This window comes from Fictibacillus sp. B-59209 (genome assembly GCF_036216745.1).
Classification (GTDB): domain Bacteria; phylum Bacillota; class Bacilli; order Bacillales; family Fictibacillaceae; genus Fictibacillus_C; species Fictibacillus_C marinisediminis.
Genome location: NZ_JARMMC010000018.1, coordinates 96575 through 211917, shown reverse-complemented (window position 1 = coordinate 211917; position 115343 = coordinate 96575). Strand labels below are relative to the sequence as shown.

Genomic DNA, 115343 nt, shown 5'->3' with positions numbered 1-115343 from the left:
TTCCATGAGAGCAGTGGTCGAACTAATTAAATCCATATTGAAGATTTCCATTATCGGTACAGTTACCTTTCTGGTGATCTGGAATAAAAAAGACCAGCTGATGAAATTATCGCAGGTCAGCCTGGAATCTGCACTGGGCATCTTTGGCGGTTTGGCTTTTCAAATGGGGTTTTATGCTTCTCTCGTTCTTCTCTTTCTTTCTTTGCTTGATTTTATGTACCAGAAATTTGATTTTGAGAAGAGCATCCGGATGTCCAAGCAGGACATCAAGGATGAATACAAAAAATCAGAGGGTGACCCGAAAATCAAGTCAAAGATTAAAGAGAAACAGAGACAGATGGCCATGAGAAGGATGATGCAGGAAGTGCCAAAAGCCGATGTGATCATCACCAATCCTACCCACTATGCAATCGCATTAAAATATGACGATCAGAGAATGGAAGCTCCTGTCGTCGTAGCTAAAGGAGTAGATTTGATCGCGCAAAAAATAAAAAAAATAGGTGCGGAGAACCGGGTGGCTTTAGTCGAGAACAGGCCGCTCGCCAGAACCCTCTACAGCCGGGCTGAGATCGGTGATGTTATACCTGAAGATCTGTTTAAGGCAGTCGCTGAAATATTGGCTTATGTCTACCATTTAAAGAAATAAGTGCAGCAAATGTAAGGAGAGAAGGAAAAAATGAAAGCAAGAGATATTAGCATTTTAGTCGGGGTAATCATGATCATCGCCATGTTGATCATTCCTTTGCCTACATGGCTGCTCGATTTCTTTATCATCATCAACATCACATTGGCGCTTATCATCATATTAATTTCTATGAATATGCAGGAGCCGCTGCAGTTTTCCATTTTTCCTTCATTGCTGCTGCTCGTAACACTTTTTCGGCTCGGTCTGAATGTATCGACGACGAGGTCTATTCTGGGGTACGGAAAAGCGGGGAACGTGGTCCATACATTCGGAGAGTTTGTGGTAGGAGGCAATATTTTAGTCGGAATTGTCGTCTTCTTTATACTAGTAGTCATTCAATTTATCGTTATCACAAAAGGATCAGAACGTGTTTCTGAAGTGGCGGCCAGGTTTACTTTGGATGCGATGCCTGGGAAACAGATGAGTATCGATGCTGACTTGAACGCAGGGATGATCTCAGACCGTGAAGCGAAAGAAAGACGAGAAAAGGTAGAGCGGGAATCAGATTTCTACGGGGCGATGGACGGTGCAAGTAAGTTTGTAAAAGGAGATGCCATTGCCGGGATCATTATCGTCCTGATCAACATGCTGTTCGGTATTATTATCGGCATGACGCAGATGGGATTAAGTTTTGCCGAAAGCGCGCACACGTTTACATTGCTGACGGTGGGTGACGGGCTTGTGAGCCAGATTCCGGCATTGATTATTTCTACCGCCACCGGGATCATCGTTACAAGAGCCGCTTCTGAAGGAAATCTGGGATATGATATTTCAAGACAGATTCTAGCCTATCCTCATATGCTCATCGTGGCAGCAGCTACCATCATCGCCTTAGGGCTTTTCACACCGATTAACGATTTTGTCACCATCTCCATTGGAGGCCTTATCGCGATTGGCGGATATCTGCTGATAAAAGCAGAAAATCAACAAAAGGAAATGAATGAAGTCATCGAAGAAGACATTCAAACAGAACAGCTTAAAAGTCCGGAAAGTGTCATCAGCCTGCTGCAGGTCGACCCGATTGAATTTGAGTTTGGGTATAGCCTGATTCCTCTGGCAGATACCAATCAGGGCGGGGACCTGCTGGACCGGGTCGTCATGATCAGAAGGCAGCTGGCACTTGAACTTGGCATGATTGTTCCGGTTGTCCGGATTCGTGACAATATTCAGCTTCAGCCGAATGAATACAGAATTAAGATCAAGGGCAATGAAGTGGCCCAAGGGGAACTGCTTCTGGATCATTACCTGGCGATGAGCCCGGGAATTGAAGATGAAGCGATTCAAGGGATAGATACAGTGGAGCCCGCGTTTGGACTCCCAGCCCAATGGATCTCCGAAGACATAAAGGAACGGGCAGAAATGTCGGGATATACCGTAGTGGATCCCCCGTCCGTCGTTTCTACCCATCTGACTGAAATCATTAAGAAGTTCGCTCACGAACTGATCGGCCGCCAGGAGACAAAGCAGCTCATCGACCATATGAAAGAAAGCTATCCTACACTGATCGAGGAAGTAACACCTGATCCGCTTTCTGTCGGGGAAATTCAGAAAGTACTGTCTAAATTATTAAAAGAAAAAATATCCATCCGAAATCTCCCTGTTATTTTTGAGACGCTGGCTGATTTCGGAAAAATGTCCAGAGATATTGATCTATTGACTGAATATTCAAGGCAGGCCCTTTCAAGACAGATATCAAAACAATACGGACAGGATAATCAGCCATTAAAAGTCATTACGCTGGGCGGATCGGTCGAGAAAAGAATAGCAGATCACGTACAGCAAACAGAGCATGGCAATTATCTGTCGCTAGATCCGCAAGATTCTCAGCTTATTTTTGACCATATCTCAAAAGAGCTTGAACAAAGCAGGAGTTTTGGGCAAACGCCGGTCCTCCTCTGTTCGCCCGCAGTGCGCATGTATGTAAGGCAGCTGCTCGAACGCTACATGCCTGATCTTGTCATCTTATCGTATAACGAGCTGGAGCCGGAGCTGGAGGTTCAAAGCATAGGAGTAGTGAATATATGAAGGTGAAAAAATACAGCGCTCCTACCATTCAGGAAGCTATGAAAAAAATTCGGGGAGAGCTTGGAAGTGAAGCGGTCATTTTGCAAAGCCGGGAGGTCCAGACCGGTGGTTTTATGGGGTTCTTTACAAAGACGAGCATTGAAGTAGTTGCTCTTCTTGATGCAGAACCGGTGCCTGCCACCAAAAAACATCCAGTGAACAGGCAAGATAGTCCTCCGTTGCAGAATGAACCAGACAAAATTCCGAAGAGTTTAACCCAAGACATCAATGAATTGAAACAGATGGTAAAACGATTGTCATCTGGGGATTCCGGCCCTGTCATCCATGAATCCATCCAGTTCTGGGAAGGTTTCTTACGGAATCGCGGTCTGAGTGAATCTGTGATTGCCTCAATCGTTTCAGAGATGGCAGAGAAGTGTGACTTGCTGCATGGCAGCGAAAAGAAAGACATTGATTGGTTTCCCTGGATTTCAGATTGGATGCTCAGCCGGATCACGAATGATGGATGGAACGGTTTTAACTATGAAACAAAATATTTAAACGTCATGGGACCGACGGGAGTTGGCAAGACGACTACCTTGGCGAAGCTGGCAGCAAAAGCCAAGCTGAATGATGGGAAAAAGGTTGCTTTTATCACAACAGACACTTACCGGATCGCTGCGATTGAGCAGTTGAAAACTTATGCCGCCATTTTAGATGTGCCGATAAAAGTAGCGCACAGTGCAGAAGATTTTCAGCTGGCAAAACGGGAGTTCAGCGAGTGTGATCTGGTATTGACCGACAGTGCGGGCCGCAATTTTCTGAACAGCACGTACGTCCATGAACTTCAGGGCCTTCTGGAATCAAAAGTTGAGATGACGAACTATTTGGTCTTATCATTAACTTCCAAATTTGAAGATATGAAAAAGACGATCGAGCAATTTAAAGAAGCGGGTATTGATCGATATATTTTTACAAAAAAGGATGAAACGTCATCGCTCGGTTCCTTGATGAACCTCTTGATCGAGGAGCGTATATCAGCCGCTTATATTACAAATGGACAAAATGTTCCTGACGATATATTTGAACCAAAACCGGAAGATATCATTGAAATGTTCTTAGAGGCAAAAGTGAATGCGTGATCAAGCTGAAATTCTGCGTTTGAAGATAGAAGCGGCTTCATCTGATCAGCCGACGAAAGTATTTTCCGTTTTGAGCGGAAAGGGCGGAGTCGGCAAGTCCAACGTAGCGGTGAATTTTTCGCTGGCACTTAGCAAGCTGGGAAAGAGGGTGCTGCTGGTCGACCTTGATATCGGGATGGGAAATGTCAATCTTCTGCTAGGGTCCCCTTCTCGTAGAACGATCGTTGACCTTCTGGACCAGCGGCTTTCTATCTGGGAAATCATTGAAAAGGGCCCTGGCAATCTAAGCTTTATTGCCGGGGGGAGCGGCCTCACCCGGATGGTTGATATGGACGAAAGAAAATCAGCATTCTTTGCTGCGCAGCTCCAGGACCTTTCCAGTATCTATGAATATATCGTTTTTGACATCGGGGCGGGTGTTTCAGAGACAAGCCTGAATTTTATCATGGCCGGGCATGAAGCTATCCTTGTTACAACCCCGGAGATTACGTCTGTTACCGATGCCTACTCTATGATCAAAATGCTTCATGCCAGATGCCCTGAACTTCCAATTTTTACGGTAGTCAATCAATGCCGGAGTACCCGGGAGGCAATGGAAGTTCATCAGCGTTTGGCAAAGGTTACAAGTGAGTTTCTTAACAAAGAGATTAAGAATCTTGGATCTGTTCCCTTTGATCCTTCCGTTCAGCTCGCTGTAAAGCGGCAGAAACCGTTTCTGCTGCACCAGGCCCGGTCACCAGCAAGTGCTGGGATCATCAGAGCGGCACATCAGTTCTCAGGGAATGTGAAAGAAGAACAGTCTATTAGCTATCAGCGTTTTATTGAAAGGCTCACGGCTTTTTTTAAGAAAGGCAGAGATGAATCTTGGAAAAGATAAAAGTTTTGGTGGCTGACGACTCTGCTTTTATGCGAAAGATGATCAGAGATATGCTGAATTCTGCAGAAGGCATTGAGGTTGTCGGCTCAGCAAGAAACGGGGAAGAAGCGTTCAGCAAGGCAATGGATCTTAATCCGGACGTCATAACAATGGATGTCGAGATGCCGGTGCTTACCGGAATAGAGGCGGTAAAAAAAATTACAGCCTTGAAAGAGATACCGATCATCATGCTCAGCAGCACAACAAAAACTGGGGAAGACAATACGATTCTTGCAATGGAGGCCGGGGCGTTTGACTTTATTGAAAAGCCTTCGGGAGCGATTTCCTTGGATATCGAAAAAGTGAAGGTGGAACTGATTCTTAAAGTAAGGTCGGCGCTCAAGAATAGAAAAATTGGCGACAGCTCAGCGGATAGACATTCAAATCATTGTTTCAATACCGGAAAGATGATTTCAACATTACATAAGCCGGCCGGCCAAAAGGTGATCTTAATCGGTGTTTCTACCGGGGGCCCTAAAGCTCTTCACCACGTGTTTTCCAAGCTGCCGGGTAACTTATCCCTGCCTATCGTTATCGTCCAGCATATGCCGAAAGGATTTACGGCTTCGCTTGCCGACAGGCTTGATACCATATCAAAAGTGAAGGTAAAAGAAGCAGTGGACGGCGAGATGTTAAGGGCGGGAACAGCTTATCTGGCACCAGGAGGGTATCATGTGGAACTGAGGCAGGATAGAGAAGGACTGGCTATATCATTAAATACGAGTGATCCCGTAAGAGGACACCGGCCTTCTGTGGATGTTCTGTTTAACAGTGCATCTGCTGTAAGGTGCCATGCGATGGCTGTTGTGTTAACGGGTATGGGTTCGGATGGTTCTTCCGGCATTTTAGCAATAAAAAAAGCAGGGCCATCGCTGATCATTGCGGAGTCTGAAGAGTCTTCCGTCGTATACGGCATGCCAAAAGCAGCCGCTGCTACCGGTGTAGTAGATCAAGTTGTTCATATTAAAGATATTGCTGACAGTATTTTAAATTTTGTTTAGGCAGGGTGAAACCAGATGGAAATGAGTCAATACTTGGATATTTTTATTGAAGAAAGTAAAGAACATTTACAATCAATGAATGAACAGGTTCTGCTTTTGGAAAAACAGCCTGATGAATTATCGATCGTTCAGGAAATTTTCCGTTCAGCCCATACGCTGAAAGGAATGTCTGCTTCAATGGGTTATGAAGATCTAGCGAACCTGACTCATATTATGGAAAACGTGCTCGATGGCATAAGGAATCACAAGCTGACCGTTACGCAGGACCTCCTGGATGCTTTGTTCGTTTCCATTGATCACCTGGAAGAGATGGTGTTATCCATTGGCAACGGAGGAGATGGAAAAAAAGACGTGGAAGATATCGTACGCCTTCTTCATGCCATCGAGTCCGGAAAGAGCGAGGAGCCTCCTCAAAATAAACAAGAACAGAGCAAGGCAGGACAAGCGATATTTGATGAATATGAATTGACGATCATGGAACAGTCACTTGAGCAAAACTTCCACGTATACCAAATATCTGTCGAACTTCGCGATGATTGTCTGCTAAAAGCCGTAAGGGCGTACATGGCATTTGAAACATTGGAGCAGATGGGTGAAGTGGTGAAATCAGTCCCTTCGGTAGATCTTATCGAACAGGAAAAATTCGAACGGGAATTTCAAGTAACCCTCATTTCAAAAGAACAGCCTGAGACCATTCAAAACAACCTTTTGAAGGTGTCTGAGATTGATAAGGTTTCAATAGAAAGTATTATGGCAGAACACATTGTTCAGAACGAAGCAGAAGAGGCGGATCCGGAGGAAGAAAAGACTGGAACTGATATGAAGGGCGAGCCCGCTCAAAAAACATCTTCCGCATCGGCCGGAAGTAAAACAATCAGAGTTAGCATAGACCGGCTGGACCGCCTGATGAACCTTTTTGAGGAACTGGTCATCGACAGGGGACGCCTTGAGAAGATATCAAAAGACTTGAAAAGCAATGACTTGAATGAAACGGTCGAAAGGATGTCGAGAATTTCATCTGATCTGCAGGACATCATTTTAAACATGAGAATGGTGCCTGTAGACCAGGTGTTTAACCGCTTTCCGCGTATGATACGGGGATTGGCAAAAGACCTTGAAAAATCAGTTTCTCTTGAGATAACGGGGGCAGAAACAGAACTTGACCGGACGGTGATCGATGAGATCGGTGACCCGCTTGTTCACCTGCTGCGAAATTCCATTGACCATGGAATCGAGAAACCCGAAAAGAGGGCTGAAGCGGGGAAAAGCGAGATCGGTACGATCCATCTTAGGGCGTACCATAGCGGAAATCATGTGTTTATCGAAATTCAAGATGATGGAGCAGGAATTAACAGGCACAAAGTACTCGAACGCGCCATTGAGAGAGGAATTGTAAACCGGGAATTATCAGAAGATTTCACAGATAAACAAGTTTTTGAATTATTGTTCGCATCTGGCTTTTCAACAGCGGACGTTATCTCTGACATATCTGGAAGAGGGGTCGGCTTAGATGCAGTGAAAAATAAAATTGAATCGTTAGGCGGTTTCGTCACTGTAGATTCAAGGGAAGGCAGCGGTTCTTTATTTTCAATCCAGCTTCCCCTGACGCTTTCCATCATTTCTTCCATGCTCGTGAAGGCAGGGGAAGAAACGTATGCCATTCCTCTTTCTTCTATTATAGAAACGGCGCTGATAAAACAGAGCGATATCATGACCGTCCATCATCAGCCAATGATTGATTTCAGGGGCAAAGTAGTTCCGCTTATTTCGTTGAGCGAACTGTTTGAAGTGCCTGGACCGGGCTGGGATGAAAAGGACAGAAGTTCTGTAGTCATTGTTAAAAAAGGAGACAAGATGGCGGGGCTTGCTGTGGATTCCCTGATCGGCCAGCAGGAGATTGTTTTGAAATCGCTTGGGAATTACCTGGCATCCGTCTTTGCAGTTTCGGGCGCAACCATTCTGGGTGATGGTCAAGTTGCTCTTATTCTAGATTGTAACGCACTTATAAAATAACCATATACGGAGGTAGTCTGACATGAACGGACAAGAGATAAAAGTCATTGTATTTCAATTAGAAAACGAAGAATACGGCGTAGATGTACACCAGGTGAAATCGATCGAGCGAGTTTCTCATATTACAAGAATTCCAAGAACTCCCGGGTTTGTAAAAGGTGTGATTAATCTTAGAGGAATTGTAACCCCGATTATTGATCTTCGCAGCCGATTCGAAATGGAAGAAAAACAAACGGATGAGAACACGAGAATTATTATTGTAAATACGGATGAGATGGAAGTTGGCCTGATCGTTGACTCCGCAAATGATGTGCTTGACATTCCTACTGCGGATATTGAGCCTACACCAGAGGTGGCAGGCGGAATAAACGCAGAATATCTGGACGGTGTTGCTAAGATTGGGGATAGACTGCTGATTCTACTCCAGTTAGACAAAGTGCTGAACAAAGAAGAAGTCACACAATTACATTTAATCGGTAATCAGGGATAATGGCCGGATATGCACGCTTGACGGGTTTTCATTTGGATGTACTGAGGGAAGTCGGAAACATAGGCGCAGGGCATGCGGCTACCGCTCTCTCAGAACTTCTCGGGAAAACCGTAGATATGAGGGTACCTTCAGTGAATATTGTCTCCCTTCAGGAGATGACAGAACTCCTTGGAGGAACAGAAACGGTTGTGGCTGCAATCTACCTGCGGATGCTTGGTGACGCTCCAGGATCGATGTTCTTCATGCTTCCCCTGAATCAGTCAAAAAAGCTTGTCAGCCATCTGTTAGCCGGAGAACCATATGACCCGGCTGAAGGTGTGTATTCCGAACTGACCCTGTCTGCCCTGCAAGAGGCGGGCAATATCCTTTCCGGATCTTACTTGTCGGCCTTATCCGATCTTACAGGAATGAACATACAGCCATCTGTCCCATCACTGAGTATAGATATGGCAGGTGCTATCCTGGGCTATGGATTGATTGAAATATCGAAATCAAGTGATTACGCAATTATTATTAACACGTCACTTACCGAACCGGAAAACATGCACTCGGACAGTATACACGGATACTTTTTTCTGCTGCCTGATCCTGATTCGTTTGAAAAAATATTTGATGCGCTTGGAGTGCCTTTGCATGAGTGAAGTGATTAAAGTTGGCATAGCAGAAATCTCCTATGGAGGACCGGCCGCGTTTATCCGGACAACCGGCCTTGGATCTTGTGTAGGCATTATCCTTTATGATCCGATAACAAGGATGGCAGGTATGGCACATGTCATGCTGCCGGATTCATCAATGTCAAGAACACCTGAAGTTAATGAAGGGAAGTTTGCAGATACGGCTGTAAAAGCTCTTGTGAAAAATCTGGAGACACAAGGTGTCAAGAAGATCCGGCTGAAAGCTAAAATAGCAGGCGGGGCACAGATGTTTCAATTTTCTCCAGGCCAGGAATCCATGCGGATCGGCCCGAGGAATGTGGAAGCTGTGAAGAGCGGACTGGCGGATTTAGGGATACCGCTGGTCGCTGAGGATACGGGCGGAAATAAAGGAAGAACGATTGAGTTTAACACAGACACATTTGAGCTGATGATCAAAACCGTACACCAAAAAGAGTTCATCATTTAAAAAACTGAAATTCAGGGGGAGTAGGCATGACATCTTCATCTTCTGTTGTAGAAGAGCAGGAAACGTGGAAAAAATGGCATGAAGACAGGGACAGCGAAGCCGGAGATATACTTTTAAGAGCGTATATTCCGCTGGTTCAATACCATGTGCAGCGAATCTCAGTCGGTCTGCCAAAGAACGTTAACCGTGACGAGTTAAAGAGCCTGGGCATGCTCGGCTTGTTTGATGCTCTGGAAAAATTCGAGCCCGAGAGGGATCTTAAATTTGATACGTATGCTTCCTTTCGAATCAGAGGAGCAATACTTGACGGGTTGAGAAAAGAGGACTGGCTACCGCGGTCGCTGAGGGAAAAAACAAAAAGAATTGAAACGGCCATCGAGAAGCTCGAACAGCAGAATCTCAGGACGGTGAGTTCTTTTGAAGTGGCTGAAGAACTTGGAATTGAAGAAGACGAAGTGAATTCCGTCATCTCCGAAAGTTTTTTTGCGAATGTACTTTCCATCGATGAAGATAACAGGGATAGTGAGAACAAAGAAAAGATCGGCTATACAATAGAAGATAAAAAGGGTCTGTCTCCAGAGTCAGAGATCGTACAGTCCGAACTGCATAAGGAATTGGCAGAAGTCATTACGGAATTGAATGAAAAAGAACAGCTTGTGGTCAGTTTATTCTATTTCGAAGAACTGACTTTCACAGAGATCGGCCAAGTGCTCGGATTATCAACTTCACGGATATCACAAATTCATTCCAAGGCTCTTTTCCGGCTAAGACAGGTGTTAAAACGGTATTTATAAAATTTCTTTTTCAGAATGCGGGGATCACATGCTGTATTTTCTAACCACTGTCAGTTTAGTGCTGAATGTATTATGTTTTTATTTGATTGCCGTGTTATGGCAGAAACAGAGCAGCGGTGGAGCTGCTCTTCAGGATGAACAGGTAAAAAGAGAGCTTGAAGATCTGCTCCTTGCCTATGCCAGCGAGATGAAAGAACAGAACGATGAGATCATGAACCTGATCAAAGAAAACTGCGGCACAGGCCCTGTAAAAACCGAGCCTGCTGCTGAAAATCATATAGAGGATGCCGAGAATGGCAATCCAGCTGCCGCAACAGAAGACATTCAGGACGCCATTTTGCATCAAGATGTTTTAAATTATGCGGAAAGTGGCTATACTGCAGATGAGATTGCGAAAATGCTTGACAGGGGCAAGGGTGAGATCGAGCTGATCCTAAAGTTTCATGGAGCTAGATAAGGATTTATCGACAAGAAATTATATTTTATCTTGCTACTCTGTGCCGAAGTATGGTATATTTACTTTCGGTGTTAATCACACACGTCTGCGGATTTAACCATTGGTGCTGCATATTTGCAGTTTTGGCTAAAGGCGAAGCAGGCGGAGGAAAACAAAACCATCAGGAGGTGCCATCATGGCAGTCATTTCAATGAAACAACTATTGGAAGCCGGCGTACACTTTGGACATCAAACACGTCGCTGGAATCCGAAAATGTCTCGTTACATCTTCACTGAGCGTAACGGCATTTACATCATCGATCTTCAAAAAACAGTGAAAAAGGTTGAAGAGTGCTACAACGTAATGAAAGACATCGCTGCAAACGGCGGTAAAATTCTTTTCGTAGGTACTAAAAAACAAGCTCAAGATTCTGTTAAAGAAGAAGCAGCTCGTTCTGGCATGTACTTCATCAACCAACGCTGGTTAGGTGGAACATTAACAAACTTCGGAACTATCCGCAAACGTATCAACCGTTTAAAAGAACTTGAAAGAATGCAAGAAGACGGGACTTTTGATGTTCTTCCTAAAAAAGAAGTTATCCTTCTTAAAAAGGAAATGGATCGTCTTGAAAAGTTCTTGGGCGGAATCAAAGAAATGAACAGCCTTCCAGATGCGCTATTCATCGTAGATCCTCGCAAAGAGCGAATTGCTGTAGCAGAAGCTCGCAAGCTGAACATTCCTATTATCGCTATCGTGGATACAAACTGTGATCCTGACGAAGTTGATCACGTGATTCCTGGTAACGATGATGCGATTCGTGCAGTAAAACTTCTTACTGGAAAAATGGCTGATGCTATTATCGAAGCTAACCAAGGCGGAGAAGAGCAAGAAGCTCAAAACGACGAAGAAACATCTGCATAAGCAATATAAACAGAAGGGTGATGGAGGGGATAAGCCCTTTCACGCCCTTTTTTAATGCTAAAGTCAACCATGCTTTACATAAACCAAAGGAGGAATTACATTATGGCAGTAACAGCTCAAATGGTAAAAGAATTGCGCGAAAAAACAGGCGCGGGGATGATGGATTGCAAAAAAGCTTTGACAGAAACAAACGGTGACATGGAAAAAGCAATCGACTTCCTTCGTGAAAAAGGAATCGCGAAAGCAGCTAAAAAAGCTGACCGTATCGCTGCAGAAGGTTTAACTTCTGTTGTTGTAGACGGAAACAAAGCTGTAATCCTTGAAGTGAACTCAGAAACTGACTTTGTTGCGAAAAACGAAAACTTCACAGCATTGATCTCTGTGCTTGCTAAGCACCTTCTTGAAGCGAACGTTTCTTCTGTAGAAGAAGCACTTTCTTCAGAAATCAAAAGTGAAGGCATTTCAGTTAACGATTACCTAAACAATGCGATCGCTAAAATTGGAGAGAAAATCTCTCTTCGCCGTTTCCAAATCATTGAAAAAGGCGAAAATGCTGTATTTGGAGCTTACCTTCACATGGGCGGACGCATCGGCGTACTTTCTGTAGTAGAAGGAACTAATGACGAAGCAGTTGCAAAAGACGTAGCTATGCATGTAGCTGCAGTCAACCCTCGCTACATCACCCGTGATGCGGTAAGCGAAGAAGAAGTAGCGCGTGAGCGTGAAGTTCTTACTCAACAGGCTCTAAACGAAGGAAAGCCGGAAAATATCGTTGCTAAAATGGTAGAAGGACGCCTTGGCAAGTTCTTCGAAGAGATCTGCTTGAACGACCAGTCTTTCGTCAAAGACCCAGATCAAAAAGTAGGTAAATATGTGGCTTCTAAAGGCGGAACTGTAAAAGCATTCGTTCGTTTTGAAGTTGGAGAAGGAATGGAAAAACGCGAAGATAACTTCGCTGAAGAAGTAATGTCTCAAGTTAAAAAGTAATGCAGTAAAAAGCAGAATGAGGGAGCACAGTGTGTTCCCTTTTTTTCAGAACGGAAGAAGCAAGCTATAATAAGGTGATGGATACGGAGGGAATTATGAGTACTTCAAAATACAAACGAGTAGTCCTAAAACTAAGCGGAGAAGCACTTGCCGGCGGAAAAGGCAGCGGAATTGACCCGGCTGTCATTCAGTCCATAGCCAACCAAGTCAAAGACATCGTTGAGCTTGGTGTAGAAGTTGCTGTAGTTGTTGGCGGCGGTAATCTATGGAGAGGCAAAGCGGGAAGTGAAATGGGAATGGATCGTGCTTCCGCTGATTACATGGGAATGCTTGCGACCGTCATGAACTCCCTGGCGTTGCAGGACAGCCTGGAGAACATCGGTGTTCAGACAAGGGTACAGACTTCAATTGAAATGCGTCAGGTAGCTGAACCGTATATTCGCAGAAAAGCTATTCGTCACCTTGAAAAGAAACGTGTTGTTATTTTTGCAGCAGGAACGGGAAATCCATATTTTTCAACGGATACGACAGCTGCTCTACGCGCTGCGGAAATTGAAGCTGAAGTCATACTGATGGCTAAAAACAATGTGGATGGCGTATATTCTGCTGATCCGACGATTGATCAAACAGCTGTAAAATACAATACTTTATCCTACCTTGATCTTCTGAAAGAAGGACTTGCAGTAATGGATACAACAGCTTCTTCTTTATGTATGGACAATGATATACCGCTTATCGTATTCTCCATCATGGAAGAGGGCAACATTAAGCGTGTAGTTATAGGTGAAGAAATCGGAACGACGATTAGGGGGAATAATTAATGGCAAAGGAAATTTTGACAAACGCAGAAGACCGAATGAAAAAAGGCATTTCATCTTTTCAGCGTGAACTTTCAACTATACGTGCCGGCCGAGCTAACCCTGCGCTTTTGGATCGTATTCATGTCGATTATTACGGAGCACAGACTCCGATTAACCAATTAGCGGGAATATCTGTGCCGGAGGCCCGTTTATTGGTCATTCAGCCTTATGACAAATCCGCCTTGAATGATGTTGAAAAAGCGATTCAAAAATCTGATCTTGGGCTGACGACTTCTAATGATGGCCAAGTGATCAGGATTGCGATTCCTCCTCTGACAGAAGAAAGACGCAAAGAACTCGTTAAGCTCGTTAAAAAATACGGTGAAGAAGCAAAAGTAGCTCTTCGAAACGTTCGCCGTGATGCCAACGATGATTTGAAAAAATCAGAAAAAGACGGTGAGATCACAGAAGACGAACTGCGCCGCTACAGCGAGGACGTACAAAAGCTTACAGACAAATACATTAGCGAAGTAGATTCTGTCGCTGTAAATAAAGAGAAAGAAATCATGGAAGTATAATTGATTTCCATGTAAAATAAAATAAGAAAAGCCCTCTTTATACAGGGGGTTTTTTTGTTAAGTCTGGACTAAATGGGGGCTCTGCCATGCTTGACAGAATTACATTCTGGAAAAAAGACGAAAAATTTGTGATGGATATAAAAGATGATTTAATACCCGCTCATGTCGCTATTATTATGGACGGCAACGGACGCTGGGCAAAACGGCGCGGTCTCCCAAGGATTGCCGGACATCATGAAGGAATGAAGGTTGTTAAAAAAGTGGTCAAGCACGCAAGTGATCTTGGCGTAAAAGTTCTTACACTTTATGCTTTTTCAACAGAGAACTGGAAGCGTCCGCGGGATGAAGTGGATTTTCTTATGAAGCTGCCCGGTGAATTCTTGAATAGCTTCTTGCCTGAACTGATTGAACAGAATGTGCGCGTTACGATCATGGGGCATAAAGAAGTATTGCCGATACATACCATCCAGGCTGTTGACGAGGCGATTGAAAAAACAAAGAGCAACACGGGACTCGTTTTGAATTTTGCCTTGAATTACGGAAGCAGAAACGAAATTACAACCGCTCTTACTCAAATTATCCAAGACATCGGCAAAGGTGCAGTGGATCAGGAGGACGTCAGCGAAGAACTGATCAGCCAGTATTTGATGAGTGCAAGCCTGCCTGATCCTGATTTGCTCATCAGAACAAGCGGAGAAATCCGTCTCAGCAATTTTATGCTGTGGCAGCTGGCTTACAGTGAATTTTGGTTTACCGACATCAATTGGCCCGATTTTACTGAGGAACATTTAAAAAAAGCCATTTACGACTATCAAAATCGCGGTCGGCGTTATGGCGGTGTATAATAAGAAGGAGGATTTATGAAGGAACGTATCATCACGGGTATTATTGCCGCTCTTCTTTTTATAGGAGTTACCGTTTATGGCAAATTGCCCTTTACTCTCGTTATCATCGCATTGGCAGTGATTGGTTTGCATGAATTGCTTAGAATGAAAAAGATAACGATTCTGTCTGTTCAGGGGCTCATCGGGCTGCTGCTGACTCTGGCGACCGTTATTCCTGAAAATTGGAAAGAAACGTATCTTGGCTATTTCTCAGGTGCTGAACCGATTGTTCTTGCTTTGCTGCTGATCCTGGTGGTAACGGTTATAACGAAGAACAGATTTACATTTGATGATGCTGGATTCGTCATTCTCTCTTCTTTATATGTCGGATATGGATTTCACTATATTCTTGAAACGAGGCTGATGGATCAAGGCCTGCCGATCTTATTCTTCATCCTATTCATGATCTGGGGTGCAGATTCGGGAGCTTATTTTACAGGGAAATCGATAGGGAAAACAAAACTATGGCCTGTAATCAGCCCGAATAAGACCGTGGAAGGGGCTGTAGGCGGAATTATCACCAGCATTGCTGTAGGTTTGCTGTGCTATGCGTTTAACTTTATTCCTTTTACGCTCTCAGTAGTCATTTTAATGGCGGTTATCGCGGGTATTTTTGGACAAATCGGGGATCTTGCGCAGTCTGCATTTAAACGGCATTACGGGGTGAAGGACTCTGGCAATCTGCTGCCGGGGCATGGCGGGATTTTAGACCGTACGGACAGCTGGCTGTTCGTTCTTCCTCTCCTGCATATTCTGCACTTGCTTGCTTAAGAGAAAAGGACAAGGAGTAATCTATGAAAAAAATCAGTTTATTGGGTGCTACAGGTTCAATAGGAGTACAGACTCTTGATGTGATCGAGCAGCACCCTGAGCAGTTTCGGTTAACAGCCATTTCTTTTGGGAAGAATATGGAAAAAGGATTGGAGATCATCCAAAAGTTTGAGCCAGAAGTGATTGCTGTCCAGAAAAAGGAGGATGCTGACCGGCTTCGGTTGAAGCTGGGGAACAGCTTCCGCATCGTTTTTGGAGAAGAAGGCTTAATCGAAGCGGCTGCTGCGACCGAAGCAGACATCGTCGTCAGCGCTGTGATGGGGAGTGTAGGGCTCCTCCCTACCATCCATGCAATAAAAGCCGGCAAAGACATTGCGATCGCTAATAAAGAAACACTAGTGACGGCGGGGCATATCGTGATGGAACTCGCAGAAAAGCATGGTGTCCGAATTCTGCCCGTGGACAGTGAGCATTCAGCGATCTTCCAATGTTTGAATGGAGAAAATCCCAAGCAGATCGAACGCCTGATCTTGACGGCCTCCGGCGGAAGTTTACGTGATTATACGAGAAACCAGCTGGCTGATGTAACAGTAGATCAAGCGCTGAACCATCCAAACTGGTCGATGGGTGCCAAAATCACCATTGATTCCGCTACGATGATGAATAAAGGATTAGAAGTTATTGAAGCACATTGGCTGTTTAATATCCCGTATTCAAAAATAGACGTCATCTTACACAAAGAAAGCATCATACACTCTATGGTAGAGTACAAGGACGGCAGCACACTGGCTCACCTTGGAAACCCTGATATGAGGGTTCCTATCCAATATGCTCTTACGTATCCCGACAGACTTGAACTGCCTTCATCCAAAAGGTTAAACTTATGGGAAATAAGCAAACTTCACTTTGGAAAGATGGATCAGGAACGGTTCCGCTGTCTGAAGCTGGCATACATTGCCGGTGAGAAGGGCGGTACGATGACAACAGCCATGAATGCTGCAAACGAAGAAGCTGTTCAACTTTTTCTAGACCGGAAGATTCCTTTCTTAAGGATTGAAGATTTTATTGAAAAGGCTATGGAGCAGCATGAGTTCATCGAACGGCCAACGCTGGAAGAGATACAGGCAATCGATAGACTTACAAGGCAGTATGTTCAGTCATTACTAAATTAAAGGTGGGTAAAAGGTTATGAATACAGTCATTGCCATCGTTATTATCCTGGGTGCACTTGTGTTCTTTCATGAACTTGGCCATTTGCTTCTTGCCAAAAGAGCAGGTATTCTATGCAGAGAATTTGCCATCGGGTTCGGTCCTAAAATTTTTGCATTCAAGAAGAACGAAACGACATACACGGTTCGCCTTCTCCCCCTTGGTGGATTTGTAAGAATGGCTGGGGAAGATCCTGAAGGCATCGAGCTTAAACCGGGCTACAGGGTTGGTTTGATTTTTAACCCGGAAGGCAATGTACAGAAGATTATCGTGAACCATAAAGAAAAATATGAGATTCAAAAAGTCATTACCGTAGAAAGTGCCGATCTGGAAAGGGATCTGATTATCCGCGGATTTGAAAATGAGGAAGGCGAACGTCTTATCTATAAAGTAGATCCGCAAGCGATGTATGCAGCTGACCACCAGGAAATGCAGATCGCACCGTATGACAGACAGTTTGGTTCCAAGACGCTAATGCAGAGGACGCTCGCAATCTTTGCCGGTCCGTTCATGAATGTGCTGCTTGCGTTCATCGTATTGATGAGTTTTTCACTGTTTCAGGGCATCCCGACGAAAGAAGCGAGGCTGGGTAATCTGGCACCGGATGGAGCTGCCATAAAATCTGGCCTGCAGAAGGGTGATAAGATCGTTTCGGTCAACGGTGATAAAGTCAGTAACTGGGAAGAGCTGGTTTCATTCATACAACAGAATCCGGGAGAAGAACTGACCTTCGAAATTGACCGGAACGGACAGACTCTTAAAAAGCCAGTCACTCCAGGCGAAAGGGATATGGATAACAAAGGGAACAAGGAAGGGTTTATCGGGGCTTATCCGTCCACTGAGTTTTCTTTATTGGGTTCTGTCTCCTACGGAGCAAAACAGACATGGTTCATGACGAAGATGATCTTTATTGGCCTAGGTGACCTGATTACAGGAAAACATGGATTTGATCAGCTTTCCGGACCGGTTGGAATTTACGAGTATACGAATAAAGCAACAGAGGGCGGAATTCCTATGCTCCTGCAGTGGGCGGCTGTACTTAGCATCAACCTGGCCATCTTTAATCTATTGCCGCTGCCCGCACTAGACGGCGGAAGACTCCTATTCCTGGCACTTGAAGCATTAAGAGGAAAGCCTATCGATCCGCAGAAAGAAGGGCTCGTCCACTTTATCGGATTTGCGTTTCTGATGCTCCTGATGCTGGTCGTTACATGGAATGATATTCATAAATTCTTTTTAGATAAAATTGATCAATAAGTTTTAGTTGAGGTGGAGAGATGAAGCAAAGCAGGTTGTTCGCACCAACATTAAGAGAAGTTCCGGCAGATGCCGATGTTGTCAGCCATCAGCTGCTGCTCAGAGCGGGTTTTATCCGTCAGAATGCAGCTGGAATCTATTCGTTTTTGCCTTTAGGGAAAAAGGTACTTCATAAAGTAGAAGCAATCATTCGCGAAGAAATGGAGAATGCAGGCTCCAATGAGCTTGGCATGCCGGCGCTTCAGCTTGCTGAACTATGGCAGGAATCAGGAAGATGGTATTCCTATGGCCCGGAACTCATGCGTTTAAAAGACCGTCACGGGCGTGAATTTGCGCTTGGTCCAACCCATGAGGAAGTCATCACGAGCCTGATTCGCGATGAAGTAAAGTCTTATAAAAAGCTGCCACTTAATCTTTTTCAGATCCAAACAAAATACAGAGATGAAAAACGTCCTCGTTTCGGGCTTCTTAGAGGCCGCGAGTTCATCATGAAAGATGCCTATTCTTTCCATGCTGACAAGGAAAGCCTGGATGATACCTATGAAGGAATGAAAGAAGCTTATAAAGCTATTTTCAGCCGATGCGGCTTAAACTTTAGAGCGGTCCTTGCAGATTCAGGAGCGATTGGCGGAAAAGACAATCATGAATTTATGGTACTTTCTGAGATTGGTGAAGACTTGATTGCTTATTCTACCGAATCCGATTTTGCAGCGAACATTGAAATGGCTCCTGTCAGCGAGGTTTATGAAACATCTGATGAAGCAAAAAAAGAATCGGAAAAAATTCAAACCGATAATGCAAAAACCATTGAAGAAGTGGCTGCCTATTTAAATGTAGAATCAGGTCAAATCATCAAATCTGTTCTGTTTATGGCAGACGATGAACCTGTACTCGTTCTCGTCCGCGGAGATCATGAGGTAAATGATATCAAGGTTAAAAATACGCTTGGTGCAGAACAAGTGGAACTGGCAGCTGCTGAGCAGACAGAAGCTATGATGGGCTGCAAGCCGGGCAATATCGGCCCTGTTTCAGCACCTGAGAATGTGAAGGTCATCGCAGATGAAGCAGTTGAGTATATGGTGAACGCCGTCATTGGTGCTAATGAAGAAGGCTATCACTATAAAAATGTGAATCCGGGTAAAGATTTCAGTGTTTCTCAATATGCTGATCTCCGTTTCATCCAGGAAGGTGATGCTTCACCGGACGGAAATGGAACGATCCGGTTCGCAAAAGGAATTGAAGTGGGGCATGTCTTCAAGCTCGGACAAGTCTATAGTGAACCATTAAACGCAGCATTTCTTGATGAGAACGGAAAAAATCAGATCATGACAATGGGCTGCTATGGGATTGGGGTTTCACGTACACTTGCTGCTGTAGCGGAAGAGAACAACGATGAAAGAGGGCTCATCTGGCCAGTTTCACTTGCTCCGTTTGATGTGCATCTCATTGCGGCCAACAGCAAGGACGACATTCAGGCAAGTCTCAGCGAAAAGCTGTATGATGAGTTAAAGGATGCAGGCTATGATTGTCTTTATGATGACCGAAAAGAGCGTGCAGGTGTCAAATTCGCCGATGCTGATCTAATCGGAATTCCAATCCGCATTACTGCAGGAAAAAAAGCAGGCGAAGGAATTGTGGAATTGAAAATCAGAAAAACCGGTGAAGTTGCCGAGATACATGTTTCAGAACTAGTGGAGGCCGTTAAAAGCCGCCGCGAAATACTAGCGCGCTAGCATCCAGGGGATGACTTATGTGCCTGACACCCGAAGGAATTCTTTGGGGAATTGGGCTTTCCAACCTAAGTCATCCTCTTATTTATGGAAGGAGGGCATCATGAACAGTGACGATCAGGTAAGAAAAGAACGCTTCGCTCTGCTGTTGGACCAGATTGGCATCCCGGACGAACTGCGCCAGCACCTTGGCGAAGGCAGCGTTCAAAAGCTCGCCATCGATAAGAACGACAGAAGCTGGCATTTTTATTTTTCATTGCCTAAGCCAATGCCTGCCAATGTTTATACGTTTTTTACCGCGAAATTAACTCAGGCGTTTGAACATATTGCAAAAGTATCGTTTTCCGTCCGCTGCGAAACGAAAGACTGCGAAGAAACATTATTAAGCCAATATTGGGAGATATGCTGTGAGAAGCTTAAAACAACAGCGAGCTCTCTTATACCTGGCCTCTTAGGGCAGACACCAGAAGTGACGGGGAACAAAATAAAAGTTACGGTAAGAAACGAGGCTGAAGGCTTGCTCATCAAAAGAAAGCTTTCTTCAGCGATGACAGAAGTCTACCGCTCGTTCGGTATGGAATCGGTGTCTCTCGAGATCGAAGTAAAACACAGTGAAGAGGAATTTCAAAAGTTCGTTGATCAGAAAAAGCAGGAAGACGCAGATAAAGTGCTCGCTGCGCTTATTGAGAAGGAGAAAGCAGATAAACGAGATGCTTCTTCTGCTCCATCAGAGATCATGATAGGTTACAAGATTCCCGATGACCCTGTTTCCATTGAAACGATTCAAGATGAAGAACGGAAGGTTACTCTGCAGGGATTCGTTTTTGATGCGGAGACACGGGAACTTAGAAGCGGCCGAACGCTGCTTACGTTTAAGATTACCGATTACACCGATTCAATCATGGTGAAGATCTTCTCAAGAGATAAAGAGGATATACCGATTTTACAAGCTGTTAAAAAAGGAATCTGGGTGAAGGTCCGGGGCGGAATCCAAAATGATACGTTCGTTCGTGATCTAGTAATGATCGCTAACGACATCAACGAGATCAAACCTGAAACAAGGAAAGATCTTGCTGAAGAAGGAAAGAAAAGGGTAGAACTTCATCTTCATACCCCAATGAGCCAGATGGACGCCGTAACATCGGCATCCAGGCTGATCGGCCAAGCGAGCAAATGGGGCCATGAAGCAGTAGCGATAACCGACCATGCTGGCGTTCAATCCTTTCCGGAGGCTTACTCTGCCGGGAAGAAGAATGGAATTAAAGTCCTGTATGGTGTGGAAGCAAATCTAGTGGATGACGGAGTGCCGATCGCATACAATGAGCAGCATCGTAAACTCGCCGATGAGTCCTATATCGTTTTTGACGTAGAGACGACAGGTTTATCGGCCGTTTACAATAAGATCATTGAGCTTGCTGCCGTTAAGGTGCTAAACGGGGAGATTATTGATCGGTTTGAGTCGTTTGCGAATCCGCATGAGCCGCTTTCAGACACTACGATCAATCTGACGGGAATCACCGACGATATGGTGAGAGACGCTCCAGAGATCGAGGAAGTTTTAAGGCGTTTTGAAACGTTCATGGGCAATGATATTCTTGTAGCTCACAATGCCAGCTTCGACATGGGATTCTTGAACGAAGGATTTCGTAAAATCGGAATCCAGGAGGCTCGTAATCCGGTCATCGATACCTTGGAACTTGCGCGTTTTATTCTGCCCGAACTGAAAAATCACAGACTGAACACACTTTGTAAAAAGTTTGATATTGAACTGACCCAGCACCACAGGGCCATTTACGATGCAGAAGCTACCGGGTATCTATTATGGAAACTATTAAAGGAATCATTCCAAAAAGGGATAGAGTTTCATGACCAGCTGAATGAAAACATGGGGCAGGGTGGCTATATGAGGAGCCGGCCTTCTCATTGTATTCTGTTCGCCCAAACCCAGCAGGGATTGAAAAATTTATACCAGCTCATATCTGAGTCTCATTTGAATTATTTTTACAGAACACCAAGGATTCCTCGCTCACGTCTGGCGAAATACCGGGAAGGACTGCTTATCGGTTCAGGCTGTGACAAGGGAGAAGTCTTCGAGGGCATGATGCAGAAAGCTCCGGCAGAAGTGGAAGAAATCGCAAAGTTTTATGATTATCTTGAGATCCAGCCTCCATCCAACTACTATCATCTGATCGAACGAGAGCTGATACAGGATGAGCTGGCGTTAAGGGAGATTATCGGAAATATCGTCAAACTTGGTGAAAAGCTTGGAAAGCCTGTAGTTGCTGCAGGTAATGTCCATTATCTGGAACAAAATGATGCCATCTACCGAAAAATTCTTATTTCAAGCCAGGGTGGGGCAAACCCGCTTAATAGGCAAAGCTTGCCTGAAGTCCATTTTCGGACAACAGACGAAATGCTCGATTGTTTCTCGTTCCTGGGAGAAGAGAAGGCGTTTGAGGTTGTTGTAGCGAATACCCAAAAAGTTGCCGCCCAGATCGAAGAGATCAAGCCGATACCTGATGACTTGTACACGCCAAAAATTCCTGGTGCTGAAGATGACGTGCGGAACATGAGTTATTCGATGGCTCGCAGCATCTATGGCGAGAAACTGCCTGATATCGTGGAAAAACGGCTGGAAAAAGAACTGAACAGCATCATTGGGCATGGGTTCGCTGTTATCTATCTCATTTCTCATAAGCTCGTTAAAAAATCACTGATTGACGGATATCTTGTTGGTTCGAGGGGGTCAGTCGGGTCATCCTTTGTGGCGACGATGACAGAAATTACGGAAGTTAATCCCCTTCCGCCACATTATGTTTGTCCGGAATGTAAGGAATCGATCTTTTTTGATGATGGTTCTGTCGGATCAGGCTTCGACCTTCCCGACAAAGAATGCCCGCAATGCCTTGTGCTCTACAGAAAAGACGGGCAGGATATTCCATTTGAAACGTTCCTTGGCTTCAAAGGGGATAAGGTACCAGATATCGATCTAAACTTTTCAGGTGAATACCAGCCGCGAGCCCATAACTATACGAAGGAACTTTTTGGAGAAGAGTATGTATATCGAGCGGGGACAATTGGCACAGTTGCTGAGAAAACAGCGTATGGCTATGTAAAAGGATACGCATCTGACCATAACATCAATCTCCGTTCTGCAGAAGTGGACAGGCTGGTTTCTGGCTGTACCGGTGTAAAACGGACGACCGGCCAGCATCCTGGCGGAATAATCGTTGTTCCGGATTACATGGATATCTATGACTTCTGTCCGATCCAGTTTCCTGCTGATGATAAGAACTCCGAGTGGAAGACGACGCATTTTGACTTCCATTCCATCCATGACAACCTTTTGAAACTCGATATACTGGGACACGATGATCCGACCGTCATCCGGATGCTCCAGGATTTAAGCGGCATTGATCCGAAGACGATTCCAGCATCTGACCAGGAAGTTATGAAAATATTTTCCGGGCCTGAAGTACTCGGTGTAACAGAAGATCAGATTCTATGTAAGACCGGTACTCTAGGGATCCCGGAATTTGGGACAAAGTTCGTCCGGCAGATGCTTGAAGAGACGAAGCCGAGCACGTTCTCAGAGCTTGTGCAGATCTCTGGCCTCTCTCACGGAACGGATGTATGGCTCAATAATGCCAATGAGCTTATCGCTGATGGAACGTGCGAACTGAAAGACGTAATCGGCTGCCGTGACGATATCATGGTGTATCTGATCTATAAAGGCCTTGATCCTTCACTCGCCTTTAAGATCATGGAGAGCGTTCGTAAAGGAAAAGGACTCATCCCTGAATGGGTAGAAGAGATGAAAAAGAATGATGTGCCGGACTGGTATATAGGTTCATGCTTGAAGATCAAGTATATGTTCCCGAAAGCCCATGCTGCAGCCTATGTTATGATGGCTGTTAGAATCGCTTACTTTAAAGTGCATTATCCCATTCTTTTCTATGCTGCTTATTTTACGGTCCGTGCCGACGATTTTGACATCACCGCCATGGTAAGAGGCTCAAGCGCCATCAAAGCTAAAATTGAAGAGATCTCTTCTAAAGGGCTGGATGCCTCTACAAAGGAAAAGAACTTGCAGACAGTTCTCGAACTGGCGTTGGAAATGTGCGAACGAGGATTCTCTTTTGGAAAAGTGGATCTTTACCGCTCAAGCGCAACCGAGTTTTTGGTGGAAGGAAACCAGCTTATCCCGCCGTTCAACTCCATTGCCGGCCTTGGTACCAATGCGGCTCTCAATATCGTGAAGTCGCGCGAAGACGGTGAGTTCCTCTCGAAAGAGGATCTTCAGCAGAGGGCTCGCCTATCTAAAACGATCATCGACTATCTGGATGAACAGGGCTGTCTTGCAGGCATGCCTGAAGCCAACCAGCTCTCTCTCTTCTAAAATGAGCATAGCGCTGATGGTAAGGCAAGTTGCATAAACCCTTAGATTATGATATAGTAAATTTGGAAATACTTATGAATACCTTTCGGGAAAAGAGTGGGGAAACCCACTCTTTCGTTTCGTTTTGGAAAAGGATTTTTTTGGTAGAAGGGAGGATTCTAATGAGTAAGAAAATCACTGAAACTACCGAAGAGCTTGTGGTGCCGATACTTGATGAGTTGAACCTTGAGCTGGTAGATATCGAGTTTGTAAAAGAAGGAAAAAACTGGTTCCTTCGCGTATTTATTGATAATGAAACAGGTGTAGACATTGAGGATTGCGGGACGGTAAGTGAACGGCTCAGCGAAAAGCTGGACGCTTCTGATCCGATTGAACAGGCATACTTTTTGGAAGTTTCTTCACCCGGCGTTGAACGGCCTTTGAAAAAACCGGAAGACATTGCAAAAGCGATAGGGAAAAATGTCCACATTAAAATGTATGAGCAGGTTGATGGTGTAAAGGAGTTTGAGGGCAAACTGCTAGGATTTGACGGAGAAACTATAAAACTGCAGGTAAAAGTTAAAACCCGGAATACCGAGGTAGAACTGCCATATAACAAGATAGCAAGTGCCAGACTTGCGGTTGTGTTCAATTAATAAAGGGGAGAAGATGGATGAGTAGCGAGCTATTAGATGCACTGACGTTTTTGGAGAAAGAAAAAGGAATCAGCAAGGATATATTAATTGAAGCGATCGAAGCTGCATTGATTTCAGCTTATAAAAGAAACTTTCACCAAGCACAGAATGTAAGAGTTGATTTTAATACAACGACTGGAAGCATCAGGGTTTTTGCCCGAAAGAACGTTGTTGAAGAAGTAACGGATCCAAGGCAGGAACTTTCAGTTGAAGAAGCTCAAAAGATCAATCCGCAGTATGAGCTTGAAGATATTGTGGAGCTGGAAGTCACTCCGCGTGATTTTGGAAGAATTGCTGCACAGACGGCAAAACAGGTTGTTACCCAGAGAGTCCGCGAAGCTGAACGCGGCATTATTTTCTCTGAATTCATCGACCGCGAGGAAGATATCATTACAGGAGTGGTTCAAAGACAAGACCACCGATACATCTATGTGAACCTTGGCCGAGTTGAAGCATTGCTTCCTGCAACAGAACAGATGCCGGGTGAAAAATACACGACGAATGACCGAATTAAAGTTTTTATTACAAAAGTTGAAAAAACAACGAAAGGGCCGCAGATCCTTGTTTCAAGAACACATCCGGGATTGCTGAAGCGCCTATTTGAACTTGAGGTTCCTGAAATCTATGATGGAACAGTAGAAGTGAAATCCATTGCTAGGGAAGCAGGAGACCGTTCCAAGATTGCCGTCCATGCTGCTGACCCCGAAGTGGATCCAGTGGGTTCATGTGTTGGACAAAAAGGCGGCCGTGTCCAAACTATCGTAAATGAGCTTAATGGTGAAAAGATCGACATCGTCCGCTGGTCTGAAGATCCGGTCGTTTATGTGGCAAATGCTCTAAGCCCCGCAAAGGTGCTTGAAGTGCTTGTCAATGAAGAAGAAAAGATGACAACTGTCATCGTTCCTGATTATCAGCTGTCTCTTGCAATCGGCAAGCGTGGACAAAATGCGAGGCTTGCAGCGAAATTGACGGGCTGGAAGATTGATATTAAAAGCCAGTCTGATGCTGAAGAATCAGGGCTTTATAACGGTGAAGAAGCAGAGGGGAATTTCGAAGTTTCCGAAGAATAGTTTTAATGAAGATGGGGGTGGGGCTGGATGAAAACCCGTAAAATTCCTATGCGTAAATGCGTGGCTTGCCAGGAAATGAAACCCAAGAAAGAGTTAGTGCGTGTGGTCCGTTCTCCTGAAGGCGAAGTTTTCGTTGATCGAACCGGAAAGAAATCGGGCAGAGGCGCGTATTTATGCAACCAGGCGTCCTGTTTTGCACTTGCGAAAAAAAAAGGAAGCTTGAGCAATCAACTGAAAGCTCCTGTTACGGATGATGTGTTTTCAGAACTCGAAAAAGGAGTCCTCTAATTTGACTGCATCTAAATGGGCTTCACTGCTGGGGTTGGCAAACCGGGCAGGTAAATGCATTTCCGGAGAGGAGCTTGTTGTTAAAGCTGTACAGCGGCAGAACGCAAAGCTTGTTATCCTCTCACAGGATGCATCGGCAAACACAAGGAAGAAAGTTACCGATAAATGCGCTTACTATAAAGTAGAAGTAAGATGGGTAGATGACCGCTATAGTCTCGGCAGTGCTATCGGCAAAGACCAGCGGGTAGTGGTTGCCGTGACAGATGTTGGTTTTACGAAAAAGTTAACTGCTTTACTTGATTAAACCAATCGGGGGTGAACATATGAGTAAGATGCGTGTGTATGAATATGCAAAAAAACAAAATGTTCAAAGCAAGGATATCATTGATAAATTAAAAACGATGAACGTCGATGTATCCAATCATATGTCAATGATTGATGAAGACGCGATCCGTAAATTAAACGATGCATATCAGCCCAAAAATAAGATGACAGAGGAGAAACATAAAATAGAACAGAAAAAGAATACATCCAATGTGAACAAGGTAGAAAATAAAAATGAAAGTAAAAAAGAGAATACTATGAAAATAAAAAAAGACGAAACACCTAAAAAGCCAAACAGCAGCCAAAACAACAAACCGGCTCCAAAGAGCGGAAACAATAGCCAGAACAGCAAGCCAGCCCCGAAAAGCGGGAACAACAGCCAGAATGCCAAGCCGGGACAAAAAGGCGGCAGCAACTTCAAGCCTGGAAACAAAAATAATAACAGCAATCATAATAATAAGAACAGAAACAACAAGAATAACAACAACCGAGGCAAATCTGCACCTGCACCACAACCAAAACCATTACCCGTCACTCCAGATAAGATTACCTTCTCAGGTTCTCTGACCGTAAGTGAACTGGCTAAAAAATTGGCAAAAGAGCCATCTGAAATCATTAAAAAATTAATGTTCCTAGGTGTTATGGCAACAATTAACCAGGAACTTGACAAAGAAACTATCGAGCTGATTGCGAGCGACTACAACGTTGAAGTAGAAGAAGAGATCATCATCGACGAAACTGAATTCGAAAATTTTGACAACGCAGATAAAGAAGAAGATCTTCAAGTCCGTCCTCCAGTTGTAACGATCATGGGGCACGTTGACCATGGTAAAACAACGCTGTTAGACTCTATTCGTGATACGAAAGTAACTGCAAGTGAAGCTGGAGGCATCACGCAGCATATCGGCGCTTATCAAATCGAAGACAAAGGAAAGAAAATCACTTTCCTTGATACTCCTGGACATGCCGCGTTTACAACAATGCGTGCAAGGGGAGCACAGGTTACAGACATCACGATTCTTGTCGTTGCGGCTGATGATGGTGTTATGCCACAGACTGTGGAAGCGATCAATCATGCGAAGGCTGCCCAAGTTCCGATCATTGTTGCTGTTAACAAAATGGATAAAGAGGCGGCGAACCCTGACCGCGTCATGCAGGAATTAACCGAGCATGCACTTGTTCCAGAAGACTGGGGCGGCGATACCATTTTCGTCAATGTTTCCGCGCTAAAAGGTGAAGGAATTGATGACCTGATCGAAATGATCCAGCTTGTTGCTGAAGTAGAAGAGCTAAAAGCGAATCCGAAGCGTGCCGCACAAGGTACCGTTATCGAAGCACAGCTTGATAAAGGCCGCGGATCAGTGGCTACCCTTCTCGTTCAAAACGGAACATTGAATGTCGGTGACCCGATTGTTGTCGGAAACACATTCGGACGTGTAAGAGCGATGGTTAACGATATTGGGCGCCGTGTAAAAGTGGCAGGCCCTTCAACTCCTGTAGAAATCACGGGCCTAAACGAAGTTCCTCAAGCCGGGGACCAGTTTATGGTATTTGTTGATGAGAAAAAGGCTCGCCAGATTGGTGAAGCTCGCTCCAAGAAACAGGTTGAAGCACAGCGTAAAGAATCATCGAAGCTAAATCTTGAAGATCTGTTCAACCAGATCAAAGAAGGCGACATTAAAGAGATCAACGTGATCATTAAAGCGGACGTACAAGGATCTGCAGAAGCGCTTGCCGGCTCCCTTCAAAAGATCGATGTAGAAGGCGTAAAGGTTAAGATCCTTCATACCGGAGTGGGTGCAATTACTGAATCTGATATTATTTTAGCCTCTGCTTCTAACGCGATCATCATCGGTTTTAATGTTCGCCCTGATAATAATGCCAAACGTACAGCTGAAGCGGAGAAAGTCGATGTTCGTCTTCACCGTATCATTTACAACGTTATCGAAGAAATCGAATCTGCGATGAAAGGGATGCTTGATCCTGAGTTTGCAGAAAAAGTAATCGGCCAAGTTGAGATCCGAACAACCTTTAAAGTTTCAAAAGTAGGAACGATCGCAGGCTGTTACGTTACCGATGGAAAAATAACACGTGATTCAACTGTTAGGCTCATCCGTGACGGTGTCGTGATCTATGAAGGTAAAATCGATGCGTTAAAGCGTTTCAAAGATGATGCAAAAGAAGTTAGTGCAGGGTATGAATGTGGAATAACATTAGAAAAGTTCAATGACATCAAAGAGGGAGATGTCATCGAAGCGTACATCATGGAAGAAATTAAACGGGCATGATTGGTTTCCTGACGGTTGAATGTTTCATCTATGAATCGCATTCACTAAAGGATAAACGCTCGGTAGTTAAAAAGATCGTTACTCGGTTAAGGCAGCAATTTAATCTTGCTGTCTCCGAGACCGACTTTCATGATTTATGGCAGAGAGCAGAACTTGGAATTGTAACCATCTCTAAGGACAAACTAATTGTAGAACAGGAACTTCAGAAAGCGATCAAGCTGATCAGCAGCATTCCTGAGCTGGAAGTGACAACAACTGCAATAGAGTGGTTATAATGTACAGATAGAAACGGGGTGGAAGAATGAGCAAAATCCGATCCAATCGCATTGGAGAACAAATGAAGAAAGAACTTGGCGATATTATTGGCCGGAAGCTAAAAGATCCCCGCATTGGCTTTGTAACTGTAACAGGTGTTGAAGTAACGGGAGATTTACAGCAGGCAACTGTTTATATTTCCGTGTTTGGAGATGATGCACAAAAAGAACAGACACTTCGTGGTCTGGCAAAAGCATCAGGTTTTATCCGAACAGAGATCGGCAAACGAATCCGATTGCGCAAAACGCCGGAAATTTCTTTTAAATTCGATGAATCCATCGAATATGGAAGCCGAATTGAAACATTGCTGACTGATATAAAAGGTTCTGATGAGGAATAGTGATTACAAAAAGAGATAGACAGGCAGTGGTTTGTCTGTCTCTTCTTTTTTGATGCAGATAGGTGGTAAGGATATGCCGGCACACCAGCCAGAGGGCGTTTTGCCTTTATTAAAGCCTGCAGGAATGACATCTCATGACTGTGTGGCAAAGTTAAGAAATATTTTAAAAACAAAAAAAGTAGGGCATACAGGAACCTTAGACCCTGAGGTGACTGGGGTTCTTCCGGTCTGTGTCGGAAGAGGCACAAAGATAGCCCAATATATGACCGATTATCCGAAAGCATACGAAGCGGAAGCTACGATAGGCAAAGCAACGGCTACTGAAGATGCTTATGGAGAAACCGTTGAAACAAAAGAAGTTCCCGGAGAGATCAGTGCTGAGCAGGTTGAAACAGTCTTACAGTCTTTTAAGGGGATTATCCAGCAGGTTCCTCCCATGTTTTCTGCTGTAAAAGTTAATGGTAAAAAGCTTTATCAATATGCCCGTGAAGGGATCGAAGTGGAGCGTCCTGTCCGTGAAGCAAACATTTACGAACTCAAGCTTCTCTCACATGATCGTCAATTTCCGGGACCTTACCCTTCCTTCTCGTTTTTTGTAAGATGCAGCAAAGGAACCTATATCAGAACCCTGGCGGTAGATATGGGCAGAAAATTGGGCTATCCTGCACATATGTCCAAATTGGTGCGAGTAGCTTCAGGTCCGTTTCAGCTAAAGGACTGCTATACCTTTGAGGAAATAGAGACAGCCGCAGAAAACGGGACGATCGCCGAGCTGTTCCTGCCCATTGAAAAGGCGATAGGCCACTTTGAGTCCATCGTCGCTGATGAAGAGATGGAACGCAGGATCAAGCACGGATCTGTACTGCCTATGGCAAAAGATGTGCAAAATAACAGGTTTGCCGTTTATAATGAAAAAGGGCTGTGCCTTGCGATTTATAAACAGCATCCCGATAAACCTCATTTAATGAAACCAGAAAAAATTTTAGCCGTAGAGTAAGGCAAAGAGTTAGAAGGTGGATTTTTGAAAACAATTACACTGTCACATCCTCATCAGCTGAATAAGAACGAACTTCCCCCTACAGTCATGGCTTTAGGGTATTTCGACGGTATTCATAAAGGACATCAGAAAGTGATCGGAACTGCGGCTGAAATTGCCAAAGAGAAAAAGGCGGTATCATCAGTGATGTCGTTTCATCCGCACCCCTCTGTTGTTTTAGGGAAGAAAGAAGCACATGTATCCTATTTAACGCCTCTGGAGAAGAAAGAAGCCCTGCTTCGTAATATGGGCATTGACATCTTCTATCTGGTGGAGTTCAATGAAGAATTTGCTTCACTCGCACCGCTGACGTTCATACAGGAATACTTGATCGGCCTTAACGTCAGCCATGTAGTCGCAGGCTTCGATTATACGTACGGAAAGTTCGGAAAAGGAGATATGGCCAAGATGGCGGAGTATGCCAACGGCCAATTTTCACAGACAGTCATTGGAAAAATGCAGATCAATGGCCAGAAAATAAGTTCGACCTTGATTCGAAACCTTCTAAAGGAAGGTACGGTTGATCAGATTCCTGAATATCTTGGCAGGCCTTATTCCATCACAGGTATGGTAATCCACGGTGAGAGCAGGGGGACTTCCATCGGATTTCCCACTGCGAACATCAGCAGCAGCGCAGATTTCCTCATTCCTGCGAATGGAGTATATATTGTGCAGGTCAAGATCGGAGATACGGTTTATAACGGAGTGGCGAACATTGGCAAGAAGCCGACTTTCCATGAAGACCGTGAAGCGTCGATTGAAGTTCATCTGTTTGATTTCTCTTCTAACATTTATGGGAAAATGGTTGAAGTTTCATGGCTGTCACGGATCCGTGATGAAAGAAAGTTTGACTCAGTTGACAGTCTTGTAAAGCAAATAGCTGCTGACAAACAGGCTGCCTTGGATTTTTTTTATGAAAAATAGGGTTACTCTTGCAATATCCTTAAAAAAGAGGTAATCTAATATTTGTACTTCATTGTACACTAAAAAACCGCTGCTTGGCATCGCGATTTCACCGACGCATGCTCGGTTGCCGGGGTTTATATTTCAAAGGAGGTGAACAGGATGGCAATTTCTCAAGAACGTAAAAATGAACTTATTGGCGAGTACAAAACTCATGATCTTGATACAGGATCTCCGGAAGTTCAGATCGCTATCCTTACAGAGCAGATTAACACTCTTAATGACCATTTACGTACCCATAAGAAAGATCACCACTCACGCCGTGGTCTTTTGAAAATGGTAGGTAAGCGCCGTAACTTGCTAACATATCTTCGTAACAAAGATATTACGCGTTATCGTGAGCTTATCAATAAGCTTGGATTACGTCGTTAATCGGAAAAAGCGGGAAAATTTTCCCGCTTTTTTTCTGTAAAAAAACCCATACATAATAGATTGGCTGTATACTGAAAGAAGAAGCCTAGTTTTCCTTTTTAGGAAAGATGTGTTTAGGATATAATATAGACATAAATTATTTGTTTTATTGTCGAGAGGAGTACCAAAAGAAATGGAACAAGAGAAACGTATTTTTTCTATGGACTGGGCAGGCAGAGAACTGTCATTCGAAATTGGAAACCTTGCAAAGCAAGCTAACGGAGCGGTATTCGTACGTTACGGAGATACAGCTGTGCTTTCTACAGCAGTAGCTTCTAAAGAGCCTAAAAATTTAAGCTTTTTCCCGCTGACTGTCAACTACGAAGAACGCCTTTATGCAGTTGGTAAGATTCCTGGAGGGTTTATTAAACGTGAAGGAAGGCCTAGTGAGAAAGCGATTCTAGCCAGCCGCCTCATTGACCGTCCAATCCGTCCGCTGTTTGCCGACGGCTTCAGAAATGAAGTTCAAGTAGTGAGCACGGTAATGAGCGTGGATCAGAATTGTTCTTCTGAAATGGCAGCGATGATCGGATCATCTCTCGCGTTATCTATATCTAACATTCCTTTTGAAGGACCGATTGCAGGTGTGACCATCGGACGCATTAACGGCCAATTTGTTGTGAACCCAACAATCGAAGAAAATGAAAAAAGTGATATCAACTTAATCGTGGCAGGTACGAAAGAAGCCATCAACATGGTTGAAGCAGGAGCGAAAGAAGTTCCTGAGGAAGTGATGCTCGAAGCAATCATGTTCGCACATGAAGAAATTAAAAAGCTGATTGCTTTCCAAGAAAAGATTGTAGAGGAACTTGGGAAAGAAAAGATGGAAATACAGCTTCACCAGGTCGATCAGGAATTGGTTGATGAAGTCCGCAGCTTTATTGCTGCAGATTTAACAGCGGCTGTCAGTGTTTTTGATAAACAGGAAAGACAGACTGCTCTTGATGAATTGAAAAATAGAGTTGTCGCTCATTACGAAGAAACTGACGAGGAAAAAGTAGATGAAGCGAAAGAAGTTCTTCAGCTTCTCATTAAAGGAGAAGTCCGCCGCTTAATTCTCAAGGAAAAAGTTCGTCCAGACGGCAGAAAGAGCAACGAGATCCGCCCATTGTCTTCAGATGTCAGCCTTCTGGCACGCACGCACGGATCCGGTTTGTTCACCCGCGGACAAACTCAAGCATTAAGTGTATGTACACTTGGAGCGCTTGGTGATGTTCAGGTGCTTGACGGATTGGGAGTTGAAGAATCAAAACGCTTCATGCACCAATATAACTTCCCTCCATTCAGTGTCGGCGAGACAGGCTTTATGAGGGGCCCGGGTCGAAGAGAAATCGGACATGGAGCACTTGGGGAACGTGCACTTGAGGCTGTCATTCCTTCTGAAGAATCCTTTCCATATACAATTCGTCTTGTGTCTGAAGTCCTTGAATCCAATGGATCAACTTCACAAGCGAGCATCTGTGCCAGCACCCTGGCGATGATGGATGCAGGTGTTCCGATTAAAGCACCGGTTGCTGGAATCGCTATGGGATTGGTCAGCGACGGAGAAGATGTGACCGTTCTTACTGATATTCAGGGTATGGAAGACCATCTGGGAGATATGGACTTTAAAGTTGCCGGTACGTCAAAAGGTGTAACGGCACTGCAAATGGATATTAAGATCTCTGGTATCAACCGTGAAATTTTGGAACAGGCGTTAACGCAAGCAAAAGATGGCCGTCTGCATATTCTTTCTTCCATGATGGAAACACTGAATCAGCCTAGAAAAGAGCTATCTGCTTACGCACCTAAGATTATTACAATGAAAATCAATCCTGATAAGATCAGAGATGTTATCGGGCCGAGCGGAAAAGTCATTAATAAGATTATTGAAGAAACCGGCGTAAAAATAGATATCGAACAAGATGGTACGGTATTCATTGCTTCTGCTGATCAGACCATGAACGAGAAAGCACAAAAAATTATTGCTGATCTGGTCCGTGAAGTTCAAGTTGGCGAGTACTATGACGGTAAAGTAAAACGAATTGAAAAGTTCGGTGCTTTCGTTGAATTGTTCGCGGGCAAAGATGGACTGGTTCATATTTCAGAACTTGCAGAAGAAAGAATCGGAAAAGTGGAAGACGTTTTGAAATTAGGCGATGTGATTCGCGTCAAGGTTACAGAGATTGATAACCAGGGACGTGTCAACCTTTCCCGAAAAGTCGTTTTAAAAGAACAGAAAAAAGAACAAGAACAAAAGAACAGCGAGCAATAAAAAACCGGTTTAACCGGTTTTTTTTTATGGCTTTCACCGATTTGGCGATGTTCTAACAAGCCATTGCTGGACATACCCTTTTTACAGGAGGGGAGTTCAATGAAAAGAAATCTGCTTCATGTGAGTATGTTTATTCTAATAATTGGAGTAACTGTCGGGACGGTGCAAAACCCGTTTACCTCCACCTATTTAGATAGTATGAAAGCACAGACAACAATGGTGTCTAAAATGCAGGACAACAATTTATTTGAACAGCTGCAAAAAAAGGCCGGTGAAGTAAACAAACCGCCGATCAATGCAGCCGTGGACAGAGTGTGGAAGGCTGTACCGGGATACAATGGAGTTGAACTGGATATCGATGCTTCTTATAAAAAGATGAGAGGTTTAAAAATCATTGATGATAAGAAACTCGTTTTTAAGCAGATTCCTCCAAAAGTAAAACTGAACGATCTGCCGCCATCCCCTATATACAAGGGAAATCCTGAAAAGCCGATGGTGAGCCTGCTGGTCAATGTAGCTTGGGGTAACGAATACTTGCCGAAACTGCTGAAGACGATGAAGGAAGCTCATGTCCATTCTACGTTCTTTCTTGATGGATCCTGGGTGAAGAAAAACCCTAGTCTAGCAAAAATGATCCTGGATGAAGGCCATGAGATCGGAAATCATGCATATACCCACCCGGATCTGAAGAAAATGACCAATGAGCGAATCAGGGATGAGCTCTCGAGCACAAACCGTGTGATAGAAGCAACGCTTGGAAAAAAAAGAATACCGAAGTGGTTTGCTCCGCCTAGCGGAAGCTACAGAGATGATGTCGTGAAGATCGCTGCAGAGCAGAAGATGAAAACCATTCTTTGGACCGTAGACACCGTTGACTGGAGGAACCCGGATCCAGGCAGGATGGCGGAATCTGTTGTAAAAAAAGTGCATCCAGGTGCAATGGTGCTCATGCATCCGACGTCTTCAACGGCGGATGGCCTGAAACGGATAATAGGAGGCATTAAAGCCAAAGGATATTCGATCGGAACCGTATCAGAACTGATGAATGAACAGCGGATGATAACCAAACCTCCAGTAAAATAACAATGTTGTATGATAGTTATGTTAATGGTATATTGTTCCTATGAGAACGGTTGATCGAGATGGAATACAGCTAGGAGGAAATAAGTTTGATTATTAGACATTCGTGTCCAAACGGCGTGAGAGTCGTCTTGGAAAAAATTCCAACCGTACGTTCCGTTGCCATCGGTGTTTGGATCGGTACCGGATCACGGTTTGAAGTTCCCGAAAACAATGGGGTTTCCCACTTTTTGGAGCATATGTTCTTCAAGGGGACAACAATCCGCAGTGCGAGGGAGATCGCAGAATCATTTGACAGCATCGGCGGCCAAGTCAATGCGTTTACATCAAAAGAATATACATGTTACTATGCCAAAGTTCTCGATACCCATGCACCCAGGGCCCTTAATGTCCTGTCTGACATGTTCTTCAACTCTACATTCGACGAACAGGAACTTTTAAAAGAGAAAAACGTCGTTCTTGAAGAGATAAAAATGTATGAAGATACTCCGGATGATATCGTGCATGACCTATTAAGCAGAGCGAGCTTTCACCAGCATTCACTAGGGTATCCGATCCTCGGGACAGAGAATACCTTGAATACATTTAATGGTAAAACGCTCCGCGATTATATGGCTGATTACTATACACCGGAAAACGTTGTGGTCTCTGTAGCGGGCAACGTTGACGAAAGTTTTATAAAAGAGGTTGAAAACTTGTTCGGCGGTTACTCCGGTACTCCAGCCGATTCGAACATCCAGGCACCGCTTTTCCACAGTGAAAAGCTGGCAAGAAAAAAAGAAACAGAACAAGCGCATCTGTGCCTGGGCTTTCCGGGACTGTCTTTGAAAGATCCGGATACGTTCTCGCTGATCGTTTTGAACAATATTTTCGGTTCCAGCATGAGCAGCAGGCTGTTCCAGGAAGTCCGTGAGCAGCGAGGCCTCGCTTATTCTGTCTTTTCATACCACTCCGCATACAGGGACAATGGACTGTTTACCATTTATGGAGGTACCGCTCCGGCACAGCTTGATGAGCTGTACAATACAGTCCTGATGATCGTTGATGATCTTAAAGATAAAGGTATAACGGATAAAGAGCTATTGAACTCGAAAGAACAGATCAAAGGAAGCCTCATGCTCAGCCTCGAAAGTACGAACAGCAGAATGAGCAGGAACGGGAAGAATGAACTGATCTTAAACTATCACCGTTCTCTTGATGAAATGGTGCAGCTGATCGATGCTGTTTCAAAAGATAGCGTGGACACATTGATTCATCGGATATTCAGCAATGAATGTTCCGCATCGTTAGTCAGCCCGACAGGTGAACTCCCAAAAGGATTGCAATAATAGGCCTGCAGCATATGCTGCAGGTTTTTTTACGTCGTTTTCCAAAGGAATCTCTTAAATTCGGGCTTGTCATTAGGTTGTCTAATCAATCCCAATTTTTTTTTCTGAATATACTGTTGAGGTAAATGAGAAGCATGGCGAATGAAGGCTGATAAATGGTTTGAATACTGTTGCATCCGAGTGAGTAGAGTCACCATCTGGGCAATGCGTTCATATGATGGTGTTGCGAACATGAACAAGGATTTCCCCTGTTTTTGCGGAGCAACAGAGAAAGGGGAGGAAGCATGTTAACTGACTTGCAAATTGCCATATTTGGCGGTGATGCCAGACAGCTGGAGGTGATCCGCAAACTGACTGAACAAGGCGCCAACCTTGTACTGGTTGGGTTTGACCAGCTGGATCACGGATTTACCGGAGCCTCGAAAATGGATATTGGAGAAGTTGATTTTTCCAGACTGGATTGTATCGTACTGCCGGTCAATGGCACAGGTCCAAATGGTGAAATTGATACCATTTTCTCAAATAAAAGTATTGTACTTACTTCCGCACATTTAAAGAAGACCCCGAAGCATTGCCATGTGTATTCAGGTATAACGAATGCTTACCTGAATGGCATTATTGCAGAAAGCGGACGGGGGCATACTCAGCTCTTCGAAAGAGATGATGTAGCCATCTACAACAGTATTCCGACAGTGGAAGGCACGCTTATGATGGTGATTCAGAACACCGACACGACCATTCATAAATCAAATACGGTTGTCTTAGGTTTCGGCAGAGTCGGAATGAGTGTCGCAAGAGCGTTTGCGGCTCTTGGAGCAAAAGTAAAAGTGGGAGCTAGAAAACCGGAACATATAGCAAGGATCAGTGAAATGGGTTTTATTCCTTTTCATCTCGATCATTTAAAAAAAGAAGTAATCGACACGGATGTTTGCATTAATACGATACCTTTTCAGATTGTGACGTCAGATATTATTTCAAAAATGCCAACCCATACGCTGATTATAGATCTGGCTTCCAAGCCCGGCGGAACAGATTTTAAATATGCCGAAAAAAGGGGCATAAAAGCCCTCCTTGCTCCTGGATTGCCGGGTATTGTTGCACCTAAGACGGCAGGACAGATTCTTGGAAATGTCCTTTCCCAATTAATGCAGGAAGAAATGGTTAATCGAAAGGGGAAAGCTTGATGAAAGTCAATGGAAAACATATCGGTTTTGGCTTAACTGGTTCTCATTGTACGTATGAGGCGGTTTTTCCTCAGATCAAGAGGCTGATTGACGAAGGGGCGAAGGTAACTCCTTTTGTTACTTATACGGTTCAAAGTACAAACACCCGGTTTGGTGAGGGTGAAGAATGGCTGCAAAAAATAACAGAGCTTACCGGAATCGAACCCGTGAATTCTATTGTTAAAGCAGAGCCCTTCGGTCCAAAAACGCCGCTGGATTGTATGATTATCGCTCCCTTGACCGGCAATTCCATCAGCAAGTTTGCCAATGCGATGACCGATTCTCCGGTCCTGATGGCAGCGAAAGCCACGATGCGCAATCAATCTCCTGTCGTCCTCGGCATTTCTACAAATGATGGTCTCGGTTTAAATGGTGTTAATATTATGAAGCTGATGGCGGCTAAGAACATCTATTTTGTACCGTTCGGCCAGGATGACCCTGTGCACAAGCAAAATTCGCTCGTCGCGCATATGGATTACCTCCTAGAAACGGTTGAAGCGGCACTAGAGGGAAAACAGCTGCAGCCTGTCCTGCGGACGAATAGATGAGCAAATCGTTAAAAATAGCTTTCTAATAGCAGGAAGTATGTTAAAATGTGAAATAAAATGTGTATTGTTAAAATGATTCTCTCTTAAAATCAGAATGAGGGAAACCAAGATGTTTCACTTGAAGGAGAAACATTCGTGTTTCTCCTTCTGTCATGACAATGATTATGGATTAAACAAAAAAGGAGATACAGTCAAATGACTCAGAATGGATTTCATGTAGCGGTAGTCGGTGCCACGGGTGCCGTTGGACAACAAATGCTTAAAACGCTTGAAGAAAGAAACTTTCCGATTGCAAAACTATCACTTCTTGCAAGCAGCAGGTCTGCCGGCAAAACAGCAGTTTATAATGGTGAAGAAGTCATCATTCAAGAAGCGCTCCCGGAAGCCTTTGAAGGAGTTGACATCGCTCTGTTTTCAGCGGGCGGCTCTATATCTAAAGCATTGGCTCCTGAAGCAGTGAAACGCGGAGCCGTTGTCATTGACAATACCAGTGCATACCGGATGGATGAGAATGTTCCATTGGTCGTACCGGAAGTCAATGAAGAAGATATTCGCAACCATAATGGCATCATTGCCAATCCAAACTGCTCGACCATCCAGATGGTTGTTGCTTTAAAGCCGCTTCATGAGAAGTATGGCTTGAACAAAGTCATCGTATCTACTTATCAGGCAGTTTCTGGAGCAGGTGCAAAAGCGATTGAAGAATTAAAGTCGCAATCACAGGCTATCCTGGACGGTAAAGAGTTCACTCCAGAAATTATGCCGTGTGCCAGTGATGAAAAGCACTATCAGATCGCGTTTAATGCTGTGCCGCAGATTGATAAGTTTCAGGAAAATGGCTATACCTTTGAAGAAATGAAAATGATCAATGAAACGAAAAAAATTATGCATATGCCTCAACTAGAAGTAGCTGCCACTTGTGTCAGGCTCCCGGTTGAGACGGGCCACTCTGAATCGGTTTATGTTGAATTAGGGGAAAACGTATCATCACTCGAAGAGATCAAGGATCTGATGGCTTCCTCAGAAGGCGTAACGCTGCAAGACGATCCTCAAAATCAAATCTATCCTATGCCTGCTCATTGTGTAGGCAAAAATGACGTTTTTGTCGGAAGAATCAGAAGAGACTTAGACCGCAATAACGCATTCCATCTGTGGATTGTTTCTGACAACCTCTTAAAAGGAGCAGCCTGGAACTCAGTGCAGATTGCAGAAAGCCTCATTAAGCTTGAATTGCTGAACTAATCAAAGAAGGTGCTAACTTCATGAAGATAATCATACAAAAATTTGGAGGCACATCCTTAAAAGACAATACCGGCAGGGAACTTGCGGCCGAACATGTCAAAAGGGCAGTGGCTGACGGATATAAGGTCGTCTGTGTCGTATCGGCGATGGGGCGTTCAGGTGATCCGTATGCAACGGATACACTTCTAAGTCTGATAGGGGCTACTGCTCACCAAGTGGAAAGCAGAGAGTATGATCTGCTTCTTTCTTGTGGAGAAATCATCTCTTCTGTTGTATTTTCCAGCCTTTTAAAAACAAAAGAAATTTCCTCTGCTGCCCTGACAGGATCTCAGGCGGGCTTCAGGACAAATGATGAACATAAGAATGCAAGGATTACAGATATGCAATGTGACAGGCTGCGGTCCATGCTTGATTCACATGATGCTGTCGTTGTGGCTGGATTTCAAGGAGAATCTGCCTCAGGTGATGTAACAACGCTCGGACGAGGAGGCAGTGATACATCCGCATCCGCGCTTGGTGCTGCACTCGGAGCTGAATATATTGATATTTTTACTGATGTTGAAGGAGTAATGACAGCTGATCCGCGGATTGTAAAAGAAGCTGTGCCTCTTTCTGTTGTCACGTACAATGAAATTTGCAATATGGCCTATCAGGGAGCAAAGGTCATCCATCCTCGCGCGGTGGAGATCGCTATGCAGGCAAAGGTTCCATTACGGATCCGCTCGACGTATTCGGATCTTCCAGGTACCCTGGTCACCTCAGCTATATCAAAAGGAGCAGAAGGACGGGATGTTCAGGATCATGTGATCACCGGGATCGCGCATGTTCCCGGTGTTACGCAAATCAAGGTATTAGCTAAAGACTCACAATATGACCACCATACAAAGGTCTTTAAAGCCATGGCCAAAGAACAAATTTCAGTAGACTTTTTCAATATCAGCCCTAAGGGTGTAGTGTATACTGTAATGGAAAATATGGCTGAACATGCGGAGAAAGTCCTGAACGATCTCGGTTATTCTCCGGAGATCACAAGGAGCTGTGCTAAAGTTTCCGCAGTAGGAGCGGGGATGTCAGGGGTTCCCGGAGTCACGGCTAAGATCGTGGAAGCGCTGGTAGATGAAAACATTCAGATTCTGCAGTCCGCCGACTCGCATACAACCATTTGGGTGCTCGTCAGACAGGATGATATGGTTAAGGCGGTAAATGCTTTGCATAGAGCATTTGAATTAGATAAAATCCATTCCACGGGATTAAACTCCCCAAATCATTAAAAAAGAGATACTTTGTGGACATTGCAAGATTTAAGGAGCTGATCGAGATGCATTTTGGAAATATTAGTACAGCCATGGTTACCCCGTTTGACAGTAAAGGAAATATTGATTTCAGCAAAACAACAAAGCTGGTCAATTATTTAATTCAGAACGGAACAGAAAGCCTCGTTGTTGCAGGTACAACAGGGGAGTCACCGACATTATCAACTGAAGAAAAGATCGCCCTGTTCAGGCACGTCGTAAAAGTTGTTGATAAAAGGGTACCTGTCATTGCAGGTACAGGAAGCAATAATACAAAAGCGTCCATCGATCTGACAAAAAAGGCAGAACAAGCCGGAGTTGATGCCATTATGATCGTGGCACCTTATTATAATAAACCGAGCCAGGAAGGCATCATCGCCCATTTTAAAGCCATTGCAGCAGAAACCAGCCTCCCGATTTTGGTTTATAATGTTCCCGGTCGTACGGTCGTTAGTATTGCAGCTGATACTGTTATTGAGCTTTCAAAGATTTCAAACGTTGTTGCCATAAAAGATGCTGGCGGTGACTTGGGTGAGATGAGCCGGATCATTGAAGAAACATCTGAAGAATTCCTTCTTTACAGCGGCGATGACGGAATCACACTGCCTGTGCTTTCCATCGGAGGGGCAGGAATCATTTCTGTCGCTTCCCATGTGATTGGAAACGAAATGCAGGAAATGATTTCGGCTTTTAAAGAAGGCAATGTGCAGGAAGCGGCAAAGCTTCATAGAAAGCTTCTCCCGATAATGGATGAGATGTTCAAAGCGCCAAGCCCTGCTCCCGTTAAAACAGCTCTTCAGCTAAAGGGCCTCGATGTCGGAAGCGTTCGTCTTCCTTTATTGCCATTGAACCAGAAGCAGCGGGAATCGTTATCCCGTATCATGCATTCCTCATTGTAAGCAAGCGGCCAGAGTGCCGCTTGTTTTTTTTGTCTTTTTGTTGATTTTCAATCACATAGGGAGTTCCAGCGCTATTTCCCGCCGTACATAAGTGAAACATCGACCGATAAAAACATAAGCCGTGCCTTCTTTAACTTGTATTCGCTTTCGAACATAAGCTATAATGAATTCAAGTGACGTGAACGGAGAATACATAAACACATCAACTAGGAGGATTATTACATTGACAACGAAACAACAAAATAGCGAAAAGATTAAAGTTTTTGCCCTGGGCGGTATTGGCGAAATAGGCAAAAACATGTATGTGGTCGAAGCGGGTGAAGATATCTTTGTCCTGGATGCAGGATTAATGTTTCCTCAGGAGGAGATGCTTGGCATCGATATCGTGATCCCTGATATCACCTACCTTGTCCAGAATAAGGACAGGGTGAAGGGGATTTTTCTGACCCATGCACACGAAGACCACATCGGCGGCCTTCCTTTTATTTTAAAGCAGCTTCCTGTTCCTGTTTACGGAACGAAGCTTACCCTGGGGCTTGTAGAAGCAAAGCTGAAAGAAGCTGGACTTCATAAGAGCACTCAAACCCACTTAGTAAGTTCAGAATCCGTCCTTGACTTTGGAGAGTATAAAGTTACTTTCTTTGGCACAAACCACAGTATTCCTGATTCCGTCGGCATTGCCGTTCACACGCCGCAGGGAGTCATCGTGAATACAGGGGACTTTAAAATTGACCAGTCTCCGATTGATGGAAAGCATACGGATTTTGGCAAAATCGCTGAGCTGAGCAGCAAAGGTGTATTATGTTTGCTTTCTGACAGCACAAATGCGGAAAGGCCTGGAATGACCGGCTCAGAAAAATCGGTCGGTTATGAGATCGATAATGTGTTTGCTGAAGCAAACGGCCGAATCATCATTGCTTCCTTTGCATCCAATGTCCACCGGATCCAGCAGATCTTTACTGCAGCTTCCAAAACCAACAAGAAAATTGTGATTACCGGCAGAAGCATGGTAAAGGTTGTTGATATCGCTTCTGATCTAGGGTATCTGAACATCGAGAAAGACAGTGTCATTTCTATTGATCAGATGAATAACTATGCGGAAGACCGTATTGTTATTTTAACAACGGGCAGTCAAGGCGAACAGATGGCAGCTTTGTCGCGCATGGCGCATAAAGCCCATAAACAGATTGCGATCCGGCATACCGATACTGTAGTGATCGCAGCGACTCCGATTCCGGGCAACGAGCGCTCTGTAGCGCGAATTGTGGACTTATTGATGCGTACGGGCGCAGATGTAATTTTCGGGCAGCGCAAAGTCCACGTTTCCGGACATGGCAGTCAGGAAGAATTAAAATTGATGCTTAGCTGGATGAAACCGAAATATTTTATCCCTGTACATGGTGAATATAAAATGCAAAAAGCGCATCAAAATCTTGCCCTTCAAGTTGGCGTTGAAGCTGAAAATATTTTTATCCTTGAAAAAGGGGAAGTAGTTGAATTTGCGGACGGTCTTGCTAAACGCACAGGAAAAGTTCCTGCTGGGAATGTTCTTGTAGATGGTCTTGGTGTAGGAGATATCGGAAACATTGTGCTCCGTGACCGAAAGCTTTTGTCTCAGGACGGAATATTGGTTGTTGTCGTTACGATCAGCAGGGCATCCAATCAGATCATCTCAGGTCCTGAAATCATTTCCCGCGGATTCGTATACGTTCGTGAGAGTGAGGAACTGCTTAAGGAAGCCAATAAACTCGTTACAGAAGTGCTCGATAAATGCATGCAGGAGAAAGTGAAGGACTGGTCCTCATTAAAATCAAACATGCGCGACTCACTGAGTCATTATTTATTTGATAAAACACGCCGTCGGCCGATGATTATGCCGATTATTATGGAAATCTGATGCCTGCAGTCTGCAGGCATTTTTTTATGCAGAATGAAAATAACCCCAGCGTTCATACTAAAAGAAAATGCTGAACAAGCATAAGGGGGTTATTCGTATGAATCAGGAACAAGAACCAAAACAGCCGTCATTGCCTGACAACAATCCGGATCAGAACAGTCTCGTAAATAAACTGCAGTCACTCGGACAAACAAACGTTCCGCAGATGGAAGGCTCAAGTATCCACTGCCTTACGATTGTAGGCCAGATAGAAGGACATGTTCAGCTTCCGCCGAACAACAAAACAACGAAGTATGAGCATCTGATCCCTCAATTGGTTGCAATCGAGCAAAACCCGAAGATTGAAGGGCTGCTGATTATCTTAAATACGGTGGGAGGGGACGTTGAAGCAGGTCTTGCCATCTCTGAAATGATCGCCTCGCTTTCCAAGCCTTCCGTTTCACTCGTTCTTGGAGGTGGGCATTCGATTGGAGTGCCGATAGCTGTTTCAGCAAATTATTCCTTCATTGCAAAAACCGCAACGATGACAATTCATCCTGTCAGGCTAACCGGGCTGGTTATCGGGGTGCCTCAAACGTTTGAATATCTCGATAAGATGCAGGAAAGGGTCATCAATTTCGTTACCTCACATTCAGAAATAACCGAAGAAAAATTTAAAGAACTCATGTTTTCCAAAGGAAACTTAACCAGGGATATCGGAACGAATGTGATTGGAAAAGATGCTGTCAATGATGGACTAATCAATGAAGTCGGCGGTGTCGGCCAGGCGATCGCGAAGCTGAACGAACTGATGGAGCAGCACCGAGAAAAACCGGATGAAGGACTTGAGGTGATCCAATGACCTGGTATACACTCATGCCCCATGAACTTATGTTTCCTGAAGGACAGGAAGGGCAATCAGCGGAAAACAGCGTTCAATCCACCATGCTTTATAACGATATTCCGGTCCTTGTGGAGCAGATCTCCCCAATGGAATATAAAGTGGTACGGGTGATCAGCACTGATCCTGCCCATTTTATGAATGCCGACTGCTGCCCGGGCCAAATTCTAAGAGCAGGCCATTTCTAAAGCGATAGTAAACAGGCTAGGTCCTGTGATATAATAAAGAACAAAAGCAGCCCCAAGCGGCTGCTTTACTTGGTTTGTTAAGAGGTGAAAGAATGGCGAAAAGGAATAAAAAAGCTTCAAAAAAAACGTCAGCTTGGAAAGAGCAATTAAGCTATGAACTTGCCGGCCTTCTTTTGCTTGCTTTAACGATGCTTGCTTTGGCCCGAATGGGAAAAGTAGGACTGGCTTTTGTACAGTTTCTCAGATTCTTCAGCGGCGAATGGTACGGAGTGCTTCTCGTCGGAACGCTGGTTGTGTCAGTCTATTTAATCTGGAAACGCAAGACTCCGCCGGTTTGGGGAAAAAGGCTTGCGGGATTTTATTTGTTCTACATATCGATGCTCATTCTTAGCCATCTGAAATTATTTTCTCTACTTTCAAAGCAGGGGAGATGGGCAGATACGTCTGTCATCAGGAATACTTGGGAGATCTATTGGTCACAGCTGTCAGGGAACACGCCAGAGGCAGATCTCGGAGGCGGAATGATCGGATCAGTCGGTTTTGCAATGTTTCACTTTTTGTTCGGAGTACAGGGCTCTGGCGTCATTCTTGTCTTTGTTATGATTATTTCTCTGATTCTCATCACAGGAAAATCACTGTCAGGTGTCATTTCAAAAATCGTAGAGGCAGCCGGCAACTTTTTTTCTCATACATACGAATCTCTGCAGACTAAAACACAAGAATTAAAAAACAGCCAGAGGAAAAGCGAAAAACGAACATTTAAAAAAGAAGCGCCTAAAATTGATGAGCAGCAAGGAGAACATAAGCCTGCAGACGAAGATTATGAGCCGATCATTGAGGATTTTACCAGGAACTTGGACCGCGACGAGAGTTCTGCCGTACAGCTGAAATTTGGCTCAAAAGGATTTCATGAAGAGAAAAATGAGAAGACAGAAAAAGAACAAGAAGATTCTTTACCGGCAGGATTGCAAGCAAGCTTTGAACAGACAGAAGAAGAACATAATGAAAACTATGCACTTCCTTCCATGGACCTCTTAGTCCGGCCAGCTGCTACTGGCCAGCATAAAGAAAGGCAGTACGCAGCAAGTAAAAGCAATGCTAAAAAACTTGAGAAGACATTTGAGAGCTTCGGGGTAAAAGCAAGAGTGCTGAAAGTCCATCTTGGTCCTGCTGTTACGAAGTATGAAGTATATCCTGATGTGGGCGTGAAAGTCAGCAAAATCGTCAACTTGGCGGACGATATAGCCCTAGCCCTTGCTGCTAAAGACATTAGGATTGAGGCACCGATACCTGGAAAGTCAGCTGTTGGTATCGAGGTTCCCAACCAAGAAGTAGCTACTGTTACTTTAAGAGAAGTACTTGAATCCAGCCAGTATCAGAAACAAACCTCCAGACTGGCGATTGGTCTCGGGCGTGATATCTCGGGCGAGCCGATTTTCGCAGAGCTTTCGAGAATGCCCCATCTTCTTGTTGCAGGAGCAACAGGAAGCGGGAAAAGCGTATGTATCAACGGTATTATAACAAGCATCTTGATGCGGGCGAAGCCTCATGAAGTCAAGATGATGATGATCGATCCAAAGATGGTAGAACTGAACGTTTACAATGGCGTCCCTCATTTGCTGGCCCCTGTTGTTACAGAGCCGAAAAAAGCTGCACAAGCTTTAAAAAGGGTCGTAAGTGAGATGGAAAGGCGTTATGAACTGTTCTCCCATAGCGGTACACGAAACATAGAAGGGTACAACGACAGTATTAAAAGACAGAACAATGAGAGCGGGGCAAAACAGCCTTCCTTGCCTTATATCGTAGTCATTGTGGACGAGCTGGCAGATTTGATGATGGTTGCTTCAGGAGATGTCGAGGATGCGATCATCCGCCTTGCCCAGATGGCTCGTGCTGCAGGAATCCACCTGATCATTGCTACGCAGAGACCTTCTGTTGATGTTATCACAGGAATCATTAAAGCGAATATTCCTTCACGCATCGCTTTCAGTGTCTCTTCACAGACTGATTCTAGGACCATATTGGATATGGGCGGCGCTGAAAAGCTGCTGGGCCGAGGCGACATGCTCTTCCTGCCTTCAGGTGCATCCAAACCGACCAGGATTCAGGGAGCTTTTCTTTCGGATCAAGAAGTAGAAAAGATTGTCGAGTTTGTAATATCACAGCAAAAAGCGCAATACCAAAAAGAGATGATTCCAACTGAAGAAGCACAAGTTACCATGGAAGTGGAGGATGATCTGTTTCCTGAAGCCGTAAAGCTAGTCGTCGACATGCAGACAGCATCCGTTTCTATGCTGCAGAGACGCTTTCGTATCGGGTACTCTCGTGCCGCCCGGCTGGTGGATGCGATGGAGGCAAAAGGTATCATCGGGCCTTATGAGGGCAGCAAGCCGAGAGAGGTTCTGCTTACCTCACTTCCCGAACAGAATCAAGCATCAAGCTCTTAACAGAACCCTTAAAAAGGGTTCTGTTTTTTTATGCTTATTTATCTGAATAATGCGTTTATTCTTGGTTTTAAAAAAATCTCTAAAAATAGTATTTATTTCTACAGATAAAAATGATATATTTATGTCGATTATTTTAAATATTTGTCAAATAAACATTACACTGAAAAACAGTAAATTGTTATTGGTTTTGGTTGTCATAGAGGTGAATAACAACGTGTCCATTAAGACGGATCATCGTCTGCTGTATTTAAAAGTTATTGAGAAACTGAAAGCCGACATTGAGAACGGCACTTACGAAGAAGGCGAGAAACTCCCGTCAGAATTTGAGCTTTCTAAACAGCTGGGCATCAGCAGAGCTACATTAAGGGAAGCGCTCCGCATTCTTGAAGACGAAAATGTTCTGATCAGAAAACATGGAGTGGGAACCTTCGTCAGGACCAGAGCACTCTTTTCCTCTGGTATTGAAGAACTCTTCAGTGTGACGGACATGATTGAGCGAGCAGGCAAGAAGGCTTCCACCGTCTTCGTCTCCTCCGTCGTCATTCCAGCAGCTGATGACTTGAAGAATAAGTTTAATCTTGCAGAAGACCAAGAAATCAATGTTGTTGAAAGGGTAAGAACGGCTGATGGTGAACCTGTTGTTTATTGCATCGACCATATACCCGCAGTTTATATGCCATCTGAATCACAGCATAAGTACCTCTCCATGCTTGAAATGCTTGAAAAAGAAGCCGGCAAGCGTGTAATGTATGCGGTAACAAACATTGAACCCCTAGGCTTCCATGAGCGGATTTCGGAGATCCTGGAATGTCCTGAGGAAGCGGCTCTTCTCGTTTTAAAACAGATGCACTATGATCAGAATGATGAGCCTGTTCTTTATTCCTGTAATTACTTTAGAGCTGATAAATTTAACTTTACAGTCGTAAGAAAGCGCTTATAGCTGTCTATCATTTTTAGGGGGTGATGTGCAACACCGTTGTTCAATGTGTTACAAGTGTTATTCGCATAAAAAAATAGGGGGAAAAAGAATTGAAAAAGAGAACTGGAGTTTTATTAAGTCTAGCTTTAGCAGCCGGCACATTGCTTTCTGCCTGTGGTAAGGATGAAGGCGAAAAGTCAACTGGCGGCGGCAAAAAAGATGCATTTAAAGTGGCGATGGTAACAGACACTGGCGGTGTTGACGATAAGTCCTTTAACCAATCTGCTTGGGAAGGGCTTCAAAAGTTCGGTAAAGATAACGATCTTAAAAAAGGTACAGACTTCAAATATCTTCAATCATCCTCTGCAAGTGATTACGCTCCCAACCTGAATTCATTAGTTAGGGAAAAATTTGATCTTGTTTACGGAATCGGATTCTTGATGGCACAGGATATCCAAAAAGTGGCAAAGCAGCAGCCGAACGGACACCTTGCACTTGTTGATATGGTTGTTCCTGAAAAGAACGTTGCGAGCATCACTTTTAAAGAGAACGAAGGTTCATTCCTTGTCGGCCTAATTGCTGGAATGCAGACAAAAACGAACAAAGTCGGTTTTGTCGGCGGCGTGGACAGTGAATTAATCAAAAAGTTTGAAAACGGATTTAAAGCCGGAGTAAAGACGGCAAATCCAAAAGCCGAAATCTTTGTTCAATACGCTGGTGACTTTAACAAAGCTGAAAAAGGCCAAGCGATCGCTAACACGTTCTACGGAAAAGGCGCAGACATTATCTACCATGCAGCTGGCGGAACAGGTAAAGGTGTATTTACCGAAGCGAAGAACCGAGCTAAGAATGGTGAAAAAGTTTGGGTTATCGGTGTTGACCGCGATCAGCACGAAGAAGGTATGCCTGAGGATGTAACATTGACTTCAATGGTCAAGCGTGTAGACAAAGCTGTTGAACAAGTTTCAAAGGATACGATGGATGGAAAATTCCCTGGCGGAAAAGTAGTTGAATTCGGTCTTAATGAAGACGGTGTAGGAATTGCTCCTCACAAAGACAATGTAACGAAAGAAGCATTGGCAAAAGTTGATGAGTACAAAAAGAAAATCCAGGACGGAAGCCTTATGGTTCCTAAAACGGATAAAGAGTTCAAAAAGTTTGAAGCAGATATGAAAAAATAAATGGTAAAAAGTAAAGGCTGGTATTCGTTTACTGGCCTTTATTTACGCAGTGAAAGGTTAGACTTCTGACTCCCTCTGCAGGATGAAGAAACAAGATTGAAAGGTTTATAGTTTGTCATAAGGGGTGAACACAATGGAGTATGTCATTGAAATGAGGAACATCCGCAAGGAATTCCCTGGCATCGTTGCCAATGACAATGTCACATTGCAAGTAAGGAAAGGCGAGATTCATGCTCTTCTCGGTGAGAATGGTGCGGGAAAATCAACGCTCATGAATATTCTCTTCGGATTGTATCAGCCGGAAGAGGGAGAGATCCACGTTAAAGGCGAGAAGATTTCGATCTCTGATCCGAACGTTGCTAACCGTCTTGGAATCGGAATGGTGCATCAGCATTTTATGCTGGTTGAAAACTTCACCGTAACAGAAAATATTATTCTTGGCAAAGAGATAACAACAGCGGGCAGAGTGGATTTGAAAAAAGCAGCGAAAGAAGTGAAAGCCTTATCTGACCGTTATGGCTTGCGAGTAGATCCAAATGCGAAAATCGAGGATATTTCCGTCGGAATGCAGCAGCGTGTGGAAATTTTGAAAACGCTCTATCGCGGAGCTGAAATTTTAATCTTTGATGAGCCGACAGCTGTATTAACTCCTCAGGAGATTCATGAACTTATGGAGATCATGAAAAAGCTAGTGGCAGAAGGAAAATCAATTATACTGATCACCCATAAGCTGAAGGAGATCATGGAAGCTTGTGACCGCTGTACGGTTATTCGCCGAGGCCGGGGAATCGGCACGGTCGACGTTGTTGAAACCAACCCTGATAAACTGGCGGCGATGATGGTCGGGCGCGAGGTGAATTTCAAGGTTGATAAAGAAGATGCTGTGCCAAAAGGGCCTGTACTGCAGATCAATGACCTGGTCGTTGAAGATTCAAGAAAAGTGCCGGTCGTTGACGGGCTGACCCTTGAGATCAAAGCAGGAGAAATCCTCGGCATCGCCGGAGTGGACGGAAACGGACAGACTGAACTTCTCGAAGCGATCACCGGTTTAAGGAAAGCAACCAGCGGCACCATCCAGCTTAACGGCAAGGACATTACGAACCTTAAGCCGAGAAAGGTAACGGAATCCGGAGTGGGGCATATCCCTCAGGACCGACACAAACACGGCCTGGTCCTTGATTTTTCGATCGGTACGAATATGGTGCTTCAAACGTATTACCAACAGCCGTTTTCCAAACATAAAATTCTTAAATTTCCCGCAATTTTTGATAAGGCCAATAATCTTATTAAAGAATTTGATGTGAGAACACCGAGTGAACATACGCTGGCACGTGCATTATCAGGAGGCAACCAGCAGAAAGCGATCATTGCAAGGGAAGTGGACAGAAGTCCCGATTTCCTTATTGCAGCACAGCCTACACGCGGTCTTGATGTTGGTGCAATTGAGTTTATTCATTCCAAACTTATTCAGGAACGTGATAAAGGAAAGGCAGTCCTTCTTCTCTCGTTTGAACTGGATGAAGTAATGAATGTAAGCGACCGCATCGCGGTTATATATGAAGGGAAAATTGTTGCAGTCGTAGATCCAAAACAAACGACTGAACAGGAACTTGGACTGCTCATGGCGGGCGGCAAGAAACAAAAAGCAGGTGATTTGCAATGAATGTAATTAAAGGCCGTTTATTCCATATTCTTGTCCCGGCCATATCCGTGCTATTGGGACTTTTGATCGGCGGTATCATCATGCTGGTCTCAGATTATGATCCCATCAAAGCCTACTCTGCTTTAATTGAGGGCATTTTCGGAAATGGATACAATATGGGTGAAACGATCCGTGCGGCTTCACCGCTCATTCTTTCAGGATTAGCCGTGGCTTTTGCGTTTCGCACGGGACTTTTTAACATTGGTGTGGAAGGGCAGCTGCTTGTCGGCTGGCTAGCATCGGTCTATGTCGGGATCAACTTTGATCTCCCTAAGATCATCCACCTGCCGCTAGCGGTTATCGCAGGTGCTCTAGCTGGAGCAATCTGGGGAGTGCTTCCAGGTATTCTGAAAGCGCGTTTTAAAGTTCACGAAGTTATTACTACCATCATGATGAACTATATCGCGCTATATGTAACAAATGCCATTATTCGTGCATATATGCTGGCACCTGGAGAGAGGACGAAGGATATTAAAGAATCAGCATCCCTGGCTTCTCCTTGGCTTCAGCAGCTGACTGATTTTTCTCGTCTTCATTATGGAATTGTTGTAGCAATTATTGGTGCACTTATTATGTGGTTTGTATTATGGAAAACAACAACCGGCTATGAATTAAGAGCAGTCGGCTTCAACCAGCATGCTTCACAGTATGCGGGAATAAGCGTATCGAAAAATATTATCCTAGCCATGGCTATATCAGGTGCCTTTGCGGGTGCTGCGGGAACGATGGAAGGCCTTGGAACCTATCAATATATGACGATCAATAACGCGTTTACAGGGGTAGGATTCGATGGTATCGCCGTTTCCTTGCTCGGAGCCAATGGATCTGTAGGGATCATTGTCGCCGCCCTTTTGTTTGGAGGACTGAAAATCGGTGCTCTTACTATGCAGTCTACAGCAGGAGTTCCCACTGAACTCATTGGAATCGTCATCGCATTGATCATTTTCTTTGTGGCGTCCAGCTACCTTATCCGCTGGCTGACCAACCGATTTACTAAAGGGGGTAAACTTTAATGGACTTCTTCGATATCCTTGCCCTTATTGTGCCTGCTGCGATCGTTTCAGCAGCTCCCCTTATCCTTACTGCTTTGGGCGGAGTTTTCAGTGAACGTTCTGGTGTTGTTAATATTGGACTTGAAGGACTTATGATGTTCGGCGCCTTTTTAGGGGCGATCTTTACCCACTATGGTGAACAATGGGGGTTAGGCGCTGCTTCTCCATGGATGAGTTTTGCAGTAGCTATCGTTGGGGGTGCACTCTTTGCTGTTCCACATGCAGTGGCAAGCATTTCGCTGAAAGCCGATCAAGTCGTCAGCGGTGTTGCTCTTAACTTCCTTGCAGCGGGACTGTCCATCTTTTTGACGAAGAAACTTTTTGATGCAGGCCAGACTCCTGATATTCAGGAACGGATCGGCAAAGGAGATATCCCGGTGCTGTCCAAGATTCCGGTTATCGGAGACCTGTTCTTCTCCAATGCATACTCAACTTCTTTTGTAGCGATTTTCCTGGCTTTTGTGGTATGGTACATCATCTACAAAACGCCGTTCGGCCTTCGTCTTCGTTCTGTCGGTGAACATCCGATGGCTGCTGATACGATGGGGATCAATGTTAATAAAACCCGTTATATTTCTGTTATCATCGGGGGTGCGTTCGCTGGTCTAGGCGGAGCCATCTATGTGGCTTCCATCGCTGGAAACTTCACACAGTCAACGATCTCAGGACAAGGCTTCATGGCTCTTGCTGCGATGATTTTTGGAAAATGGCATCCGCTTGGAGCGATGGGAGCGGCCTTGTTCTTCGGGCTTGCTCAAAGCTTAAGCATCACAGGGGAACAGATCCCTCTTCTCAAGGATATTCCTGATGTTTATCTGCTGATCGCGCCTTATGTGCTTACGATTCTTGCACTAGCAGGATTTGTTGGCCGTGCAGATGCTCCCAAAGCATCCGGACAGCCTTACGAAAAAGGAAAACGATAATAGACAGGACCTGCTTCAGTTATTGAAGCAGGTTTTTTTGTTTAAAGCAGGAAAAGTCATGATTACTATGGAATGTGGGTACACTAGAAAGTATGATCAACAACCTATTTAAAAAGGGAGGAAGCGAAATGACACTCGTAGACCATCATGTGGCTGACTTGCCCGGTATTACCTTACATACAGTCGAAACCACTAAATATAAGACCACTTCGTTAATTCTTCAGCTGAAAAGTCCGATCGTGGAGGAGGAAGTTACTAAACGTGCCCTGCTTCCCTATGTTTTGCAGAGCGGGACAGAGAGATTTCCTAGCAGTAAAGAGCTCCGTGAAGCGCTGGACAGCCTTTATGGAGCAACCTTGGGGGCGGATCTCTCTAAAAAAGGAGAATATCAGGTTATCACCCTGAGAATTGATGTAGCGAATGAAAAATTTCTATCGGATAATACACCTTTGCTCGACAAGGCGTTTGAACTGCTCTCCGATGTACTGCTCAAGCCGGCAAAACAGGGGAATGCCTTTTTATCCGATATCGTCCAGAAAGAAAAACGGTCGTTAAAGCAGCAGATTGAATCCATATACGATGATAAGATGAGGTATGCCAACAAGCGCCTGATCGAGGAGATGTTCGAAGACGAGCCTTATCGTTTCAATGTATACGGAAGCGAAAAGGAAGTCGATTCCATTACTCCTGAGATTTTATATGATTATTATAAGAAAGTCATCCAGGAAGACGAGGTCCATTTGTATGTCGTGGGAGATGTTTCCAAAGAAATTCTCAAGGATTTTACGGCAAAGCATTTTGTGTTTCCAAATGCTAAAGCAGAGCCGAAACGAGTAGCTTCCTCAGGAAAACGAAGAGTGGATGAAGTGAAAGAGATATTTGAAGAGCAGGAAGTGCAGCAAGGAAAGCTCCATATGGGATACCGCACCTACATTACGTACTGCGATCCCGAATATCTTCCTCTTCAAGTATTCAATGGCGTCTTCGGCGGTTTTTCGCATTCCAAACTGTTCATGAACGTCCGTGAGAAAGAGAGTCTGGCCTATTATGCCGCTTCTCGTTTTGAGAGTCATAAAGGGATTATTTTTGTTATGTCAGGGATTGAAACCAATAATTATGAAAAAACAGTAAAAATCATTAATGAACAGCTAAAAGAAATTCAAAACGGCAACATTTCAGACGGTGAACTGGAGCAGACGAAAGCGATGATCCGAAACCAAATCCTTGAGACGGTGGATGATTCTACAGGTTTGGTGGAGGTACTTTATCACGAAGTAGTCTCCCGGCATAAACGGAGTATTGAGGAATGGCTCGAAGGCATCGAGAATGTTACGAAAGAGCAAGTAATCGGTGTTTCAAAAAAGATTGAACTTGATACGATCTATTTCTTAAGAGGGAGGGGCGATGAATAATATGGAACAAATTCATTTTAAGCAGCTCAAAGAGACCCTAAACTGCAAGATACTTGAAAACGGACTAAAAGTATTCATTTTAGAAAAAAAGGATTTCAATAAAACCTATGCAACGTTTACGACTAATTATGGATCCGTGGATAATCATTTTGTTCCGCTTGGAAAGAACGAACCAGTCAAGGTGCCGGATGGAATCGCCCATTTCCTGGAGCATAAGCTTTTTGAAAAAGAGCACGGTGACGTTTTTCAGGATTTCAGTAAACAGGGAGCATCGGCCAATGCTTTTACTACCTTTAAACGGACCGCTTATTTGTTTTCAACGACCGGTGATGTTGAAAAGAACCTGACGACGTTGATCGATTTCGTTCAGGCACCCTATTTTACCGAAAAGACGGTGGAGAAAGAAAAGGGAATCATTGGACAGGAGATCAGAATGTACGATGACAACCCGGACTGGCGCGTGTATTTCGGTTTGATCGCCAACATGTATCAAAACCATCCAGTGTCCATCGACATTGCGGGAACGGTTGAATCGATTGCCAAAATTACAAAAGATGATCTGTATGAATGCTATGAGACCTTCTACCATCCGAGCAACATGCTCCTCTTTATTGTAGGGCCGGTTGATGCAGAAAAGATCATGGATCTTGTCGAGAAGAACCAGGCCGGCAAGGACTATAAAGACAAGCCGCCGATCGAGCGCTTTTTTGATGAGGAACCAGCTCAGCCCGCCAAAAGAAAAGAAGTGTTGAACATGCCGGTTCAAACACCGAAGTGCTATATGGGATATAAAGAGAAACGTCCCGAAAGGCAAGGGAAAGAATTGCTTCTCCGGGAACTCTCCGTCAATTTGCTGCTGGAGATGATGTTTGGAAAGAGCACCAAAAATTACGAGAAGCTTTATAATGATGGGCTGATCGACCCTTCTTTTTCTTTTGACTATACAGAAGAGCAAGGCTACGGTTTCTCCATGATCGGAGGCGATACATCTGATCCTGATGCTTTCGCTGATACCATTTCGCGTATGGTAGAGGATTTCAAGAAAACGGATATCAACCAAGAGGACCTGGAGAGAGCAAGAAAAAAGAAAATCGGTTCTTTTTTAAGAGCGCTGAACTCGCCCGAGTTTATCGCGAATCAATTCACCAGGTATGAATTTAACGGAATGAATCTTTTTGACGTGATCCCGACGTTTGAAGATTTAACGGCTGCACACCTTGAAAAAGCGCTGAGTGACCATTTTCAGGATAGTCAGCTGACCATTTGCCAGGTTAAGAAAAAACAGTCATAATGAAGAAAAAAAACATCCCTGCTCATAAGCAGGGATGTTTTTAAGCGGGTGAAAATAATATGTCAGGCTGGGTTTTAGTAACAGGGGCAAGCGGCGGGATCGGTTCGAGCATCTGCCGGGCGCTTGCGAAAAATGGCTTCAACCTTATTCTCCATTACCATCTGAGCAGCCGGCAAGCAAGAGATATCCAGCAAGAGGTAACTGCATACGGTGTTGAAACCTTATTGGTGCAGGCAGACTTATCAGATCCTGCCGGAACTGATAAATTGCTGTCATCACTCTTTATGCCGGTTGATGCCGTTATACATAATAGTGCTGGTGCTTATTACGGACTGCTGACAGATATGGACAGCGAGACGGTGCAGAAAATGGTACAGCTGAATTTGACAAGTCCGATCTTGATCACGAAACATCTTCTGCCAGCTATGATGAAGAGAGGAAAAGGAAACATCATCGTCATCTCATCTGTGTGGGGATCAGTAGGGGCTTCGTGTGAGGTCGTTTATTCTGCCGTAAAAGGCGGCCTGAATACATTCGTCAAAGCATTAGCCAAAGAGGCAGCCCCCAACCGCATCAGGGTGAACGGCATCGCTCCCGGCGCGGTCGAGACACGGATGATGGAGGATTTTACTGAGGAAGAATTGAACTCGCTGAAAGACCAGATTCCAGAAGGCCGGCTAGGCCGGACGGAAGAAATGGCGGAAATCGTTATGTTCCTTTTGTCAGACCGCTCATCTTATATCAATGGGCATATTATTTCTGCAACAGGCGGCTGGCATAATTAATCGCAGGAAAGCGCAGAGGAAAATGTCAAATCCCATGCATAATTCATGTTCCTTCTAGAAATATTATAGTATGTACCATATTTTAAGGAGGAAATTAAATGTCAGTATTAGATAATTTTGGACAGTGGAAGAATTTTCTCTCTGACCGTCTTGAACATGCAGAAGGCCAGGGAATGGACCAATCAACCGTTTCCAATTTAGCAACTGAAATCGGAGGATATCTTGCTTCTCATGTAGATCCTAAGAATTCCGAAGAAAAAGTGCTTGCTGACCTTTGGAAGGTTGCCAGCGACGATGAAAAACACGCGATTGCCAATATGATGGTTAAATTAGTCCAGAATGACAACGCACAGTAAATATTAGGATGTTAAGGATTTTTCTTAACAGGGATGTTAAGGATTTTTCTTAACATCCCTTTATTTTTTCTTTCATAATAAATTGAAATCAGATATTATTAATTAATGAAGCGGGAAATTAATGATAAGCAACAGAAAAAGGAAGGAGAGATGAAGAATGGGCGATCAGGATTGGTATTTGGAATACGAGATAAATAAAAACCGCCCCGGACTTCTTGGTGATATTTCATCTCTTCTCGGGATGCTTGGAATAAATATCGTGACGATCAATGGAGTAGACAATGAGAGAAGAGGATTGCTGTTAATTGTCGACAAACAAGAGAAGGTAGACCGCCTTCGCTCCATTTTACAATCGATGGATAATATTACAGTCACGAAATTCCGTAAACCCAAATTACGAGATATTCTCGCCGTCCGGCATGGACGTTACATACAACGGGACGCAGACGATAAAAAAACATTCAGATTTGTAAGAGACGAACTTGGGCTTCTCGTTGACTTTTTAGCCGAACTGTATAAAGTCGAGGGCCATAAACTGATCGGCATCCGGGGTATGCCAAGGGTCGGAAAGACTGAATCGATCGTAGCATCGAGTGTTTGCGCGAGCAAAAAATGGGTATTTATATCTTCTACGCTGCTCAAGCAAACCATTCGGACACAGCTTGCGGATGATGAATACAGCACAGATAATGTTTATATTATTGACGGCATCGTGTCATCGAGGCGTTCAAATGAAAGGCACTGGCAGCTGGTCAGGGAAATCATGCGTCTTCCATCTGCGAAGGTCATCGAGCATCCAGATGTTTTCGTTCAGCAGACCGAATACAGCATTGACGATTTTGATTATATTATCGAGCTTAGAAACGATCCGAATGAAGAAATTACATATGAAGTAATAGAGACAGATGTAGGATTTTCCGCATTTGAATAACTTCAATTAGTGGAAGGTGGTAAATTTGACTGAATTAGGAAATTATTTAAGAGAAAAAAGGGAAGAAAAAGGTCTTTCTCTTGAACAGCTTCAAACCGAAACAAAAATACAAAAACGTTATCTGCAGGCGATTGAAGAAGGACGATACGAGATTCTACCAGGTTCTTTCTATGCCAGAGCGTTTATAAAAAATTACAGCGAAACAGTAGGACTCAATTTTGAAGAAGTCTTTACCCAATTTGAAAACGAAATTCCAAAAGCCGAAAAAGAACCGACAGAATTTGTTCCCCGATCAGAACGGAATAAGCAGACCCTGGATGCAAAGGACTCTGTATTATCAAGCTGGCTGCCTAAAGTACTGATTTTTGCTTTCGTTCTGGCACTTCTGATCGGCGTTTGGGCCTACCTTGCCAACAGAGGGAATGACGGCGCTGATTCAAAGGACTCAAATAAACCTGCCAGTGTTCAGCTTGATAAGAGCAAGAAGGCTGAGAATACAAACAAGGCCAAAGATAAAAAACCGGAGAAGCCCGCGAATAGTGATTCACCAAAGAAACCGGCAGAACCGAAGAAAAAAGAATTTACTCTGACCAAGCAGGCTACACAGGGAATTACCACTACATATGAGCTAAGCCAGGCGGATGACTTTAAAATCGCCTTTAAGATGGACGGGCCGGTATATCTCGAAGTGAAAACAGGCAGCAAGACATTGGCTGGCAAGATGTTTAAAAAAGGTGATACAGCCAGCTATGACTTATCAGGTGAGAAAGATGTTGAACTTAATATTGGTGCCGCCAATTTTGCAAAAATGACGATCAATGAAAAACCGTTCTCATATCCGATTCCGCCTGTTAAGAGGGGAATTCACCAAAGGATCGTCATTAAAAACACGGCTTCCGGCAAACAATAACTTACGTAGAGCGCCGTGTAATGATTGTCAAAATTGGAGGAAATAAAAATGAACTTGCCTAATAAAATTACAATTTCAAGGATCTTACTTATTCCTGTATTCATGATCGTTCTTCTTGCCCCCTTTGATTGGGGAAAGGTAACATGGCTGGATGTTGATATTCCAGTCACCCATTTGGCTGCCGCCCTGATTTTCATCATTGCATCCTGTACAGACTGGGTAGACGGATATTATGCGAGAAAGCTCAACCTTGTTACAAACTTTGGGAAGTTTTTAGACCCTCTTGCGGATAAACTGCTGGTTACCGCTGCGTTTGTTGCCCTTGTTGAAGTAGGCTATGCACCGGCATGGATGGTGATCATTATCCTGAGCAGGGAGTTCGCGGTGACTGGCATACGCCTTGTAGCAGCAGCTGAAGGTGCAGTAATTGCAGCAAGCCAGATGGGCAAACTGAAAACATGGATCCAGATCATTGCCATTTCTGCATTGCTGCTGCACAACATACCATTTGAATGGATCGGTATCCCATTCGCTCAGTTCAGCCTGTGGGCAGCTACACTCATCACTCTATATTCAGGATGGGAATATTTTATTCAAAACAAAGAAGTTATGCTAAAATCAAAATAACAGCAGGAACAGGAGAGAAGATCTCCTGTTTTTTTTATCAGAAAAATCTTCGTTTAAAAACGTACAATACGGGGGAATACGCAAATGAATGCAGAAATCATTGCCGTTGGAAGCGAGCTCTTGTTGGGACAGATTGCAAACACAAATGCTAAATTTATCTCTGCTGAATTGGCAGACTTAGGGATCAATGTTTTCTATCATTCCGTCGTGGGCGATAATCCGAAACGGCTGGAATCTGTCATAAAAACAGCACAGAGCCGTTCAAATCTTCTCATCTTTACCGGAGGTCTCGGACCGACGAAAGATGATCTCACTAAAGAAACCATCGCCACTGTTCTGGTAAAGAACCTGGTCTATGACCAAGAAGCGATGGATCATATTGAAATGTACTACAAAAGAACAGGCAGAGTCATGTCTGAGAACAATAGAAAGCAGGCACTTGTTCTTGAAGGTTCTGAGATTTTGCCGAACAAACACGGCATGGCTCCGGGAATGGCGCTGCATGAAGACGGACTGTCCTATATTCTTCTCCCGGGTCCTCCCAAAGAAATGCAGCCGATGTTCAGAAGCTTTGCGGTTCCTTATCTTTCAAGAAGACTGCCTGGAAAAGAGCCGATCGTCTCACGGGTTCTTCGTTTCTTCGGGATTGGAGAATCACTGCTTGAAGCGACACTTCAGGACATTATCGATCAGCAGAGTAATCCGACTGTGGCGCCTCTCGCTGGAAACCATGAAGTTACCCTTAGGCTCTCGGCAAAATTTCTGGACAACAAGATTGCCCAAGAGCAGCTGGACGTGCTGGAAGGAAAAATCCGTGAGCGGGTAGGAGAGTTCCTATACGGATACGGAGATGATTCCTTGCAAAAAGCAGCAGCAGAACAGCTGAAAGATAAAAAGCTGACCGTTTCTTCTGCCGAGAGTCTGACAGGCGGATGGTTTGGAAAGCAGATAACCGACATGCCGGGCAGTTCGGAAATATTCAAAGGCTCAGTTGTTTGTTATACGAATGAGATAAAAGAGCAGCTGCTCGGTGTTTCTCATGAGCTGCTTGTGTCCGAGGGAGCGGTCAGCGAGAACTGCGCGAAACAGATGGCGGAAAAGGTAAGAAACCTGACCGGCTCGGATATCGGCATCAGTTTTACCGGGGTTGCAGGACCGGGACCAAGTGAAAACAAAGAAGCCGGCACGGTCTTTATCGGACTGGCGGATGAAACAGGCACCGAGGTGTACCCGCTGGCATTATCCGGTTCGAGGACCGCTGTCAGAGAGAGGTCTGTGATGTACGGATTGTTTTACTTATTAACAAAGGTCAAAAAAGGACAATAAAAAAATCGAATAAATGTTCGCAAAAAGATTGGCAAACGGTGAAAAAAGAAGTAAAATAAAGCTATAGGAAATGACATCACAATGTACTTACATGTGCAATGATATAAATTTGAGGAGTGATTACATGAGCGACCGCAAAGCGGCATTGGAAATGGCCTTGCGCCAGATTGAAAAACAATTCGGAAAAGGATCCATCATGAAACTTGGCGAGCAGGCTGAACAGAGAGTTTCCACCATCTCCAGCGGATCTCTTGCGCTTGATATCGCACTTGGCGTAGGCGGATATCCAAGAGGGCGGATCATCGAAGTATACGGACCTGAATCATCCGGTAAGACAACAGTTGCTCTGCATGCGATTGCAGAAGTGCAGAGAAACGGCGGACAAGCTGCGTTCATTGATGCAGAACATGCGCTTGATCCTGTCTATGCCCAAAAGCTCGGCGTAAACATTGATGAGCTTCTTTTATCTCAGCCGGATACTGGCGAACAGGCTCTTGAGATCGCGGAAGCCCTTGTCCGAAGCGGAGCAGTGGATATTCTGATCATTGACTCGGTTGCGGCTTTGGTTCCTAAAGCAGAGATCGAAGGAGAAATGGGAGATTCCCACGTAGGTCTTCAGGCAAGACTGATGTCTCAGGCATTAAGAAAACTTTCCGGAGCGATCAGCAAATCAAAAACCATCGCGGTATTCATTAACCAGATCCGTGAAAAAGTCGGCGTGATGTTCGGGAACCCGGAAACTACACCTGGGGGCCGTGCATTAAAGTTCTATTCTTCCGTCCGTTTGGAAGTACGCCGTGCTGAAACATTGAAACAGGGCACGGATATGGTAGGGAACAAAACAAGAATTAAAGTGGTTAAGAATAAAGTGGCTCCTCCATTCAAGACGGCGGAAGTAGACATCATGTACGGTGAAGGGATTTCAAGAGAAGGTGAAATCCTTGATATCGGTTCCGATATTGACGTCGTTCAAAAAAGCGGTGCCTGGTATTCCTTTGAAGGAGACCGCCTTGGCCAGGGAAGAGAGAATTCCAAACAATTCCTGAAAGAGAACAAGGAAGTAGCAGAAGAGATCATTACACAGATCAGAAGCTACTATCGCCTCGGTGAAGAAGCCAACACTCCAGAACCTGCAACAAAGGAAGAAACAGAGGAGTTTGAATTATCCGAATAACATTTTAGACCGTACATACCTGCTATGTACGGTTTTTTTAGAAGGATAGGAAAGTATTAGTTTTAAAGGGATTTGTGGGATAAATAGATTGCGTAATATCTGCAAAAAAGCTGCGGTTCACGCTTGGCGGCCGCGGCCGGACAGGGGCACTGCCCTGTCTGCTCATGGTCCGATAATTTCCTTTGATTGGATATAAATAAAACTTGCCAATTTTGAAAGGAAGATTTATCATAGATAATTTGACATCTCTTGACATAACGTGCTGTCCTTTATAAAATGGAGATATACTTTGATTTCATTTGAAATTAAAAGATATAACCTGAAATGAGAATGGCATGACTTGTGCACAACACTTTGTTACACGAATGATGCTTATGACCCAGTAAAAAAAGTAGATAGCAAGAGGAGGTGGAAACATGGAAAACATTATTGTCTTCATCTCCAGTTTGCTTGTCTCAGCAGGTGTCGGTGCAGTTGTCGGATATCTTGTTAGGAAAAAAATTGCCGAAGCAAAAATTTCAAGCGCGGAAAATGCTGCTGCTCAGATCGTTGAAGAAGCAAAGCGAGATGGGGAAGCGAGCAAGAAGGAAGCCCTGCTTGAAGCAAAGGATGAAATCCATAAGCTAAGAACAGAAGCAGAGCGCGACATTCGTGAACGCAGAAATGAGCTTCAGAGACAAGAACAACGATTGGTACAAAAAGAAGAGATTCTTGACCGGAAAAGTGAGACTCTTGATAAAAAAGAGGAATCATTGGAGAAACGTGAGGAGTCTCTCACCAAAAAACAACGACAAATTGAAGAGATTGAAAGCAAAGTGGAGGAGCTGCTCAGAGAGCAGCAAAGAGAACTGGAACGTATATCCGGCTTTACGCGTGAAGAAGCCAAGCTGATCATCATGGGCGAGGTAGAAAACGAAGTTTCTCATGAAATGGCTATGATGGTGAAGGATATGGAAAATCGCGCTAAAGAAGAAGCGGATAAAAAAGCAAAAGAGATTCTTTCTCTTGCTATCCAGCGATGCGCGGCTGACCACGTTGCTGAAACGACAGTTTCTGTCGTGAACTTGCCAAATGATGAGATGAAGGGCCGAATTATCGGGCGTGAAGGACGAAATATCCGTACGCTGGAAACGCTAACAGGCATTGATTTGATTATTGATGATACGCCTGAAGCCGTCATTCTTTCTGGTTTTGACCCAATCCGCAGGGAGATTGCCCGTATGGCGCTTGACAAGCTCGTTCAAGATGGCAGAATTCATCCTGCCAGAATCGAAGAGATGGTTGAAAAATCTCGCCGTGAAGTGGATGAGTATATCAGAGAAGTAGGTGAGCAGACTACTTTTGAAGTAGGAGTTCATGGACTTCATCCTGATTTGATTAAGATCTTAGGGCGTTTGAAGTACCGTACAAGCTACGGCCAAAATGTATTGAAACATTCAATGGAAGTAGCGTACCTCGCCGGTTTGATGGCAGCAGAAATTGGAGAAGATGTTCATTTGGCCCGCCGTGCTGGTTTGCTTCATGACATTGGGAAAGCGATTGATCATGAAGTAGAAGGCAGCCATGTCGATATCGGTGTGGAATTGGCAACCAAGTATAAGGAACATCCAGTAGTTATCAATTCAATTGCTTCCCATCACGGAGATACTGAACCTACTTCAATTATCGCTACTCTTGTTGCCGCCGCTGATGCATTGTCAGCAGCAAGACCTGGAGCTAGACGTGAAACGTTGGAAACCTATATCAGACGTCTGGAAAAACTCGAAGAGATTTCCGAGTCGTTTGACGGCGTGGAAAAATCATTTGCGATCCAGGCCGGAAGAGAAATCAGAATCATGGTTAAACCAGATTTAGTCGATGATTTGGCTTCTTACCGTTTAGCACGGGATATTACGAAAAAAATTGAAAATGAACTGGATTATCCAGGACATATTAAAGTAACAGTCATTCGGGAAACAAGAGCTGTTGAGTACGCAAAATAAAGTGGTGTATACCACTTTATTTTGTTTTTATACAGAATGCAGTAAAAGGAGTTCTTCATGAAGATTTTATTTGTAGGGGACGTTGTTGGATCTCCAGGCAGAAAGATGATCGACACGTATTTGCCTAAATTAAAACGAAAATATCAGCCGCTTATTACGATTGTGAACGGAGAAAACGCTGCCCATGGCAGGGGGATTACCGGAAAGATCGTAAAGGGGATTTTTGAAGCGGGGGCACAGGCCATCACGCTCGGAAATCACGCGTGGGACAATAGAGAGATTTTTGAGATCATCGACACTACTCCCCAATTGGTTAGGCCAGCCAATTTTCCTGTTGGGACACCAGGCAACGGATCAGCTCTCATAAAGATGAACCAGCTTGAAATCGGCATCATTAATTTACAAGGACGGACATTTCTCCCTCCTCTCGACTGCCCTTTTGAAAAGGCTGAACAACTGGTTGAAGAGTTGCGGAAGCGGACGCCGATTATCTTTGTCGATTTTCATGCAGAAGCAACAAGTGAAAAGCAAGCGATGGGCTGGTTCCTCGACGGCAAAGTAACAGCGGTCGTTGGCACGCATACCCATGTCCAGACTGCGGATCAGCGAATTCTTCCACAAGGAACCGCTTACTTGACAGATGTAGGGATGACCGGCCCGTATGACGGGATATTAGGGATGGATCGGGAAGCTGTTTTGAAAAAGTTTCTTACCAGTTTACCGGTAAGGTTTGAAGTTTCTTCCGGAAGGGAACAGTTAAGTGGCGTTTTAATAGAGTGTGATCCTGCAACTGGAAAAGCGAAAACGATCAAGACCATTTTGATTAACGACGACCACCCGTTTTTTGAATAAGAGTACTTTTGGTATAACAATTTACGCTTGCCAGCATATTGTTGTAAACTTTTCCATACTGCAGGAATACGGGCTCTTACCAATGAATATAGTAGAATTGGTATCATATCTCTAAGGAGGTACAAATTAATGGAAATATTAAAAGTTTCAGCAAAATCCAACCCTAATTCTGTAGCTGGTGCACTCGCCGGAGTTCTTCGTGAAAGAGGAGGAGCTGAAATTCAAGCAATTGGGGCCGGTGCATTAAACCAAGCCGTTAAGGCAGTAGCAATCGCACGAGGATTTGTAGCGCCTAGCGGAGTTGACCTCATTTGTATTCCTGCGTTTACCGATATTTTGATTGATGGAGAAGAAAGAACTGGGATTAAGCTGATTGTCGAGCCACGTTAACTAAAAACAGTAAGCTGCCTGTTTGCCTTTTTGCGCAAACAGGTTTTTTTTGAGTGCATAAATGTGGGTGAGAGCATACTAAAATTCACTGACGCCACCTATTAATTTTTTCAATGAATACTTGCTTTTTTGTGAAGTTAGGTCTAGAATTGTAAACGTTTAGTACATATTTTTTAACAACCATCTTTATACCCATCTTAGTGATCAGCGCGCTTATTTTCTTTCGGAAAATAGCGTATTTTTATACATGGAGACTTATGTTTTCTCCAGAAAACGCAATTGGTGAGTATATAGAATGATAAGTATAGAAGGGGTGGAGTTCATGATTGATCAACTTTCCTGGAAAGTTGGCGGACAGCAAGGGGAAGGGATAGACAGTACCGGAGAAATTTTTGCAATGGCCTTAAATCGTCTTGGATACTATCTCTACAGTTATCGGCACTTTTCTTCACGTATTAAAGGCGGACATACGAACAACAAGATTCGTGTCAGCACGAAACAAACAAGGTCGATCTCGGATGATCTTGATATTTTAATCGCGTTTGACCAGGAAACCATTGATGTAAATATTCATGAGATGCGGGACGGAGGAGTCGTCATCGGCGACGCGAAGTTTAATCCAGTTGTTCCGGAAGGCTCAAAAGTAAGGCTCTTTTCAGTCCCGTTCACGGAAATAGCGAATGAGCTTGGCACTTCCTTGATGAAGAATATGGTGGCCATCGGCGCTACGAGTGCAGTGCTCGATCTGCCGGCTGAATCGTACATAGATGTGGTTGAGGAAATCTTTTCAAGAAAAGGCGCTAAAGTCGTAGAAAAGAATATGGATGCAATCCGCAAAGGCGCTGAGTTCTTTAATGAAGCAGCAGGCGGTCCGCTCGAGGGGTTCCAGCTGAATAAAGCTGACGGAAAAAAACGTATGTTTATGATCGGCAATGATGCCATCGCTCTTGGATTTGTAGCTGGCGGTGTCCGCTTCATGGCGGCTTATCCGATCACTCCGGCCTCTGAGATTATGGAATACCTCATTAAAAAACTTCCTCAGTTTGGCGGAACCGTTATCCAGACTGAAGATGAGATCGCAGCTTGTACAATGGCCATCGGCGCTAACTATGCTGGTGTACGTACTGTGACTTCTTCTGCGGGTCCTGGTTTATCCCTCATGATGGAATCCATCGGCCTTGCAGGAATGACAGAAACACCGCTCGTCGTCGTTGATACACAGCGCGGCGGTCCAAGTACAGGGCTTCCGACCAAACAGGAACAGTCGGATTTAATGGCGATGATCTACGGTACACATGGTGAGATTCCAAAGGTCGTCATGGCGCCAAGCACAGCTGAAGAAGCTTTCTATGATGCTGTAGAAGCATTGAATATTGCAGAAGAGTACCAATGCCCGGTTATTTTACTGACTGATCTTCAGCTTTCTCTAGGCAAGCAATCCGTAGAACCGCTTGATTTCAGCAAAGTTGAAATCCGCCGCGGCACCCTGGATTTGAATGCAGAGCTTCCTGAAGAAGAAGGCGGCTACTATAAACGCTATGAACTGACGGATTCCGGAGTATCTCCTCGTGTCATCCCGGGCATGAAAAACGGCATTCATCACGTGACAGGCGTCGAGCACGACGAAACGGGCAAGCCGTCAGAAGTTGCTGCAAACCGCTTGAAGCAGATGGATAAGCGTCTCCGAAAACTGAAGAACCTGAAATTCAACACGCCGGTCGTAAAATATACCCCGAATGAAGAGGCTGATCTTCTGCTTGTCGGGTTCAACTCCACAAGAGGCGTGATTGAGGAGGTTATTCCTCGTCTGGAAGCGGAAGGAATCAAAGTAAACCATGCACATCTACGTTTGATTCATCCATTCCCGGTTGAAGAGATGAAGACTTTAATTGATTCAGCGAAAAAGGTAGCGGTCATTGAGAATAATGCTACTGGACAGCTGGCCAATATCCTGAAAATGAACCTGGGTTCTCATCACAAGATTGAGAGCATCTTAAAATATGACGGTAATCCATTTCTTCCTTCTGAAATTTTCAATAAATGCAAGGAGCTGGTTTAAATGGCGACGTTTAAAGACTTCAGAAATTCAGTAAAACCGAACTGGTGCCCTGGCTGCGGCGACTTTTCCGTGCAGGCATCCATACAGCGGGCGGCAGCAAACGTCGGGCTTGAACCGAACGACCTAGCAGTGATCTCGGGGATCGGCTGTTCCGGGCGTATCTCCGGTTATATTAAATCCTATGGCTTCCATGGCATTCACGGCCGTGTTCTTCCAATCGCCCAAGGCGTGAAAATGGCCAACCGTGATCTGACAGTTATTGCCTCTGGAGGAGACGGTGATGGATTCGCTATCGGAATGGGCCATACCGTTCATGCGATCCGAAGAAATATTGACGTAACCTATATTGTAATGGACAACCAAATCTACGGATTAACGAAGGGGCAGACTTCTCCCCGCTCTGCTGAAGGGTTTAAAACGAAAAGTACGCCGGAAGGTTCTGTAGAGTCCGCTATCGGAGTGATGGAACTTGCTCTTACAGCAGGTGCAACGTTCGTTGCGCAAAGCTTTTCAAGCGACCTGAAAGAACTGACTGCGATCATACAAAAAGGGATTGAACATAAAGGCTTCTCATTGATCAATGTGTTCTCTCCCTGTGTAACCTATAATAAGGTAAACACATATGACTGGTTCAAAGAACACCTAACAAGCCTTGATACGATCGAAGGCTATGATCCTTCCAATCGGATGATGGCGATGCAGACTCTGATGGAAAACGACGGACTCGTCAAAGGCATCATCTATCAGAATACAGTAAAACCTTCCTATCAGGACCTTGCCCACGGATACAGCAAGGATGCATTATCCAAAGCGGACCTGAAGATGGATGAAGAGAAATTTAACGGCTTACTTGCCGAATTTATGTAATAAATAAAAAAGGCATCCTGAACATTCATGTTCAGGATGCCTTTTTATGATTGCGCAGCGCAAGTTCAAGTTTTTTGTTTCTGACAATGGAGACCATATTGATGAGCAGGAAAATCATCGTGATATAAAAGATATCTTTAATGTTATAGGCCGCAGCTACAAAGGTTCCCAGCAATGGGCCGAACAGGTTCCCGAGAAAACGGGCAGAAGAGCTAATTCCAAAAGCGGTAGCCTGCAGGTTTGGAGGTGCCAGTTTTTTTACGAGAACATTCAGTGAAGGTATCATTCCTCCGATAAATAGGCCTAATAAAAATCTGCCTGCTAACAGGACCTTGACATCGGTAGCCAGAACTTGAGGCAGAAAAGCAAATGCAGCCATGATCAAAGAGAAGATGAGAACTTTCCGCTGTCCATAGCGGTCGCCGATTCTTCCAAGGATCGGTGACCCGATCAGGTTAGCAATACCCGTTACGGCACTGATCAGCCCTACGACTAAAGTCAAATGGCTGCCATGGTAAATGGTCCTGGTGTAAAGGGTGATGATCGGCTGGATACTCATCATTGCCAGCTGGGTGATGGCAGCCGCGATAAATACAGGAAACAGGGGTTTAAGTGATCCCCATTCGTTTTTCTTTTTGATGCTTCTTTCCTTATTAACAGCTACATCTTCTTTAATAAAGAACATGACGACCATCCCTGCGATCAAAATAAGTCCTCCTGTGACAAAAAAGACACCTTCAAACCCAAAGATCTCAGACAGGAAGCCTCCGATTAGAGGACCGATCAGTGTGCCGACAATCTGGCCGGTCTGCAGTGTGCCGAGGGACCTTCCTGCATCTTTGTCTGGTGTGACGGAAGCCTGGAGGGAGATGGACATGGAGATAAAACCGGAGAACAGACCATTGATCAGACGCAATACGAGAAGCTGTTCCGGCTCTGTCACAAGCCCCATTAACGCTGTGACAGTTCCCATCCCTATAGCAGAACGGATGAGCATGACCTTTCGTCCATATCGGTCAGCAAGTGAGCCCCATAGCGGCTGAAATAAAAAAGAAGTGATAAACTGAGCAGAAAAAATCCAACCTGTCCAATGTTCAACACTTTGAATATTTGAAACTCCAAGTTTTTCAATATATAGTGGCAAAAAGGGGATGATCAAGCTCATTCCTGCGGCGATCAGAAAATTCGCCGGCCAAAGAATCCAAAGTGATCGTTTCCAATACATTGCAGCATCATCTCTTTCATATACGGTTTCTGCCTTTTATTTTACTCCTATCATTTAATAAAGTGAAATTTAAGTATTCTTAATTATTAAGTATTATTGATATTTTGAAGGGACACCAATCATTCCTTTTACAATCGAAGTCTGTTATAATATTGAAGTTATCAGAGAAAAACACCTCTAGAGTTTCGCTGTTTGCAAGGGAGGAAATTGCAATGAACCAACAGGGATCGAATCCTGTGAAAGATAAAAATAAAACCTCTAAGGATTACGCCAGCTATTTTCAAACTACGTACCAGCCGCCTTCCTTAAAGGACGCTAAAAAACGCGGAAAAGAAGAAATTAAGATTGTAAAAGATTTTGTAATTGATGAGGATTTACGAAGAATTGGAAATGGCAAGAAATTTTATATCAGGACCTATGGCTGCCAGATGAATGAGCATGATACGGAAATCATGGCCGGAATTCTCGGAGACATGGGCTATGAAGCTACGACAGAAGTGATGGATGCCGATCTAATCCTGCTTAATACATGTGCCATCCGAGAGAACGCCGAGAATAAGGTTTTCGGTGAACTGGGACATCTCAAGCCGCTGAAAGTGGACAAACCTGATCTATTGATCGGGGTCTGCGGCTGCATGTCTCAAGAAGAATCTGTTGTCAATAAATTGTTGAAAACCTATAATCAGGTGGATATGATATTCGGTACCCATAACATCCACAGACTTCCGCAGATCGTGAAAGAAGCTTATCTTTCAAAAGAACGAGTCGTTGAAGTATGGTCCAAAGAGGGAGATATCGTTGAGAATCTTCCGCGTGTGCGAAAAGGCAACATTCAGGGATGGGTCAACATCATGTACGGCTGCGACAAGTTCTGTACGTACTGTATCGTTCCTTATACGCGAGGGAAGGAAAGAAGCCGCCGTCCGGAAGATATCATTGAAGAAGTAAGGCACCTTGCCCGCAACGGCTATCAGGAAGTAACTCTCTTGGGGCAAAACGTGAACGCTTACGGAAAAGACTTTGAAGATATTAAATTCGGTCTCGGTGACCTGATGGATGAGATCCGTAAGATTGACATTCCGAGGATCCGCTTTACGACAAGTCATCCGCGGGATTTTGATGATCATCTGATTGAAGTACTCGCGAAGGGCGGAAACTTGGTCGAACATATCCACCTTCCTGTCCAGCACGGCAACAGTGACATTTTAAAGCTTATGGCGAGAAAGTATACGCGTGATCACTATCTTGAGCTCGTTGGAAAAATTAAGAAGGCCATTCCAAATGCCGCTTTGACGACAGATATCATCGTTGGTTTCCCGAACGAGACAGAAGAGCAGTTTGAGGAAACGCTGTCTCTCGTAAAAGAAGTCGAGTACGATGCTGCCTATACCTTTATTTATTCACCGCGGGAAGGAACACCAGCCGCCAAGATGGCTGATAATGTGCCTTTAGAAACGAAAAAAGAAAGACTGCAGCGTTTGAATTCAATCTTAAACGATATTTCGCTGAGCAAGAACCAAGCTTACCTCGACACGGTCGTTGACGTGCTCGTTGAAGGGGAAAGCAAGAAGAATCCAGATGTATTATCAGGGCATACCACAACGAATAAAGTGGTGAACTTTAAAGGGCCGAAACATCTCATCGGAAAGATTGTAAAGGTTCATATTAAAGATGCGAAAACGTGGACGTTAAGCGGGGATCTACTAGAAGAAAAGGCGGGAGTGTTAGAGGGATGACTTATACAAAAAGTGATATTTTAGACAAAGCAAAAGAGCTGGCAGAAATGATTGCACAAACAGAGGAAGTTGATTTTTTCAAAAAGGCGGAGCAGCAGATCAACGAAAACGGCACCGTTTCCTTCTTGATCGCACAGATTAAAAAGCTGCAGAAAGAAGCGGTCAACCTTCAGCATTACGGCAAGCAGGAAGCCCACAAAGAAGTTGAAGAAACGATCGATAACCTGATGAAGGAAATGGACAGTATTCCGGTAGTCCTGGAGTTCAAACAATCTCAGGCTGATGTAAACGATATTTTGCAGATGGTTTCCCATACGATTTCTAATACAGTCACCGATGAGATCATCGAGTCTACAGGCGGAGACCTATTAAAAGGAACAACAGGCTCTGCGGACGGATGTTCAACCGGAAGTTGCGGCTGTCATTAATAGGAAAGATCAGGAGAATCTAACATTCTTCTGATCTTTTTTTGTTTGAAAACCAACAGTATAAAAGAAAGTAATACAGTTAACCGTCTTTGTAATTTCACGTACCGTATTTTATTAATAAAAATTTTTAAAAATAGGTCACCATCTGGGCATCTTACATAAACTGTATTAACGGAATCATAAAAAGTTTTTTAGCACACTAGTCATTTGCCCTGCATAGGATGAAATGAAGATTGGAAGAGGAGGGATTAAGTCTATGTCAAACATAGATCAAGATCTGAATTACAGAGAGATAATTTGCAAAGCAGTATGCGGCAAGGGGCGGAAATTCTCTCAGTCAACACATACGATCACTCCAAGCCATAGACCTACGAGTATCCTTGGAAGCTGGATCATCAATCATTCATATAAAGCTTCCAGACAAAGTGATGACACGGTTGAAGTGGAAGGCCATTATGATATTAACGTCTGGTATTCATACAACAATAACACAAAGACCGAAGTTGTTACGGAAACAGTAGGGTATAAGGATTCGATCGTACTTAGTACAAGAGATGAGCATGCGACAGGAAAAGATCTTGAAATATCTGCCAGATGCATTCAGGCTCCAAACACTTTAGAAGCAACGATCTCTCCAAATGGCAGCCGCATGGTCATTCAATGTGAACGTGAATTCACCTGTGACGTAATCGGGGAGACCAAAGTATGTGTATATGTGAACCCTGACGGTGCGCTTGATGATTGGGAACAAAAAGACTGGGACTACGGACTGGATGATCAAGATGTTGAAGATATTGACCAATTCTTCATGGGTGAACTGGATGAATAACGAAACAAGGAAGAAGATATCTTCTTCCTTGCTTTTTTATGTTGAGGGGTTTTGTTTTCTTGAATCCAAATCTGCATCCTATGCTATAATGAACTATTGAAAAAAGAACTTAGAAGTTAGGTGAAAGCATGGCACAATACACACCCATGATCCAGCAATATTTAAAAATAAAATCGGCTCACCGTGACGCTTTTTTATTTTTCAGGCTCGGTGATTTTTATGAAATGTTTTTTGAGGATGCGACAAGAGCATCCCAGCTGCTTGAAATTACACTGACGAGCAGGGAAGGCGGAACTTCTGAACGCATACCGATGTGCGGGGTACCTCACCATTCCGCTGCCAATTATATTAAACAGCTCGTTGAGTCCGGCCACAAGGTGGCAATCTGCGAGCAGGTAGAAGACCCTAAATCCGCAAAAGGGGTCGTGAAGCGGGAAGTCATCCAGATCATTACTCCAGGAACCGTGATGGACCATAACCTGCTTAAAGAAACCGAGAATAATTTTATTGCAGCCGTTTCATATAACGATGAAGAATACAGCATCGTACTGAACGATCTTTCTACCGGGGAATTAAAAGGATACGTTTATAAAGGTGATACATCTATGCTCATACAGGAGCTTCAGGCCATGCATGCAAGAGAAGTCATCATGTCGTCTGAACTTTATGAACAGATTGCTGAAATTGTTCGAATGAGATATCAGATCGTCAGTTCCATTCAGGACCAGAGTGAGGTGCCAGATCCTTTTCAGCATTTAGTCCAAGAAAACGAAAGAAAGCTGCTGAAGAAAGCATGCGGACGTCTCTTTCATTATTTGCTCCATACACAAAAACGATCATTGGAGCATCTGCAGCCTTTAAGCATCCAGCATATTAACGAATTCATGAAGCTCGACAGCTTTTCCAAGCGGAATCTGGAGCTTGTTGAAACAAACCGTTCAAAAGGAAAAAAAGGATCACTTCTATGGCTCCTCGACCGGACAGTGACTGGTATGGGAAGCAGAAGACTGAAACAATGGATTGAGCAGCCTCTTCTCGTCCCTGCGCTGATTGAACAGCGGCTGAATGTTGTGGAAGAGCTGATCAAGGAATTTTTTGTGCGCGAGGAACTGCGTGACAAATTAAAAAGGGTGTATGATCTGGAAAGGCTGGCGGGTAAAGTTTCGTTTGGCAATATTACAGCCCGTGACCTCATCCAATTAAAACAGACACTGGGAAGCGTACCGGGCATCAAACAGACCCTCTCTCAGTTATCCAACCCGTACAGCAGAGATCTGGCAGACAAGATGGACAGCCATGAAGAACTGTATCACTATCTTGAGAGCTCTCTGCATGACGATCCTCCTCTTTCTATAAAAGAAGGCGGACTGATCAAGGATGGGTATCATGACGAACTTGATACATACCGGGATGCCAGTGTGAACGGTAAAGCATGGATCGCGTCGCTTGAACAAAGAGAAAGAAGCGAGACCGGCATAAAATCGTTAAAGATCGGTTATAACCGGATTTTTGGCTATTATATTGAAGTTACCCGCTCGAACCTTTCTCTGATCCCCGAGGGTCGCTATGAAAGAAAGCAGACACTGGCTAACGCCGAACGGTTTGTAACCCCTGAACTTAAAGAAAAAGAAAGGCTAATCCTAGAGGCTGAGGAAAAAATGGTCTCGCTCGAATACGAGCTGTTTTTGCAGGTAAGGGAGCATGTGAAGAGCTATATTCAATCGCTGCAGCAACTGGCTAAGCAGCTCAGCGAGATCGACGTACTTCAGGCATTTGCTGTGGTCAGTGAGGAACAAAGGTATGTGAAGCCTGTCATCTCTTCTGATAACCGCGTGGCTATTGCTAACGGCCGTCATCCCGTCGTGGAAAAGGTGATGGATGCCCAGGAGTATGTTCCAAATGATATCTATTTGAATAATGAGCGGTCGATGCTTCTGATCACAGGTCCGAACATGGCCGGTAAGAGCACATACATGCGGCAGCTTGCACTCACTTCTGTCATGATGCAGATTGGCTGTTTCGTGCCGGCAGATGATGCAGAACTTCCGCTTTTTGATCAGATCTTTACCCGAATTGGAGCCGCGGATGACCTTGTCGGCGGGCAGAGTACATTTATGGTTGAGATGCTTGAAACAAGGTATGCCTTAAATAAAGCAACGGACCAAAGTCTGATTTTGCTCGATGAAATCGGGAGGGGAACATCTACTTATGACGGAATGGCGCTCGCTCAGTCCATCGTAGAGTTTATTCATGACCATATCGGAGCAAAGACGCTCTTTTCGACGCATTATCATGAGTTAACGGTCCTGGAGACGCAGCTCAGCTCGTTGAAAAATGTTTATGTATCAGCGATTGAAGAACAAGGAAGGCTTGTGTTTCTTCATAAGGTGATCGACGGACAAGCTGACAAGAGCTTTGGGATACATGTTGCACAGCTTGCAGAGCTTCCGTCAGCAGTAATCGAGAGGGCTAAGTTCATTTTAGAGGAATTTGAATCGGACGAGCGTTCTCCAAAAAAGGCAGCGAACGAGGCCGATACCCAGCTGAGTCTATTTATAGAAGAAAATGCTGCAGACAACATATCAAAAAGGAAACATGAAAAATCGGAGGTGGAAGAGTTTCTGAAAACAATGAACCTCTTGGAAATGACACCACTGGATGCAATGAACGCTCTGTTTCATCTGCAAAAAAAAGTGAAATAAAGGAGACGATCAAGTGGGAAAGATAATCCAACTGGACGATCACCTATCCAATAAAATCGCTGCCGGCGAGGTAGTAGAACGGCCGGCCTCTGTGGTCAAGGAACTTGTTGAGAATTCGATCGATGCTCATTCCAGCCGAATCGAGATCGAGCTTGAAGAGGGGGGCCTGTCTTTAATTCGGATCATTGATAATGGAGACGGGATCGAACCTGATGATTGTCAATTGGCATTCAGCCGGCATGCAACGAGTAAAATAAAAGAAGAGCAGGATCTGTTTCAAATCCGAACAATGGGTTTTCGGGGGGAGGCGCTCCCCTCGATCGCTTCGGTTTCCCAGATGGAAATGAAAACAGGGACAGGCTCAGGCCCGGGTACTGCTCTGACGATCATGAACGGGCAGATTCAATCCGTATCTTCAACAAATTCCAGAAAAGGCACCGATATCACAGTCCGCCACCTGTTTTACAATACACCTGCAAGATTGAAGCACATGAAGACGATCAACACCGAGCTCGGCAATATAACTGACGTCATCAACCGGCTGGCACTGGGCCATCCTGAAATCTCTTTCCGGCTCAGGCATAATGGACGGGATCTATTAAACACAAACGGAAGCGGAAACGTGCTCAATGTCATCGCTGCTGTGTATGGAATGAGTGTGGCAAGGAATATGGTTCCTGTAACTGCCAGGTCCCTCGATTATGAAATTGAAGGATACATCTCAAAGCCTGAGATTACGAGAGCATCAAGAAATTACGTTTCATTGTTCATGAACGGAAGATATATCAAGAATTACGCGGTCCAGCGTGCCGTTCAGCAGGCGTTCCATACGCTTCTTCCCATCGGCAGATACCCGCTTGTCGTCCTGTCGATCACGATGGATCCATCTATCATCGATGTGAATGTCCATCCATCAAAACTGGAAGCAAGGCTGAGCAAGGAGCCGGAACTCAACTCTTTAGTGGAAGAAGAAGTAAGGAACGTGCTGCGGAAGCTGAGGCTGATTCCCGAACCTTCGTCTTCACTTGCTGTAAGGAAACTGGAGAAAGACCGTTCAGAACAAAGTACCTTCACGTTTGATCATGGAACGCAGCCATCACAGCGTACTGAGAAGAAAGCTATGGAAAATGTGATGGATGATCATAAGAAGATAATGCCTCCAACTGAAAAAATCTCTGCGGAACCTATGTTTACTGAGAGGATTTTAGAGGAGGAAACAGAGCTTCCAGATCAAATAAAAGAGAACCAGCATCTTATGGAGGATGAGCCGTTTTCTCTGAATCCGGCGCTTGCTCCCGAAAGTAAGGAACTCCCGGAAGAGGATTCCAGCAAAGTACCTGTAATGTATCCGATCGGCCAGATGCATGGCACATATATCATCGCTCAAAATGAAGAGGGCATGTATTTGATCGATCAGCATGCAGCACAGGAACGAATTAAATACGAATTCTTCAGAGAAAAGGTAGGACAGGTAGCTTCAGAGCTTCAGGAGCTGTTTGTTCCTATTACATTCCAGTTTACAAATAAGGAAGCCTTAATCATTAATGAAAATCTTGAAGTACTGGAAAAGGTAGGGGTCTTTCTCGAGCCGTTCGGCCAAACAACGTATATCGTGAAAGCACATCCTCAATGGTTTCCAGCAGGGCATGAGAAAGAAAGCATCGAAGAAATCATAGAACAGGTATTGGCAGAAAAGCAGGCTGATATCAAAAAGTTAAGAGAAAAAGCCGCCATTATGATGTCGTGCAAAGGATCGATTAAAGCTAACCATCATTTGCGCAGCGATGAGATCTTCATGCTGCTTGAAACACTTAGAAAAAGCGAAGATCCTTACACCTGCCCCCATGGCCGGCCGATCATCGTCCATTTTTCGACGTATGAGATGGAAAAGATGTTTAAAAGAGTTATGTGATCGTAAAAACGGTGTCCTTTTAGAAGGCCGCCGTTTTTTATTCCTTCCCTTTTTGGATTTTTCCTCATGTTCGCGTTATGATAAAGATATCAATTGAAAAATAAAACAAACGGTATGATAGGAGTTTTTATGAAAGAAAGATTATTCGTGATTGTCGGTCCGACGGCTGTCGGCAAAACGAAAACAGGTATCGAACTCGCCAAAGCGTTTGATGGTGAGATCATCAGCGGTGATTCCATGCAGATCTATCGCAGTATGGACATAGGCACAGCAAAAATCTCAAAAGAGGAAATGGAAGGAATTCCTCATCATCTGATTGATATTAAAGATCCTTGTGATTCATTTTCAGCAGCTGAGTTTCAGGAGCTGGCCAGGACAAGCATTTCTGATATTAACAAAAGAGGAAAAGTACCGATTATCGTTGGCGGTACCGGATTATATATCCGTTCGGTCACACATCAGTATGAATTCTCATCGGCTCCCGGGGATGAAGGCTACCGCCAGGAACTGGAGGAGCTTGCAAGGGAGAAAGGCGAGGTGCATGTTCATGCTCTCCTCGAAAAGAACGACCCTAAAAGTGCAGAAAAAATTCACCCTAATAATATAAGAAGAGTGATCCGGGCTCTTGAAATCTATCATAGCACTGGCAAGACGATGTCTGATACGCTCGCCGAACAGCAAACACACGAGGAATCACCGTACGAACTTGTTTTGATTGGATTATCGATGGATCGTGAACTTCTGTATGAGCGGATCAATCAGAGGGTGGATGAGATGGTAGCATCAGGATTGGTGGAAGAGGCCCATCGTTTATATTCAGAGGGAGTGCGTGATTGCCAATCCGTCCAAGCCATCGGGTATAAAGAAATTTACGAGTATCTTGAGGGCAGGCTGACGTTGGATGAAGCGGTCGAACTACTTAAGCGGAACTCCAGGCGATATGCCAAGCGGCAGTATACCTGGTTCAGAAATCAGATGGACATCGAATGGTTTGATATGTCCTCACAAAACTTTTATGATAATTTTAAAGAAATCAGATTATTTGTAGAAGGAAAATTAAAGAACCTGTCGAATGATTATTCTAATGGCTAATGAGGAGGACTGTATACATGAAGCAAGCGATCAATATCCAGGATCAGTATTTAAACCAATTACGACGTGAAAACATCTATGTGACTGTATATTTACTGAATGGCTTTCAACTAAAAGGACTGGTGAAAGGGTTCGATAATTTTACGGTCATCCTGGAATCAGATGGGAAGCAGCACTTAATATACAAGCATGCCATCTCAACTTTTACGCCTCATCGTCCGGTCGAGCTGCCGGCTGAAAATTAATACATAGGTTTGTTGGGAAGTAAAAGAAAAACCTTGCTGGGTTCACTCAGCAAGGTTTTTCTCTTTTGTCTTCGAAACGGATTGCAGATATTTATAATAACGTTCGAGGCTTAAAGAGGACTTGAACCCAAATTTTTCTTTGATCTGTTCGGGTTCTTTCTCCGTTTGAAGTTCACGAAGGATGCAAGTTCGTCTCATGTGCTGTGCGGAGATGCCTTTTCGCAACCCAGACCTTTTGACTTCGAGACGGATCATTTTTTGTACAGCGATCTCAGTCAGCGGTTTGGGTGAATTGGTCTTGTAGACCCAGCGGTAGGTTCCACGCTGGTAATCAAAGGCGGCAAAGAACGAATCATTGGAATACCAGGCAGGACGAACTGCAGCAGGGATCGTTTCGTAATAAGAATAAAGAAACGCTTGATCCTCTCGTTCTATCTTTATTTTTCGGGGGAGGCTCGTTTCAGAAGGTACTTGTATGATTCCCTTTGTAAAATTGATGTGTCTCATCTTCAAGGATGTCAATTCAAGTAATGTCAGGCCATAACGAGAAAGAAGAATGACGATGGAAAGGTTGCGGCTGATCAGAAGATGCCGGTATTTTTGTTGGTTCTCCGTCAGTCCTTCATACGATTTAATGACCTCAAAGAGTTTGTCCAATTCCTCGGAAGAAATAAAGTCATCATCTGTAAATTCAGTTTCCTCCCCAATCCCAAGATCCACTCCGTTTACCGGATTGTAGGCAAGTTTGCCTATCGTAATCTGAAACTGTACAAGCTGTTTTAACACCGTCAATACCCGGCGCAATGTTCGAAGCGAATAATTTCTTTCATGTATCAAAAAGTCAAAATAGGACTGATAGTCTTCTGTTCGCAGAGATTGGAATACAGAAAAGCTGTCCTCCTCTTTAACGACTCTCATCCACGCTAAAAAGTCGTTCAGATCGTAAAAATAGCGCCTGATGGTACTTTCCTGTCTGCCTTTCTTCTCCAAGGTCTCTAAATACACTGCCGAATAGCTGGGCAAGGAATCGATTAGCGGGAACATGGGTTACCTCCGTTTGGCGTTTTTGTTTAATTATACCAACTTCCACGTAGTGAAGCACTTTTAAATCCAAATGAATATTTGGACCGTTAAGTTTGAACACTAACCTTATCGATGATAAAAAGAGAGGGTTATTTCCATGAAACGATATGTACTGGCTGCAGCGGCTGTACTTTGGATATCCGGCTGTTCGCAGAACGAACTGGATCTCGATAAAGATAAGAGCTATAAAGCTCCTACGAAAGTCAACATGAAGAACTTGCCCAACTCCCAGAATGATGCCCCGAACGTAAATGAAAAAAATTATGAATCAAAAAATGCGAAAGAAATTTCGGATTTGGCAGAGACGGTACCTGGGGTCAAAAATGCAGATGTAATTGTGAGCGGGATTTATACGTTGGTAGGCATCACACCGGATCATCACCTTACAAAGGGAAAAAGTGATCATCTGAGGTTGAGGGTTTATCAAACCATTAAAGGAAATGAACATGGAAAGAACGCAGCCATCACGACCGCCCCTTCCTTGATCAGGGAAATGAGGGCGATTCAAAGAAAGATCGACGCAGGTGACAATCTTAATACGGATGATGTTTATAATAAATTAGGAATACTGATTGGTAAAATTACACCAGTTTCAAATCAGGCGAAACGGAATTATCAGAAAGACCTCGACCGGACGAAGCAAAATAATATGGGCAGGCAGATCTACGAATAGATTATTTCCCGGATAAGCGCAGGAACTGACAAAAAACCGCTTGATTATTGGATATCTGCAGATCGTTCGAAAACACAGAACCTAAAAAAACCACCCATTATCGAATGAGTGGTTTTTTGCGTTATTTATGCCTGAGCTTCGAGCGTCAGATCGTTTTCATCATTATTTTTCGTTACTTGCGGTTTGAACTTGCCGGCAAGGTAACTTGCGATCGTGATTGTAACGATGGAGTAGAGTGCATGTACAAAGCCGACCATTAAGGTTGCAGAAATAACAATAATAAAGTCGGTCAGAAATAATGTTTTCCCGCGGTTGATTGAAAGATGCTGATCCATATAGACAGCCAAAATGTGAATGCCGCCAAGTGATGCACCATTGTTTAACACGAGCACGACTCCTGTTCCGATAATCAGTCCTGATGCAATCGCAATGAGAAGAGGATGCATTCCAGGCGAGGGAGCAATCTTAAGAAATTCATTGATCAATGAAATCAGCGAGATACAGAGAAGTGTATACACCGAAAAGGAAATCCCCAGCCTTTTTACAGATAAAATAAAGAAAGGGAGATTGATCACGAAAAACCAGACACCCCATGAAATACCGGTCGAGAAGGTCAGCAGGGTGGAAATCCCTGCTGTTCCACCAAATGTCAGGTGGGAAACGGTAAGAAGTTTAGTTCCGAGAGCAGTTAAGAACAGCCCCATAAGAACTAAAAGGGCTTTTTTCAAAAAATACATATTCATCGTTCCTTTTTTATGCAGCTATTTTCAAGAATAAGGCAGCAAGAAAAAATAGTCAATACATAATTTTGATTAAATATACATTTAATATTCTGAAAATATGATTTATTAGACGATTTAGATAACTTAATTTGAATAAATATTCATATAGATTAATGAAGATTAATATTTCAACCCGAGAGTAAGCCCGTATAATTGAAACTTTCGAGAATACATTAGAATGAGGGCTAAACGATAGGCATTTGTCACCATAAATAATGTCATGAGTATAATAATCCTAGACAGCTAAAGAGAGGTGAATCTCTTGCATGATTCCATGACATTTAAAAAGAAGACGCAAATTAATATTATTCTGAACCAAAATAATGAAAGAGATCGTGTTGAAGTAGAAGCGAGTCCTTCTGCGAAAGAAAGACAGCTTGAAAAGCACCTTCCATTAAAGAAGATGGAGCAGGAAATGTCATCGCTCGTTGGAATGGAAGAGTTAAAAGGCTTTATTAAAGAAATTTATGCCTGGCTTTATGTGAATAAATGCAGAGCGGAACAAGGACTGAAAGTGGAAAAACAAGTACTTCATATGATGTTTAAAGGAAATCCAGGCACCGGGAAAACGACGGTTGCACGGATGCTCGGAAACCTTTTTCATGAGATGAATGTTTTGTCAAAAGGACATCTGATTGAAGTAGAGCGAGCGGATCTTGTGGGGGAATATATCGGCCACACTGCGCAAAAAACACGAGAGCTCCTAAAGAAGGCTATGGGGGGCATCCTTTTTATTGATGAAGCCTATTCACTGGCACGCGGCGGAGAAAAAGATTTTGGGAAAGAAGCCATTGATACGCTTGTAAAAGCAATGGAGGATCAGCAGCATGATTTTATTCTTATCCTTGCGGGGTATTCGGGGGAAATGGACCGTTTTCTTAAATTGAATCCAGGTCTGCCGTCAAGATTTCCCATTATGGTTTCCTTTCCCGACTATTCCGTCGATGAACTTATGGAAATCTCAAGAAAGATGGTAGCTGAGCGGCAATATATCATGGCGAAAGATTCAGAATGGAAGCTCCGGCAGCATCTTCAGCGGGTATGTGCAGCTGGAGAGAAATCCTTCAGCAACGGCAGATATATCCGGAACATCATTGAAAAAGCCGTCAGGAAACAATCAGTCCGTTTACTGAGAGAAGAGAGGACAGATAAGAAATCATTGATGAGTCTGAACGCTGATGACCTTCATCTGGAAGAAAAACATGGAATTTGATATGATAGCTATATAATGAATAGGAAAGCAGGTAGGTTATTTGGAAGAAATCAAGCATTCTCATCTAGAGAAAGCCATCCTCGTTGGCTGCCAGTTACCAGGGCAAACCGACGAGCGATTTTTTTATTCAATGGAAGAGCTGGAGTCGCTGACAAAAACGGCTCAGGGACAAGCTATCGTTTCTGTCACCCAGAAGCGGGAGCGGTATGATTCTGCTACATTTATAGGCAAAGGTAAAATTGAAGAGATACTGGCACTCGTAGAGGAATTGGAGCCGGATCTGATTATTTTTAATGACGAACTGACACCTGCACAGAACAGAAATCTCTCCCGCTTTTTTGACGCAAGGATCATTGACCGAACTCAGCTCATCCTTGATATTTTTGCAACACGCGCACGGTCAAGAGAAGGAAAACTTCAGGTTGAACTTGCACAGCTGCAATATATTCTTCCTAGGCTGGCGGGTATCGGGGTTTCTTTGTCACGACTTGGTGCAGGTATTGGTACAAGAGGCCCAGGGGAAACCAAACTTGAAAAAGACAGAAGGCACATCCGTTCCAGGATCACTGAGATTAAACGCCAGCTCGAAGATATCGTCAGCCATCGTGGACGGTACAGAGAAAGAAGAAAAGAAAATCAGGTGATCCAGGCAGCGCTGGTCGGCTATACGAATGCAGGCAAGTCTACCATTTTCAATGGGCTAACCTCTGCAGACAGCTATGAAGAAAATTTACTGTTTGCCACATTGGATCCGCTGACAAGAAAAATGAGGCTGCCAGCAGGTCTCCAGGTGCTTGTGACAGATACGGTCGGCTTTATTCAAGACCTTCCCACATCCCTGATTGCCGCATTTCGATCAACGCTTGAAGAGGTAAAGGAAGCAGACGTTCTCATCCATGTCATTGACGGCTCAAGCGAAGACCGTGATCAGCATGAATCCACAGTGCTTTCCATTTTGAAGGATCTTGACGCTGCCTCCATCCCGATGATTACAGTCTACAATAAAAAAGATCAGTTTAAAGAAGGTTTCATACCCGCAACAGCTTCCTTCTCCATCTCGGCTTTTCAACAAGAGGATCTGCTTCTTTTAAAAGATGTGATTGAAACCGAAGTGAAGAAGCAGCTGGAATACTATCATATTTTTGTTCCGGCAGCAGAAGGAAGAAAGCTGTCGATGCTGAAAAACAGCACCATCCTGCTGGAACAGGTTTTCATTGAAGATACACAAAGCTACGAATGCAGAGGCTATTCCCTGCCGTCCATGAAATTACAATAAAAGGAGCACCTTATGTTTTCACAGTTTCAAAACGGAGATCGACTACAAAAATTAGCACAAGAGACGGAGAAAAAGATCCGGTCCCAGCATGACAGCATTCAACAGAGAGCTGAATTTAATCAGTTAAAAGTATTAAAAAGCTTTCGTGATCATCAGGTAAGTGATTTTCATTTTACCCCGTCAACAGGGTATGGCTATGATGATGCCGGCCGCGAAACCCTCGAAAAGGTGTATGCTCAAGTGTTTGGCGCGGAAGCAGCCCTCGTAAGGCCGCAGATCATTTCAGGAACACATGCCATTTCTCTTTCATTGTTCGGTGTGCTTCTTCCTGGTGACGAGCTGCTGTACATCACAGGAAAACCATACGATACACTTGAAGAAATCGTAGGGATACGCGGAAAAGGGACAGGGTCGCTTAAAGAGTATGGCATTACCTATTCCCATACAGACCTTTCCCCAGCGGGAAGGCCTGATTTCAACAACATCTCAAAGGCCATCAACAGCAAAACGAAAATGATCGGCATTCAGCGCTCAAAAGGTTACGCAGACAGGCCGTCATTTACTATAGAAGAAATCGGTGAAATGATTTCTTATGTGAAGGAGATCAAACAAGATGTCATCGTGTTTGTTGATAATTGCTATGGTGAATTTGTAGAAGAAAAAGAACCATGCGAAGTCGGGGCTGATCTGATCGCAGGTTCACTCATTAAAAACCCTGGAGGCGGACTCGCCAAAACAGGCGGGTATATCGCCGGCAAGAAAGAACTCGTCGAAAGGTGTTCCTATCGTTTAACTTCGCCTGGCATCGGTGCAGAAGCAGGTGCTTCCCTTTACAGTCTTCTCGAAATGTACCAAGGATTCTTTTTAGCACCTCACGTTACAGCACAGGCCTTAAAAGGTGCGGTGTTTACAGCTGCTTTTCTTGAAAGCCTGGGAATGTCAACCAATCCCTCATGGGATGCAAAACGCACAGACCTGATCCAATCCGTCAAATTAGAAGATAAAAAACGGATGATCGCTTTTTGCCAGGCGATTCAGCTCGTTTCTCCTGTGAATGCCCATGCTGTTCCTTATCCGGCATACATGCCGGGCTATGAGGATGATGTCATCATGGCAGCTGGTACATTTATACAGGGAGCAAGCATTGAACTGACAGCTGACGGACCGATCCGTCCGCCATATATTGCTTTTGTGCAGGGCGGACTGACATACGAACATGTCAAGATTGCTATACTAACCGCTGCAGACCATTTGATACAGGAGAATTTAATCTAATTTTAAAGGTGAAAATAACCGGTAGACGAATGCCGGATGTTTTTTATGTTATTTTTTCTGACATAAGGTTGACATGTGAGGTTTTGTAACATAAGATAAAAGTAGTTGGAAGGAGGGCTTATGATGATGAATGATGATACGAGAAGGAATCAACCTTTATTTCCGATCAGTATTGTTATGAAACTGACTGAATTATCTGCCCGGCAAATTCGATATTACGAAGAACATGAATTGATTCATCCGGCCCGTACCGACGGAAACCGGAGAATGTTTTCTTTCAACGATGTGGATATACTGCTGGAGATCAAAACTCTGATCGAACAGGGAGTTAACCTGGCTGGCATCAAACGAGTTTTTGAACTCAACCGACAAGCCGTTAACATACTGAAAGATGAGGTTAAGAACGAGCAAATGTCTGAAGCAGCACTGCATCGCCGTTTAAAACGGGAGCTTATGCATGCAGGGCGTCTTGGCAAAACTTCATTGATCCAAGGGGAATTATCCCGCTTTTTCCACTAATCTTAAAAAAGAATGCTGTATTCAATTACTAAGGAGGAGTAACAAGTGGCTAAATTTACTAAAGAAAACATCATGCAAATCGCTAAAGATGAAAACGTACGTTTCATTCGCCTTCAGTTTACCGATCTATTAGGTGTCATTAAAAACGTTGAAATTCCTGTAGGACAATTGGAAAAAGCATTAGACAATAAGATGATGTTTGACGGTTCTTCCATTGAAGGATTTGTTCGTATCGAAGAATCAGATATGCTTTTATATCCTGATCTAGATACATGGGTTGTTTTCCCTTGGACATCTGAAAAAGGGAAAGTAGCACGTATGATCTGTGACATCTACAATCCAGATGGCACTCCATTTTCCGGAGACCCTCGCGGAATCCTTAAAAAAGTATTAAAAGAAATGGAAGACCTTGGTTTCACTGACTTTAACATTGGGCCAGAACCGGAATTCTTCCTCTTTAAAAACGATGAAAAGGGCGAGCCTACACTTGAGCTAAACGATAAAGGCGGATATTTTGACCTTGCGCCGACTGACCTTGGCGAAAACTGCCGCCGTGACATCGTTCTAGAGCTAGAAGACATGGGCTTTGAAATCGAAGCTTCCCACCATGAAGTAGCTCCAGGACAACATGAAATCGACTTTAAATATGCAGATGCGATCACTACTTGTGATAACATCCAGACGTTTAAACTCGTTGTTAAAACCATTGCACGCAAACACGGCCTTCATGCGACGTTTATGGCAAAACCGCTATTCGGCGTGAACGGTTCCGGTATGCATGCGAACATGTCCTTGTTTAAGGATGGAGACAATTCGTTCTTTAATCCGTCCAATGAAACAGGACTAAGTGAAACAGCGATGCAGTTCCTGGCAGGGATTTTAAAGCACGCACAAGATTTTACAGCGATCACAAACCCGACAGTTAACTCATATAAGCGGTTAGTTCCTGGATATGAAGCTCCTTGTTATGTAGCGTGGTCTATGCAAAACCGCAGCCCGCTTATCCGAATTCCGGCTTCCCGCGGACTAAGCACACGTGTAGAAGTCCGTAGTGTAGACCCTACAGCAAACCCATACCTTGCGATGGCCGTATTGCTGGCTTCTGGTCTTGACGGAATCAAAAACAAGCTGCAAACTCCAGAACCGGTTGACCGCAACATCTATGTGATGGATAAAGAAGAGCGCGAAGCAGAAGGAATTAAAGATCTTCCTGCTACATTAAAAGAAGCAGTTGACCGCTTAAAGAAAAGCGAAGTGCTGATTAAAGCCCTTGGCGAACATGCGGCTGAGCACTTTGTTGAAGCGAAAGAAATCGAATGGGATATGTTCCGCACGCAGGTTCACCCTTGGGAACGCGAACAATACATGAGCATGTATTAAAACCGAAAGCCCTTGATACTATTGGTATCAGGGGTTTTTATTTTTTTGGTCCAAATAGTTATTTTTAGTATCAATTGCTCTCGACCAAAATCCGACCAAAAAATATTTCATTTTATTATATTTTTTATATACTCTTCATATTTATCCATAGTGTCTCTTTCAATCTTTTTAGAGATATGGGCATAAACATCTGATGTAATTTGAATGCTTCCATGTCCTAAACGCTCCTGAACATATTTCATATCAGCACCAGCTTCCAAAAGCAAAACAGCATGTGTATGACGTAACGAATGGATGGGTACCTTTGAAAGATCTGCGCGTTTTAAAATACGTTCAAAGGCATTGAATAAAGTTGACTTTGGCATAAAATCTCCATCATTCCGACACAACACTGAATTAAGATCATGATGGTAGATATCATTCAGGGCAATTTTATTTTGATTTTGATACTTGATGTGAAAATAAAAGTCATTTATTAAGCTATTGCTAATTGTGATGGTTCGTTTGGAATTATAAGTTTTAGGGTCACCAAATAGTTCTGAATGGTTATCTACATTAAAATCAAGAGTTTTATTAATAGAGATTAATCCCTCTTTTAAATCCAAGTCCGACCACTTCAAAGCAGCCGCTTCTCCTTTTCGCATGCCTGTTTCAATAAGCACCTTAAAAAATATCCAATATATATAGTCATATTTATAGGCTTCTTGGAGAAAACGATATATATATTCGGTCTCAATAAATCGTAAACCGGGTTCTTTTTTATAACAATCATCACAGATCAGTGGAATCGAAAAAAGATGACCCCTGTTTAATACGAGGGCACTGAAAAACTTAAGTTTTTAATTAATTATGTCACTTCATAAAAAAATAGGCACCTTCTTGAACGTTTTCGTCCTAAGAAAGTGCCTATTTTCATTTACTTTTACTATTATTTTTCTTTTAGGCTCTGTTAAAGTTTAATGTTGATAGTTAGTTCAATAAGCCCAATACACAAGATTAGAACTTCCATAAAATTGGAAGTTCTATTTTTCTGTGTAATGCCCCCGTTCGTATAAGTACATTTTATAAGGAACCTAGTGAATCCTATTCACTAAAACAGAAATACATACAATAGAGGTAAAAAAATTGGAGAATAAGGAAAAAAGATTAATATGATAGATGTCGGAGATTAGATATTTTTGTTAAAAGGGTATTGAAATATTCTGATTATTGTTTATAATGAGTTTAGTGAATCAGATTCACCAAAGAAGAAATAAATAGAAGGGAGGTTGTAAATTGGAAACGAAAAAAAATTCTCAAAGTTCATATGGCAATGTTGCGCATGCTTTAGATATATTGCTGGCGTTTAAAAATAAAAGTGAATTTACGTTAGCGGATTTGTCCGAATTTTTAAGCATTAGGAAAAGTTACTTGTTAAAAATTATGGAAAATTTAAAAGAAAAACAATTTGTTTCTCAGGATCCAAGTACAGGGAAATACCAGTTAGGTCTTGCTTGCCTTGAATTAGGCAATGCATTTGAAAATCGTTTGGATATTCGGAAAGTTACCCATTCTTCACTTGTGCAATTGTCTGAATCCACTAATGAACTCGTACACCTCGGCGTATTGGATGCGAATGTTGTAGTTCTAATGGATCGTGTGATGGCCAACGATTCCGACCTGCGATTACAATTCCATTTATCATTAACATCACCGCCCTATTCAACTTCACTAGGAAAGGTTTTATTGGCTTTCAGTGATAAAAGTAAAGTTGAGCGATACCTTTCCACCGCAGAGCTTGAACCTTATACTGCCCACACTAACGTCGATCTAGATATGTTTCGGCTGGAGTTAGCTCAAATCCGAACAAAGGGCTACTATCTATCATATGAAACCTTTGAAACTGGCATTTCATGCATTGCTGCTCCGGTATTTTCTAAAAATGGAATGATTGCCGCGGCTATTAGTATTTGTGCGCCTACTATTCGCATTATGTCAAAAGAAAAAGAGCTAGTTAAACAGCTTCTCGAAACTACTTCTACAGTATCCAAAAAATTAGGATATAACAGTCAACTCGAGCATAGAACCGTAAATTAAAAGAGACGCCTTTTCGTTTCATTGTAAGCGACCAAACTCACCTAACGAAAAGAGCGACCCATAACTTAAGTTTAACACATGATAAAAATTAACCCAACACATCCACCATGATGCACCTCGTAAAGACAAAAGATTTCTTCATACCTTTCCAAAAGCTGTTACAAGTTAGTACAGATTTTTCTTTCTAATAAAAACAGCATCTCCTGCTTCTAAGCTTTTCTACATGATGAAAAATCAAACAAGCTTTGATTCCAATTCGACCTACTCAAAATATATAGATGATAACCCAATCGTTAAAGTAATTTTTTTCGCCCATTACCAATTAATTTATCAATTGGTTAAAAGGAGGAAGGGAATATGCCTCAGGCTCAATCCGTAGTTGAAGAGGCTCAAAAACCACAAATGGCCGTCTCCAAGAAAAAAGCAAACAGGGCATTATTAGCAAGTATGATCGGCAGTTCTATTGAGTGGTTTGATTTTTTTCTATATGGATCATTGGCGTCACTTGTATTTAATAAATTGTTCTTTCCAAGCACAGATCCCAATGTCGGGTTAATGCTTTCCTATCTCTCATTCGGTCTTTCGTTTTTCATACGCCCTTTAGGAGGCATTATTTTTAGTCATATAGGTGATAAAATCGGTCGAAAAAAAACGCTGGTATTAACCTTAATGGTGATGGGTATAGCAACATTTTTGATTGGTTTGTTGCCTGATTACAACGCGATTGGTATATGGGCGCCTATTTTATTAATTACGCTTCGTTTATTCCAGGGTATTGGTATCGGTGGAGAATGGGGCGGCTCAGTATTATTAGCTGTAGAGTATTCATCAAAGAAGAACCGGGGTTTTTTTGGGAGTATTCCACAATTGGGTGTGCCCATTGGAATGCTGCTCGGAACAGTAGTTATTTCTCTGCTTAGCAACTTACCAGAGGAGCAATTTCTAACATGGGGCTGGCGTCTGCCTTTCATCTTAAGCGCGGTGTTGGTTTTAATAGGGCTCTGGATTCGAAACGGCATTGATGAAACACCTGCATTTAAAGAAGCAAAAGAAAGTGGAAGCATTGCCAAGCTTCCGATTGTTGAAACTTTTCGTTACCATAAAAGATCTATATTCATTACCATGGGTGCTAAATTTGTTGAAACAGGGCCGTATTATATATTTGCAACATTTGTAATCGCTTACACGACAGGGTACCTTGGCTATGAAACGATCACCGTTCTAAACGCGGTAGCAATTGCTAATCTAGTGACTGTCATCATGATTCCGTGCATGGGGAAACTTTCAGATAAAATCGGAAGAAAGCCTTTATACATAGGTGGAACCATCGCCATGATGATATATGCTTTTCCGTATTTTTATCTATTATCCCTTAAATCCGCATTTTGGTTAACGGTAGCAACAATTATCGCCATAGGAATCATATGGCCACCAATAGAGGCCATAATGGGAACTTTGTTTTCAGAAATCTTTAGTACGAATGTTCGTTATACGGGTGTTTCTGTAGGCAATCAATTAGGTGCTGCATTATTTGGTGGTACTGCACCTTTAATAGCGGTCGCATTACTTAATGCCTTTAATTCTTGGGTTCCTATTGCCATTTATATTATTTTCGCATGCATCGTTTCTCTTATAGCGCTTACAGTCATCCGTGAAACGAAGGATATAGACATTTAATCAAACAAACCTTGGCTTGTTAAATAAAAACATAGGCCAAAAAGGAGTGAACATCGTGTCGGGTATATTTTTACCTATTAGAATTGAATTTGGCAAGGATAGTAGTTTGAAAGTTGGTAGTGAATTTAGTTCACTAAAGTGTAAGAAAGTAATGATTGTTTCTGATAAAGGTGTTATTAATTCAGGATTGATTGAGAGAATTACAAAAAGTATTACTGAAGCCCATATACAAGCCGTTATATTCGATGGAGTCGAGCCAGACCCGAACATTAAGTGTATGGAAACAGCAAGGGATTTTTACATTTCGGAGAATTGCGACGGAATATTGGCAGTGGGTGGCGGAAGTTCTATTGATACTGCTAAAGGAGCTGCAGTTTTAGTTACAAATTCAGAACCCATCGTTAGCATGGCTGGAGTGGACAAAGTTAATAACCCGCTTCCCCCTTTAATAGCTATTCCGACAACATGTGGGACGGGATCCGAAGTCACGAATGTAACGGTAGTCACAGATAACGATCATTTTAAAATGCCGATTGTATCAACCCATTTAATTCCGAAAGTAGCTATGTTAGATCCGAATTTACTGGTCAGTCTTCCGTCTAAATTAATTTCTTCTACAGGTTTAGATGCATTGACTCACGCCATTGAAGCTTTGACTAACAATACTCAAAATTGGTATGCGGATTCATGTGCTTTACACGCCATTCGTCTTATTGGAATCCACTTATGTCAGGCTACGAATAATAGGGATATTGAAAATCTTAGCCAAATGTTATATGCCAGCACGTTGGCAGGTGTTGCCTTTACGTTATCCCGTTTAGGTTTAGTTCATGCTATGTCTCATCCCGTCAGTGGCCTGGCTGGAGTTCCGCATGGTGTCGCTAATGCCGTCCTATTGCCTTATGTTATGTCCTTTAATTCTATTGGTAATCCAGGTGGCTATGCACTGGTCGCAAGTGCATTGGGAATCGAGCCACAGGAAAACGACATTGCTACCGCATTGGCTGGAGTAAAGGAAGTTATTAAATTAAATAAGCAGCTCGATATCCCCAAATCTTTTAGAGAATTAGGAGTGAACGAGGCTTTAATTCCGCACATGGTAGAAGATACCTTTAAAAGCGGAAATATCGCCATAAATCCAAGACACGTTTCAAAATTTGATGTTGAACAAATATACAAATTATCATTTTCTGGAGAGAGCCCTATCGCACTTTTTGACAGTGAGACGATCACAAAAAACTAAACTAAGAGGTTTGTTATTAGGAGAAAGGAGCTAATTTAATGGAAACCGTTTTAATAAAAGAAACTTTAATGAAGGAAGCTTATAATCAGATTCTTGAAGGTATGAAGATCACGGCAAACAACACGGACTCCCAATTTCCACATTATGCTGATGGAGAATCGGGAGAATGGGTGTATTCCCCATATGGTGATTGGACGGGGGGATATTGGAATGGCATGAATTGGTTGGCGGCTTATGGAACAAACGACGAATCTTTTCTTAACTGGGCGAGGAAGTGGACTACACTGTTGGAAAGGCGAATTGATTCAAAAACAGTGTTCCGGGGATTTCTTTTCTATTATGGTGCGGCTCTAGGCAGTATTCTGAAAGGAGACCCAATGGCAAAGGACATTGCCATACGCGCAGCGATATCCGTGTCCTCTCAATATAACGAAAAAGCAGGTCTTATTCCTCTCGGTGATGAGGCAGAAGAAGCAAGCAGTGTGGGAATTACTGACACAAATATCGATGGTTTAAGTGCCACTCCATTATTGATTTGGGCCTCTAGAGAAACAGGAGATCGTTCCTTGGAGGAAGTTGCGATTAATCATGCCCTGAAGCATGTTGATTTATGTGTTAGGAATGATGGATCGGTTTGTCAGTCTGCCACTTTTGATGAGTTTGGCAACTTGCATAATCAATATACACATAAAGGATACAGTGATCAAAGTACATGGGCACGTGCGCAAGCCTGGGCAATGATCCATTACACGGCAGCTTATCAATGGGCTCCAAAGGAAAAGAAATTAGTAGAAGCAGCAATTCGTGTTTCAGATTGGTGGATTCGCCATCTTCCAAATGACGGGGTAGCTTATTGGGATTTCGATGACCCCGCAATTCCTGAAACGAATCGTGATACTTCTGCCACAGCCATTGCTGCTTCAGCGTTATTAAAATTAAGTCAATTGGTGCAAGACGAAGAACGGCGCAAGACGTACAGGTCCATCGCACTTAAATCCGTTCATCAGTTAATTTCGAATTACGTTACACCAACATCATCAGCAGATAATAGACGTCCAGGCATGTTATTAGGAGGATGTTTCAATAAGAAACTAGGAGTTGCGGTTGAGAGTGAACTAATTTGGGGCGACTATTATTTATTGGAATGTTTGAGCGGGTTGCTGGGGTATACGAAGCCAAATACTTTTTAGAATGACTGCTTTATTAATTTTCGGGTTGGGTAAAAAAAGATGAAAAAAAAATAGGAGGGACAGCTTTGAGATACTTAAATTATATTGACGGCCAATGGAAAGAACCGTGGGCAGGCGAGTATAAAGTAAATTCAAGTCCACATAATCAGGACAACTTGGGTGAGTTTCCGTCGAGTACGGTAGAAGATGTACGTGCAGCAGCGCTGGCAGCTAAAAATGCTTTCCCTATCTGGAGGGAGCTTTCCTTTCATCAAAGAGCAGATTACCTTATGAAAGCTGCTGCTATCTTAAAAAATAAAGTGGAGGAAGTCGGAAGAGACCTTGCACTTGAAGAAGGAAAAACCCTTGCTGAAGGCATTGGTGAGTCAAGTCGTGCTATTAGTATTATTGAGTTTTACGCCGCTGAAGCAAAGCAGGCGATCGGTGAAGTGATTCCGTCAGCCAATGCAGAGACATTCCTTTATACAACACGGGTTCCTGTGGGGCCAATCGGATTAATCACTCCATGGAATTTTCCGATTGCAATTCCCATTTGGAAAATGGCCCCCGCACTCATTTACGGAAATACGGTGGTGATTAAGCCGGCAGATGTAACCCCAAAATGTGTGTACCACATAATGAGTGCATTTGATGAAGCTGGAATACCTGCGGGAACTGTAAACTGTGTTTTCGGAAAGGGCTCTATCATAGGGGCCGAATTGATAGAAAACAACAATATTAAAGCCATCTCATTTACTGGCTCAAATCAAGTCGGACTTCAAATTCAGAACCAGGCTACTGCAAAAGGCAAAAAAGTTCAGTTGGAGATGGGAGGAAAAAATCCGCTAATTGTCCTTTCTGACGCTGATATCGACAAAGCCGTTGAATTAGCGGTTAGCGGGGCATTCAAATCGACTGGCCAGAAGTGTACTGCAACAAGCCGCGTGATCGTTGAGGAAGATGTTTATAATATTTTCCGTGAACGCCTGATCGAGCGCACAAAGGAGATTAAAGTAGGGAACCCTTTGGACCCCGACACATTTATGGGACCAGTGATCTCAAAACAGCAGCTAGACGGAATTAATGAAATGATCGACTCAGGAAAAGAAGAAGCTACAATCTTGGTTGGAGGTGAACCTCTTGCGGACGAATCTCTTTCAGAGGGGTTCTATATACGACCGACTATTTTTGAGAATGTTCCCCGTAATGCCCGTATTTCGCGTGAAGAAATTTTTGGGCCGGTCATCGCGCTTTTCAAGGTTAATAATTACGAAGAAGCAATTGAGATCGCAAACGATACTGAATTTGGGTTAAGTGCATCCATTTGCACCAACAACCTGACTCTTGCAGATCGTTTTGTTACGGATATAGATGCAGGTATTGTGCATGTGAATTCTGAAACAGCTGGAGCCGAGCCACAAGTCCCATTTGGCGGCTGCAAACAATCCAGTACAGGCTCTCGTGAACAGGGCAAAACCGCGATCGAATTTTATACTCAAGTAAAGACCGTCTATAGGGACCGGATGTAGTGACACTATTAATACACATTTAACTACTACTGAAAAAACAGGGAGGTGCATGTTGTGAAAATATTAGAAGGAATTACAATACTCGATTTGACCGGGCTTGTCCCCGGTCCTTTTACAAGTATGCTTTTTGCAGATTATGGAGCAGAAGTCATTAAAATTGAACGACCCGGTCTGGGTGAAACGGGAAGGCATTTGGAACCTTTGGTAGATGGATCTGGCCGGATGTTTGAAATGCTCAACCGCAATAAAAAAAGCATAACTCTTAATTTGAAATCCTCCGAAGGGAAGGAGATTTTCAGAAAGCTGGCACAACAAGCAGATGTTATCATTGAAGGTTTTCGGCCAGGTGTAATGGACCGACTTGGTTTGGGGTACGAAGACATTTCAGTTATTAATGAACGTGTGATTTACTGCTCTCTTAGCGGTTTCGGTCAAACCGGCAGTTTGAAAAATTTAGCGGCCCATGACATTAATTACGCAAGTTACTCGGGTTTCCTTGGTACGAACGTTACAGCAGACGGAACCATTTCTATGCCAGGTTCATTGCTGGGTGACATTGCTGGTGGTTATATGCCGGCCACTATTGGTATCTTGTTAGCCATACTCGGAAGAGAACGCACTGGCATTGGGCAATATGTGGACATTTCAATCGTAGATGGTCTGTTTTCACTTCTTTTGCCAACGTTAGCTGAGTTTTTGGATCAAGAGAAGAATTTTAATCCTTCAAAAACGTGGTTTACAGGGGCATGGGCCTGCTATAACGTGTACCAGTCTAAAGATGGAAAGTATATAACGATCGGACCGCTCGAGGAGAAGTTTTGGCATTCATTTTGTCAATTGATTGAACGCCCCGACTTTATTGATATTCAATTTGAGCCAGAAAAACAAGAAGATATGAGATCTGAAATAGCAGCTTATTTTAAACAAAAAAATAGAGATGTAGCTATTGATGAAATGATACAAATGGATATTCCGGCTGCTCCTGTTCAAACCATTGACGATGTAATTAATAGTGAATGGGTAAAAGAACGGAATCTATTATTTGAAAGAGAGGGTAAAGATGGGGGACGAATCATTGAGCTTGGTTCACCATTCAAATTAAGTAACTCACCCGCAGAATACAAAACGCTGCCACCCGAACTGGGACAGCACAATGACGAAATATTGTCACGTATAGGGTTCGTATCTTCGGATATCTCAGAGCTTCGAGAGCAAGGGGTGATCTAATTAAAATTTCCTAAAATTCGAAAACGGTTACAATACTTGTCCGCAATCTATTAGTTTACCTATGAAACTAATCCAAATGTAAATTTGAGAGGGGATTTATTATGTTATTAGAATTAGCACAAGAACAAAAAATGCTGCAAAAAGTGATACGTGATTATGCGACAGAGAAAATTTTACCCGAAATTGATGAATATGTTCAGAGCAGTACTTTTCCTACAGAGATGATTAAAGGTTTGGCTGAAATTGGGGTGATGGGAATTCCTTATCCTGAAGAATATGGCGGGTTAGGAGAAGGAATGGTTACCTTTGCTTTGGCACTCGAGGAAATATCACGTGTAGATGCTTCGGTTTCTGCTATTGTCATGGCGAACAGTTCACCTGCTACCCTAATTAATTTATTTGGAAACGAAGACCAAAAACATAGATGGTTAACCCCTATGATTACTGGGCAGTTTATTGGAGCTATCGGCTTAACTGAAGCAAGCGGCGGATCAGATACAGCAGCCATAAAAACCAGAGCGGAAAAAGTGGATCAAGGGTGGGTAGTTAACGGAAGTAAGTTGTTTATCACTAATTCAGGCAATGAACTTAATGGAGTCGCAGTTATTGCTGCACAAACAGGTGAAAAGAATGGTAAAAAGCTGACAAGCAGTTTTATTGTTCCCCGACATACAGAGGGATACATTGTCGGACCGAAAATTCATACGATTGGATGGCAGGCGGCAGACAGCCGTGAATTAACATTTGAAGATGTGTATCTTCCAGATGATTGTTTACTTGGTGAAGAAGGTTCTGGAATAAGGCAACTCCTTACTTCTATATCGTACGGGCGAATAAGCATAGCAGCCTGTGCACTTGGAGTAGCACAGGGGGCTTATGAGGAAGCTTTGGAATACGCAAAGATAAGACAAGCATTCGGACATCAAATATCGAAATACCAGGGTGTTTCCTTTAAGTTGGCGGATATGGCCACACAGATCGATGCAGCAAGACTTATGGTACAAAGAGCAGCAAAACTGGCAGATATGAAAAAAGATTTCAGGAAAGAAGCTTCTATGGCAAAATTATTTGCAACGGAAATGGCTATGAATGTTGTACATCAGTCCATTCAAATTCATGGCGGGATCGGTTTATCGAAAGAACACCGGATTTCCAAGATGTTGGGAGATGCCAAGCTTCTGGAAATCGTTGAAGGTACATCTGAAATCCAAAGAATGTACATTGCACGTCTTTTAGGTTGTTAAATTAACTGAATATTCATCCTAATATGCTGTCTAGGAGGTGTTAAATGGAGTATTCTACTCTATCGTTTGAAGTGCGGGATTTTGTCGCGTATATAACGTTTCGCCGCTCGAATGCTGCAAACTCGATTAATCTTGAAATGGCTAAAGAACTGATGCGCATTACGTCACATTGCAGCGAAGATCCTGATATTAAGGTTGTCGTGATCACCGGGAGCGGCAATGTATTTTGTCCGGGTGGTGATTTGAAAAGTTTTGTAAGAAATGAGGGTTCCTTATCGTATCATTTAAAGGAGCTGTTGATGTATTTAAATACTAGCATTTCGTATTTAACGACTATGGAAAAGGTTGTAATTGCAGCTGTTAATGGAGTAGCGGCAGGATCCGGAATGAGTATTGTTTGTGCTAGTGATCTTGTCATAGCATCAGAATCTGCTAGATTTACTACCGCTTATACAAAAGCAGGATTGTCGCCTGATGCATCTTTAACGTATTTTTTGCCCCGCATTGTGGGTTCGCGTCGGGCTCTTGAAATGGCTATCACCAATCGTACACTTTCAGCAAATGATGCTTACGATTGGGGTTTAGTTAATCTGGTTTTTCCTCATGACGAATTATCCTATGAGACAACAAAATACGCAACACAGATTGCATCGGGAGCAATTAAAGCTTATGGAGCAACCAAGAGGTTACTCCTTTCGGGATGGAATACCACCTTAAACACCCAAATGGAAAAAGAAACGAAAGTGATCTCTGATCTTTCTCGATACGAGGAGTCTAAGGAAGGGATGATGGCCTTTATAGAAAAACGCTCTCCTAAATTCACTTATTGATATGGAATAAATAATTTCCTGGTTTAATAATCAACTGGAATTAATGGGACGAAAGGGGATCTTGGATGAATAAAGTCAATTCTATGGAAGAAGCTATCAGAAAATATATTAATGATGGTGACCTCGTCTATTTTAGTGGCTGGCAAGGAAGTGTGCCCTATGCTGCTGCTCATGAGATTATCAGACAAAATAAACGAAACTTAAGATTGATAGCAGGGGCAAGCTGCGAAGTGGGAGATCATCTCATAGCTGCGGGGTGTGTGAATGAGGCATATGTTAGTTGGATTGGAAATGATGTTACTAAAGGAAGCCATGCCATACGCAGAGCCTGGCAGGAAGGTGTTCCACAAAAACTAGTAATCCATGATTTTAATAATATGGGTATTGTAGCGCTGTTATTAGGCGGGTGCTACAATCTTCCGTTTATCCCCATTAAAGGCATGACCGGGTCCGATTTAGCTGAAAACAATTCTATTATTCGCTATACAAAGGATCCTTTTTCCGCTGATGGCAACTCAGAAGTACCGATTGTTCCTGGTCTTCAGCCGGATGTTGCCATATTGCATGTCCAACGTTCGGATGCCAAGGGTAATTCTCATCGATGGGGAGCCTTATCGCTGGATCAACTAGCGGGCATGGCAGCCAAAAAAGTAATCATTACATGTGAAGAATTGGTTTCAACAGACCTGATCCAGCACGATCCGAACAGAACGCTACTACCAAATGTTAAAGTTGCAGCGGTTATTCATGAGCCTTGGGGAGCCCATCCTTCACATGTCCCTGGTTATTATGAAGCGGATTGGAATTACCGCAAGAACGTTTCAGGAAAAGCCTGCAGAACATTGGAAACCCATGAAACCTATCTGAATGAATGGGTTTATGAAGTGGGGAACAGGAAGGAATACCTTGAACATTATGTCAATCAGTACGGCTATAGTCAGCTGGAAAATTTACGGTTGAAAGATCCGATTCTCAGTCAATCCGTTAATTATGGTTGGAGGTAATAGTATGACAACTGAAACAAAGCAAGCATTTTCGTTAAATGAGCTAATGTGTGTCATCGCTTCAAGGGAACTTCAGAACGGAGATGTAGTATTTGCAGGGTATGGTTTGCCTTTAGTCGCCACTTATTTAGCTCAGTGTACCCACGCGGCAGAACTTGTATTTATTACAGAAACGGGAAATGTCAGGACAACCCCGCCATCTTCATTGCCAAGATCTGTGGATGACCTTTCTTTAAGCGCAAATTCAGATATGGCTACAGGTCTACCAGAAGTAACCGCCATGCTGGCCCGTGGAGAAATTAAGGTAGGGTTTCTCGGTGGCGCACAGGTCGACCGTTTTGGGAATCTAAATTCCACGGTTATCGGGTCTTATCAAAATCCGAAAGTTCGATTAATGGGAAGTGGGGGAGCAAACGATATAGCGACATTTGCTCAAAGGACAATATTGATATTAAACCAGGAGCGGCCTGGCCGATTTGTCGATAGAGTCGATTATATTACTTCACCAGGTTACTTGACGGGTCCAGGTGCGAGAGAAAAAGCAGGTTTTACCGAAAATTCAGGACCATCCAGTGTCGTAACGAATAAAGGAGTATACCATTTTGACGATGATAGTAAAGAAATGTATCTTGCTTCATACCATCCAGGGGTAACCATTGACGAAATCAAAGAATTGGTATCATGGGATTTGAAAATAGCTGTTGATGTACATGAAACACCTATACCTACTATCGAAGAAATAGATTTGTTAAGAAATAAAATAGATCCGAATCGATTCTATATTTAATGACCGTCCGCAGAGGATTTAAATTCTCGGGATGGTCTCAATAATAGGGGGAATGTTATTTATGGAAAACCAACAACTATCTAAAAAAACAGCAACAAAGGCATTGGTTGCAAGTTTAATAGGCAGTTCCATCGAATGGTACGATTACTTTCTCTATGGCACACTTGCTGCACTAGTATTCAGTAAATTGTTTTTTCCGACAACAGATCCAGTGGTCGGACTTATGCTGGCTTATGCATCATTTGCTATTCCGTTTTTTATCCGCCCATTAGGGGGAGTCATTTTCAGTCATATCGGGGACAAAATCGGAAGAAAAAAAACTCTTGTCCTTACACTGTCATTAATGGGAACGGCTACAGTTCTAATCGGACTGCTTCCATCGTATGAAAGTATTGGAATTTGGGCTCCCGTTTTGCTTATTTCCTTAAGGCTTGTACAAGGCCTCGGAATTGGAGGGGAATGGGGCGGAGCTTTATTGCTTGCGGTAGAATATGCACCGAAAGAACGGAGAGGATTCTTCGGCAGTATACCGCAAACGGGTGTTACCATCGGAATGCTCCTCGGTACATTATCCATTTCTCTATTGACTGGCATTTCTGAAGAGAAATTTTTGGCCTGGGGCTGGCGCATCCCTTTTATATTAAGTGCTGTTCTCGTATTTATTGGTTTATGGATACGTAATGGAATCGATGAAACGCCTGCATTTCAAGAAGCTAAGAACAAAGGGAATATTGCAAAGGTACCAATTGTTGACACACTTAAATACCATTGGAAATCAGTATTAATTGCTGTTGGTGCAAAAGTTGTAGAAACAGCTCCATTTTATATTTTCTCCACGTTCATTATTTCATATGCTACGGGGAACCTTGGATTTAAAAATACAGCAGTGCTTAATGCAGTAACAATTGCAACACTAGTTACAACCATTGCCATACCATTCATGGGTGCTCTATCTGACAAAGTAGGAAGAAAACCATTATATATAGGCGGTACGGTAGCCATCATGTTATTTGCATTTCCATACTTTTATCTACTTCAACTAGGGTCTACCCTATGGCTGACTATTGCTACTATTATTGGGCTGGGTCTATTGTGGGCACCGGTTACAGCAGTCCTTGGAACCATGTTTTCGGAAATATTTAGTACGAATGTCCGCTACACGGGTGTAACGCTTGGTTATCAGCTCGGTGCAGCACTGGCTGGTGGAACAGCCCCGTTAATTGCAACCACATTACTGAATATTTATAACAATTCATGGGTACCTGTTGCCATTTATATCATTTTTACCGGTATAATTTCTCTCATTGCCATCTTTAGTGTTCGCGAAACGAAAAATGTTGATTATGATAAGGAAAATTCCACATCACCCAAAACTATAACTGGGTAAGTTTTTTAATCAAAATTCTAATTAATACCATCTCGTTTCATACGGAAAGGAGTTGAGAAACCATATGGAAACTGTATTGCCAAAGGTTCTTGCAAAACAAGCTGAGAAATATCGGGATCGATTATTTATCCAAATGGAGGAAGACGAAAAGGAAACGTATGGCCAATGTTACGAAAGCTCTATGAAAGTTGCTTCAGGGTTGTCAGGGTTAGGCATAGGCAAAGGTGATAATGTTGTAATTATGGCACCTGTCTCTCTTCAATATCTCCATTCCTGGTTTGCCGTTCATTCATTAGGAGCTGTAGAAGTTTCCATTAACACCGCTTATCGGGCCCAAAGTTTAATTCACGTATTAAATAATTCAAAGGCCCGTTTAATTATTATTGACTTAAAGTTCATTGAAGTCCTACATGAAGTCGAGGATCGGCTTGAATATCTAGAGCAGGCTGTTTTTCTAGAGAGTTCTGAAACCGGTCGTTTCCCTGATTTTCATAAAATTCGACTCATTCCCTTTAAAGACATTGAATTTGCCAACAATGGCTTTGAACCGGTAGATATTACTGTTAAGGATACAGCTTCTATTATTTACACATCAGGTACGACTGGCCCGGCCAAAGGAGTTATGATGCCTCATGGACAAATATCCCTTTTGGCAAAAAACGCACTTGACGGTTTCCGCTTAACCGAAAATGATGTGTACCACATTTTTCTGCCCTTGTTCCACATGGCTGGAAAATTCATGATGTTATATGCTGCCATGATGGCGGGTTGTAAGATCGTGCTTGACCGGAAATTTATAGCGGAAGAATGGTTAACACGTGTTCGGAAATATGGTGCTACCATCTCAGGTGGACATGGGCCATTCCTTGAAATGATATACCGCCAGCCTGAACAGGAAGATGACCACGATAACGGACTGCGGGCTGTTTTTGCAGCCCCTTTTCCCGCGAAAATAGCGGAGGGATTTGAAAAACGATTTGGAGTTAAAGGTATAGAATTATGGGGAATGACCGAGGTTAATTGTCCGAGCTACAGGCCATATGATGAGCCACTAAGAGTAGGATCTTGTGGCAAGATTTTAAATGAGTGGTATGATGTTCGGTTAGTCGACCCTAATACAGATGAGAAGATCTGTGTAGGTGAAGTTGGAGAAATAGTCGTCCGGCCTAGATATCCTTGGACAACTATGCAAGGTTACTTTGGCATGCCGGAAAAAACAGTAGAATCATGGAGAAATCTATGGTTCCATACAGGCGATATGGCGTATTTCGATCGTGATGGTTACCTTTATTTCGTTGATCGAGTTAAAGATAGAATACGCAGAAGGGCTGAGAACATATCATCATCTGAGATTGAAGCAGCTGTCAATTCACATCCATTTATTGAAGAATCTGCTGCAGTGGGTGTACCATCAGAGTTTGATTCCGATGACGACATCAAAGTATACATTGTAGTAACCAAGGGTAGCAGTTTAAAACCGGCAGAACTAATCAGATATTTGGTGTCAAAGTTGCCGCATTATATGGTGCCTCGCTACATCCAATATATAGATAAGCTCCCGAGAACCATTACCAACAAAGTCCAAAAGGCTCAACTTAGCCAATTAGGCAAAACGGACGCCACTTGGGATCGCAAAGTTGAGGGTGTATCCATAAGAAATTTAATCGAGGAATTACGCCAACACGTTTGATAAGAAATGGATTTTAGCTATCAAAGGACGCATTTAAAGAAATATGAAAGCAGGGGATTTAGTTGCGTGTTATAACAGAACAGGACGTGCGGAGTATATACACCATGGACCAATGCATGGAATCAGTAGAGAAAGCATTAAAACTGCAACAATGTGGAAATGTAACTGCACCTGTAAGAACAGCGATAAATGTTGAAAAAGGTACAATGTTGTACATGCCCTCTTATGTTGAAGACATAAACTACTTAGGAATAAAAATCGTAAGTGTTTTTCCTGAAAATAAAAAAATTGGTGGAAAAACAATTCAAGGGATTTTTTTGTTAACCAATGCAGAATCAGGTGAGCATTTATCGTTGATTGATGCTTCGTGGTTAACCGTCATGAGAACTGGCGCATTAAGTGGAATTGCTACGAAATATTTAGCTCGAGATAATGCCAATACATGTCTTGTAATTGGGTGTGGACTGCAAGCAATAGGCCAAATTCAAGCTGTGTTGAAAGTTCGTCCGATTAAGAAAATTTTATTATATAACCAAACTAAAGCAAAAGCAGTAAAACTAAAAAACTATATAAAGGAGAATTTCAAATGGATAGGAGACATCGGAATTTTAGAAGATCCGAATGAAGGTGTACCCTATGCGGATGTAATTATTTGCAGTACTAATTCTTTTACTCCTGTTTTTGATGGTACGTTATTGCAGGCAGGGACTCATATTAATGGTATTGGCTCTTTTCAACCAAATATGCAGGAAGTTGATACGGTTGCCTTATTAAAAAGTGATAAAGTGGTTGTCGATACAATAGAAGGCGCCCTGCACGAAGCTGGTGACCTTTTAATTCCGACCGAACAAAATAAATGGTCTTTTAATCAACTGCATGGGGAACTAGGTGAAATCACTTTAGGAAATCTTGCGGGTAGAGAAAGAGAAGAGGAGATTACTTTTTTTAAATCGGTTGGATTTTCAATGTTGGATATTGTTTGTGCGGCTTCTATTTATGAAGAAGCATTACATACCGATGTTGGATTGGATATATCTACCCAAGCATATTCTATAGAAAGTAGGTAATCCAAGGAATTGAAAACTACGTCGGGAAAGAGTCTAGAAAAGTTTCATATCCATCGTTTTCCCCCATTTCTTTAGCTGAAAGGCTATTCAAATCTTTTAAAAAAGTTGAATAAAGTGCTATTTCCGAATCTAATTATTGTGCTGATACACTAAGTTGAATGTGGTAAATTGGGTCCTTTGGGGGAGATATTCCCCCAGGGCTTTTTTGTTGCTTGATGCTGTTGTGAGCGGTATGGCGAAATGACGTGTTTTGCAAGTAAATCTGGATATATGCACTCTCGACCGTTCTAATATGGATTACAGGCCATTAAATAGAGTCCTTTTGAATTATTTATATGAATTGGAGTCACCAAAAGGGGAGGTGGTTTCGTGTTCGTAGCACCTTATCATAATTATGGTGTTGTTGCTATTTAGTTGCTATTTAGCAGTAGATGATACTTTTGATAACCTTTTTGACTGTTAATAATTAGGACAAACTGAATAGCCTTAGTGAATCATAAGCTAACCGTCTGGAAAAGTACACTTTTACGGATAGTAGATTAACAACAATAAAATAATAAATAAAAGCGTTCAGAAAACTATAATAAAGTTTATGAACGTTTATTTGTTTTAACCCCATTTTACGAACGTTTCTGTTATAATTAAGGAAAAATGTACCAAAGTGGAGGTTTCTATGAAAGTTCGAAAATTTGGATACATTCGAGTGAGTAGTAAAGATCAAAATGAAGATCGACAATTGAAGTTAATCAAAAGCCTTGATATCGATGAACGGGATATTTTCGTCGAAAAGCAAAGCGGAAAAAATTTCCAACGCGAACAATATCAATTGCTTAAAAGAATCTTAAGACAAGGAGATATATTGTACATTCATTCTTTAGATAGGTTCGGTAGAAATAAAGAAGATATCTTAAATGAATGGAATGATATTACAAAAAAAATCCAAGCTGATATTATAGTTTTGGATATGCCTTTGTTAGATACAACTAAATATAAGGATAGTTTAGGTACCTTCATCGCAGATTTAGTTCTACAGATACTATCTTGGATGGCTGAAGAAGAACGTGAGCGTATTCGAAAACGGCAGCGAGAAGGTATAGATGTTGCTATAAAAAAGGGAGTATCTTTTGGGCGTCCAAAAGTTCAAATTTCGTCGGAGTTCGAACAAATATATTACCGTTGGAAAAAAGGAGAGTTAAGTGCCGTGAATGCAATGCAGGAAATAGGGTTGAAAAAGACAACCTTTTACAAACTGGTCAGAGAATATGAGAAAAACTTAAAATGATTAATGAATATCGCTTAGATCTAAACTACATAAACGAGGAGAAATAATATGTCTACAGCAAATATAGGTTTTGAAGAAAAATTATGGTTAATGGCAGATAAGTTAAGAGGGAGCATGGATGCTTCAGAATATAAAAATGTAGTTTTAGGACTGTTATTCTTAAAGTACGTATCTGATGCATTTGAAGAAAAGTATAACGTGTTATCTAGTGATGAATGGGCTGACCCTGAGGACCAAGATGAATATTTAGCAGAGAACATATTTTGGGTCTCTAAAGAAGCGCGTTGGTCTTATATCAACGAGAACGCGAAAAAACCTGAGATCGGTCAAATCATAGATGCAGCGATGATTGCGATTGAAAAAGAAAATGAATCTTTACGAGGAGTATTACCAAAGGATTACGCACGCCCTGCACTAGATAAAACTCGCTTAGGGGAAACAATCGATTTATTTTCCTTTAAAGTGGGAGATAAAGAAAGCCGTGGAAAAGATATTCTAGGTCGTGTGTACGAATATTTTTTAAGTAAGTTTGCTAGTGCTGAAGGAAAGAACGGCGGGGAGTTCTATACGCCTACATCAATCGTAAAGCTGTTAGTCGAAATGATTGAACCTTATAAAGGACGTGTGTATGATCCTTGCTGTGGTTCAGGTGGAATGTTTGTTCAAAGTGAAAAGTTTGTGGAGGAGCATCAAGGTCGCCTTGGTGATATTGCGGTTTATGGCCAAGAATCTAATCCGACAACGTGGCGTTTGTGTAAGATGAACCTTGCTATTCGAGGAATTGATGGAAATATAGGGGAACATAACGCTGATACTTTCCATTATGATCTCCACAAGGGGTTGAAAGCTGATTATATATTGGCAAATCCTCCATTTAATATTAGTGACTGGGGAGGCGAAAAGCTGCGCGATGATGTTCGGTGGCAGTATGGTGTTCCACCTGTAGGAAATGCAAACTATGCATGGATCGAGCATATTGTTTCCAAACTTGCACCATCAGGTACAGCCGGGTTTGTACTGGCAAATGGTTCGATGTCTACTAGTACATCAGGTGAACATGAAATTCGCAAAAATTTAATTGATAACGATTTGGTAGAATGTATAGTTACATTACCAGGACAACTGTTTTATTCGACCCAAATCCCAGTTTGTTTATGGTTTATAACTCGAAATAAAGCTGCAAAAGGGCAAAGAGACCGCAAGGGAGAAATCCTTTTTATAGATGCTCGTAAAATTGGTTATATGGCGGATCGAACACATAAGGAGTTTTCGACAGAGGATATAAACAAAATTACTTATGCTTATCATTCGTGGAGAGGTACAAATGAGCAAATTTATGAGGATGTTGTAGGCTTTTGTAAAGCAGCAACATTAGATGAAGTTCGTGACCACGAATATATATTAACTCCTGGACGATATGTGGGACTAGAAGACCTGGAAGAAGATAGTGAGGCATTTGAAGAGAAGATGGCACGTCTGACAACGGAGTTATCTGAACAATTTATAAAATCAAAGTCACTTGAAGAAGATATCCGTCTTGCCTTAAAGGGGATTGGGTATGAGATCTAAGTGGCAAGAAGTTAAAATAGAAGAATTACTAGCTGATAAAAAGAATGCTATTGCGATGGGACCATTTGGTTCTAGAATTAAGACAGAAAACTTTGTCGAAACAGGAATACCTATTATTAAAGGGAAAAATTTAACAAGTGGATGGTTAAATGAAGATGAATTTAGTTATTTAACAGAAGAAAAAGCTAATGAACTAAAAAGTAGCTCAGTCGAGAGAGGAGATCTTGTTTTTACTCATAGAGGCACTTTAGGGCAAGTAGGCTATATTCATGAAACTTCTAAGTTCCCTTTTTACATTGTATCTCAAAGTCAAATGAAACTTAGTGTAGATAAAACTAAAGTAAATCCATTGTTTTTATATTATTTTTTTAAATCAGATATTGGTCAACATAGATTGTTGTTAAATACCTCACAAACAGGTGTACCTGCAATAGCTAGACCTACCAATACATTAAAAAGTATTAAAGTACCATTACCATCCTTAGAAATACAAAGGAACATTTTAAATATATTATTGAAATTAGATAAAAAAATTAATATTAATAATTCTATTATCTCCAATCTTGATCAACTAGCAAAAACACTCTTTAAGCACTGGTTCCTAGATTTTGAATTTTTGAATAAAAATGGAAAACCGTATAAATCGAATGGTGGAGAAATGGTTGAAAGTGACTTAGGACTTTTGCCAAAGGGCTGGAATGTTCAAAGTATGCCGGAAATATGTGAAATAATAGACTGCTTGCATTCAAAGAAACCAACCAGGTTGAATGAATCAAATGATTTTACACTATTACAAGTTACTAATATTTTGAATAATGGCCTTCTGGATTTATCTGATAGATATTATATAAAAGAAGAAGATTATGAAAAATGGACTTCTAAAATTGAATTATTACCTGGGGATTGCGTACTCACAAATGTAGGTAGAGTAGGTGCTCCTGCACAAATACCTTTTTATTTCAAAGGCGCAACAGGTAGGAATATGACAGCATTAAGGGTTAAAAACAAATTAACTTCTACTTATCTAATAAACTATTTACTTTCATCTGAAATGCGTACAGAAATTAACCGTCAGACTGATTCAGGTACTATTTTAGAAAGTTTGAATGTAAAAGGAATTAAAAAATTAAGAGTTATTACTCCACCTGAAGAAATAATAAAAAATACTGATCCTATATTTAAATCTATTAGAGATCAAATAGAACAATTACATTTTTCTAATAATACCTTAATAAATATAAGAGACAGTATTCTTCCAAAAATTCTTTCTGGTGAAATTGAAATTCTGCTAGAAAGCGAGGAACTGGAGCATGTATAGCTTTAATGAAGATGAATTAGAACATGCCACTCTTGATTGGCTTGAGGAACTTGGTTATGAGGTAGCATGTGGCCCAGATTTAGCACCTGAAGGTGTTTCCCCAGAGCGAATAGATTATACGAACGTTTATTTAAAAGGGCGTTTAACAGACGCCCTTTCTCGTATAAACAAAAATGTAAAAATTGCGGAAATAGAAGAAGCTGTCAGAAAAATAATAATTCCTCAACATCCTAATATTTTGATAAATAATCGTTCGTTTCATAAGCTTATTACAGATGGAGTGGATATCGAGGTTAGAGAAGATGATGGTCGCAATACTACAAAAAAACTATGGTTGTTTGATTTTAAACATCCAGAAAAAAATGACTTTCTAGCAGTTAATCAGTTTACTATTATAGAAGGTTCGTCCAATAAACGACCAGATGTCATTTTATTTGTAAACGGATTACCGTTAGTAGTATTTGAGTTGAAAAGTTCTATAGATGAAAAGATTGGTATCTCTCAAGGCTATAATCAGCTGCAAACTTACAAGAAAACTATTCCATCTTTATTTCAATATAATGCTTTTATGGTAACTAGCGATGGAATCAATGCTCGAGCAGGTACCATAACCTCAAACGAAGAACGATTTATGATGTGGCGAACTATCGATGGGGAAACAATTGCTCCAAATACTATTCCACAATTAGAAGTATTAATTAAAGGTATGTGTCAGCCGACCGTTTTACTTGATCTGATCCGCCATTTCATTTTGTTTCAAACAGACGGGGAAGAATCTTTTAAAATTCTAGCAGCATACCATCAATATCATGCAGTGAATAAAGCTGTTGACGAAGCGAAAAGAGCAGCAAGTGAACATGGAGATCGGAAGATTGGAGTCATCTGGCATACACAAGGATCGGGGAAAAGTTTATCAATGGTTTTTTATACTGGGAAACTTGTCCTCGAAATGAATAATCCTACTGTAGTTGTTTTAACGGATCGAAATGATTTGGATGATCAGCTTTTTGCTACGTTTAGTCAGTCTAGTGACCTACTTAGACAGTCTCCTAAACAAGCTGACAAAAGAAGTGATTTGAAAGAACTTTTGTCCGTAGAATCAGGGGGAATTATTTTTACAACGATGCAAAAGTTTGCTCCCGAAGAAAATTCAAACACAATGGATACTCTGACTGACCGTCGAAATGTAATTGTGATGGCAGATGAAGCACACCGTTCACAATATGGTTTCCAAGCTCAAATGCAGCGTATTTCTTCAGAAGCTCATATGAAGTATGGATTTGCTAAACATCTTCGTGATGCCTTGCCAAACGCATCATATGTTGGTTTTACAGGCACACCGGTAGAAGCAACCGATAAAAATACTCCCGCTGTATTTGGAAATTACATTGATATTTATGATATGACCCAAGCAGTAGAAGACGGTGCGACCGTTAAAATTTTTTACGAAAGTCGGATTGTGAAGTTGGATCTCCCGGAAGGTCTTGAAATTGATGGAGAATACGATGAAATCACCGAATACCAAGAAATCGATGAACGAGAAAAACTAAAGACAAAATGGTCACGGTTAGAAGCGCTTGCAGGAGCACATGAACGTTTAAAACGAGTGGCAAGCGACATTGTTAATCATTTTGAAACACGCCAAGAAGCGATTTTTGGTAAGGGCATGGTAGTCGTAATGTCTCGGCGGATTGCAATTGATTTGTACAAAGAAATTGTCAAACTGCGACCGAAATGGCATTCCGATGATGATGATAAAGGTGTTATTAAAATTGTAATGACGGGTTCATCAAGTGACCCAGAGGATTGGCAAGGATTTATTGGAAACAAACGTCGTCGGGAATATCTAGCAAAGCGGATGAAAGATACAAGTGATGAATTAAAAATCGTCCTAGTGAGAGATATGTGGCTTACAGGCTTTGATGTACCGTCTATGCATACCATGTATATAGACAAGCCGATGAAAGGTCATAATTTAATGCAGGCCATCGCACGGGTGAATCGGGTTTTTAGGGACAAGCCTGGCGGACTGATTGTTGACTATATAGGAATTGCGGATAGTTTAAAAGAAGCCTTAAAACAATATACCGAAAGCGATCGGGATAATACAGGTGTAGATACTTCTACTGCGCTGGATCTTATGCTCGAGAAATATGAACTGATTCAAAGTATGCTCTATCAGCATGATTACAGTCATTTTGACTCAGAGCGTCCGACAGAACGAATGAAAGCTATTATTGAAACGGTTGATTTTGTAATTGGTCTTGGAGAGGAACAGAAAAAATTATTCTTACGCTTGGTTACAGAACTGGCCAAAGCCTTCGCCCTTTGCTCCACGGAGGAAGATGCCCAAGAGCTAAATGCCGAAATTGGATTCTTCAAAGCAGTAAAATCAGGCATCATCAAGTTATTACCGGATGAAGCGAAAAAGAAAACGTCCTCGCAGCTGGATGCTCAGATTAACCAGTTAATTTCAAAGTCCGTCATTTCTGATGAAGTTGTAGATATCTATAGCTCATTAGGACTTGAAAATCCTGATATTTCAATACTTTCTGATCAATTCCTTTCGGATGTACGAGCTTTGCCTCATAAAAATCTGGCTGTTGAACTGCTAAATCGTTTACTACAGGGAAAAGTGAAAAGTGTGCAACGTACCAATATAGCTCAAGCCAAAAAGTTTTCAGATTTATTGACGAATGCTATTAATAAGTACAATAAACGGACAATAGAAACTTCAAAAGTCATAGAAGAGCTAATTAAACTGGCGAAGGAAATGAATGAGTCCATTAAAAGAGGAGAGGAAACCGGGCTTATAAAGGAAGAGATTGCTTTTTACGATGCACTTGCGTCTCATGAGACAGCAGAAGAGGTAATGGGGGATGACGTCCTTAAGGCTATCGCTCATGAACTATCGAAAGCAATTAAAGAAAATATGAGTATTGATTGGAATCTCCGTGAATCAGCCAGGGCCAAAATGAGGATTACCGTAAGAAGACTGTTAAAGAAATATGGGTATCCACCTGATCTTCAAAAGCTAGCTGTCGAGACTGTCGTGAAGCAGGCGGAGTTGATGGCTGGTAATCTTGAATTTAAAAATTAATTATGGATGAAGACAGGTGATAAGTATGAAAACGTTTATCATTTTTGATACAAATGTTTTGTTTCTACGTAATTATAATAGTTATGCAACATTTGAATTTAATAAGATTTATGAAGATATTCAAGGGAAAATTGAAAGACACGATGTAACCGAAAAATTTGAACTTTTAGTTCCAGAAGTTACATTATCTGAGCTGTTTCAAAAACAATTACAGTCTTACGATGAAGAATATAAGAAAATCAATAAAATATATACAATGTTTGATGGATTATATGAAATAGAATTAAATGTTGATGAGACATTTGATTACGAATCGTTTTTAAATAATAAAAAGAATGAATACTTATTGAGAAAACAAATAAAAATTTTACCGATTTGTGGAGAAAGTCGTTTTACTAAAATTGTCGCCCGAGCTCTTGGTAAAAAGGCACCTTTTGAAGGAATTGATAAGCAATCTGATAAAGGATTTAAAGATGCGCTTATATGGGAATCTATACTTGAGTTCGCAGAAAAAAATGATGGGAATTTCCTCCTGTTTACTGGGGATAAAAGATTTAAGGGAGAATTAGAAGAAGAATTTGAACAGTTGATAGGAAATACAATAATAATATATAACAAGGATGAAACGAGACAACTAGATAGTTATATTGAAGAATATTCTTCTGAAAAGACTTTAAAATTACGGTTAAATGAGGTCAAAAATAACTTAGAATTTATTTTAAAAGATTTTTTAGAAGATATAAGAGTAAAAATGAACGCTGATATATCTGTAAATGGTATTAAAGTGACTGTGACTAGTTTGGATTTATTTACAGATATTATTAATTTAAATGAGTCAGGAGATACTTCTTATAAATTTAAATTAAAAGGTAAATTGATTGCTGAACAACCGGGTATACATTATGAATTATTAATTACCTTAGATTTTCAAGTAGAAGTCCTAAGTATCGATGACACAAATATTTCTTCAATTAAACTTGAAAATATTGAAGCGATAACATCAATTGGTGTTCCGGTAGGTATAGAGAATATTGAATATGAGTACCTTCCTTTAAAAAATTATGATTGGGACGACTTTGAGGAAGAAAGCAACTTTGAAGAAGAAAGCGAGTTTGAAAAAACAAGGGTTAAAGGAGATGTACCTAAATTAGAGAAAAAAGATGAAGTTAATATTTATTTCGATGAAGAATTTAAGTTAATTTACGATGTACTAAATACCATAAAATCAGAACTATCGGATCATAAAGTACATGTGTTAGCTACTGAGATAGCATTAGCAATTAAAAATAATATGGGTACGGATTGGATGGAAAGGGAGCCAATTCGTGCTAAAATGCGTGTAGATGCTCGAAAATTATTGAAAAAACATGAGTTCTCTAATGAAAAATCAGATATTATTGTAGATGAAATTATAAAAAAAGTTGAATTAATGACTCGAGAGAAGAGTTACGTTTAACTTGCTTAGTGTAGGAAAATTTAGGGCTTTATGATGATTTTAAATGAACGGATAACTCTCGGGACTGCGTAAGATATTCGGTGAAGACTGGGATAGGTTAGACACATAAAAGATTTATTTTCAATTGAACAATTAAGGAGAATAGTTTTTATGAGTAATGGATATGTATATGTTCTTATTAATGAGAGTTACAAAGGTTTGGTTAAAGTCGGAATTACATCATTAGATCCTAATGAAAGAGCAAGAATGTTATCTCGAAATACCGGGGTACCTACCCCTTTTAAGGTTGCTTATGAGATTTTTGTGGAAAACTGTGAAGAAGTAGAAAGAAAAATCCATAAAGAATTAGAAGAATATAGAATTAATCCAAGAAGAGAGTTCTTTAATTATCCATTAAATAAAACAATTAATTTAGTTCAAACTTTCTCTAAGATAGAATCAAATAAACCAGGAGAAAGTTATGAGTCAATAGATATCTTAGATGAATTAAAAGAAAATTACGGTAGTTTTATAGAGCAAAATGTGACATCTGTGAAAATTTATCAAACTGAGGAGAGAGTTTCTCTTGAAGTAACTACGGATAATACATTAGGTGGGTATTTATTAGATCAAGTAATTAGGCGAACAGATTTAGGATTTATTTCTGATGGTTACAATATGAATAGCTTTTTTAACCCTAATGATTCAATCCAGGTGAATGTTGATAAATTCTTAAATTGTAGCCCAGCTACACACGTTGTAAGTCAAGACTCTTTATTTACTAAAGAAGGTGCAAAAGTTCTTTATAATAGCGAAAGTAATAATAAGTAAAACAGTTATAATACTGTTTAATGAAATTTGACCACTAATCTGAGCGCATTTAGACCAATTAGCTTAACTTTAATTTTTCTATTTCTATCGGTTCTAGGTATTCTCGCGTGCCGTGATTTGAAGAACCATAATGTGCAAAAATAAGGTTGAATGATTGACCAAAATATTGGCCAAAAAATGACCAAAATAATTTGAAAAGATAAGAATTATCTTAAAAAGCTATAAATTGAAAAAGCTGATATTACAGCATTTTAGATATATTTTGAAAAGAAAAAAAAGGGTGAGATATGTTCCGCACACAAGTTCACCCTTGGGAACGCGAACAATATATGTCCATGTATTAAGATTCAAAACCCTTGACACCATTGGTGTTAAGGGTTTTTTGTTTGTGGTTTTAGTGATCAGTTTTATTTGTCGGAATAATCATTGACCACATTTTGACCACCAAATTTTAAGAGATTTAAGTTTTTTAAATTGATTATTTGAATTTATTCACGGGTTACTTTCTAAATAATCCGTCCCCTATATGCTCGTACCGTTAAGGACAACATCGGGTCACTCAAGGTTTTGGAGAGATATGGATTTACAATCTCGGGTGATGATAGCGGGTTTTCCAACGCACGTGGCGAGAACGTAAAAGAGTTTGTTCTTACCCTCCTAGTGTAATAGTTTAATACGATTATTTTCCTTACTCTATTAAGGGTACTTTAATGGAGTAACGAAAAAAAGCCCAATTTCTTAAGATTAATGCTAAGAAATTGGGTTTTTTTTAATATTGTAATTTCCTTAACTTTGTAAATATGCGGTTCCTGACGCTACCACAAAATGATCGTATATTTAGATATCATTTTTTGTTAGTCATTAGTTTTATAAAATAGGGTTTTTCTTCCTTTAAATTTGCAACAATTATGCTGCAGAGATTGCATTAGCTGGGGCACTTCTAGGAACAATCCTTCGTTAGACTAAAGCAACAGCCGGAACATGCACCAGATGATGAAACAAAAGACGCGAATGCAGCAATGATGGCAGGACATTAAAAAGAAATCGGATGATCTTTTCTATATAATAAGTTGATCTTTCGTAATCGGGCGCTTTAATGGAATAAGGAACACAGCAGTGGCTAAAGATACTGACCGGGATTACTTTATGAGTGCTGAAGAGGCTAAAGAGTATGGGATTATAGATGAAATCATTTTTCCGAAATGATGTTTCAAGAGGGAGACTGCTCAAGCAGTCTCTTTCATTGTCGGAATATGATGAAGTTAATTCATTTTTTATGTTATATTATGAGTAAAACTAATATAAAGAGGGATGAATTTGTCGATAGGCAAATATGAAATATTTCATACAGTGGTAGAACTTGGCAGCTTAACAAAAGCAAGTGAATCGTTAAATATTTCCCAATCAGGGGTAAGTCATGCCATTTCCAGCTTGGAAAAAGAGCTGGGGTTTTCCTTATTAACCCGTAATAAAGCAGGCATCAGGCTAACCGTAAACGGTGAGCGAATGTTGTTATATATTAGGGAGATTCTATATTTAAATGAAAAATTGCTTCAGGAGGCTGGGGAAATAAGAGGACTAGAAATAGGGACTGTTAGGATTGGCACATTTTCATCTATTTCTGCTGTATGGCTTCCTGGAATATTGAAAAAATTCATGGATCAATATCCTCATATAAAAGTAGACATTATGGAGGGGAAACAGGAGGAAATCTCTCTGTGGATTTCACAGGGGATTGTAGATTTCGGTTTTTTAATGCTGCCTGCTGCCGATCTGGAGGTTCTCCATTTAAAGCGAGAAGCGTTTTGCTGTGTTGTTCCGGAAAACCACCATCTTGGTGCTGAAAATTCTATAAAGACAAATGCACTGAATGAAGAGAAGCTGATTGTCCAAAATTCTACCCTTAAAATCATCCATAACATTTTGAAATCAAATAAACTTTCTCCTGAAATTGCTTTTCATTTAGACGATGAACATGCTGTTATCTCGATGGTAAAAAACTCCCTTGGTGTAGCTATCCTGCCAGACATCGCTTTACATAATCTTCCTGATGGTGTAAAAAAAATACCCCTTTCAGATGATCGAGCAATTTCCTCCATCGGCATTGGTTCAATATCCTTCAAAAATCTTCCGCCAGCTGCCGAAAAATTTATAGCAGCATCGACCTTATGGTTAAACGAACATTTCACATGATTCTCGTAATTATGCCATTTTCTTATGATGCACATCTAAAGTAAATTTGATATTTATTGGAACCGGGGGAGGAAGTACGCTTATTTTTCATATGAAAATAAGCGTAGCATGTAAATGTAAGGGTAAACAAAGCTAAGCTTAACTCCCGGAAAAGTGAATTATGCTTTGGGATACGGAGATATAAAGGGAGCAAGCCTTGACGTTCATTTAATGAAGGGAAAACATGGAGGAAAGCAAGGCTTGTTCAAAACGGTGATCACTGGATTGCGAACATTAAATAAAATTACCTATTGAGTATGAACGATTTGCTCAACTTAATAGAATGGAAGAAATATATAACCATGATTTTTTAAAGACTAATTGAAACATGGCTAAAAAAAGGGGCTGTCCTAGAAGTCTGTAAGCTGTTGATTTCCGTTCCAGGCTGCTCGCTTTCCGCGGGGCGTGCG

Annotated in this window: 99 protein-coding genes and 1 pseudogene (1 of these 100 cut by a window edge); 96 read left to right on the top strand and 4 right to left on the bottom strand. The window is 42.5% G+C overall.

Annotated features, from left to right (window positions below; all coding sequences use genetic code 11):
* The 62 genes from flhB to P4361_RS13555 form a co-directional block, all read left to right on the top strand.
* Window positions 1-646: the 3' portion of a flagellar biosynthesis protein FlhB gene (gene flhB / locus P4361_RS13860; protein ID WP_175501852.1), read on the top strand. Its footprint begins 428 nt before the window's first position; only the last 646 of its 1074 coding nucleotides appear in the window; the start codon falls outside the window, past its left edge; it ends in the stop codon at window positions 644-646.
* A 30-nt stretch (window positions 647-676) separates the two neighbouring features.
* Entirely contained in the window at window positions 677-2710 is a 2034-nt protein-coding gene (gene flhA, locus P4361_RS13855) for a flagellar biosynthesis protein FlhA (RefSeq protein WP_328089783.1), read from the top strand.
* Complete coding sequence (gene flhF, locus P4361_RS13850; RefSeq protein WP_328089782.1) at window positions 2707-3831, top strand: flagellar biosynthesis protein FlhF; 1125 nt, start codon at window positions 2707-2709, stop codon at window positions 3829-3831. Before flhA ends, flhF begins: the two co-directional genes overlap by 4 nt.
* Window positions 3824-4708: a MinD/ParA family protein gene (locus P4361_RS13845; protein WP_328089781.1), complete on the top strand. Its 885-nt coding sequence runs from the start codon at window positions 3824-3826 to the stop codon at window positions 4706-4708. Before flhF ends, P4361_RS13845 begins: the two co-directional genes overlap by 8 nt.
* Complete coding sequence (locus tag P4361_RS13840; RefSeq protein WP_328089779.1) at window positions 4696-5748, top strand: chemotaxis response regulator protein-glutamate methylesterase; 1053 nt, start codon at window positions 4696-4698, stop codon at window positions 5746-5748. The genes P4361_RS13845 and P4361_RS13840 overlap by 13 nt, the downstream gene beginning before the upstream one ends.
* Before the next feature lie 15 nt (window positions 5749-5763).
* Window positions 5764-7761: a chemotaxis protein CheA gene (locus tag P4361_RS13835; RefSeq protein WP_328089778.1), complete on the top strand. Its 1998-nt coding sequence runs from the start codon at window positions 5764-5766 to the stop codon at window positions 7759-7761.
* A gap of 22 nt (window positions 7762-7783) precedes the next feature.
* Window positions 7784-8251: a chemotaxis protein CheW gene (locus P4361_RS13830; RefSeq protein WP_328089777.1), complete on the top strand. Its 468-nt coding sequence runs from the start codon at window positions 7784-7786 to the stop codon at window positions 8249-8251.
* The gene (locus tag P4361_RS13825) at window positions 8251-8892 is read left to right on the top strand and encodes a chemotaxis protein CheC (RefSeq protein ID WP_328089776.1); all 642 of its coding nucleotides are present in this window, start codon (window positions 8251-8253) and stop codon (window positions 8890-8892) included. The genes P4361_RS13830 and P4361_RS13825 overlap by 1 nt, the downstream gene beginning before the upstream one ends.
* Complete coding sequence (locus P4361_RS13820; RefSeq protein ID WP_328089775.1) at window positions 8885-9373, top strand: chemotaxis protein CheD; 489 nt, start codon at window positions 8885-8887, stop codon at window positions 9371-9373. Before P4361_RS13825 ends, P4361_RS13820 begins: the two co-directional genes overlap by 8 nt.
* A 26-nt stretch (window positions 9374-9399) precedes the next feature.
* Window positions 9400-10167 carry a FliA/WhiG family RNA polymerase sigma factor gene (locus tag P4361_RS13815; protein WP_256225782.1) on the top strand — a complete coding sequence of 256 codons (768 nt, stop codon included), beginning with the start codon at window positions 9400-9402 and terminating at the stop codon, window positions 10165-10167.
* Between the two features lie 28 nt (window positions 10168-10195).
* Window positions 10196-10624 (top strand): DUF6115 domain-containing protein, encoded by a 429-nt coding sequence (locus tag P4361_RS13810; protein ID WP_328089773.1) that lies wholly within the window; start codon window positions 10196-10198, stop codon window positions 10622-10624.
* Window positions 10625-10799: 175 nt separating this feature from the next.
* Window positions 10800-11525 carry a 30S ribosomal protein S2 gene (rpsB, locus tag P4361_RS13805; RefSeq protein WP_053354469.1) on the top strand — a complete coding sequence of 242 codons (726 nt, stop codon included), beginning with the start codon at window positions 10800-10802 and terminating at the stop codon, window positions 11523-11525.
* Between the two features lie 102 nt (window positions 11526-11627).
* Window positions 11628-12512 carry a translation elongation factor Ts gene (gene tsf / locus P4361_RS13800; protein ID WP_328089772.1) on the top strand — a complete coding sequence of 295 codons (885 nt, stop codon included), beginning with the start codon at window positions 11628-11630 and terminating at the stop codon, window positions 12510-12512.
* A gap of 95 nt (window positions 12513-12607) precedes the next feature.
* Window positions 12608-13333: a UMP kinase gene (gene pyrH / locus P4361_RS13795; protein WP_053358273.1), complete on the top strand. Its 726-nt coding sequence runs from the start codon at window positions 12608-12610 to the stop codon at window positions 13331-13333.
* The gene (frr, locus tag P4361_RS13790; RefSeq protein WP_053354467.1) at window positions 13333-13890 is read left to right on the top strand and encodes a ribosome recycling factor; all 558 of its coding nucleotides are present in this window, start codon (window positions 13333-13335) and stop codon (window positions 13888-13890) included. Before pyrH ends, frr begins: the two co-directional genes overlap by 1 nt.
* Window positions 13891-13976: 86 nt before the next feature.
* Window positions 13977-14735, top strand: a complete 759-nt coding sequence (locus P4361_RS13785) for an isoprenyl transferase (protein ID WP_328089771.1) — start codon at window positions 13977-13979, stop codon at window positions 14733-14735.
* A gap of 15 nt (window positions 14736-14750) precedes the next feature.
* On the top strand, window positions 14751-15545 hold the full coding sequence (locus tag P4361_RS13780; RefSeq protein ID WP_053354465.1) for a phosphatidate cytidylyltransferase: 795 nt from the start codon (window positions 14751-14753) through the stop codon (window positions 15543-15545).
* A 23-nt stretch (window positions 15546-15568) separates the two neighbouring features.
* Window positions 15569-16717 carry a 1-deoxy-D-xylulose-5-phosphate reductoisomerase gene (locus tag P4361_RS13775; protein WP_328089770.1) on the top strand — a complete coding sequence of 383 codons (1149 nt, stop codon included), beginning with the start codon at window positions 15569-15571 and terminating at the stop codon, window positions 16715-16717.
* A 16-nt stretch (window positions 16718-16733) separates the two neighbouring features.
* Window positions 16734-18011 carry an RIP metalloprotease RseP gene (gene rseP, locus P4361_RS13770; RefSeq protein WP_053354463.1) on the top strand — a complete coding sequence of 426 codons (1278 nt, stop codon included), beginning with the start codon at window positions 16734-16736 and terminating at the stop codon, window positions 18009-18011.
* 20 nt (window positions 18012-18031) lie between these two features.
* Window positions 18032-19744, top strand: a complete 1713-nt coding sequence (locus P4361_RS13765) for a proline--tRNA ligase (RefSeq protein WP_091005467.1) — start codon at window positions 18032-18034, stop codon at window positions 19742-19744.
* Window positions 19745-19844: 100 nt separating this feature from the next.
* Window positions 19845-24140, top strand: a complete 4296-nt coding sequence (locus tag P4361_RS13760) for a PolC-type DNA polymerase III (protein ID WP_328089768.1) — start codon at window positions 19845-19847, stop codon at window positions 24138-24140.
* Window positions 24141-24301: 161 nt separating this feature from the next.
* The gene (gene rimP, locus P4361_RS13755) at window positions 24302-24775 is read left to right on the top strand and encodes a ribosome maturation factor RimP (RefSeq protein ID WP_053354460.1); all 474 of its coding nucleotides are present in this window, start codon (window positions 24302-24304) and stop codon (window positions 24773-24775) included.
* Window positions 24776-24792: 17 nt separating this feature from the next.
* Window positions 24793-25884 carry a transcription termination factor NusA gene (nusA, locus tag P4361_RS13750; protein ID WP_265407654.1) on the top strand — a complete coding sequence of 364 codons (1092 nt, stop codon included), beginning with the start codon at window positions 24793-24795 and terminating at the stop codon, window positions 25882-25884.
* Between the two features lie 27 nt (window positions 25885-25911).
* Window positions 25912-26172, top strand: coding sequence for an RNase P modulator RnpM (gene rnpM / locus P4361_RS13745; RefSeq protein WP_062231800.1), 261 nt, complete (start codon window positions 25912-25914; stop codon window positions 26170-26172).
* A 1-nt stretch (window position 26173) separates the two neighbouring features.
* Complete coding sequence (locus P4361_RS13740) at window positions 26174-26476, top strand: YlxQ family RNA-binding protein (RefSeq protein WP_369795759.1); 303 nt, start codon at window positions 26174-26176, stop codon at window positions 26474-26476.
* Window positions 26477-26495: 19 nt separating this feature from the next.
* The gene (gene infB, locus P4361_RS13735; RefSeq protein ID WP_328089766.1) at window positions 26496-28784 is read left to right on the top strand and encodes a translation initiation factor IF-2; all 2289 of its coding nucleotides are present in this window, start codon (window positions 26496-26498) and stop codon (window positions 28782-28784) included.
* Window positions 28781-29059, top strand: coding sequence for a DUF503 domain-containing protein (locus tag P4361_RS13730; protein WP_053354456.1), 279 nt, complete (start codon window positions 28781-28783; stop codon window positions 29057-29059). Before infB ends, P4361_RS13730 begins: the two co-directional genes overlap by 4 nt.
* A 26-nt stretch (window positions 29060-29085) precedes the next feature.
* A complete protein-coding gene (rbfA, locus tag P4361_RS13725; RefSeq protein WP_053354455.1) occupies window positions 29086-29439 on the top strand; it encodes a 30S ribosome-binding factor RbfA in 354 nt (117 codons plus the stop codon).
* Between the two features lie 73 nt (window positions 29440-29512).
* On the top strand, window positions 29513-30436 hold the full coding sequence (gene truB, locus P4361_RS13720) for a tRNA pseudouridine(55) synthase TruB (protein ID WP_328089765.1): 924 nt from the start codon (window positions 29513-29515) through the stop codon (window positions 30434-30436).
* A gap of 24 nt (window positions 30437-30460) precedes the next feature.
* Window positions 30461-31399 (top strand): bifunctional riboflavin kinase/FAD synthetase, encoded by a 939-nt coding sequence (gene ribF, locus P4361_RS13715; RefSeq protein WP_062231806.1) that lies wholly within the window; start codon window positions 30461-30463, stop codon window positions 31397-31399.
* Window positions 31400-31540: 141 nt separating this feature from the next.
* Window positions 31541-31810 carry a 30S ribosomal protein S15 gene (gene rpsO, locus P4361_RS13710; RefSeq protein ID WP_053354452.1) on the top strand — a complete coding sequence of 90 codons (270 nt, stop codon included), beginning with the start codon at window positions 31541-31543 and terminating at the stop codon, window positions 31808-31810.
* A gap of 172 nt (window positions 31811-31982) precedes the next feature.
* Complete coding sequence (gene pnp / locus P4361_RS13705) at window positions 31983-34103, top strand: polyribonucleotide nucleotidyltransferase (protein WP_328089764.1); 2121 nt, start codon at window positions 31983-31985, stop codon at window positions 34101-34103.
* Window positions 34104-34202: 99 nt separating this feature from the next.
* Complete coding sequence (locus P4361_RS13700; RefSeq protein ID WP_328089763.1) at window positions 34203-35186, top strand: polysaccharide deacetylase family protein; 984 nt, start codon at window positions 34203-34205, stop codon at window positions 35184-35186.
* An 86-nt stretch (window positions 35187-35272) separates the two neighbouring features.
* Window positions 35273-36511, top strand: coding sequence for a pitrilysin family protein (locus tag P4361_RS13695; RefSeq protein WP_328089762.1), 1239 nt, complete (start codon window positions 35273-35275; stop codon window positions 36509-36511).
* A 284-nt stretch (window positions 36512-36795) separates the two neighbouring features.
* Window positions 36796-37695 carry a dipicolinic acid synthetase subunit A gene (gene dpaA, locus P4361_RS13690; protein ID WP_328089761.1) on the top strand — a complete coding sequence of 300 codons (900 nt, stop codon included), beginning with the start codon at window positions 36796-36798 and terminating at the stop codon, window positions 37693-37695.
* Window positions 37695-38282: a dipicolinate synthase subunit B gene (gene dpaB, locus P4361_RS13685; RefSeq protein WP_248252616.1), complete on the top strand. Its 588-nt coding sequence runs from the start codon at window positions 37695-37697 to the stop codon at window positions 38280-38282. The genes dpaA and dpaB overlap by 1 nt, the downstream gene beginning before the upstream one ends.
* Window positions 38283-38477: 195 nt before the next feature.
* Window positions 38478-39524, top strand: a complete 1047-nt coding sequence (asd, locus tag P4361_RS13680) for an aspartate-semialdehyde dehydrogenase (protein WP_328089760.1) — start codon at window positions 38478-38480, stop codon at window positions 39522-39524.
* 20 nt (window positions 39525-39544) lie between these two features.
* Window positions 39545-40795 carry an aspartate kinase gene (gene dapG / locus P4361_RS13675; RefSeq protein WP_328089759.1) on the top strand — a complete coding sequence of 417 codons (1251 nt, stop codon included), beginning with the start codon at window positions 39545-39547 and terminating at the stop codon, window positions 40793-40795.
* Window positions 40796-40842: 47 nt separating this feature from the next.
* A complete protein-coding gene (gene dapA / locus P4361_RS13670) occupies window positions 40843-41715 on the top strand; it encodes a 4-hydroxy-tetrahydrodipicolinate synthase (RefSeq protein WP_248254651.1) in 873 nt (290 codons plus the stop codon).
* A gap of 223 nt (window positions 41716-41938) precedes the next feature.
* The gene (locus P4361_RS13665) at window positions 41939-43612 is read left to right on the top strand and encodes a ribonuclease J (protein WP_328089758.1); all 1674 of its coding nucleotides are present in this window, start codon (window positions 41939-41941) and stop codon (window positions 43610-43612) included.
* 97 nt (window positions 43613-43709) lie between these two features.
* Window positions 43710-44453, top strand: coding sequence for a ClpP family protease (locus tag P4361_RS13660; protein ID WP_256225802.1), 744 nt, complete (start codon window positions 43710-43712; stop codon window positions 44451-44453).
* Entirely contained in the window at window positions 44450-44680 is a 231-nt protein-coding gene (locus tag P4361_RS13655; RefSeq protein ID WP_053354441.1) for a YlzJ-like family protein, read from the top strand. The genes P4361_RS13660 and P4361_RS13655 overlap by 4 nt, the downstream gene beginning before the upstream one ends.
* A gap of 92 nt (window positions 44681-44772) precedes the next feature.
* Window positions 44773-47127, top strand: a complete 2355-nt coding sequence (locus P4361_RS13650; protein WP_328089756.1) for a DNA translocase FtsK — start codon at window positions 44773-44775, stop codon at window positions 47125-47127.
* A 214-nt stretch (window positions 47128-47341) separates the two neighbouring features.
* Window positions 47342-48067 (top strand): GntR family transcriptional regulator, encoded by a 726-nt coding sequence (locus P4361_RS13645; protein ID WP_256225804.1) that lies wholly within the window; start codon window positions 47342-47344, stop codon window positions 48065-48067.
* Between the two features lie 89 nt (window positions 48068-48156).
* A complete protein-coding gene (locus P4361_RS13640) occupies window positions 48157-49227 on the top strand; it encodes a BMP family lipoprotein (RefSeq protein WP_062231830.1) in 1071 nt (356 codons plus the stop codon).
* Window positions 49228-49360: 133 nt separating this feature from the next.
* Complete coding sequence (locus P4361_RS13635) at window positions 49361-50890, top strand: ABC transporter ATP-binding protein (RefSeq protein ID WP_328089755.1); 1530 nt, start codon at window positions 49361-49363, stop codon at window positions 50888-50890.
* A complete protein-coding gene (locus P4361_RS13630) occupies window positions 50887-51942 on the top strand; it encodes an ABC transporter permease (protein ID WP_053354436.1) in 1056 nt (351 codons plus the stop codon). The genes P4361_RS13635 and P4361_RS13630 overlap by 4 nt, the downstream gene beginning before the upstream one ends.
* A complete protein-coding gene (locus P4361_RS13625) occupies window positions 51942-52904 on the top strand; it encodes an ABC transporter permease (protein WP_053354435.1) in 963 nt (320 codons plus the stop codon). Before P4361_RS13630 ends, P4361_RS13625 begins: the two co-directional genes overlap by 1 nt.
* A gap of 128 nt (window positions 52905-53032) precedes the next feature.
* Window positions 53033-54316, top strand: a complete 1284-nt coding sequence (gene yfmF, locus P4361_RS13620) for an EF-P 5-aminopentanol modification-associated protein YfmF (RefSeq protein ID WP_053354434.1) — start codon at window positions 53033-53035, stop codon at window positions 54314-54316.
* A 1-nt stretch (window position 54317) separates the two neighbouring features.
* Window positions 54318-55607 carry an EF-P 5-aminopentanol modification-associated protein YfmH gene (yfmH, locus tag P4361_RS13615; RefSeq protein ID WP_328090019.1) on the top strand — a complete coding sequence of 430 codons (1290 nt, stop codon included), beginning with the start codon at window positions 54318-54320 and terminating at the stop codon, window positions 55605-55607.
* Between the two features lie 59 nt (window positions 55608-55666).
* Window positions 55667-56392, top strand: coding sequence for an elongation factor P 5-aminopentanone reductase (gene ymfI, locus P4361_RS13610; RefSeq protein ID WP_328089754.1), 726 nt, complete (start codon window positions 55667-55669; stop codon window positions 56390-56392).
* A 98-nt stretch (window positions 56393-56490) separates the two neighbouring features.
* Window positions 56491-56748, top strand: a complete 258-nt coding sequence (locus tag P4361_RS13605) for a DUF3243 domain-containing protein (RefSeq protein WP_053354432.1) — start codon at window positions 56491-56493, stop codon at window positions 56746-56748.
* Window positions 56749-56905: 157 nt separating this feature from the next.
* A complete protein-coding gene (locus tag P4361_RS13600; RefSeq protein ID WP_053354431.1) occupies window positions 56906-57679 on the top strand; it encodes a DUF3388 domain-containing protein in 774 nt (257 codons plus the stop codon).
* Between the two features lie 25 nt (window positions 57680-57704).
* Complete coding sequence (locus P4361_RS13595; RefSeq protein ID WP_062231838.1) at window positions 57705-58589, top strand: helix-turn-helix domain-containing protein; 885 nt, start codon at window positions 57705-57707, stop codon at window positions 58587-58589.
* A gap of 48 nt (window positions 58590-58637) precedes the next feature.
* Complete coding sequence (pgsA, locus tag P4361_RS13590) at window positions 58638-59216, top strand: CDP-diacylglycerol--glycerol-3-phosphate 3-phosphatidyltransferase (RefSeq protein WP_328089753.1); 579 nt, start codon at window positions 58638-58640, stop codon at window positions 59214-59216.
* Window positions 59217-59300: 84 nt separating this feature from the next.
* A complete protein-coding gene (locus P4361_RS13585; protein ID WP_328089752.1) occupies window positions 59301-60542 on the top strand; it encodes a competence/damage-inducible protein A in 1242 nt (413 codons plus the stop codon).
* Window positions 60543-60666: 124 nt separating this feature from the next.
* Complete coding sequence (gene recA / locus P4361_RS13580; RefSeq protein ID WP_062231842.1) at window positions 60667-61716, top strand: recombinase RecA; 1050 nt, start codon at window positions 60667-60669, stop codon at window positions 61714-61716.
* Between the two features lie 416 nt (window positions 61717-62132).
* The gene (rny, locus tag P4361_RS13575) at window positions 62133-63698 is read left to right on the top strand and encodes a ribonuclease Y (RefSeq protein ID WP_053354426.1); all 1566 of its coding nucleotides are present in this window, start codon (window positions 62133-62135) and stop codon (window positions 63696-63698) included.
* 57 nt (window positions 63699-63755) lie between these two features.
* Window positions 63756-64550 carry a TIGR00282 family metallophosphoesterase gene (locus P4361_RS13570; protein ID WP_053354425.1) on the top strand — a complete coding sequence of 265 codons (795 nt, stop codon included), beginning with the start codon at window positions 63756-63758 and terminating at the stop codon, window positions 64548-64550.
* A 129-nt stretch (window positions 64551-64679) separates the two neighbouring features.
* On the top strand, window positions 64680-64940 hold the full coding sequence (gene spoVS / locus P4361_RS13565) for a stage V sporulation protein SpoVS (protein WP_053354424.1): 261 nt from the start codon (window positions 64680-64682) through the stop codon (window positions 64938-64940).
* A 322-nt stretch (window positions 64941-65262) separates the two neighbouring features.
* Entirely contained in the window at window positions 65263-66999 is a 1737-nt protein-coding gene (locus tag P4361_RS13560; protein ID WP_053354423.1) for a 2-oxoacid:acceptor oxidoreductase subunit alpha, read from the top strand.
* On the top strand, window positions 67000-67866 hold the full coding sequence (locus tag P4361_RS13555) for a 2-oxoacid:ferredoxin oxidoreductase subunit beta (RefSeq protein WP_053354422.1): 867 nt from the start codon (window positions 67000-67002) through the stop codon (window positions 67864-67866).
* Between the two features lie 31 nt (window positions 67867-67897).
* On the opposite strand, the gene P4361_RS13550 is transcribed toward P4361_RS13555, so the two are convergent.
* Window positions 67898-69091: an MFS transporter gene (locus P4361_RS13550; RefSeq protein ID WP_328089750.1), complete on the bottom strand. Its 1194-nt coding sequence runs from the start codon at window positions 69089-69091 to the stop codon at window positions 67898-67900.
* A 212-nt stretch (window positions 69092-69303) separates the two neighbouring features.
* Here P4361_RS13550 and miaB point away from each other — a divergent pair, with 212 nt between their 5' ends.
* The 7 genes from miaB to hfq all read left to right on the top strand — a co-directional run bounded on the left by miaB (window position 69304) and on the right by hfq (window position 78035).
* The gene (gene miaB, locus P4361_RS13545; protein ID WP_053354420.1) at window positions 69304-70827 is read left to right on the top strand and encodes a tRNA (N6-isopentenyl adenosine(37)-C2)-methylthiotransferase MiaB; all 1524 of its coding nucleotides are present in this window, start codon (window positions 69304-69306) and stop codon (window positions 70825-70827) included.
* Window positions 70824-71255: a RicAFT regulatory complex protein RicA family protein gene (locus P4361_RS13540; RefSeq protein WP_053354419.1), complete on the top strand. Its 432-nt coding sequence runs from the start codon at window positions 70824-70826 to the stop codon at window positions 71253-71255. The genes miaB and P4361_RS13540 overlap by 4 nt, the downstream gene beginning before the upstream one ends.
* A gap of 256 nt (window positions 71256-71511) precedes the next feature.
* On the top strand, window positions 71512-72084 hold the full coding sequence (cotE, locus tag P4361_RS13535) for an outer spore coat protein CotE (RefSeq protein ID WP_091005522.1): 573 nt from the start codon (window positions 71512-71514) through the stop codon (window positions 72082-72084).
* Between the two features lie 128 nt (window positions 72085-72212).
* A complete protein-coding gene (mutS, locus tag P4361_RS13530) occupies window positions 72213-74786 on the top strand; it encodes a DNA mismatch repair protein MutS (protein WP_328089749.1) in 2574 nt (857 codons plus the stop codon).
* 13 nt (window positions 74787-74799) lie between these two features.
* Entirely contained in the window at window positions 74800-76698 is a 1899-nt protein-coding gene (mutL, locus tag P4361_RS13525) for a DNA mismatch repair endonuclease MutL (RefSeq protein ID WP_328089748.1), read from the top strand.
* A gap of 129 nt (window positions 76699-76827) precedes the next feature.
* Complete coding sequence (miaA, locus tag P4361_RS13520; RefSeq protein ID WP_256225813.1) at window positions 76828-77790, top strand: tRNA (adenosine(37)-N6)-dimethylallyltransferase MiaA; 963 nt, start codon at window positions 76828-76830, stop codon at window positions 77788-77790.
* A gap of 17 nt (window positions 77791-77807) precedes the next feature.
* Window positions 77808-78035: an RNA chaperone Hfq gene (hfq, locus tag P4361_RS13515; protein ID WP_053354414.1), complete on the top strand. Its 228-nt coding sequence runs from the start codon at window positions 77808-77810 to the stop codon at window positions 78033-78035.
* 42 nt (window positions 78036-78077) lie between these two features.
* Here hfq and P4361_RS13510 read toward each other — a convergent pair whose 3' ends face one another.
* A complete protein-coding gene (locus P4361_RS13510) occupies window positions 78078-79079 on the bottom strand; it encodes a tyrosine-type recombinase/integrase (RefSeq protein WP_053354413.1) in 1002 nt (333 codons plus the stop codon).
* A gap of 136 nt (window positions 79080-79215) precedes the next feature.
* On the opposite strand from P4361_RS13510, the gene P4361_RS13505 reads away from it, so the two are divergent.
* Window positions 79216-79791, top strand: a complete 576-nt coding sequence (locus tag P4361_RS13505; RefSeq protein ID WP_062231858.1) for a YhcN/YlaJ family sporulation lipoprotein — start codon at window positions 79216-79218, stop codon at window positions 79789-79791.
* Between the two features lie 125 nt (window positions 79792-79916).
* On the opposite strand, the gene P4361_RS13500 is transcribed toward P4361_RS13505, so the two are convergent.
* Window positions 79917-80528 carry a YitT family protein gene (locus P4361_RS13500; protein ID WP_053354411.1) on the bottom strand — a complete coding sequence of 204 codons (612 nt, stop codon included), beginning with the start codon at window positions 80526-80528 and terminating at the stop codon, window positions 79917-79919.
* Between the two features lie 319 nt (window positions 80529-80847).
* On the opposite strand from P4361_RS13500, the gene spoVK reads away from it, so the two are divergent.
* From spoVK to glnA, 5 genes are all read left to right on the top strand, one after another.
* Window positions 80848-81786, top strand: coding sequence for a stage V sporulation protein K (gene spoVK, locus P4361_RS13495; RefSeq protein WP_328090018.1), 939 nt, complete (start codon window positions 80848-80850; stop codon window positions 81784-81786).
* A 40-nt stretch (window positions 81787-81826) separates the two neighbouring features.
* Window positions 81827-83062 carry a GTPase HflX gene (hflX, locus tag P4361_RS13490; protein ID WP_328089746.1) on the top strand — a complete coding sequence of 412 codons (1236 nt, stop codon included), beginning with the start codon at window positions 81827-81829 and terminating at the stop codon, window positions 83060-83062.
* Window positions 83063-83074: 12 nt separating this feature from the next.
* Window positions 83075-84337: a methionine gamma-lyase family protein gene (locus P4361_RS13485; protein ID WP_328089745.1), complete on the top strand. Its 1263-nt coding sequence runs from the start codon at window positions 83075-83077 to the stop codon at window positions 84335-84337.
* A 126-nt stretch (window positions 84338-84463) separates the two neighbouring features.
* On the top strand, window positions 84464-84856 hold the full coding sequence (locus P4361_RS13480) for a MerR family transcriptional regulator (protein WP_053358269.1): 393 nt from the start codon (window positions 84464-84466) through the stop codon (window positions 84854-84856).
* Between the two features lie 45 nt (window positions 84857-84901).
* Entirely contained in the window at window positions 84902-86236 is a 1335-nt protein-coding gene (glnA, locus tag P4361_RS13475) for a type I glutamate--ammonia ligase (RefSeq protein ID WP_265407626.1), read from the top strand.
* Window positions 86237-86343: 107 nt separating this feature from the next.
* Here glnA and P4361_RS13470 read toward each other — a convergent pair.
* Window positions 86344-86994: pseudogene (locus P4361_RS13470) on the bottom strand (site-specific integrase); the annotation flags it as partial.
* 517 nt (window positions 86995-87511) lie between these two features.
* On the opposite strand from P4361_RS13470, the gene P4361_RS13465 reads away from it, so the two are divergent.
* The 21 genes from P4361_RS13465 (at window position 87512) to P4361_RS13365 (ending at window position 114894) form a co-directional block, all read left to right on the top strand.
* On the top strand, window positions 87512-88312 hold the full coding sequence (locus P4361_RS13465) for an IclR family transcriptional regulator (protein ID WP_328089744.1): 801 nt from the start codon (window positions 87512-87514) through the stop codon (window positions 88310-88312).
* Window positions 88313-88669: 357 nt separating this feature from the next.
* A complete protein-coding gene (locus tag P4361_RS13460) occupies window positions 88670-89989 on the top strand; it encodes an MFS transporter (protein ID WP_425590262.1) in 1320 nt (439 codons plus the stop codon).
* Between the two features lie 55 nt (window positions 89990-90044).
* Window positions 90045-91232, top strand: a complete 1188-nt coding sequence (locus P4361_RS13455; RefSeq protein ID WP_328089743.1) for an iron-containing alcohol dehydrogenase — start codon at window positions 90045-90047, stop codon at window positions 91230-91232.
* Between the two features lie 38 nt (window positions 91233-91270).
* A complete protein-coding gene (locus P4361_RS13450; protein WP_328089742.1) occupies window positions 91271-92422 on the top strand; it encodes a hypothetical protein in 1152 nt (383 codons plus the stop codon).
* A 65-nt stretch (window positions 92423-92487) separates the two neighbouring features.
* Entirely contained in the window at window positions 92488-93930 is a 1443-nt protein-coding gene (locus tag P4361_RS13445; protein WP_328089741.1) for an aldehyde dehydrogenase family protein, read from the top strand.
* A gap of 54 nt (window positions 93931-93984) precedes the next feature.
* Window positions 93985-95157, top strand: a complete 1173-nt coding sequence (locus tag P4361_RS13440; RefSeq protein ID WP_328089740.1) for a CaiB/BaiF CoA-transferase family protein — start codon at window positions 93985-93987, stop codon at window positions 95155-95157.
* 101 nt (window positions 95158-95258) lie between these two features.
* Window positions 95259-96401, top strand: a complete 1143-nt coding sequence (locus P4361_RS13435; RefSeq protein ID WP_328089739.1) for an acyl-CoA dehydrogenase family protein — start codon at window positions 95259-95261, stop codon at window positions 96399-96401.
* Between the two features lie 44 nt (window positions 96402-96445).
* Window positions 96446-97231, top strand: a complete 786-nt coding sequence (locus P4361_RS13430; RefSeq protein WP_328089738.1) for an enoyl-CoA hydratase/isomerase family protein — start codon at window positions 96446-96448, stop codon at window positions 97229-97231.
* 65 nt (window positions 97232-97296) lie between these two features.
* Complete coding sequence (locus tag P4361_RS13425; protein WP_328089737.1) at window positions 97297-98235, top strand: CoA transferase subunit A; 939 nt, start codon at window positions 97297-97299, stop codon at window positions 98233-98235.
* A gap of 4 nt (window positions 98236-98239) precedes the next feature.
* A complete protein-coding gene (locus P4361_RS13420) occupies window positions 98240-99022 on the top strand; it encodes a CoA-transferase subunit beta (RefSeq protein ID WP_328089736.1) in 783 nt (260 codons plus the stop codon).
* A 61-nt stretch (window positions 99023-99083) separates the two neighbouring features.
* Window positions 99084-100409, top strand: coding sequence for an MFS transporter (locus tag P4361_RS13415; RefSeq protein WP_328089735.1), 1326 nt, complete (start codon window positions 99084-99086; stop codon window positions 100407-100409).
* Between the two features lie 64 nt (window positions 100410-100473).
* A complete protein-coding gene (locus tag P4361_RS13410) occupies window positions 100474-102099 on the top strand; it encodes an AMP-binding protein (RefSeq protein WP_328089734.1) in 1626 nt (541 codons plus the stop codon).
* Window positions 102100-102161: 62 nt separating this feature from the next.
* The gene (locus tag P4361_RS13405; RefSeq protein ID WP_328089733.1) at window positions 102162-103166 is read left to right on the top strand and encodes an ornithine cyclodeaminase family protein; all 1005 of its coding nucleotides are present in this window, start codon (window positions 102162-102164) and stop codon (window positions 103164-103166) included.
* Between the two features lie 673 nt (window positions 103167-103839).
* The gene (locus P4361_RS13400) at window positions 103840-104448 is read left to right on the top strand and encodes a recombinase family protein (protein ID WP_328089732.1); all 609 of its coding nucleotides are present in this window, start codon (window positions 103840-103842) and stop codon (window positions 104446-104448) included.
* A gap of 48 nt (window positions 104449-104496) precedes the next feature.
* On the top strand, window positions 104497-106017 hold the full coding sequence (locus P4361_RS13395; RefSeq protein ID WP_328089731.1) for a class I SAM-dependent DNA methyltransferase: 1521 nt from the start codon (window positions 104497-104499) through the stop codon (window positions 106015-106017).
* The gene (locus P4361_RS13390) at window positions 106007-107335 is read left to right on the top strand and encodes a restriction endonuclease subunit S (protein WP_328089730.1); all 1329 of its coding nucleotides are present in this window, start codon (window positions 106007-106009) and stop codon (window positions 107333-107335) included. Before P4361_RS13395 ends, P4361_RS13390 begins: the two co-directional genes overlap by 11 nt.
* Window positions 107328-110435: a type I restriction endonuclease subunit R gene (locus P4361_RS13385; RefSeq protein ID WP_328089728.1), complete on the top strand. Its 3108-nt coding sequence runs from the start codon at window positions 107328-107330 to the stop codon at window positions 110433-110435. Before P4361_RS13390 ends, P4361_RS13385 begins: the two co-directional genes overlap by 8 nt.
* 25 nt (window positions 110436-110460) lie before the next feature.
* The gene (locus P4361_RS13380) at window positions 110461-111891 is read left to right on the top strand and encodes a PIN domain-containing protein (RefSeq protein ID WP_328089727.1); all 1431 of its coding nucleotides are present in this window, start codon (window positions 110461-110463) and stop codon (window positions 111889-111891) included.
* A 150-nt stretch (window positions 111892-112041) separates the two neighbouring features.
* A complete protein-coding gene (locus tag P4361_RS13375; RefSeq protein ID WP_328089726.1) occupies window positions 112042-112701 on the top strand; it encodes a GIY-YIG nuclease family protein in 660 nt (219 codons plus the stop codon).
* A 1083-nt stretch (window positions 112702-113784) separates the two neighbouring features.
* Entirely contained in the window at window positions 113785-113907 is a 123-nt protein-coding gene (locus tag P4361_RS13370; protein WP_091005540.1) for an ATP-dependent Clp protease proteolytic subunit, read from the top strand.
* 111 nt (window positions 113908-114018) lie between these two features.
* Window positions 114019-114894: a LysR family transcriptional regulator gene (locus P4361_RS13365; protein WP_328089725.1), complete on the top strand. Its 876-nt coding sequence runs from the start codon at window positions 114019-114021 to the stop codon at window positions 114892-114894.
* The last annotated feature ends 449 nt before the right edge of the window (window positions 114895-115343 follow it).

Excerpts from the sequence above, each read along its gene's own strand:
- flhF (WP_328089782.1), top strand. The coding sequence starts at position 2,707 with ATGAAGGTGAAAAAATACAGCGCTCCTACCATTCAGGAAGCTATGAAA.
- P4361_RS13785 (WP_328089771.1), top strand. The coding sequence starts at position 13,977 with ATGCTTGACAGAATTACATTCTGGAAAAAAGACGAAAAATTTGTGATG.
- flhA (WP_328089783.1), top strand. The coding sequence starts at position 677 with ATGAAAGCAAGAGATATTAGCATTTTAGTCGGGGTAATCATGATCATC.
- dpaA (WP_328089761.1), top strand. The coding sequence starts at position 36,796 with ATGTTAACTGACTTGCAAATTGCCATATTTGGCGGTGATGCCAGACAG.
- P4361_RS13605 (WP_053354432.1), top strand. The coding sequence starts at position 56,491 with ATGTCAGTATTAGATAATTTTGGACAGTGGAAGAATTTTCTCTCTGAC.
- P4361_RS13500 (WP_053354411.1), bottom strand. The coding sequence starts at position 80,528 with ATGTATTTTTTGAAAAAAGCCCTTTTAGTTCTTATGGGGCTGTTCTTA.
- P4361_RS13555 (WP_053354422.1), top strand. The coding sequence starts at position 67,000 with ATGGCGACGTTTAAAGACTTCAGAAATTCAGTAAAACCGAACTGGTGC.
- P4361_RS13540 (WP_053354419.1), top strand. The coding sequence starts at position 70,824 with ATGACTTATACAAAAAGTGATATTTTAGACAAAGCAAAAGAGCTGGCA.
- P4361_RS13835 (WP_328089778.1), top strand. The coding sequence starts at position 5,764 with ATGGAAATGAGTCAATACTTGGATATTTTTATTGAAGAAAGTAAAGAA.
- miaA (WP_256225813.1), top strand. The coding sequence starts at position 76,828 with ATGAAAGAAAGATTATTCGTGATTGTCGGTCCGACGGCTGTCGGCAAA.
- spoVK (WP_328090018.1), top strand. The coding sequence starts at position 80,848 with ATGACATTTAAAAAGAAGACGCAAATTAATATTATTCTGAACCAAAAT.
- P4361_RS13510 (WP_053354413.1), bottom strand. The coding sequence starts at position 79,079 with ATGTTCCCGCTAATCGATTCCTTGCCCAGCTATTCGGCAGTGTATTTA.
- dpaB (WP_248252616.1), top strand. The coding sequence starts at position 37,695 with ATGAAAGTCAATGGAAAACATATCGGTTTTGGCTTAACTGGTTCTCAT.
- tsf (WP_328089772.1), top strand. The coding sequence starts at position 11,628 with ATGGCAGTAACAGCTCAAATGGTAAAAGAATTGCGCGAAAAAACAGGC.
- P4361_RS13480 (WP_053358269.1), top strand. The coding sequence starts at position 84,464 with ATGAATGATGATACGAGAAGGAATCAACCTTTATTTCCGATCAGTATT.
- P4361_RS13375 (WP_328089726.1), top strand. The coding sequence starts at position 112,042 with ATGAGTAATGGATATGTATATGTTCTTATTAATGAGAGTTACAAAGGT.
- P4361_RS13395 (WP_328089731.1), top strand. The coding sequence starts at position 104,497 with ATGTCTACAGCAAATATAGGTTTTGAAGAAAAATTATGGTTAATGGCA.
- rpsB (WP_053354469.1), top strand. The coding sequence starts at position 10,800 with ATGGCAGTCATTTCAATGAAACAACTATTGGAAGCCGGCGTACACTTT.
- pgsA (WP_328089753.1), top strand. The coding sequence starts at position 58,638 with ATGAACTTGCCTAATAAAATTACAATTTCAAGGATCTTACTTATTCCT.
- P4361_RS13815 (WP_256225782.1), top strand. The coding sequence starts at position 9,400 with ATGACATCTTCATCTTCTGTTGTAGAAGAGCAGGAAACGTGGAAAAAA.
- P4361_RS13485 (WP_328089745.1), top strand. The coding sequence starts at position 83,075 with ATGTTTTCACAGTTTCAAAACGGAGATCGACTACAAAAATTAGCACAA.
- P4361_RS13650 (WP_328089756.1), top strand. The coding sequence starts at position 44,773 with ATGGCGAAAAGGAATAAAAAAGCTTCAAAAAAAACGTCAGCTTGGAAA.
- ymfI (WP_328089754.1), top strand. The coding sequence starts at position 55,667 with ATGTCAGGCTGGGTTTTAGTAACAGGGGCAAGCGGCGGGATCGGTTCG.
- P4361_RS13845 (WP_328089781.1), top strand. The coding sequence starts at position 3,824 with ATGCGTGATCAAGCTGAAATTCTGCGTTTGAAGATAGAAGCGGCTTCA.
- P4361_RS13700 (WP_328089763.1), top strand. The coding sequence starts at position 34,203 with ATGAAAAGAAATCTGCTTCATGTGAGTATGTTTATTCTAATAATTGGA.
- yfmH (WP_328090019.1), top strand. The coding sequence starts at position 54,318 with ATGGAACAAATTCATTTTAAGCAGCTCAAAGAGACCCTAAACTGCAAG.
- P4361_RS13810 (WP_328089773.1), top strand. The coding sequence starts at position 10,196 with ATGCTGTATTTTCTAACCACTGTCAGTTTAGTGCTGAATGTATTATGT.
- P4361_RS13630 (WP_053354436.1), top strand. The coding sequence starts at position 50,887 with ATGAATGTAATTAAAGGCCGTTTATTCCATATTCTTGTCCCGGCCATA.
- P4361_RS13820 (WP_328089775.1), top strand. The coding sequence starts at position 8,885 with ATGAGTGAAGTGATTAAAGTTGGCATAGCAGAAATCTCCTATGGAGGA.
- P4361_RS13385 (WP_328089728.1), top strand. The coding sequence starts at position 107,328 with ATGTATAGCTTTAATGAAGATGAATTAGAACATGCCACTCTTGATTGG.
- P4361_RS13400 (WP_328089732.1), top strand. The coding sequence starts at position 103,840 with ATGAAAGTTCGAAAATTTGGATACATTCGAGTGAGTAGTAAAGATCAA.
- P4361_RS13635 (WP_328089755.1), top strand. The coding sequence starts at position 49,361 with ATGGAGTATGTCATTGAAATGAGGAACATCCGCAAGGAATTCCCTGGC.
- yfmF (WP_053354434.1), top strand. The coding sequence starts at position 53,033 with ATGACACTCGTAGACCATCATGTGGCTGACTTGCCCGGTATTACCTTA.
- P4361_RS13780 (WP_053354465.1), top strand. The coding sequence starts at position 14,751 with ATGAAGGAACGTATCATCACGGGTATTATTGCCGCTCTTCTTTTTATA.
- P4361_RS13505 (WP_062231858.1), top strand. The coding sequence starts at position 79,216 with ATGAAACGATATGTACTGGCTGCAGCGGCTGTACTTTGGATATCCGGC.
- P4361_RS13430 (WP_328089738.1), top strand. The coding sequence starts at position 96,446 with ATGGAGTATTCTACTCTATCGTTTGAAGTGCGGGATTTTGTCGCGTAT.
- P4361_RS13655 (WP_053354441.1), top strand. The coding sequence starts at position 44,450 with ATGACCTGGTATACACTCATGCCCCATGAACTTATGTTTCCTGAAGGA.
- P4361_RS13560 (WP_053354423.1), top strand. The coding sequence starts at position 65,263 with ATGATTGATCAACTTTCCTGGAAAGTTGGCGGACAGCAAGGGGAAGGG.
- truB (WP_328089765.1), top strand. The coding sequence starts at position 29,513 with ATGCCGGCACACCAGCCAGAGGGCGTTTTGCCTTTATTAAAGCCTGCA.
- P4361_RS13625 (WP_053354435.1), top strand. The coding sequence starts at position 51,942 with ATGGACTTCTTCGATATCCTTGCCCTTATTGTGCCTGCTGCGATCGTT.
- rny (WP_053354426.1), top strand. The coding sequence starts at position 62,133 with ATGGAAAACATTATTGTCTTCATCTCCAGTTTGCTTGTCTCAGCAGGT.
- miaB (WP_053354420.1), top strand. The coding sequence starts at position 69,304 with ATGAACCAACAGGGATCGAATCCTGTGAAAGATAAAAATAAAACCTCT.
- mutS (WP_328089749.1), top strand. The coding sequence starts at position 72,213 with ATGGCACAATACACACCCATGATCCAGCAATATTTAAAAATAAAATCG.
- rimP (WP_053354460.1), top strand. The coding sequence starts at position 24,302 with ATGAGTAAGAAAATCACTGAAACTACCGAAGAGCTTGTGGTGCCGATA.
- frr (WP_053354467.1), top strand. The coding sequence starts at position 13,333 with ATGGCAAAGGAAATTTTGACAAACGCAGAAGACCGAATGAAAAAAGGC.
- P4361_RS13775 (WP_328089770.1), top strand. The coding sequence starts at position 15,569 with ATGAAAAAAATCAGTTTATTGGGTGCTACAGGTTCAATAGGAGTACAG.
- P4361_RS13435 (WP_328089739.1), top strand. The coding sequence starts at position 95,259 with ATGTTATTAGAATTAGCACAAGAACAAAAAATGCTGCAAAAAGTGATA.
- rbfA (WP_053354455.1), top strand. The coding sequence starts at position 29,086 with ATGAGCAAAATCCGATCCAATCGCATTGGAGAACAAATGAAGAAAGAA.
- P4361_RS13585 (WP_328089752.1), top strand. The coding sequence starts at position 59,301 with ATGAATGCAGAAATCATTGCCGTTGGAAGCGAGCTCTTGTTGGGACAG.
- infB (WP_328089766.1), top strand. The coding sequence starts at position 26,496 with ATGAGTAAGATGCGTGTGTATGAATATGCAAAAAAACAAAATGTTCAA.
- cotE (WP_091005522.1), top strand. The coding sequence starts at position 71,512 with ATGTCAAACATAGATCAAGATCTGAATTACAGAGAGATAATTTGCAAA.
- P4361_RS13660 (WP_256225802.1), top strand. The coding sequence starts at position 43,710 with ATGAATCAGGAACAAGAACCAAAACAGCCGTCATTGCCTGACAACAAT.
- rseP (WP_053354463.1), top strand. The coding sequence starts at position 16,734 with ATGAATACAGTCATTGCCATCGTTATTATCCTGGGTGCACTTGTGTTC.
- dapG (WP_328089759.1), top strand. The coding sequence starts at position 39,545 with ATGAAGATAATCATACAAAAATTTGGAGGCACATCCTTAAAAGACAAT.
- recA (WP_062231842.1), top strand. The coding sequence starts at position 60,667 with ATGAGCGACCGCAAAGCGGCATTGGAAATGGCCTTGCGCCAGATTGAA.
- P4361_RS13550 (WP_328089750.1), bottom strand. The coding sequence starts at position 69,091 with ATGTATTGGAAACGATCACTTTGGATTCTTTGGCCGGCGAATTTTCTG.
- P4361_RS13425 (WP_328089737.1), top strand. The coding sequence starts at position 97,297 with ATGAATAAAGTCAATTCTATGGAAGAAGCTATCAGAAAATATATTAAT.
- P4361_RS13450 (WP_328089742.1), top strand. The coding sequence starts at position 91,271 with ATGGAAACCGTTTTAATAAAAGAAACTTTAATGAAGGAAGCTTATAAT.
- asd (WP_328089760.1), top strand. The coding sequence starts at position 38,478 with ATGACTCAGAATGGATTTCATGTAGCGGTAGTCGGTGCCACGGGTGCC.
- pnp (WP_328089764.1), top strand. The coding sequence starts at position 31,983 with ATGGAACAAGAGAAACGTATTTTTTCTATGGACTGGGCAGGCAGAGAA.
- hfq (WP_053354414.1), top strand. The coding sequence starts at position 77,808 with ATGAAGCAAGCGATCAATATCCAGGATCAGTATTTAAACCAATTACGA.
- P4361_RS13765 (WP_091005467.1), top strand. The coding sequence starts at position 18,032 with ATGAAGCAAAGCAGGTTGTTCGCACCAACATTAAGAGAAGTTCCGGCA.
- P4361_RS13730 (WP_053354456.1), top strand. The coding sequence starts at position 28,781 with ATGATTGGTTTCCTGACGGTTGAATGTTTCATCTATGAATCGCATTCA.
- spoVS (WP_053354424.1), top strand. The coding sequence starts at position 64,680 with ATGGAAATATTAAAAGTTTCAGCAAAATCCAACCCTAATTCTGTAGCT.
- pyrH (WP_053358273.1), top strand. The coding sequence starts at position 12,608 with ATGAGTACTTCAAAATACAAACGAGTAGTCCTAAAACTAAGCGGAGAA.
- P4361_RS13415 (WP_328089735.1), top strand. The coding sequence starts at position 99,084 with ATGGAAAACCAACAACTATCTAAAAAAACAGCAACAAAGGCATTGGTT.
- P4361_RS13830 (WP_328089777.1), top strand. The coding sequence starts at position 7,784 with ATGAACGGACAAGAGATAAAAGTCATTGTATTTCAATTAGAAAACGAA.
- P4361_RS13460 (WP_425590262.1), top strand. The coding sequence starts at position 88,670 with ATGCCTCAGGCTCAATCCGTAGTTGAAGAGGCTCAAAAACCACAAATG.
- rnpM (WP_062231800.1), top strand. The coding sequence starts at position 25,912 with ATGAAAACCCGTAAAATTCCTATGCGTAAATGCGTGGCTTGCCAGGAA.
- P4361_RS13570 (WP_053354425.1), top strand. The coding sequence starts at position 63,756 with ATGAAGATTTTATTTGTAGGGGACGTTGTTGGATCTCCAGGCAGAAAG.
- dapA (WP_248254651.1), top strand. The coding sequence starts at position 40,843 with ATGCATTTTGGAAATATTAGTACAGCCATGGTTACCCCGTTTGACAGT.
- P4361_RS13760 (WP_328089768.1), top strand. The coding sequence starts at position 19,845 with ATGAACAGTGACGATCAGGTAAGAAAAGAACGCTTCGCTCTGCTGTTG.
- P4361_RS13825 (WP_328089776.1), top strand. The coding sequence starts at position 8,251 with ATGGCCGGATATGCACGCTTGACGGGTTTTCATTTGGATGTACTGAGG.
- P4361_RS13600 (WP_053354431.1), top strand. The coding sequence starts at position 56,906 with ATGGGCGATCAGGATTGGTATTTGGAATACGAGATAAATAAAAACCGC.
- P4361_RS13410 (WP_328089734.1), top strand. The coding sequence starts at position 100,474 with ATGGAAACTGTATTGCCAAAGGTTCTTGCAAAACAAGCTGAGAAATAT.
- P4361_RS13380 (WP_328089727.1), top strand. The coding sequence starts at position 110,461 with ATGAAAACGTTTATCATTTTTGATACAAATGTTTTGTTTCTACGTAAT.
- P4361_RS13390 (WP_328089730.1), top strand. The coding sequence starts at position 106,007 with ATGAGATCTAAGTGGCAAGAAGTTAAAATAGAAGAATTACTAGCTGAT.
- rpsO (WP_053354452.1), top strand. The coding sequence starts at position 31,541 with ATGGCAATTTCTCAAGAACGTAAAAATGAACTTATTGGCGAGTACAAA.
- P4361_RS13420 (WP_328089736.1), top strand. The coding sequence starts at position 98,240 with ATGACAACTGAAACAAAGCAAGCATTTTCGTTAAATGAGCTAATGTGT.
- nusA (WP_265407654.1), top strand. The coding sequence starts at position 24,793 with ATGAGTAGCGAGCTATTAGATGCACTGACGTTTTTGGAGAAAGAAAAA.